The sequence below is a fragment of the Agrobacterium leguminum genome (assembly GCF_005144435.2).
In the GTDB taxonomy this organism is placed as follows: domain Bacteria; phylum Pseudomonadota; class Alphaproteobacteria; order Rhizobiales; family Rhizobiaceae; genus Agrobacterium; species Agrobacterium leguminum.
Window position 1 is genome coordinate 573,109 of record NZ_CP120212.1, and the last position, 112,911, is coordinate 686,019.

The 112,911-nt window shown below is 59.7% G+C and carries 110 protein-coding genes, 1 tRNA gene and 1 riboswitch (2 of these 112 cut by a window edge); of the genes, 56 read left to right on the forward strand and 55 right to left on the reverse strand.

The genetic code is table 11. The features are described from left to right. Together CFBP4996_RS17115 and CFBP4996_RS17120 are read left to right on the forward strand one after the other, a co-directional pair. A protein-coding gene (locus CFBP4996_RS17115; protein WP_080854426.1) for an NAD-dependent succinate-semialdehyde dehydrogenase crosses the window boundary here: on the forward strand, positions 1–887 show its 3' portion. Its footprint begins 550 nt before the window's first position; 887 of the gene's 1,437 nt are visible here — the last part of the coding sequence; the start codon falls outside the window, past its left edge; the stop codon is at positions 885–887. Positions 888–1,160: 273 nt separating this feature from the next. After that, positions 1,161–2,258: a DNA alkylation repair protein gene (locus tag CFBP4996_RS17120; protein WP_121490335.1), complete on the forward strand. Its 1,098-nt coding sequence runs from the start codon at positions 1,161–1,163 to the stop codon at positions 2,256–2,258. Positions 2,259–2,265: 7 nt separating this feature from the next. Here the strand turns inward: CFBP4996_RS17120 and CFBP4996_RS17125 are convergent, their stop codons facing one another. From CFBP4996_RS17125 to CFBP4996_RS17145, 5 genes are all read right to left on the reverse strand, one after another. Further along, positions 2,266–3,291 carry a sulfate/molybdate ABC transporter ATP-binding protein gene (locus CFBP4996_RS17125; protein WP_003522562.1) on the reverse strand — a complete coding sequence of 342 codons (1,026 nt, stop codon included), beginning with the start codon at positions 3,289–3,291 and terminating at the stop codon, positions 2,266–2,268. 5 nt (positions 3,292–3,296) lie between these two features. Beyond that, positions 3,297–4,184, reverse strand: coding sequence for a sulfate ABC transporter permease subunit CysW (gene cysW / locus CFBP4996_RS17130; RefSeq protein ID WP_080854425.1), 888 nt, complete (start codon positions 4,182–4,184; stop codon positions 3,297–3,299). Positions 4,185–4,187: 3 nt separating this feature from the next. Beyond that, positions 4,188–5,027, reverse strand: a complete 840-nt coding sequence (gene cysT, locus CFBP4996_RS17135; protein WP_078053429.1) for a sulfate ABC transporter permease subunit CysT — start codon at positions 5,025–5,027, stop codon at positions 4,188–4,190. 57 nt (positions 5,028–5,084) lie between these two features. Next, positions 5,085–6,071, reverse strand: a complete 987-nt coding sequence (gene cysP, locus CFBP4996_RS17140; RefSeq protein WP_080854424.1) for a thiosulfate ABC transporter substrate-binding protein CysP — start codon at positions 6,069–6,071, stop codon at positions 5,085–5,087. Positions 6,072–6,240: 169 nt separating this feature from the next. Continuing rightward, the gene (locus CFBP4996_RS17145) at positions 6,241–7,311 is read right to left on the reverse strand and encodes an enoyl-CoA hydratase/isomerase family protein (RefSeq protein WP_080854423.1); all 1,071 of its coding nucleotides are present in this window, start codon (positions 7,309–7,311) and stop codon (positions 6,241–6,243) included. A gap of 284 nt (positions 7,312–7,595) precedes the next feature. On the opposite strand from CFBP4996_RS17145, the gene CFBP4996_RS17150 reads away from it, so the two are divergent. Then, positions 7,596–7,853, forward strand: coding sequence for a DUF2934 domain-containing protein (locus CFBP4996_RS17150; protein ID WP_080854422.1), 258 nt, complete (start codon positions 7,596–7,598; stop codon positions 7,851–7,853). A 66-nt stretch (positions 7,854–7,919) separates the two neighbouring features. On the opposite strand, the gene CFBP4996_RS17155 is transcribed toward CFBP4996_RS17150, so the two are convergent. Beyond that, positions 7,920–8,681: an SH3 domain-containing protein gene (locus CFBP4996_RS17155; RefSeq protein WP_121490334.1), complete on the reverse strand. Its 762-nt coding sequence runs from the start codon at positions 8,679–8,681 to the stop codon at positions 7,920–7,922. A gap of 257 nt (positions 8,682–8,938) precedes the next feature. Between CFBP4996_RS17155 and ubiG the strand changes: the two genes are divergently transcribed. Continuing rightward, positions 8,939–9,691: a bifunctional 2-polyprenyl-6-hydroxyphenol methylase/3-demethylubiquinol 3-O-methyltransferase UbiG gene (gene ubiG, locus CFBP4996_RS17160; RefSeq protein ID WP_003522555.1), complete on the forward strand. Its 753-nt coding sequence runs from the start codon at positions 8,939–8,941 to the stop codon at positions 9,689–9,691. A gap of 37 nt (positions 9,692–9,728) precedes the next feature. On the opposite strand, the gene CFBP4996_RS17165 is transcribed toward ubiG, so the two are convergent. From CFBP4996_RS17165 to CFBP4996_RS17180, 4 genes are read right to left on the reverse strand one after another with little or no spacing between them, the layout of a single operon-like run. Further along, on the reverse strand, positions 9,729–10,157 hold the full coding sequence (locus CFBP4996_RS17165; protein WP_059753574.1) for a DUF1178 family protein: 429 nt from the start codon (positions 10,155–10,157) through the stop codon (positions 9,729–9,731). Beyond that, positions 10,154–11,014 carry a carbon-nitrogen hydrolase family protein gene (locus CFBP4996_RS17170; RefSeq protein ID WP_003522553.1) on the reverse strand — a complete coding sequence of 287 codons (861 nt, stop codon included), beginning with the start codon at positions 11,012–11,014 and terminating at the stop codon, positions 10,154–10,156. Before CFBP4996_RS17170 ends, CFBP4996_RS17165 begins: the two co-directional genes overlap by 4 nt. A 32-nt stretch (positions 11,015–11,046) precedes the next feature. Next, the gene (grxC, locus tag CFBP4996_RS17175) at positions 11,047–11,301 is read right to left on the reverse strand and encodes a glutaredoxin 3 (RefSeq protein ID WP_003522552.1); all 255 of its coding nucleotides are present in this window, start codon (positions 11,299–11,301) and stop codon (positions 11,047–11,049) included. Between the two features lie 60 nt (positions 11,302–11,361). Further along, positions 11,362–12,153 carry a ComF family protein gene (locus tag CFBP4996_RS17180; RefSeq protein ID WP_020809607.1) on the reverse strand — a complete coding sequence of 264 codons (792 nt, stop codon included), beginning with the start codon at positions 12,151–12,153 and terminating at the stop codon, positions 11,362–11,364. 143 nt (positions 12,154–12,296) lie between these two features. Between CFBP4996_RS17180 and CFBP4996_RS17185 the strand changes: the two genes are divergently transcribed. Beyond that, positions 12,297–13,178 (forward strand): methyltransferase domain-containing protein, encoded by an 882-nt coding sequence (locus tag CFBP4996_RS17185; RefSeq protein ID WP_080854420.1) that lies wholly within the window; start codon positions 12,297–12,299, stop codon positions 13,176–13,178. 4 nt (positions 13,179–13,182) lie between these two features. On the opposite strand, the gene CFBP4996_RS17190 is transcribed toward CFBP4996_RS17185, so the two are convergent. The 6 genes from CFBP4996_RS17190 to CFBP4996_RS17215 form a co-directional block, all read right to left on the reverse strand. After that, complete coding sequence (locus tag CFBP4996_RS17190; RefSeq protein WP_059753579.1) at positions 13,183–13,386, reverse strand: Flp family type IVb pilin; 204 nt, start codon at positions 13,384–13,386, stop codon at positions 13,183–13,185. A 94-nt stretch (positions 13,387–13,480) separates the two neighbouring features. After that, positions 13,481–13,795 carry a hypothetical protein gene (locus tag CFBP4996_RS17195; RefSeq protein WP_003522548.1) on the reverse strand — a complete coding sequence of 105 codons (315 nt, stop codon included), beginning with the start codon at positions 13,793–13,795 and terminating at the stop codon, positions 13,481–13,483. A gap of 172 nt (positions 13,796–13,967) precedes the next feature. Next, positions 13,968–14,381 (reverse strand): 8-oxo-dGTP diphosphatase MutT, encoded by a 414-nt coding sequence (mutT, locus tag CFBP4996_RS17200; RefSeq protein WP_003522547.1) that lies wholly within the window; start codon positions 14,379–14,381, stop codon positions 13,968–13,970. Continuing rightward, complete coding sequence (locus CFBP4996_RS17205; protein WP_080854419.1) at positions 14,378–15,154, reverse strand: GNAT family N-acetyltransferase; 777 nt, start codon at positions 15,152–15,154, stop codon at positions 14,378–14,380. The genes mutT and CFBP4996_RS17205 overlap by 4 nt, the downstream gene beginning before the upstream one ends. 18 nt (positions 15,155–15,172) lie before the next feature. Further along, complete coding sequence (gene argJ / locus CFBP4996_RS17210) at positions 15,173–16,414, reverse strand: bifunctional glutamate N-acetyltransferase/amino-acid acetyltransferase ArgJ (protein WP_080854884.1); 1,242 nt, start codon at positions 16,412–16,414, stop codon at positions 15,173–15,175. Between the two features lie 84 nt (positions 16,415–16,498). Further along, positions 16,499–17,362, reverse strand: coding sequence for a peptidylprolyl isomerase (locus CFBP4996_RS17215; RefSeq protein ID WP_035237262.1), 864 nt, complete (start codon positions 17,360–17,362; stop codon positions 16,499–16,501). A 242-nt stretch (positions 17,363–17,604) separates the two neighbouring features. Here CFBP4996_RS17215 and secA point away from each other — a divergent pair, with 242 nt between their 5' ends. The 5 genes from secA to CFBP4996_RS17240 all read left to right on the forward strand — a co-directional run bounded on the left by secA (position 17,605) and on the right by CFBP4996_RS17240 (position 25,398). After that, positions 17,605–20,331, forward strand: a complete 2,727-nt coding sequence (gene secA, locus CFBP4996_RS17220; protein ID WP_080854418.1) for a preprotein translocase subunit SecA — start codon at positions 17,605–17,607, stop codon at positions 20,329–20,331. A 136-nt stretch (positions 20,332–20,467) separates the two neighbouring features. Continuing rightward, positions 20,468–21,361 (forward strand): DMT family transporter, encoded by an 894-nt coding sequence (locus CFBP4996_RS17225; protein ID WP_035264346.1) that lies wholly within the window; start codon positions 20,468–20,470, stop codon positions 21,359–21,361. Positions 21,362–21,442: 81 nt separating this feature from the next. Continuing rightward, positions 21,443–22,645 (forward strand): glucans biosynthesis protein MdoC, encoded by a 1,203-nt coding sequence (mdoC, locus tag CFBP4996_RS17230; protein WP_080854417.1) that lies wholly within the window; start codon positions 21,443–21,445, stop codon positions 22,643–22,645. 57 nt (positions 22,646–22,702) lie between these two features. Next, on the forward strand, positions 22,703–24,118 hold the full coding sequence (gene uppV, locus CFBP4996_RS17235) for a Wzx-type polysaccharide biosynthesis protein UppV (RefSeq protein ID WP_059762683.1): 1,416 nt from the start codon (positions 22,703–22,705) through the stop codon (positions 24,116–24,118). 8 nt (positions 24,119–24,126) lie between these two features. Next, the gene (locus CFBP4996_RS17240) at positions 24,127–25,398 is read left to right on the forward strand and encodes a GNAT family N-acetyltransferase (protein ID WP_080854416.1); all 1,272 of its coding nucleotides are present in this window, start codon (positions 24,127–24,129) and stop codon (positions 25,396–25,398) included. A gap of 54 nt (positions 25,399–25,452) precedes the next feature. Here CFBP4996_RS17240 and uppQ read toward each other — a convergent pair whose 3' ends face one another. Next, positions 25,453–26,088 carry a polysaccharide biosynthesis GNAT family N-acetyltransferase UppQ gene (gene uppQ, locus CFBP4996_RS17245; RefSeq protein WP_080854415.1) on the reverse strand — a complete coding sequence of 212 codons (636 nt, stop codon included), beginning with the start codon at positions 26,086–26,088 and terminating at the stop codon, positions 25,453–25,455. A gap of 295 nt (positions 26,089–26,383) precedes the next feature. On the opposite strand from uppQ, the gene CFBP4996_RS17250 reads away from it, so the two are divergent. After that, a tRNA-Leu gene (locus CFBP4996_RS17250) sits at positions 26,384–26,468 on the forward strand. Between the two features lie 138 nt (positions 26,469–26,606). On the opposite strand, the gene CFBP4996_RS17255 is transcribed toward CFBP4996_RS17250, so the two are convergent. Further along, positions 26,607–27,290, reverse strand: a complete 684-nt coding sequence (locus CFBP4996_RS17255; protein WP_080854414.1) for a hypothetical protein — start codon at positions 27,288–27,290, stop codon at positions 26,607–26,609. Then, positions 27,290–28,504: an AAA family ATPase gene (locus CFBP4996_RS17260; protein WP_080854413.1), complete on the reverse strand. Its 1,215-nt coding sequence runs from the start codon at positions 28,502–28,504 to the stop codon at positions 27,290–27,292. Before CFBP4996_RS17260 ends, CFBP4996_RS17255 begins: the two co-directional genes overlap by 1 nt. A 481-nt stretch (positions 28,505–28,985) precedes the next feature. On the opposite strand from CFBP4996_RS17260, the gene CFBP4996_RS17265 reads away from it, so the two are divergent. After that, positions 28,986–29,501 (forward strand): disulfide bond formation protein B, encoded by a 516-nt coding sequence (locus tag CFBP4996_RS17265; protein WP_035264342.1) that lies wholly within the window; start codon positions 28,986–28,988, stop codon positions 29,499–29,501. Between the two features lie 30 nt (positions 29,502–29,531). Here the strand turns inward: CFBP4996_RS17265 and CFBP4996_RS17270 are convergent, their stop codons facing one another. Beyond that, the gene (locus CFBP4996_RS17270) at positions 29,532–30,089 is read right to left on the reverse strand and encodes an HNH endonuclease (protein ID WP_003585610.1); all 558 of its coding nucleotides are present in this window, start codon (positions 30,087–30,089) and stop codon (positions 29,532–29,534) included. Between the two features lie 348 nt (positions 30,090–30,437). Here CFBP4996_RS17270 and CFBP4996_RS17275 point away from each other — a divergent pair, with 348 nt between their 5' ends. The 3 genes from CFBP4996_RS17275 to CFBP4996_RS17285 all read left to right on the forward strand — a co-directional run bounded on the left by CFBP4996_RS17275 (position 30,438) and on the right by CFBP4996_RS17285 (position 32,476). Then, positions 30,438–30,737 (forward strand): hypothetical protein, encoded by a 300-nt coding sequence (locus tag CFBP4996_RS17275; RefSeq protein ID WP_080854883.1) that lies wholly within the window; start codon positions 30,438–30,440, stop codon positions 30,735–30,737. A gap of 146 nt (positions 30,738–30,883) precedes the next feature. Beyond that, the gene (locus tag CFBP4996_RS17280; RefSeq protein ID WP_080854412.1) at positions 30,884–31,489 is read left to right on the forward strand and encodes a transglutaminase-like cysteine peptidase; all 606 of its coding nucleotides are present in this window, start codon (positions 30,884–30,886) and stop codon (positions 31,487–31,489) included. 195 nt (positions 31,490–31,684) lie between these two features. Further along, complete coding sequence (locus CFBP4996_RS17285) at positions 31,685–32,476, forward strand: metallophosphoesterase family protein (protein ID WP_080854411.1); 792 nt, start codon at positions 31,685–31,687, stop codon at positions 32,474–32,476. Between the two features lie 72 nt (positions 32,477–32,548). On the opposite strand, the gene CFBP4996_RS17290 is transcribed toward CFBP4996_RS17285, so the two are convergent. The 3 genes from CFBP4996_RS17290 to CFBP4996_RS17300 form a co-directional block, all read right to left on the reverse strand. Beyond that, the gene (locus tag CFBP4996_RS17290; protein WP_080854410.1) at positions 32,549–33,496 is read right to left on the reverse strand and encodes a polysaccharide pyruvyl transferase family protein; all 948 of its coding nucleotides are present in this window, start codon (positions 33,494–33,496) and stop codon (positions 32,549–32,551) included. A 36-nt stretch (positions 33,497–33,532) separates the two neighbouring features. Continuing rightward, complete coding sequence (locus CFBP4996_RS17295; RefSeq protein WP_080854409.1) at positions 33,533–35,005, reverse strand: lipopolysaccharide biosynthesis protein; 1,473 nt, start codon at positions 35,003–35,005, stop codon at positions 33,533–33,535. Positions 35,006–35,077: 72 nt separating this feature from the next. Then, on the reverse strand, positions 35,078–36,301 hold the full coding sequence (locus tag CFBP4996_RS17300) for a glycosyltransferase family 4 protein (RefSeq protein WP_080854408.1): 1,224 nt from the start codon (positions 36,299–36,301) through the stop codon (positions 35,078–35,080). Positions 36,302–36,795: 494 nt separating this feature from the next. On the opposite strand from CFBP4996_RS17300, the gene CFBP4996_RS17305 reads away from it, so the two are divergent. The 8 genes from CFBP4996_RS17305 to CFBP4996_RS17340 all read left to right on the forward strand — a co-directional run bounded on the left by CFBP4996_RS17305 (position 36,796) and on the right by CFBP4996_RS17340 (position 47,646). Further along, positions 36,796–38,124 carry a hypothetical protein gene (locus CFBP4996_RS17305; protein ID WP_080854407.1) on the forward strand — a complete coding sequence of 443 codons (1,329 nt, stop codon included), beginning with the start codon at positions 36,796–36,798 and terminating at the stop codon, positions 38,122–38,124. Positions 38,125–38,267: 143 nt separating this feature from the next. Then, a complete protein-coding gene (locus CFBP4996_RS17310; RefSeq protein ID WP_080854882.1) occupies positions 38,268–39,380 on the forward strand; it encodes an acyltransferase family protein in 1,113 nt (370 codons plus the stop codon). A 181-nt stretch (positions 39,381–39,561) separates the two neighbouring features. Continuing rightward, positions 39,562–40,413, forward strand: coding sequence for a hypothetical protein (locus CFBP4996_RS17315; RefSeq protein ID WP_080854406.1), 852 nt, complete (start codon positions 39,562–39,564; stop codon positions 40,411–40,413). A 130-nt stretch (positions 40,414–40,543) separates the two neighbouring features. After that, a complete protein-coding gene (locus CFBP4996_RS17320) occupies positions 40,544–42,802 on the forward strand; it encodes a polysaccharide biosynthesis tyrosine autokinase (protein WP_080854405.1) in 2,259 nt (752 codons plus the stop codon). Beyond that, on the forward strand, positions 42,789–43,466 hold the full coding sequence (locus tag CFBP4996_RS17325; RefSeq protein WP_162936086.1) for a hypothetical protein: 678 nt from the start codon (positions 42,789–42,791) through the stop codon (positions 43,464–43,466). Before CFBP4996_RS17320 ends, CFBP4996_RS17325 begins: the two co-directional genes overlap by 14 nt. A 79-nt stretch (positions 43,467–43,545) precedes the next feature. Next, positions 43,546–45,117 carry an O-antigen ligase family protein gene (locus tag CFBP4996_RS17330; RefSeq protein ID WP_080854404.1) on the forward strand — a complete coding sequence of 524 codons (1,572 nt, stop codon included), beginning with the start codon at positions 43,546–43,548 and terminating at the stop codon, positions 45,115–45,117. Between the two features lie 56 nt (positions 45,118–45,173). Next, complete coding sequence (locus tag CFBP4996_RS17335; RefSeq protein ID WP_080854403.1) at positions 45,174–46,379, forward strand: glycosyltransferase family 4 protein; 1,206 nt, start codon at positions 45,174–45,176, stop codon at positions 46,377–46,379. A gap of 187 nt (positions 46,380–46,566) precedes the next feature. Next, positions 46,567–47,646: an acyltransferase family protein gene (locus CFBP4996_RS17340; RefSeq protein ID WP_080854402.1), complete on the forward strand. Its 1,080-nt coding sequence runs from the start codon at positions 46,567–46,569 to the stop codon at positions 47,644–47,646. 116 nt (positions 47,647–47,762) lie between these two features. On the opposite strand, the gene CFBP4996_RS17345 is transcribed toward CFBP4996_RS17340, so the two are convergent. The 3 genes from CFBP4996_RS17345 to CFBP4996_RS17355 form a co-directional block, all read right to left on the reverse strand. Continuing rightward, positions 47,763–48,866, reverse strand: coding sequence for a glycosyltransferase family 4 protein (locus CFBP4996_RS17345; protein ID WP_080854401.1), 1,104 nt, complete (start codon positions 48,864–48,866; stop codon positions 47,763–47,765). Positions 48,867–48,921: 55 nt separating this feature from the next. Beyond that, the gene (locus CFBP4996_RS17350) at positions 48,922–50,070 is read right to left on the reverse strand and encodes a glycosyltransferase family 4 protein (RefSeq protein ID WP_080854400.1); all 1,149 of its coding nucleotides are present in this window, start codon (positions 50,068–50,070) and stop codon (positions 48,922–48,924) included. Between the two features lie 423 nt (positions 50,071–50,493). Further along, entirely contained in the window at positions 50,494–50,676 is a 183-nt protein-coding gene (locus CFBP4996_RS17355) for a hypothetical protein (protein WP_245310965.1), read from the reverse strand. Between CFBP4996_RS17355 and CFBP4996_RS17360 the strand changes: the two genes are divergently transcribed. Continuing rightward, positions 50,656–51,822 carry an SGNH/GDSL hydrolase family protein gene (locus CFBP4996_RS17360; RefSeq protein ID WP_245310964.1) on the forward strand — a complete coding sequence of 389 codons (1,167 nt, stop codon included), beginning with the start codon at positions 50,656–50,658 and terminating at the stop codon, positions 51,820–51,822. The genes CFBP4996_RS17355 and CFBP4996_RS17360 overlap by 21 nt on opposite strands. 130 nt (positions 51,823–51,952) lie before the next feature. Next, entirely contained in the window at positions 51,953–53,371 is a 1,419-nt protein-coding gene (locus CFBP4996_RS17365; protein ID WP_162936084.1) for an O-antigen ligase family protein, read from the forward strand. A gap of 9 nt (positions 53,372–53,380) precedes the next feature. On the opposite strand, the gene greA is transcribed toward CFBP4996_RS17365, so the two are convergent. Next, positions 53,381–53,863: a transcription elongation factor GreA gene (greA, locus tag CFBP4996_RS17370; protein ID WP_080854398.1), complete on the reverse strand. Its 483-nt coding sequence runs from the start codon at positions 53,861–53,863 to the stop codon at positions 53,381–53,383. A 274-nt stretch (positions 53,864–54,137) separates the two neighbouring features. On the opposite strand from greA, the gene eglC reads away from it, so the two are divergent. Continuing rightward, on the forward strand, positions 54,138–55,535 hold the full coding sequence (gene eglC / locus CFBP4996_RS17375; protein ID WP_020811758.1) for an endo-1,3-1,4-beta-glycanase EglC: 1,398 nt from the start codon (positions 54,138–54,140) through the stop codon (positions 55,533–55,535). 78 nt (positions 55,536–55,613) lie between these two features. On the opposite strand, the gene CFBP4996_RS17380 is transcribed toward eglC, so the two are convergent. Continuing rightward, a complete protein-coding gene (locus tag CFBP4996_RS17380; RefSeq protein WP_162936083.1) occupies positions 55,614–56,528 on the reverse strand; it encodes a TIM barrel protein in 915 nt (304 codons plus the stop codon). A 48-nt stretch (positions 56,529–56,576) separates the two neighbouring features. On the opposite strand from CFBP4996_RS17380, the gene CFBP4996_RS17385 reads away from it, so the two are divergent. Next, positions 56,577–56,714, forward strand: a complete 138-nt coding sequence (locus CFBP4996_RS17385) for a hypothetical protein (protein ID WP_162936082.1) — start codon at positions 56,577–56,579, stop codon at positions 56,712–56,714. A gap of 237 nt (positions 56,715–56,951) precedes the next feature. On the opposite strand, the gene CFBP4996_RS17390 is transcribed toward CFBP4996_RS17385, so the two are convergent. Both CFBP4996_RS17390 and CFBP4996_RS17395 read right to left on the reverse strand, forming a co-directional pair. Beyond that, entirely contained in the window at positions 56,952–57,260 is a 309-nt protein-coding gene (locus CFBP4996_RS17390) for a hypothetical protein (protein WP_233283562.1), read from the reverse strand. Between the two features lie 162 nt (positions 57,261–57,422). Beyond that, positions 57,423–57,914, reverse strand: coding sequence for a hypothetical protein (locus tag CFBP4996_RS17395; protein WP_035261386.1), 492 nt, complete (start codon positions 57,912–57,914; stop codon positions 57,423–57,425). A gap of 172 nt (positions 57,915–58,086) precedes the next feature. Between CFBP4996_RS17395 and CFBP4996_RS17400 the strand changes: the two genes are divergently transcribed. From CFBP4996_RS17400 to CFBP4996_RS17435, 7 genes are all read left to right on the forward strand, one after another. Further along, on the forward strand, positions 58,087–60,039 hold the full coding sequence (locus tag CFBP4996_RS17400) for an AfsR/SARP family transcriptional regulator (protein WP_162936081.1): 1,953 nt from the start codon (positions 58,087–58,089) through the stop codon (positions 60,037–60,039). Between the two features lie 8 nt (positions 60,040–60,047). Next, positions 60,048–60,476 (forward strand): hypothetical protein, encoded by a 429-nt coding sequence (locus tag CFBP4996_RS17405; RefSeq protein ID WP_003520863.1) that lies wholly within the window; start codon positions 60,048–60,050, stop codon positions 60,474–60,476. 16 nt (positions 60,477–60,492) lie between these two features. After that, positions 60,493–61,713: a YcaO-like family protein gene (locus tag CFBP4996_RS17410; RefSeq protein ID WP_233283563.1), complete on the forward strand. Its 1,221-nt coding sequence runs from the start codon at positions 60,493–60,495 to the stop codon at positions 61,711–61,713. Continuing rightward, a complete protein-coding gene (locus tag CFBP4996_RS17415) occupies positions 61,710–62,423 on the forward strand; it encodes a TfuA-like protein (RefSeq protein WP_080854396.1) in 714 nt (237 codons plus the stop codon). Before CFBP4996_RS17410 ends, CFBP4996_RS17415 begins: the two co-directional genes overlap by 4 nt. Next, the gene (locus CFBP4996_RS29480; RefSeq protein WP_080854395.1) at positions 62,420–63,565 is read left to right on the forward strand and encodes a hypothetical protein; all 1,146 of its coding nucleotides are present in this window, start codon (positions 62,420–62,422) and stop codon (positions 63,563–63,565) included. The genes CFBP4996_RS17415 and CFBP4996_RS29480 overlap by 4 nt, the downstream gene beginning before the upstream one ends. Positions 63,566–63,691: 126 nt before the next feature. Next, positions 63,692–64,129, forward strand: a complete 438-nt coding sequence (locus CFBP4996_RS17430) for a helix-turn-helix domain-containing protein (protein WP_003520859.1) — start codon at positions 63,692–63,694, stop codon at positions 64,127–64,129. A gap of 94 nt (positions 64,130–64,223) precedes the next feature. Continuing rightward, complete coding sequence (locus CFBP4996_RS17435) at positions 64,224–64,457, forward strand: hypothetical protein (RefSeq protein WP_020811749.1); 234 nt, start codon at positions 64,224–64,226, stop codon at positions 64,455–64,457. 192 nt (positions 64,458–64,649) lie between these two features. Here the strand turns inward: CFBP4996_RS17435 and metE are convergent, their stop codons facing one another. The 4 genes from metE to xylF all read right to left on the reverse strand — a co-directional run bounded on the left by metE (position 64,650) and on the right by xylF (position 70,708). Then, a complete protein-coding gene (gene metE, locus CFBP4996_RS17440) occupies positions 64,650–66,998 on the reverse strand; it encodes a 5-methyltetrahydropteroyltriglutamate--homocysteine S-methyltransferase (RefSeq protein WP_080854876.1) in 2,349 nt (782 codons plus the stop codon). A 100-nt stretch (positions 66,999–67,098) separates the two neighbouring features. Then, positions 67,099–67,310: riboswitch (cobalamin riboswitch) on the reverse strand. 61 nt (positions 67,311–67,371) lie between these two features. After that, the gene (locus CFBP4996_RS17445) at positions 67,372–68,154 is read right to left on the reverse strand and encodes an ATP-binding cassette domain-containing protein (protein WP_059753655.1); all 783 of its coding nucleotides are present in this window, start codon (positions 68,152–68,154) and stop codon (positions 67,372–67,374) included. An 18-nt stretch (positions 68,155–68,172) separates the two neighbouring features. Then, complete coding sequence (locus tag CFBP4996_RS17450) at positions 68,173–69,486, reverse strand: sugar ABC transporter permease (protein ID WP_080854394.1); 1,314 nt, start codon at positions 69,484–69,486, stop codon at positions 68,173–68,175. A 181-nt stretch (positions 69,487–69,667) separates the two neighbouring features. Next, positions 69,668–70,708: a D-xylose ABC transporter substrate-binding protein gene (gene xylF, locus CFBP4996_RS17455; protein ID WP_020813430.1), complete on the reverse strand. Its 1,041-nt coding sequence runs from the start codon at positions 70,706–70,708 to the stop codon at positions 69,668–69,670. 243 nt (positions 70,709–70,951) lie between these two features. On the opposite strand from xylF, the gene CFBP4996_RS17460 reads away from it, so the two are divergent. Next, a complete protein-coding gene (locus CFBP4996_RS17460; protein WP_162936080.1) occupies positions 70,952–72,184 on the forward strand; it encodes an ROK family transcriptional regulator in 1,233 nt (410 codons plus the stop codon). 19 nt (positions 72,185–72,203) lie between these two features. Here the strand turns inward: CFBP4996_RS17460 and CFBP4996_RS17465 are convergent, their stop codons facing one another. From CFBP4996_RS17465 to CFBP4996_RS17505, 9 genes are all read right to left on the reverse strand, one after another. Continuing rightward, entirely contained in the window at positions 72,204–73,748 is a 1,545-nt protein-coding gene (locus tag CFBP4996_RS17465) for a glycerol-3-phosphate dehydrogenase (RefSeq protein ID WP_080854392.1), read from the reverse strand. 171 nt (positions 73,749–73,919) lie between these two features. Then, positions 73,920–74,336, reverse strand: coding sequence for a methylmalonyl-CoA epimerase (gene mce / locus CFBP4996_RS17470; protein WP_080854391.1), 417 nt, complete (start codon positions 74,334–74,336; stop codon positions 73,920–73,922). Between the two features lie 13 nt (positions 74,337–74,349). Further along, positions 74,350–76,491 carry a methylmalonyl-CoA mutase gene (gene scpA / locus CFBP4996_RS17475; protein WP_080854390.1) on the reverse strand — a complete coding sequence of 714 codons (2,142 nt, stop codon included), beginning with the start codon at positions 76,489–76,491 and terminating at the stop codon, positions 74,350–74,352. A gap of 133 nt (positions 76,492–76,624) precedes the next feature. Continuing rightward, positions 76,625–78,628 (reverse strand): acetyl-CoA carboxylase biotin carboxylase subunit, encoded by a 2,004-nt coding sequence (locus CFBP4996_RS17480; protein WP_080854389.1) that lies wholly within the window; start codon positions 78,626–78,628, stop codon positions 76,625–76,627. Between the two features lie 4 nt (positions 78,629–78,632). Then, entirely contained in the window at positions 78,633–79,031 is a 399-nt protein-coding gene (locus tag CFBP4996_RS17485) for a hypothetical protein (protein WP_003520843.1), read from the reverse strand. Positions 79,032–79,066: 35 nt separating this feature from the next. Further along, positions 79,067–79,627, reverse strand: a complete 561-nt coding sequence (locus tag CFBP4996_RS17490; RefSeq protein ID WP_080854388.1) for an RNA 2'-phosphotransferase — start codon at positions 79,625–79,627, stop codon at positions 79,067–79,069. Between the two features lie 35 nt (positions 79,628–79,662). Beyond that, positions 79,663–80,040, reverse strand: a complete 378-nt coding sequence (locus CFBP4996_RS17495; protein WP_003520841.1) for a hypothetical protein — start codon at positions 80,038–80,040, stop codon at positions 79,663–79,665. A 103-nt stretch (positions 80,041–80,143) separates the two neighbouring features. Beyond that, complete coding sequence (gene yghU / locus CFBP4996_RS17500) at positions 80,144–81,040, reverse strand: glutathione-dependent disulfide-bond oxidoreductase (protein WP_080854387.1); 897 nt, start codon at positions 81,038–81,040, stop codon at positions 80,144–80,146. Positions 81,041–81,132: 92 nt separating this feature from the next. Further along, the gene (locus CFBP4996_RS17505) at positions 81,133–82,665 is read right to left on the reverse strand and encodes an acyl-CoA carboxylase subunit beta (protein ID WP_020813422.1); all 1,533 of its coding nucleotides are present in this window, start codon (positions 82,663–82,665) and stop codon (positions 81,133–81,135) included. A 118-nt stretch (positions 82,666–82,783) separates the two neighbouring features. On the opposite strand from CFBP4996_RS17505, the gene CFBP4996_RS17510 reads away from it, so the two are divergent. Then, a complete protein-coding gene (locus CFBP4996_RS17510) occupies positions 82,784–84,202 on the forward strand; it encodes a helix-turn-helix domain-containing protein (RefSeq protein ID WP_080854386.1) in 1,419 nt (472 codons plus the stop codon). Between the two features lie 6 nt (positions 84,203–84,208). Here the strand turns inward: CFBP4996_RS17510 and CFBP4996_RS17515 are convergent, their stop codons facing one another. Beyond that, on the reverse strand, positions 84,209–84,865 hold the full coding sequence (locus CFBP4996_RS17515; RefSeq protein WP_170988581.1) for a DNA-3-methyladenine glycosylase family protein: 657 nt from the start codon (positions 84,863–84,865) through the stop codon (positions 84,209–84,211). A gap of 38 nt (positions 84,866–84,903) precedes the next feature. Here CFBP4996_RS17515 and gluQRS point away from each other — a divergent pair, with 38 nt between their 5' ends. Beyond that, the gene (gluQRS, locus tag CFBP4996_RS17520) at positions 84,904–85,803 is read left to right on the forward strand and encodes a tRNA glutamyl-Q(34) synthetase GluQRS (RefSeq protein WP_080854385.1); all 900 of its coding nucleotides are present in this window, start codon (positions 84,904–84,906) and stop codon (positions 85,801–85,803) included. Here the strand turns inward: gluQRS and CFBP4996_RS17525 are convergent. Beyond that, positions 85,771–86,688, reverse strand: a complete 918-nt coding sequence (locus CFBP4996_RS17525; RefSeq protein WP_080854874.1) for a YihY/virulence factor BrkB family protein — start codon at positions 86,686–86,688, stop codon at positions 85,771–85,773. The two genes, gluQRS and CFBP4996_RS17525, sit on opposite strands and share 33 nt — an antisense overlap. A 179-nt stretch (positions 86,689–86,867) precedes the next feature. Between CFBP4996_RS17525 and CFBP4996_RS17530 the strand changes: the two genes are divergently transcribed. From CFBP4996_RS17530 to CFBP4996_RS17560, 7 genes are all read left to right on the forward strand, one after another. Then, on the forward strand, positions 86,868–87,701 hold the full coding sequence (locus tag CFBP4996_RS17530) for an SDR family oxidoreductase (protein WP_080854384.1): 834 nt from the start codon (positions 86,868–86,870) through the stop codon (positions 87,699–87,701). A 16-nt stretch (positions 87,702–87,717) separates the two neighbouring features. Beyond that, a complete protein-coding gene (locus tag CFBP4996_RS17535; protein ID WP_003520830.1) occupies positions 87,718–87,915 on the forward strand; it encodes a twin transmembrane helix small protein in 198 nt (65 codons plus the stop codon). A 1-nt stretch (position 87,916) separates the two neighbouring features. Then, entirely contained in the window at positions 87,917–88,495 is a 579-nt protein-coding gene (locus CFBP4996_RS17540; protein WP_020813416.1) for a cob(I)yrinic acid a,c-diamide adenosyltransferase, read from the forward strand. 32 nt (positions 88,496–88,527) lie between these two features. Next, positions 88,528–89,301, forward strand: a complete 774-nt coding sequence (locus CFBP4996_RS17545; protein WP_059753723.1) for a rhomboid family intramembrane serine protease — start codon at positions 88,528–88,530, stop codon at positions 89,299–89,301. Between the two features lie 184 nt (positions 89,302–89,485). Beyond that, the gene (locus CFBP4996_RS17550) at positions 89,486–90,232 is read left to right on the forward strand and encodes an electron transfer flavoprotein subunit beta/FixA family protein (RefSeq protein WP_003520827.1); all 747 of its coding nucleotides are present in this window, start codon (positions 89,486–89,488) and stop codon (positions 90,230–90,232) included. A 25-nt stretch (positions 90,233–90,257) separates the two neighbouring features. After that, positions 90,258–91,187, forward strand: coding sequence for an electron transfer flavoprotein subunit alpha/FixB family protein (locus CFBP4996_RS17555; RefSeq protein ID WP_080853765.1), 930 nt, complete (start codon positions 90,258–90,260; stop codon positions 91,185–91,187). A gap of 116 nt (positions 91,188–91,303) precedes the next feature. Continuing rightward, complete coding sequence (locus tag CFBP4996_RS17560; RefSeq protein WP_003523331.1) at positions 91,304–92,185, forward strand: 3-hydroxybutyryl-CoA dehydrogenase; 882 nt, start codon at positions 91,304–91,306, stop codon at positions 92,183–92,185. Between the two features lie 18 nt (positions 92,186–92,203). On the opposite strand, the gene CFBP4996_RS17565 is transcribed toward CFBP4996_RS17560, so the two are convergent. Beyond that, on the reverse strand, positions 92,204–93,451 hold the full coding sequence (locus CFBP4996_RS17565; RefSeq protein WP_080854383.1) for an MgtC/SapB family protein: 1,248 nt from the start codon (positions 93,449–93,451) through the stop codon (positions 92,204–92,206). 135 nt (positions 93,452–93,586) lie between these two features. After that, positions 93,587–94,255, reverse strand: coding sequence for a thiol:disulfide interchange protein TlpA (tlpA, locus tag CFBP4996_RS17570; protein WP_080819340.1), 669 nt, complete (start codon positions 94,253–94,255; stop codon positions 93,587–93,589). A gap of 24 nt (positions 94,256–94,279) precedes the next feature. On the opposite strand from tlpA, the gene argH reads away from it, so the two are divergent. The 4 genes from argH to CFBP4996_RS17590 all read left to right on the forward strand — a co-directional run bounded on the left by argH (position 94,280) and on the right by CFBP4996_RS17590 (position 100,129). Next, positions 94,280–95,680, forward strand: a complete 1,401-nt coding sequence (gene argH / locus CFBP4996_RS17575; protein ID WP_065657061.1) for an argininosuccinate lyase — start codon at positions 94,280–94,282, stop codon at positions 95,678–95,680. A 94-nt stretch (positions 95,681–95,774) separates the two neighbouring features. Beyond that, positions 95,775–95,978 (forward strand): LPS translocon maturation chaperone LptM, encoded by a 204-nt coding sequence (lptM, locus tag CFBP4996_RS17580; protein WP_003497438.1) that lies wholly within the window; start codon positions 95,775–95,777, stop codon positions 95,976–95,978. Positions 95,979–95,991: 13 nt separating this feature from the next. Next, entirely contained in the window at positions 95,992–97,260 is a 1,269-nt protein-coding gene (gene lysA, locus CFBP4996_RS17585) for a diaminopimelate decarboxylase (RefSeq protein ID WP_080854382.1), read from the forward strand. A 178-nt stretch (positions 97,261–97,438) separates the two neighbouring features. Further along, on the forward strand, positions 97,439–100,129 hold the full coding sequence (locus tag CFBP4996_RS17590) for a TIGR02302 family protein (protein WP_080854381.1): 2,691 nt from the start codon (positions 97,439–97,441) through the stop codon (positions 100,127–100,129). Positions 100,130–100,386: 257 nt separating this feature from the next. On the opposite strand, the gene CFBP4996_RS17595 is transcribed toward CFBP4996_RS17590, so the two are convergent. From CFBP4996_RS17595 to CFBP4996_RS17605, 3 genes are all read right to left on the reverse strand, one after another. Beyond that, entirely contained in the window at positions 100,387–100,746 is a 360-nt protein-coding gene (locus CFBP4996_RS17595; protein ID WP_003497441.1) for a response regulator, read from the reverse strand. 142 nt (positions 100,747–100,888) lie between these two features. Continuing rightward, complete coding sequence (gene hpt, locus CFBP4996_RS17600; RefSeq protein ID WP_004445644.1) at positions 100,889–101,431, reverse strand: hypoxanthine phosphoribosyltransferase; 543 nt, start codon at positions 101,429–101,431, stop codon at positions 100,889–100,891. A gap of 70 nt (positions 101,432–101,501) precedes the next feature. Then, positions 101,502–102,173, reverse strand: a complete 672-nt coding sequence (locus tag CFBP4996_RS17605; protein WP_080854380.1) for a hypothetical protein — start codon at positions 102,171–102,173, stop codon at positions 101,502–101,504. Positions 102,174–102,374: 201 nt separating this feature from the next. Here CFBP4996_RS17605 and ftsE point away from each other — a divergent pair, with 201 nt between their 5' ends. The 4 genes from ftsE to CFBP4996_RS17625 all read left to right on the forward strand — a co-directional run bounded on the left by ftsE (position 102,375) and on the right by CFBP4996_RS17625 (position 105,792). Continuing rightward, entirely contained in the window at positions 102,375–103,034 is a 660-nt protein-coding gene (ftsE, locus tag CFBP4996_RS17610) for a cell division ATP-binding protein FtsE (RefSeq protein ID WP_003497447.1), read from the forward strand. Continuing rightward, entirely contained in the window at positions 103,027–104,034 is a 1,008-nt protein-coding gene (locus CFBP4996_RS17615) for a cell division protein FtsX (RefSeq protein ID WP_080854379.1), read from the forward strand. Before ftsE ends, CFBP4996_RS17615 begins: the two co-directional genes overlap by 8 nt. Positions 104,035–104,162: 128 nt before the next feature. Continuing rightward, the gene (locus CFBP4996_RS17620) at positions 104,163–104,879 is read left to right on the forward strand and encodes a YdcF family protein (RefSeq protein ID WP_059755508.1); all 717 of its coding nucleotides are present in this window, start codon (positions 104,163–104,165) and stop codon (positions 104,877–104,879) included. 115 nt (positions 104,880–104,994) lie between these two features. Continuing rightward, positions 104,995–105,792, forward strand: coding sequence for a lysophospholipid acyltransferase family protein (locus CFBP4996_RS17625; RefSeq protein ID WP_080854377.1), 798 nt, complete (start codon positions 104,995–104,997; stop codon positions 105,790–105,792). On the opposite strand, the gene CFBP4996_RS17630 is transcribed toward CFBP4996_RS17625, so the two are convergent. Beyond that, the gene (locus tag CFBP4996_RS17630; protein ID WP_080854873.1) at positions 105,765–106,316 is read right to left on the reverse strand and encodes a gamma-glutamylcyclotransferase; all 552 of its coding nucleotides are present in this window, start codon (positions 106,314–106,316) and stop codon (positions 105,765–105,767) included. The two genes, CFBP4996_RS17625 and CFBP4996_RS17630, sit on opposite strands and share 28 nt — an antisense overlap. Positions 106,317–106,365: 49 nt before the next feature. Here CFBP4996_RS17630 and CFBP4996_RS17635 point away from each other — a divergent pair, with 49 nt between their 5' ends. Further along, positions 106,366–107,367, forward strand: a complete 1,002-nt coding sequence (locus CFBP4996_RS17635; protein WP_080854376.1) for a DUF2125 domain-containing protein — start codon at positions 106,366–106,368, stop codon at positions 107,365–107,367. A 127-nt stretch (positions 107,368–107,494) separates the two neighbouring features. Here CFBP4996_RS17635 and CFBP4996_RS17640 read toward each other — a convergent pair whose 3' ends face one another. From CFBP4996_RS17640 to CFBP4996_RS17650, 3 genes are all read right to left on the reverse strand, one after another. Continuing rightward, complete coding sequence (locus CFBP4996_RS17640) at positions 107,495–108,424, reverse strand: prephenate/arogenate dehydrogenase family protein (RefSeq protein ID WP_080854375.1); 930 nt, start codon at positions 108,422–108,424, stop codon at positions 107,495–107,497. Next, entirely contained in the window at positions 108,424–109,530 is a 1,107-nt protein-coding gene (hisC, locus tag CFBP4996_RS17645; protein WP_080854374.1) for a histidinol-phosphate transaminase, read from the reverse strand. The genes CFBP4996_RS17640 and hisC overlap by 1 nt, the downstream gene beginning before the upstream one ends. A gap of 84 nt (positions 109,531–109,614) precedes the next feature. Further along, positions 109,615–110,376, reverse strand: a complete 762-nt coding sequence (locus tag CFBP4996_RS17650; RefSeq protein ID WP_003523306.1) for a class I SAM-dependent methyltransferase — start codon at positions 110,374–110,376, stop codon at positions 109,615–109,617. Positions 110,377–110,482: 106 nt separating this feature from the next. Between CFBP4996_RS17650 and gloB the strand changes: the two genes are divergently transcribed. Next, positions 110,483–111,253: a hydroxyacylglutathione hydrolase gene (gene gloB / locus CFBP4996_RS17655; protein WP_080854373.1), complete on the forward strand. Its 771-nt coding sequence runs from the start codon at positions 110,483–110,485 to the stop codon at positions 111,251–111,253. Continuing rightward, complete coding sequence (locus CFBP4996_RS17660; protein ID WP_162936079.1) at positions 111,253–111,693, forward strand: cupin domain-containing protein; 441 nt, start codon at positions 111,253–111,255, stop codon at positions 111,691–111,693. Before gloB ends, CFBP4996_RS17660 begins: the two co-directional genes overlap by 1 nt. 5 nt (positions 111,694–111,698) lie before the next feature. Here the strand turns inward: CFBP4996_RS17660 and CFBP4996_RS17665 are convergent, their stop codons facing one another. Next, positions 111,699–112,472, reverse strand: a complete 774-nt coding sequence (locus CFBP4996_RS17665; RefSeq protein WP_003523301.1) for a DUF3108 domain-containing protein — start codon at positions 112,470–112,472, stop codon at positions 111,699–111,701. A gap of 252 nt (positions 112,473–112,724) precedes the next feature. On the opposite strand from CFBP4996_RS17665, the gene rpmB reads away from it, so the two are divergent. Then, positions 112,725–112,911 carry the 5' portion of a 50S ribosomal protein L28 gene (rpmB, locus tag CFBP4996_RS17670; protein ID WP_003509888.1) on the forward strand. The gene runs 104 nt beyond the window's last position, so only the first 187 of its 291 coding nucleotides appear in the window; the start codon lies at positions 112,725–112,727; the stop codon falls past the right edge of the window.

A 112,911-nucleotide genomic window follows, 5' to 3' on the forward strand; every position in this document is an offset into this window, starting at 1 on the left:
CACCGGCTGAACTTATCCGCGCTTTCGTGGATGCCGGCGTGCCGGCGGGCGTCATCGGCCTCGTTTACGGCGTTCCATCCGAGATTTCGGAATATCTGATCCCGCATCCGGTCATCCGCAAGATCTCCTTCACCGGCTCCACTCCCATCGGCAAACATCTGGCCGCGCTTGCCGGCAAGCACATGAAGCGCGCCACGATGGAGCTTGGCGGCCATGCGCCTGTGATGATCTTTGACGATGCCGATATCGACAAGGCAATCGAAGTCACCTCGCTTGCCAAGTTCCGCAATGCCGGCCAGGTCTGTGTCGCCCCCACCCGCTTCCTCGTGCAGGATGGCGTGGCCGACCGTTTCCTTGAAGGTTTCGTGGAAGCGACGAAGGCCATCAAGGTCGGCAACGGGCTGGAAGACGGCGTCATCATGGGACCGCTCGCCAATGAGCGCCGCATTCCGGCGCTGGAAGGCCTCATCAACGACGCCGTTTCCCATGGCGCAGAATTGAAGACCGGCGGCCGCCGCATCGGCAACAAGGGCAATTTCTTCGAGCCGACGGTTCTCGCCAATGTGCCGACCACCGCCAAAATCATGAATGACGAACCCTTCGGCCCGGTCGCCATCATCAACCGCTTCTCGAGCTTCGATGACGCCATCACCGAGGCGAACCGCCTGCCCTTCGGCCTTGCATCCTACGCCTTCACCGGCTCGGTCAAGACCGCCCACGCGCTTGGCCAGCAGGTCGAGGCCGGCATGCTGACCATCAACCACAACGGCCTTGCGCTTCCGGAAGTCCCCTTCGGCGGCATCAAGGATTCCGGTTATGGCACGGAAGGCGGCTCGGAAGCGGTTCAGGCCTATCTGGAGACCAAATTCGTCAGCCAGATGAGCTGACGCTTTTTTGGCGAACCCGGAGCATCCGCACCTTCGTCACCCCGGCCTCGAGCCGGGGTCCAGCCAGCCCAAGTCCTTGGGCTGAAAAGACCCTATTCGCCGCGCAGACGCGCGTCGGCTGGATGCCGGATCTAGTCCGGCATGACGGAAGAGAGGCCTTATTGATCTGAGAACAGGCAAAATCGGCCACAGCGTTTTTTCGCTGCTCCGGTCCTGCTTGCTTTCGTCTGCATCATCCCCTAAAAGAACAAAAAGTGAACTTTGAGGGGCAATATGAGCGACGCGGCGGTACCGGCACTGAAGGAAATCTTCAACCGCGAGAAACTGCGGCATATCGCGGATGAGACCAAGGCCGTTCATCCGCCATTTGACATTTCCGCCTTCATGGCGCTCGCCACCGAAAACCTTGAAGCGCTGGGCATCATGCAGCGCATGCGGCAGGTGGCGACGAGCCTGCATGCGACACTTCCCGGCGACTATGCCCGCAATATCGAAATCCTGACCGCCGCAGCGCCGGGCATCGGCAACGGTTTCGCCTCCATTTCGCTGCCGGAATATGTGGCGCTCTACGGCCTCGATGACTTCGATCTTTCGATGGAAGCGCTGCATTATTTCACCCGCTTCGGCTCCTCGGAATTCGCCATCCGGCATTTCCTGCAAAAGGATATGGCCCGCACCCTTGCCGTGATGGAAACATGGTCACAGCACGCGAATGAACATGTGCGGCGGCTGGCGAGCGAAGGCTGCCGGCCGCGTCTGCCATGGTCGTTCCAGCTCAAACCCCTGATCGACGATCCCTCGCCGGTCACCGCAATCCTCGACGCCATGAAAGCCGACGAGGCGCTTCATGTGCGCAAATCCGTCGCCAATCATCTGAACGACATCACCAAGGACAATCCAGCTTTCGTGCTGGCGCTGATCGATACATGGCCAAAGGACAATCCGCATACACGCTGGATCACGCGGCAGGCCCTGCGCACATTGATCAAGAAGGGCAATGCCGCGGCGCTTGCCCATCTCGGCGCGCATGAGGAAGCGGAAATTTCCCTTGCGGCATTTCAGGTTACGCCGGACAAAATCGCACTCGGCAATCCGGTGCGGATTGCAGCCTCTTTTACCTCGACGGCGAAACGGCCGCAGAAACTGGTGATCGACTACGCCGTGCACTACGTGAAGAAGAGCGGCGACGCCTCTGCGAAAGTCTTCAAGTGGAAAGAGATCGAACTTCAGCCCGGCGAGACATGCGCGCTGTCGATCAGCCGCGCCATACGTGATTTCACGACCCGCAAACACTATCCCGGCATCCACAGGGTCGACCTGACGATCAACGGCAAGCTTGTGGCTGAAAGCGCCTTCGAGCTTCTGGGCTGATAGCGGCTCACGCCGCCGGGAAAATCTTCGCCCGGCGGATGATGACGGAACCGCGGTCTCCGGCGGCGACATCGTTTTCCGGCGGCACGTCGAATTCCAGAAGGTCGCCGCCATCGGTGCTGGCGATCACCCGGCGCTCGCCCGCGCGGTCGAGAACCCGCGCCACAGAAGCCGGAATGCCCTCATGCAGATCTTCCCACTCCAGATCGCCGGGGCGGGCATAGATGTCCACCGCGCCATCGCCCTGAGCATAGGAGAAAGGCAGCTCGTTATCGCCGACATAGACCTTGCCGCCGCGCGCCACGCCGGACACCCGGTTGGCATCGCCCAGAAAGCGCATGACGAAGGCGCTGTTCGGCTGGCGGCAGACCTCCTTCGGCGTGCCCTGTTGTACGATCTCGCCCTGATTGAGAATGACGACACGGTCGGCAAGATCGAGCGCCTCTTCCTGGTCATGCGTCACGAAAATCGTGGTGATGCCGAGCGAATCGTGAATCTCGCGTAGCCAGCGGCGCAGGTCGCGGCGCACATTGGCGTCCAGCGCCCCAAAGGGCTCATCGAGCAGAAGCACCTTCGGATCGACCGAAAGCGCACGCGCCAGCGCCACGCGCTGCCGCTGGCCGCCGGAAATCTGCGCCGGGAAACGGTCGCCCAAGCCATCGAGCTTCACCAGCCGCAGAAGCTCTTCGACGCGGGCATCGATTGCCGCCTTGTCCCGCTTCACCTTCGAAACCTTCATGCCGAAAGCGATGTTTTGATGCAGGGTCATATGCGGAAAGAGCGCGTAGTGCTGGAATACGAAACCGACGCCACGATCCCGCACCGGAATATTGGTGGCGTCCTCGTCGCCGAAAAAGATCCGGCCGCCATCGCTATATTCGAGACCGGCGACCATGCGCAAAATCGTGGTCTTGCCGGAGCCTGAGGGACCGAGCAGCGCCAGAAGCTCGCCGCTTTCGATATCCAGCGAAACATCGCGCACGGCGCGGAAGGTATCGAAGGTCTTCACCACATTTTCGAGGCGGATTTTCATGGGAATCAGGTCTCCGTGGCGATGGCGGCATCGCCGTTGGTCTTCTTGGCCCCGCGCCCGGCGCCGCGTCGTTCCAGCGCCACCTTGGCAATGATGGTGACGACGGCGAGGGTGGCGAGGATCGAGGCCGAGGCGAAGGCGCCGGCCGTCTGGTAATCGTGGTAAAGCAGCTCGATATGCAACGGCAGCGTATTGGTCTGGCCGCGAATATTGCCCGATACGACCGATACCGCGCCGAACTCGCCCATCACGCGGGCGTTGCACAGCACGACGCCGTAAAGCAGCGCCCATTTGATATTCGGCAAGGTGACCGAAAAGAAAGTGCGCCAGCCGGATGCGCCAAGCGAGGTCGCCGCCTCCTCGAGATCGCGGCCCTGCGCCTGCATCAGCGGGATGAGTTCCCGCGCCACGAAAGGTGCGGTGACGAACATTGAGGCGATGACGATGCCGGGCAGCGCAAAAAGTATCTTGATGTCATGTGCATCGAGGAACGGGCCGAAAAGCCCCTGCAGCCCGTAAACGAAGAGATAGGCGACACCCGCGACGATGGGCGAGATGGAAAAGGGTATCTCGATCAGCACCAGCAGGAAGCGTCGACCGGGGAAATCGAACTTGGTAATCGCCCATGCGGCCGCAACACCGAAGGCCGTGTTCACCGGCACGGCGATCAGCGCCGTCAGCACCGTCAGCATGATGGCGTGGCGGGTATCGGGATGGGTGATGGTGGCCGTATAGGCCTGCCAGCCCTGCGAAAACGCCTCGACGCCGATGATGATAAGCGGCGCGAGGACCAACAGGGCGCCGATGACCAGCACAAAAGAAATCAGGCTGCGGCGAACGAGAGGCGAGTCGCCGACGCGTGGAGGTTTGCGATGTGAAGAAACGGCGCTCATCTCTCAGCCCCTCACCGTATAACGAAGCGCGCGCGCCTGCAGATAATTGGTTACCGCCAGCATCACGAAGGCGGTGATGAGCAGCACGGAGGCGATGGCGGCGGCGGCCTGATAATCATATTCCTCCAGCCGGATGAAGATCAGCAGCGCCGTGATTTCCGTCGAAAACGGCTGATTGCCGGCGATGAAGATGATCGCCCCGAATTCGCCGAGGCTGCGGGCGAAGGAGAGCGACAGACCGGCGAGCAACGCCGGCGTCAACAGCGGCAGGATGATCTTGCGGAAAATTTCGAGATCGGAACCGCCAAGCGACTGCGCCGCTTCCTCGAGCGCCGGATCGAGATCTTCCAGCACCGGCTGCACCGTGCGCACGATGAAGGGCAGGCTGGTAAAGGCCATCGCCACCATGATGCCAAGCGGCGTGTAGGCCACCTTGATGCCGAATTGCGAAAGTACCGAGCCGAACCAGCCATTGCCCGCAAACAGCGTCGTCAGCGCAATGCCGGCAACGGCGGTCGGAAGCGCAAAAGGCAGATCGACGATGGCGTCGACAATGCGCCAGCCGGGAAAACGGTAACGCGTCAGCACCCAGGCGAGCGCCAGCCCGAAGATGACGTTGAACAGCGTGGCGGCGAGCGCGCAGAGCACGGTAACACGATAACTGGCCACGGCGCGCGGCGACGAGATGATCGACCAATATTCGGCAGGGCCAAGGCTTGCCGCCTTGAACACCAATGCCGAGAGCGGCAGAAGCACGATGATGGCAACGTAAGTCAGGGTAACGCCAAGGGACAATTTCAGCCCCGGCAGAACATTCCGCTTCAAACCCCGCCCCCCATTCATCAAAAAGCGACCCGGCGGTTTCCCGCCGGGTCTTTTACCTGTTGCGTATCGCTGTGATTAACGGCTGCCGTAAAGCGTATCAAGCGTCGCGCCGGATGCAAAATGCTCTTTCTGGATTTTGTCCCAGCCGCCGAAGACATCATCGACGTTGACGAGGCGAATGGCCGGGAACTTGTCCTTGAATTCGCCGACGACCTTTTCATTGTGGACGCGGTGGCCGAATTCGGCGGCGATACGCTGGCCTTCCTCGGTATAGAGGAAGTCGAGATAGCTTTTCGCCAGATCGCGCGAGCCGCGCTTGTCGACGACCTTGTCCACCACGGCCACCGGGAATTCGGCCAGCAGGCTGACGGAGGGCACGACGCCTTCCACCTTGTCTGCGCCATATTGCTTGGCGATGCCGCGCGTCTCGGCTTCGAAGGTGATCAGCACGTCGCCGATTTCACGCTCAACGAAGGTGGTGGTGGCGGCGCGGCCTCCCGTGTCGAACACCGGCGTATTGTCGAAGATTTTCTTGACGAATGCCTGAACCTTCGCGTCGTCGCCGTTGAACTTCTCCTTGGCGTAAGCCGTGGCGGCGAGATAGGTGTAACGGGCGTTACCCGAGGTCTTCGGATTGGGGAAAACGATCTTCACATCGTCGCGGGCAAGATCGTCCCAGTCCTTGATACCCTTGGGATTGCCGGCGCGCACGAGGAAGGACGGGAAGGAATAGAAGGGCGATGCGTCGTTCGCAAAATCCTTCTTCCAGTCGGCCGAAACGAAGCCCTGCTTCACCAGAAAATCGACATCGGTGACCTGATTGAAGGTGACGACATCGGCTTCCAGACCCTCGACGATGGCGCGCGCCTGCTTGGAAGTGCCGGCATGCGACTGGTCGACAGTTACGCCCGGATGCTGCTTGATGAACGCCTCGTTCTCGGCCGCGAAAACTTCGCGGGCGACATCGTAGGATGCGTTGAGAATGGTGGTCGGAGACTGCGCCTGCGCCGCACCTGCAAAAAGAGCGGCAATGGCAGTACCGATAATGAGAAGACGTTTCATGAATACCCCCGGCAATTCGAATGGTGCTCAACATAGCGGGCGGCGGCAACACCCGCGAGAAACAGCCATGCTTTCCGGGCGCGCGGATTGGAAATTTCACCCAAAGAATATCGGCTCCAAAGGCGATGATTTCATATACGACAAGAAGCCGGATTTCTTTTGCGCCGACCTAAAGACGATGATCGGGAAACAGATTGCCGGAATGCGCGGCAAAATAAGGCGCAATGTCCTCCTCCCTCACCTCCTCCAGCCGTGCCGGTTGCCAGCGGGGATTGCGGTCCTTGTCGACCAGCGCCGCACGCACACCTTCGTAAAAATCATGCCGGCGCAATATTTCCGTACCGGCGGCAAATTCCCGCTCCAGGCATTCGATGAGGCTCGCGCTTTCCCGGCCGAGGCGCAGCAGCTTCAGGGTCAGTTTCAGACTGGTGGGGGAGCGTTTTTGCAGGACCTCGAGGGTTTCGCGCGAAAACGCATCCTGTCGCGCCGAAAGCGCGGCGACAATCTCCTCGACCGTGTCGAAACGGAATGTCGCTTCGATGATATCCCGATTTATAGATAAAATGCCTTCTCCGGCCTCGACGGCGTGCGCCGCGATCGCGGTCTCGATGCTGTCTGTATCCACCGCTTGCGACAAGACTTGGACCAACCCGTCGAGACGGTCCGAAGGAACAAGATAGTCGGCAAAACCGGCATAGATGGCATCGGCAGCGGTAACGGCATTGCCCGTCAATCCCAGCCAGGTGCCGCATTCGCCCGGCGCCCGTGGCAAAAGCCAGGAGCCGCCGACATCCGGGAAGTAACCGATGCCGGTTTCCGGCATGGCGAGTTTTGTGCGTTCCGTGACGATGCGGTGGCTGCCATGGGCTGAAATGCCGACACCGCCGCCCATGACGATGCCGTCCATCAGGGCAATATAGGGTTTACCGAAGCGGGCGATGCGATAGTTGAGCGGAAATTCTTCCCGCCAGAAATCAAGCACCTGCGGGTCGCCCGCCTTGCCGAGATCGTGAATGATGCGGACATCGCCCCCGGCGCAAAGCCCCCTGTCGCCTTCCCCTGTAAGGACCACACAGGAAACACCGGCATCCTCTTCGAAACGCTGAAGCGCCTGAAACAGGTCGCGCACCATCGGCAAGGTCAGGCTGTTGATGGCCTTCGGGCGGTTGAGGCGAATGATGCCTGCCCCTCCCCGTTTTTCGACGATGACCTGCGCATCCGCTTCCGTTCTCTGTTCCAAGACCGCCTCCTCCGCTGCCCATTCATCCGGCCATCTTGGCGGCCCGGGCGCGATCACGCAACGTTGATCTTGTTCTGCGGGAACGTCTTTCGCTCAAACCGCTTTAACGGGCAGAAAATGCCGGAAATCCGTTTTCGCAATGCAGCATGTTTGCTTGACGGCCGGAAAATCATGGCATGTAATGGGTTCTGGAAATGCCGGCATTGATTCCTGTCGAGCGTGTGCCGGACCAAAGCGGAATGTCGCCTTCTCATAGGCGCTGTAAACAGCAACGGGAGACGAGCATGCAGGTTTCGGAACACGAATGGATCAGTAAACGGGCATATACACTCTGGGAAAAAGAAGGCCACCCCCATGGGCGCGACGCGCACCATTGGGAACAGGCCAAGCATGAATTTTCGCTGCTGAAGACATCGGAAGCGACGAAACCCGCAACGCGCAAGAAGGCCGCTCCCAAGGCCGCCGCTGTAGAAGCCGCACCGGATGCGGAAGCCCCGGCAAAACCCAAGGCCCGCGCCCGCAAGGCTGCCGCCGCGAAATAACGGCTCGCAAATCTAAACTGAAACCATAAATGAAAAAGCCCGACAATCATGCCGGGCTTTGTCCGTTTAGCGCGGGTCACAACCCGGATCGCCGATCCGGCAGCCATCGCGGAAATTTTCCGAGGCAGGCGCACGGCGCGGGTCATCCCATTGGCGACGCTCTGGGCGACGCTGGCCTTCATCCTGGTTCTGCTGGCCATCGCGATTGCGGTCGCGGTTTTCATCTTCGAAGCGACGGCGGTCGTCGTCGCGACGCGGCCTGTCCTGATTTCTGTCACCCTGGTTCCAGTCGCCGTAACGACGTTCCCAGCGTCCGTCATTCGGACCGCCCTGGCGCGGATCGCGCCACTCGTCACGCGGGCGCGGGCGATCCCAGTCGGCGCGGGGCGGCGGAGGCGCGGCGTTCCAGTAACCGCCGGACGGCGGCGGACGGCGCCAGCGGTCGCGCTCGCGGTAAAAGTCGCGGTCGCGATAATAGCGGTCCCAATAACGGCCGACTTCGAAGGTGATCACCGGCACGCCGAGATCGCGGTAATAACGCGGTTCGACATAGACCCGGTTCTGCCGGTAGGTCGTGGCGATATAACGCCCGGCCACCCAGCCGCGACCGCCCACGAAGGAAACATCGCACCACGGCGTATCGGAAAGGCAGCCGTGCACGGTGAGCGGCGCGCCATTCGGGATAACCACGACGGCCGGATAGGCTGTGCTCGGGCCGGAGCGCATATTCACATTCGCGGTGGCGAAACCCCGCGTCGCAGCTTCGGCAAGTGCCGGTGCGGCGAGCATGGCCACCAGCGCAATTGCGCCAAACAGTTTTTTCTTCACTTCTTTCTCCTCAAGCAAAGGCCCGCTTTGCCCTTGTCAGCATCCACCATGTTCGATGGACGAGTATGCGTTCCGCATACTGCCACGACCGGAAAATACGCGGTTCTGCATGAACGCAGCATGAAACAAATGAGACATCCAATCAGTTCCACCTGCGGCAATCAGCGCCCGATAAATCGCCGCCGGAATGGACCGCCGGTCTTGACTTCGGGGGGCAATCATCCGACTTCAATGCAACAGCAATATGGAGCAGAACCATGAGCGAAACCGCACAGACGACCGTCGACCAGAGCGAAGTGGATCGCTTCTCCGCGATGGCTGCGGAGTGGTGGAGCCCGACCGGCAAGTTCCGCCCGCTGCACAAGTTCAATCCGGTACGGCTCGAATATATCCGCAACCGCATCTGCGAGAATTTCGGCCGCGACCCGAAGGCGCACCGCCCGCTGGAAGGGCTGCGCATATTGGATATCGGCTGCGGCGGCGGCCTTCTCTCCGAACCCGTTGCACGCATGGGCGCGGATGTGGTGGGCGCCGATCCCTCGGAAAAGAATATCGGCATCGCCTCCACCCATGCGCGCGAAAGCGGGGTCAGCGTCGACTACCGCGCCGTGACTGCCGAGCAGTTGCAGGAAGCCGGCGAAACCTTCGACGTCATCCTTAACATGGAGGTGGTCGAGCATGTGGCCAATGTCGATCTCTTCGTCACCACCTGCGCGAAAATGGTGCGCCCCGGCGGCCTGATGTTCGCCGCCACCATCAACCGCACGCTCAAAGCCCGGGCACTGGCGATCTTTGCCGCCGAAAACGTGCTGCGCTGGCTGCCGCGCGGCACGCACCAATATGAAAAGCTCGTTCGCCCGGAAGAGCTCGAGCGGCCGCTGGTGGCGAGCGGCATGGATATCATCCACCGCACCGGCGTCTTCTACAACGTGTTGCAGGATCGCTGGAATCTTTCGCCGGATATGGACGTCAACTACATGATGCTGGCGAAGCGGCCGGCGCAGGGGTAATCCCGGACGCTATTTGCGTGAGGTCGTCTGAAGGAGTTCAGTTGACGTCGTCGGGCAGCACCGGCAGCGGCGCGATCTCGATACCCTCGTCCAGCAGGGCCTTGGCGTCCTGCGCCGAGGCATTGCCGATGATGCCGCGCTCATCCGCTTCGCCATAGTGGATCTTGCGGGCTTCTTCCGGAAATTTATCGCCGACATCTTCGGCATTGGCGCGGATATTGGCAACGGCCTCGCGGATTTTCGCAAGCGCCTCTTTTCGGGCGCTATCCATGGCGAGCGTCTGGCGTTCGTCTTTCTTGCGGGCGGTGGAAACCGAAGGCGCCATCAACAGCTTGGAGACCTGCACGGAATTGCAGACCGGGCAGGACAGGAAACCGCGCTGCAACTGATCGTCGAAATCGTCGCTACCGGCAAACCAGCCTTCGAACTCATGGCCCTTTTCACAGGCCAGCGCATAACGGATCACGCCGCTTCACCTCCGGCAGGTTTCAGGGGAATAACCGTATCCAGACCGAACTCGCGGGCATTGCGGAGATTGGGAATTTTTCCGCGCGCGGCAGCCACCAGCGAGGTATCGATCTCGGCGAAGATGATCTCTTCGCCAGCGCCGCCGGCAACGGCCAGAACCTTGCCCCATGGGTCGATGATGATGGAATGGCCAAAGGTTTCCCGCCCATCCTCATGCACGCCGGCCTGCGCGGCGGCGATGACGAAAGCGCCATTTTCGATGGCGCGGGCGCGCAGCAGGATTTCCCAATGGGCCTCCCCCGTCTGTCGGGTGAAAGCCGCCGGAACGGTCAGAACCTCCGCACCTGCCAGCGCTTCCGCGCGGAAAAGCTGCGGGAAACGGACGTCATAGCAGATTGCGAAGCCGAATTTCCCCAGCGGAAGTTCGGCGATACGCGCCACTTCGCCGGGTTGATAGGCAGCGCTTTCACGCCAGCTTTCACCATTGTCGAGATCGACATCGAACATATGGATCTTGTCATAGCTGCAGATGCGCGAACCATCCGGCGCGAAGAGAAAACCGCGATTGGCGATCTTGCCATCCGGGCGGGCAATGGCCGTGGAGCCGACATGGACATGAATGCCGAGTTCGCGGGCAAGACGGGCGGCCGTCGCAACGATGATATCGCCATCGTCATCACGCAGTTGCGCACGCAGCGCCTGCCTGTCCTTCTGGATCGCGCCCGTCATTTCCGGGGTCTGCACATAAACGGCGCCCTCGGCCGCAGCCGCACGCACCAGCCGTTCCATATCGGCGGCGTTTCTTGCCGGATCGACGCCGGAGCGCATCTGAATGGCGGCAGCCTTGAAACTCATCACATCCTCCATACCCGCAAGATCGCGGCCGATCAGGCGGCCAGCAGCGCGTCCAGTTTACCGGCGCGCTCGAGCGCGTGCAGATCGTCGCAGCCGCCCACATGCTGGCCGTTGATGAAGATTTGCGGGAACGTCGTTCCGCCGGACTTCTCGATCATTTCCTGCCGGTATTCCGGTGTCGTCGTGGCGTTATATTCGGCATAATCCACGCCCTTGCTGTCCAGCAGCGCCTTGGCGCGTGCGCAATAGCCACAAAAATCCCGCGTATAGATCGTCACCGGTGCCATGTTTTCAAAGCCCTCGCAAACGTGCGCTAAAACGCACGATAAAGTCATGTCATTCAGGTTTCATATAGGCCCGGAAATGGCCATTGCAAAGGTCAAAACCGTCACATCCGCGGCACCGGCCCTGCGCAGGGCGCGGCTCGCCGCACCCACCGTCGCGCCGGTGGTATAGACGTCGTCCACCAGTACCACGCGCCTGCCATGGACATCTGTTTCCCGGCCGGGTGCGAGCGCGAAAGCGCCGCGCACATTGTCCCGCCGGGCAAGCGCGGAAAGCCCCACCTGCCGCTCTGTCGGCTTCACGCGCAGCAGCGTGCCGGCAAGCAAGGGCTTGCCGGAGGCCCTGGCCAGATGCCGCGCCAGCTCGGCGGATTGATTGAAACGGCGGCGCAGGAAACGGTTGCGATGCAATGGAACGGGCACGATGCAATCGCAGGCATCCACCGTTCCGTCACTTGCCCTCAGCATCCACAGCGCCATCAGGCGGGCGAGATCGGTCCGGTCCTGATATTTCAGCCGGTGCACCAGCTTGCGGGCGGTTCCCTCATGGCTTGCAACGGCGCGCAGCCGGTCAAAAGGCGGCGGTTCGGCAATCGCCTGCGCGCTCACGAAACCGTCTCCGTGATCCCGCGCGAAGGGAATGCCCAGAACTTCGCAAAAAGGACGATCGATAAAGGCCACATCCCGCCAGCAATCCGCACATAAGGCACCCTCGCCGCCGGTCATTCGGGTGCAGCCCGCGCAGGTTGGCGGGTAGACCATACGGAAGACCGCACGCCACATGTCTCCCGCCGCCGCCGGCACGGCCGCAGACTTTGACAGCAAACCTGAAAACAGACTTTCACCAGCACCCATGAGGTTGACTTTACCGCCGAACGGGTGCCTTTGCGAGAGCGATAGTTCCTTCCCGACACCGGGAAAACGATGCCCCAAGCGGCATGAGACCAACGATACGGCCCGCCGATCCCGAAGGCGTTTGAGGCCGAGCAGGCAAGACGATGGATATTCTCTTTGACCAGGCCCTGATCGAACAAAACCGTCGCCGGGCCTGGAACCGGCGCGACGACAAGGCCCTGTTTCTTCTCGACATGGCGGCCGAAGAGCTGGCCGACAGGCTTGCCATCGTCGAGCGCCAGTTCGAGACCGCAATCGAACTTCATGGCGGCACCGGCGTCACCGCCCGGCGGCTGGCGGAGACCGGCAAGGTGGATACCATTCGCCGTATCGAAACCGAAAGCTGTTTTGCGACGGATGCGAATGTTCCCGAAGCCGCTTCCATGGAGCATCTGCCGCTCGAGGAGGCCTCCGCCAACCTCATCGTTTCACCGCTTGCCCTGCATCTGACCAACGATACGCCCGGCGCGCTGATCCAGATCCGCCGGGCATTGAAACCGGACGGCCTGTTTCTCGGCGCCATTCCCGGCAGCGGCACCCTGCAGGAACTGCGCGACGTGCTGCTGACCGCCGAGGCGGAGCTGACAGGAGGCGCCAGCCCGCGCGTCATTCCCTTCGCCGATGTGCGCGATGTCGGCGCGCTCTTGCAGCGCGCCGGGTTTGCGCTCCCCGTGACCGATGCGGAAAGCTACACCGTGCGTTACGATTCGATTTTCCCGCTGATGCGCGACCTGCGCGCCATGGGCATGGCCAATCCGCTGGCAAGCCGCAGCAGAAAACCGCTCAACCGCGCCTTTTTCCTGCGCGCGGCGGAGCTTTACGCCGAGCGATATTCCGATCCTGACGGGCGGATAAGGGCGACATTTTCCATCATCTATGTATCAGGCTGGGCGCCGCACGAAAGCCAGCAGAAACCGCTGAAACCCGGCTCCGCCAAGGTGCGGCTTGCCGATGCCTTAAAGACAACCGAGGTGAAGCTGTCCTGAGCGATCAGCCAAAAGGCTTCAACTCGACCAAAGTGTCCACGATGAACTGAAACACGGCATTGATATTGCTGCTGATGCTGCCTGCGCCAGCGATGAGGGCGGCGGAAATCAGCCCGACAATCAGGCCGTATTCAACCGCTGTGGCACCGTCTTCGCTTTTGCAAAAATTGATAAAAAAATGCAGCACAGGATATTCCCCATCCGCCATCCGGTGCGTTGCGACAACCGGCTTCTGCCCTGTTGAAATCAACTCTATCCTAGGTCGGCGATGTGAGGAATCCGTTACCTTTGATGGTAAACGATCAGCAACCGCTCTCGTTGCTATAACCCGTGACCACGCAGGGCATTTCCGGCATCGGCTGGGTGATGCTGCGACGGATGGAATAGGTCTTGCCCACATCGGTCTTCTTGATGGAGCCCGTGCTGATCATGTCGTAATTGTCGGGAAACTGCGCCACCCGCGTGGAGGATTTTCCAGCAAGCATGGGGGTAACGATGAGCGAGAGCGCGATAACCGCCGTGCCGAAAAGCAGCGCCACATTGAGCACGCCGGTGCGACGGGATTTGTCGGAATACAAGTGACGACCTTCCACCGTCTTCCAGAAATCCTCGTTCATGACCAACCTCGTCTCGCGCAGTTTACCGCTTCTTTAGCTTAACAATCTGCCAGAGGGTGCTGAACGATCTCTTAACACAGCCCCGTTTTGGCACGGCAAAGCGCTGCAAACGGGGCATTTTCACGAAGCTGTGACGGGATAATACGCGAGGAACTCGGGGGACTTCCCGATTTTATAGCAGATCCTGCAGGAAGGGGATGAGCGGCTCATCGGCCGGCGGCATGGGGTAATCGCGCAGGGCCTGCGGCTTCACCCATTTAATCGCCTGTCCTTCCCGGCCATGCGCAATGCCCTCATAACGGCGGCACACGTAAAGCGGCATCAGGAGGTGAAAGGTCTCATAGGTGTGGCTGGCAAATGTCAGCGGCGCGAGGCAGGCGACCTTGGTTTTGATGCCCAGCTCCTCGTCCAGTTCACGGACAAGGGTTTCCTCCGGCGTCTCGCCATGCTCCACCTTGCCGCCCGGAAATTCCCACAGGCCTGCAAGCGACTTGCCTTCCGGACGCTGCGCCAGAAGAATGCGGCCATCCTGATCGAGAAGGGCGCAGGCGGCGACCAGCAGGATTTTTTTGCCTGCCTCGCTCATTCGCCGGCTCCCTTGCGCCAGTAGCGATAACGATAGGCCTCGGAGAAGCCGAATTTTTGATAAAGGGCGATGGCAGGCGCATTGGTGGAAACCACCTGCAGCCAGGCGGTTTTTGCGCCGCTGATTCTCGCCCAGCGCAGTGCCGACGACAAAATCTGCGTGCCGAGGCCCTTTTTACGCTGCGACTTTTCGACATCGAGGGAGATGATGCCGGCAAGGTCGTTATCCTGCACGCAAATCACGGTCGCGAGCGGATTTCCTTCCACTTCCTCATTGATGAAGAGGCCGAGCGCCGGCTTGATGGAGCTGACGATTTCCGCAATCGCCGGACGGAGCGCCGGGTCGCTATCGCTGACCTTGATGCTCGCCTCGACAAAACGACCGATATCGTGGCTCGGCAGGCTGACCAGCGTTTCGGGCAGCTCCATGCCGGAGAGATCGGCCGTCATGACCATCACCTCTTCGAACACGGACCAGCCGTCATTCGCCAGAAAATCCCGGAGCTGCGGCGGCATCAGCGTCGTTTCGCGCACCACCAGCGGTCGGCCGAAATCTTCGAAACGCTTGCGCGCCTTTTCCAGCCGCACCGCGCTGTTTCCGTAATCGGAAGGGTCCAGCGGCACCACGCAGTTGATGCGCTTGGAGGGGTGCGAACCCGTCAGGCGGATTTGCCAGCTGCCGTCATAAATCACCGACGAGGCAGGCCATGCCCGGAAGCTGACGGCTTCCAGACGGCGAACCAGCGGCAGATTGACGGCTTTATTGTCCTGCATTCTCTTCGGCTCCAACGGTCAGCTCCGATAGTCGCCGTTGATCGCAACATATTCTTTCGTCAGGTCACAGGTCCAGACGGTGGCAGTGCCCTGACCGAGGCCGATATCCACCTTCACCGGAATGTCTTCGAGACGCATCACCGCGCTGGTTTCCGCCTCCGAATAATCCGGGTCGCGCTCGCCGTTGACGGCCACGCGCACGCCGCCGAACCAGATGGCGAGGCGGTCACGGTCGGCCATTTCGCCGGACTTGCCGACGGCCATGACGACGCGGCCCCAATTGGCGTCTTCGCCGGCAACCGCGGTCTTCACCAGCGGCGAATTGGCGATGGAGAGGGCAATCTTCTTGGCGGCGGCATCGTTTTCCGCGCCCGTTACGGTGACTTCCACCATCTTGCGCGCGCCTTCGCCGTCACGAACCACCTGCAGGGCAAGGTCCTTCAGGAGATCGTTCAGCGCGGTGCGGAAGCCGGCAAGGCGCTCGTCATCGGCGCTCGTTACCTTCACCTGGCCGTCTTCAGCGGCAGCACCTGTCGCAAACAGCATCAACGTATCCGAGGTGGAAGTGTCGCTATCGACCGTCACGGAATTGAATGTCGGGCCAACACCGGCAGACAGCAGCGACTGCAGGGCGGCGGGCTCGATATCCGCATCCGTCACCACGAAAGAGAGCATCGTCGCCATGTCGGGCGCAATCATGCCAGCGCCCTTGGAAATGCCGTTGATCGTTACGATCACGCCGCCGATCTCGGCGGTGCGGGTCGAAACCTTGGGATAGGTGTCGGTCGTCATGATCGCCTTGGCGGCTTCCTGCCAGAAATCGGCTTCCGCCCTGACATTCATGTCGCCGAGAACGCCGGCAAATTTCGTCGCATCCAGCGGCTCGCCGATCACGCCCGTCGATGCCAGGAAGACCTCGCTCTCGGAGCAGCCAACGGCGGCAGCGGCGGATTTCGCCGTCAATTCGGTCGCGGCCTTGCCCTTGACGCCGGTAAAGGCATTGGCATTGCCGGAATTGACCACCACGGCGCGCGCCACGCCGCCGCCGAGATTGGCGCGGCAGAAATCGACCGGGGCGGAAGGGCATTTCGATTTGGTGAAGACGCCGGCGACGCTTGCCGGCTTGTCGAACACCATCAGCAGAACGTCGGTGCGGTTCTTGTACTTGATGCCGGCGGCGGCCGTCGCCATGCGAACGCCGCGCAGCGCAGGCATGTCGGGATAGGATTTCGGAGCGAGCGGGGAAACGGCAACGGACATGGGAAGCGCCTGAAATTCTGGAAAAGGGGTCTGGAATGCCGAGATGAAACGGGGCGGCCCATAGCCGCCCCGTAACATTTGTTTTTACTGCTGCGGCTGAGCCTGCTGTTCCTTCGTGGCTTCGTCGTAGCCCTTCTTCAGCGTCTCATCCATGATTTCGATCTTCTGGTCGGCCTTTGCCTTCTCGATGAGGGCAACGTACTTGTCACGCATGACAAGCTGACGAACCTGCGGCTCGACCTGCTCGAAAGCCGGCGGCGGCGCGATGCGCTTGTCTTCCAGCTTGATGACGTGGAAGCCGAACTGGGTCTTCACCGGCGCCTTGGTGTAGGCGCCCTTTTCGAGACCGAAAGCGGCTTCTTCGAATTCCGGCACCATGCGGCCCTTGCCGAACCAGCCGAGATCGCCGCCGTCGTCCTTGTTGGAATCGGTCGACTTTTCCTTGGCGAGCGCGGCGAAATCCTTGCCCGAATCAAGCTGCTTGATGATGTCCTTGGCTTCGTCCTCGCTGGCGACCAGAATGTGGGCGGCCTTGATTTCCTCTTCCTGCGGCAGGGCTGCGACTTCCTTGTCGTAGCGGGCCTTTACTTCGTCAGCGGTAACGGCATCGACGACATGCTTGCGGAAATAGGCGTTGTGCAGCTCACGGTCCTGGATGAATTCCATGCGCTTCTTGAAATCTTCAGTCTTTTCCAGACCTTCGGCGCTGGCGTTCTTCACCAGAAGCTTAACGTCGATCGCGCCGGAAAGGGCTGCAACCTTCTTCTGCTCATCGGGAAGCTGCGCGAGCTGCGGGTCGAGGTTGCTCATGGCGAGGTCGAGTTCGGACTGGTGGATTTCCAGATCGCCAACCTTGGCGACAACCTTGTCTTCCTGTGCGAAAGCCGGAAGCTGGAGGCCGAGCGTGGCCACAATCACCGCAGCCGCAATTTTATTATAGCGCAACATTTTGAACCTTTCGGGGACAATGCCGGCTCCAGACATGGTTTCCGGCTCTGAAAAAACTTCCAAACACCGGATTGTGGCCATTCTGTAACGGGCAGAACCGTTGACATCATTTGCCCCCCCTCTTATCTGTCACGCAACCTCGCGTCCAGATACGTTGAAGGGCGAAGTCCGTCATTTATGCTGAAATCGGCGTGACGGAGAAAAGCGCCCGGCAAAACGGAATTTCAGAAAGGGCCAGTAAGATGGTCAGTCTCGGCGGAATAGCCCGCAAGTTGTTCGGTTCGGCAAATGACCGCCGCGTCCGCTCCTATAAAAGCAAGATCGCAGCCATCAATGCGCTGGAAGAGGCCACCAAGGCGCTCTCCAATGAGGCGCTGGCGGCCAAGACCGCTGAGTTCCGCCAGCAGCTTGCCGATGGCAAGACGCTGGACGACCTGCTGATCCCGGCTTTCGCCGTCGCCCGCGAAGCGTCGCGCCGCGTTCTGCATATGCGCCCCTTCGACGTGCAGCTGACCGGCGCCATGATTCTGCATGGCGGCGCTATCGCCGAAATGAAGACCGGTGAAGGCAAGACGCTGGTGGCGACCCTTGCGGTCTACCTCAACGCCCTTGCCGGCAAGGGCGTGCATGTCGTCACCGTCAACGACTACCTCGCCAAGCGCGACGCGGCCACCATGAGCAGGCTCTATGGCTTCCTCGGCCTGACGACCGGCGTCATCGTCCACGGGCTGGACGACGACCAGCGCCGCGAGGCCTATGCCTGCGACATCACCTACGCGACGAATAACGAACTCGGCTTCGATTATCTGCGCGACAACATGAAATATGACCGCGCCCAGATGGTTCAGCGCGGCCATAACTACGCGATCGTCGACGAAGTCGACTCGATCCTGGTCGACGAGGCGCGCACGCCGCTCATCATTTCCGGCCCGCTGGACGACCGTTCCGACCTTTACAACACCATCGACGCCTTCATTCCGCTGCTGACGCCGGAAGATTACGAAATCGATGAAAAGCAGCGCTCGGCCAACTTCTCCGAAGACGGCACCGAGAAGCTCGAGAACCTGCTGCGGCAGGCGGGCCTCCTGAAGGGCGAATCGCTTTACGACGTCGAAAACGTCGCCATCGTTCACCACATCAACAATGCGCTGAAGGCCCACAAGCTCTTCACCCGCGACAAGGACTATATCGTCCGCAACGACGAAATCGTCATCATCGACGAGTTCACCGGCCGCATGATGCCGGGCCGCCGTTATTCCGAAGGTCAGCATCAGGCTCTCGAAGCCAAGGAAAAGGTGCAGATCCAGCCGGAAAACCAGACGCTTTCCTCCGTCACCTTCCAGAATTATTTCCGCATGTACGAAAAGCTGGCCGGCATGACCGGTACGGCTGCAACGGAAGCGGAAGAATTCGGCAACATTTACGGCCTCGACGTCATCGAAGTGCCGACCAACCTGCCGATCCAGCGTATCGACGAGGACGACGAGGTTTACCGCACCGGCGAGGAGAAGTTCCAGGCGATCATCACCGAGATCAAGGCGGCGCATGAACGCGGCCAGCCGGTTCTGGTGGGCACGACCTCCATCGAAAAATCCGAACTTCTGGCGCATCTCCTGCGTCAGTCCGGCTTCTCCGATTTCCAGGTCCTGAACGCCCGTTACCACGAGCAGGAAGCCTATATCGTTTCGCAGGCCGGTGTTCCGGGTGCGGTTACCATCGCCACCAACATGGCCGGCCGCGGTACCGACATCCAGCTCGGCGGCAACGTCGACATGCGGCTTGAGCGCGAGCTCGAAGGCATCGAACCCGGTCCGGAACATGACGCGAAGGAAGAGGCAATCCGCGCCGAGATCAAGGTGCTGAAGGAAAAGGCGCTTGCCGCCGGCGGTCTTTACGTCATCGCCACCGAGCGCCACGAAAGCCGACGCATCGACAACCAGCTGCGCGGCCGTTCCGGCCGTCAGGGCGACCCCGGCCGTTCGAAATTCTACCTCTCGCTTCAGGATGACCTGATGCGCATCTTCGGTTCCGAGCGCATGGACTCGATGCTGCAGAAGCTCGGCCTGAAGGAAGGCGAGGCAATCGTCCATCCGTGGATCAACAAGGCGCTGGAACGCGCCCAGAAGAAGGTCGAAGCCCGCAACTTCGAGACCCGCAAGAACCTTCTGAAATATGACGATGTGCTGAACGACCAGCGCAAGGTGATCTTCGAGCAGCGTCTCGAGCTGATGGAAGCCGACAATATCGGCGAAACCGCAGCCGATATGCGCCATGAAGTGATCGAAACGCTCGTCACCAAGCATATTCCGGAAAATGCCTATGCCGAACAGTGGGATATTGCAGGCCTGAAGGCCGGCATCGCCCAGTTCCTGAACCTCGACCTGCCGGTGGAGGAATGGGCCAAGGAAGAAGGCATCGCCGAGGACGATATTCTCCAGCGCGTCACCGAGGCCGCCGACAAATACGCCGCCGAGCGCGCGGAACGTTTCGGCCCCGAGATCATGACCTATGTGGAACGGTCGGTCATTCTCCAGACGATCGACCATCTGTGGCGCGAACATATCGTCAACCTCGACCATCTCCGCTCGGTCGTCGGTTTCCGCGGTTATGCCCAGCGCGACCCGCTGCAGGAATACAAGGCGGAAGCCTTCGAACTGTTCCAGGCGCTGCTCGCCAATCTGCGCGAGGCCGTTACTGCCCAGCTGATGCGCGTGGAACTGGTGCAGCAGGAACCGCAGCAGCCGCAGCAGCCGGAACTGCCGGAAATGACGGCGCATCATCTCGATCCCAATACGGGCGAAGACGAAATGGCGCAGGGCCAGCAGGCCGCGCCCGCCGCCTTCGTGCTGGCCGAGGATCGCGATCCGGAAAACCCCGCCACCTGGGGTCGCATCGGCCGCAACGAAATGTGCCCCTGCGGCTCCGGCAAGAAATACAAGCACTGCCACGGCGTTTACGAACAGGCCTGAGGCAGTTCCTGACAGACAAACGAAAATCGCCCGCACCTTCGGTTGCGGGCGATTTTCGTTGCACCCCTCGATCGCTGTTGACGGATATCAGCAATTTCCAATATGGGAGCCGGATCGTCTTCCGGAAAACGCTTTCATGTCCCCTCGCGACTTTGCCGCCTATGTTTTTCTCGCACTCGCGTGGGGAATGTCCTTCCTGCTGCTTTTGCATGTCGTCGAGGCCTTCGGCTGGATCGGTGCGGTCACGCTCCGCTCGCTGGTCACCGCCATTACCCTGTTTCTGATCGCGATTGCGGTGCGCCGAAAGCTTGCATTTTCCGCGAGCTGGCGCGCCTTTGCAGTCGTCGGCGCAACAACGGTCGCGGGACAGTTGATCGGCCTCTCCTATGCGACGCCGCTGGTCGGCACCGCCATGGCGGCCATATTGGTGGCCACCATCCCGCTCTTTTCCATGCTCATCGCGCAGGTCTGGGGTATCGAGCGTCTGACGCGTCAGGGCATTGCCGGTCTGGTCATCGGTCTTGCCGGCATCGTCCTGCTTGTCGGCTTTCCCGCCGTTCCCGTTACAACCGGTTTCATCATCGGCTGCGCCGCCGCTGTCGCCGCGTGCATCTGCGCGGCCTATGGCAGCAATTTTGCCAGCCGCCACCTGAAGGGCGTGGGTTCCTGGGAAATCACCATAGGCTCATTCCTGACAGGCGGCCTGATGACCCTGCCGCTTCTCTTCGCGGTCCCATTGCCGAGAACGCCTGATCTCATCGATTACGGTTATCTTCTGGTGCAGGCGGTGGTCATGAGCGGCCTCACCTACATCACCTATTTCAAGCTTGTCTCCTCGATCGGCGCAACCAGGGCGATCAGCGTGGAATTCGCCGTGACCGTCGTTGCGGTCCTCGTCGGCGCGCTGGTGCTGGATGAGCCGCTTTCGCTGCCCCAGCTTTTCGGCGCCGGCATCATCATTCTGGGCTGTGCGCTGGTCCTCGATCTCATGCCCAGAAAAAAGGCTCCGCCCACACCGTCCGGGGCGTGAAGAGTTTATTAGCGTTTTCCACCAATAGTCGTGCTGGTCATTGCTGATCACACGGGATCGCGCCTGCGGCGCGAGGGAAAAATGCAACCGGGCAAATCTGACTACGAGCATTACTGGGACCCGCTAAGGGCGCTCCTCATGCTGCTTGGCATTCCCTATCACGCCTCTCTCCTCTACAGCCATGCCCTGCCATGGGACATCAAGGATTTCGACACCAGCACGCTTCTGAGCGCGCTAGGTGCTGCACTCTCCACCTTCCGCATGCCGGCATTCTTTCTGGTGGCCGGCTATTTCTCCACCATGGTCATCGGCAAGAAGGGCAAGATGCGCTGGCTGAGGCAGCGTTTCCTGCGCCTCGGCGTGCCCTTCATCGTCGCGGTCCTTCTGCTCGGGCCATCACAGCTTTTCCTGCTGCAACTGGCCGGCGTCGCCAAAGGCGATATTCCGGCCGACCGGCTGCTTGAGAGCCAGCCCGGCCTGCTGCGCCCGAGCGAACAGTGGATCATGCATCTATGGTTCCTGCCGACCCTTGTCTTCTATTCGATCCTGCTTGCCGGCCTGCTGTTTCTCGCGGAACGTCCGCCAGTGGCATATATCAGAGACTGGTTAGGCAGCCTGCGGCAGCGGCATACCACCCTGTTTTTCGCGGCACTCTGCACCCTGCCTGTTGTGTGGGAATTGATGATCTACGGATCCGGCCTGCTTGCGGCAAAAAGCGGAAGCGGCCTTTTTCTTCTCTATGAACGCGCTTCCGACCCCTATGCGCGTTACCTGCCATTCTTCCTCATTGGCGCATTGCTGCACCGTGACCGCGCCCTCTTTCACCGCTTTCGCCAAACGGGCCTTCTCACCGGCGTCATCGCGGCGGGCACCATCGCGACGGCGGTGACCCTGCGCCTGCAATATCCCTTTTCGAATTCGGCCCTGCTGGTGCTGGTGTCGGCAATTGCGGCGGTGGCGGCAAGCCGTCTGTTGATAGACCTCGCCTGCCGCTATTTCGACAGGCCGAACCGGCTTGCCAGACGCATGACGGATGCGTCCTTCACCATCTACCTGTTTCACCATCCGCTGATCTACGCCTTCGGAACGCTGTTCATCCTCATTGCGCTGCCGCCCGTCCTGGAGTTTACCATCATCGTCGTGGCCACCACGGCGACCGCCTATATGCTGCATCAGGCGATACGCCTCAGCCCGCTCGCCCTTTTCCTGTTCAACGGCATCCGCAAGCCACGCGTGGCGGACGATATTGGCACACAGGCCGGCGCGTCCCAAACCCTTCGTTAAGGATGAAGCGCGTATGATCGGCTCGCCTATTCAACTGGAAATGATGGCGTGTGGATCATGGCTATCCTCAACACGGCGGAAAAAGCCTTACCCGCAGGCCTGCGCGCGAAGCTTTCGCCGCTGGTAGCAAAAGTCGCCGTTGTTCTTTCCGGCGGGGATGAAGTGTCCCGCGCGCAGCGCATGGCGCTGGTTGCGTTTGCGGTGCGTATCGTCAGCGCCGGTATAGCCTTCATTTCCCAGATCATTCTTGCCCGCCTGATGGGCGAATTCGAATATGGCCTGTTCGCCTTCGTCTGGGTTCTGGTGATCCTGTTCGGCAATCTTTCCTGTCTCGGTTTTCACACCACCGTCATCCGCTTTTTACCCGGCTATCGTCTGGAGGATGCCCATGACAAGATCATGGGGCTGACCTCGACGGCGCGTGTCTTCGCCATGCTTTCGGCGAGCGCGCTTGCGATTTTCGGTTTCGTTTTTTTGTATTTCTTCGGCGAGCGCATCGCCTCCTATTATCTCATTCCCGTGTCGCTGGCGCTTTTCACCCTGCCGATGGTGGCGCTGGGCGACGTGCTGAACGGCACCGCGCGCGCCAATGGCTGGGCGGTCTCCGCACTCAGCCCCACCTATATCGTTCGCCCAGTGCTGATCCTGCTGTTCATGCTGGTGGCAATCGGTCTCGGCGCGGAAAAAACCGCAACGACGGCCATGCTGACGGCCCTTCTTGCCACCTATGTCACCACGCTTTTCCATTTCGCCTTCATGAACCGCAGGCTCAACCGGCATTTCCGCAGCACGGCCCGCAGGGTGCATTTCCGCCACTGGATAAGGTTCGCCTTCCCGATGTTCCTGATCGACGGCATCGGTTTTTTGATGACCAATTCCGATGTGGTGATTGTCGGGCTTTATCTGCCGCCGGATCAGGTCGGCATCTATTTTGCCGCGGCAAAGACCATCGTGCTGATGCAATTCGTGTTTTTCTCGGTGCAGGCGGCCGCCGCCCCACGCCTGGCCGCCCTCATGTCGGCCAATGACCGGCAGGGGCTTGCCGGTTTCGCCAGCCAGGCCGCGCGCTGGGCCTTCTGGCCGTCGCTCGCCGTCGGCAGCGTGGTGCTTCTGGCCGGCCCTTTCCTGCTGTCGCTGTTCGGTCCCGGCTTCGTTCAGGGCTACGAGCTGATGTTCTTCCTTTTCGCCGGTTTCCTCGCCAAGGCGCTGATCGGCCCGGGGGAAACATTGCTGAACATGGCCGGCAAACAAAAATTGTGCGTCGTCCTTTATATTATCATCTTCGGTTGCAACATTGCACTCAACATGGCGCTCATTCCGGTCTATGGTCTGGCAGGGGCCGCGGCAGCGGTGGCGATAGCCATGTGCATAGAAGCTGTGCTATTGCATATTGCCATTCGCCGCACACTCGGGATCGTCCTTTTTGCCTTCAACGATCCCCGGGCGGGTCAAAACACTGGGAAGGCGGTGTAACGATAAGCATGTCCAGCGATCCAAAGAATCCGGATTTTCAGGACCCGCGCATCGCGGCACTGATGGCGTCTGCGGAGCGTGATCGCCCCGTGGCCGACAGCAGCCGACGCGTGGGCCGCGATGGCCGGGAATTCTGCATCTATCCGGGTCAGCTCGGTTATGACATGCAGGAAGAACTCGACTTTCTGTCCAACCGCGTCATGGAGGCGAATGTCTTCTTCACCGGAAGGCTTCTCGCGCCCGCCATGCCGCGCATCGAGGACAAGTCCGTGCGCTTCGCCCTCATTCGCGATGAGAACGGCGCCAGAAGCCGCATGCGCTTCCTGATGCCCTTTACCGTGGAAAAGCCGGGCTTTTCCATCGGTCCCTCCATCATTCGCGTCTGGGCCAATCCATTCGGGCCGCTCGGCACACCGCTGGTCGATACCGAAGGCGCCGCCGAAACCCTCGACAATCTTTTCGATGCGCTTTCCGACAGCAACATGCGTCTGCCGAATGTTCTGGTTCTGCCGGATGTCCGGCTGGAAGGGCCGTTTGCCCGCATGTTCAAAGCCATCGCGCTCAGCCGCAACCTGCCGGTGACGACGACGGGCAATTATTACCGGCCGATGCTGGAAAGCCTTCTCGATGGCAAGGCCTATCTGCGAAACGCCCTTGCGCCGCACCATTTGCGCGAAATGAACAGGCAGTGGCGTCAACTCGAAAAACTTGGGCCCCTCTCCTATACCGTTACCCGGCAGCCAGTGGACGTGCGTTACCGCATGGAGGAGTTTCTGGCTCTGGAGGCGAGCGGCTGGAAAGGCCGCAAGCGCACCGCGCTGGTCAACGACCGTTATCGCGCCGCCTTCGCCCGCGAGGCGATCACCAATCTGGCCGAAGCGGATGCAGTGCGTATCCACACCATCGATCTCAATGGCAGCGCCATCGCCTCCATGGTCGTCTTCATCACCGCCGGCGAGGCCTATACGTGGAAGACCGCTTTCGACGAGAGCTATGCGCAATTTTCTCCCGGCAAGCTGCTGGTGCAGAAACTGACCGACTGGCATCTGGATGACGCCAATATTCTGCGCAGCGACAGCTGCGCCGTGCCCGATCATCCGATCATGAGCCGCTTCTGGCAGGAACGCCAGGAGATGGGCACGCTGGTCGTCGGGCTTGCCCAGAACAGCGACCGGGACGTGCGGCAGGTTTCCACGCAGGTGGACATGTACCGCAACACCCGCAACCTCGCCCGCAGCCTGCGGCAGAAGATCCTGTCCTTCGGACGCAAGGGCAATTGATCCGAAGGGCGCCGGTGGCGCCCTTCGAAGTTTCTGACACGGGCAAAGCCTGCTTCAGCGCGAGGCCGTCCGGATCATCTTGCACAATTGCGTCAGCGCCGCATCGTATCCGCCGCCCAGAATATCGACACAACGGCGGGCGAGCTTGATCTGCTCGGTTCGCGACATATCGTTATAGGCTTGCAGGGCATTGCGCATCGCGCCGGGAGACACCGTGCCCGAGCCGCCGGGATTGGTGGTGCTACCGCCGGGATTTCCAGGCGTGCCGGTCGAACCGGAGCCGCCGATACCGACGCCGACGCCGAGACCGACACCGCTCGAGCCCCCCACATTGGCCCCGACATTGGCACTGATGCCGTCCGAACCGCCAACGGAAGCGTTCACGCCGGCATTGACGCCGCTGGAACCGCCGACGGATGCATTGACATCCGCATTGACCCCATTGCTGCCGCCGACCGATGCGTTGACATCCGCACCCAGCCCGCCGCCGCTCCTGCCGCCGACATCCGCACTGGCGTTAACGCCACTGCTGCCGCCAACGGAGGCATCGACCCCGAGCCCGCCGCTGCCATTGTCGCCAACACTGGCGTTAACCCCATTCTCGCCACCAATCCCGATATCCAGCGCATGGGCGTTGATCGGCAGGATCAGGCAGGCGGACAGTAATAAATTGCGAGAAAAAGCCCTCATAATTTCCTCCCTATGAGTTTGGCCATTCCCGCCCCGCGTGGAAACTCCACCCTGACATCATAATTCAATTAGTAATTGCGTATATTCTAATTTATTAGAGGTGCCTAATATTACCCTAATGCCGCAACTGCAGGTGTCGCGATCCGGCACAGCCACTCTCCGCACCATTTTGATCGGCAGCCCGGCAAAGACGGAAAACCGCGTGCGCAAACACGCGCAATTCAAAAGGATTAGTCAGCTTTGGGGTTGCACGCATGGCCTTGACCATGATAGACGCCGTGGCATTACCACCGTTGCCCCAATGGCGGAATTGGTAGACGCGCCGCACTCAAAATGCGGTTCCGAAAGGAGTGCTGGTTCGATCCCGGCTTGGGGTACCATTTCCTAAAAATAACATTGATTTTCTTGGGCTTTCTGGTTCGAGGTGTCAAAGTAGCTCACACGACCTAGAGAAATTTGAACTCTCGGCCTCTCCCTTACCAAGGGAGTGGATTATTTGTGCGAGTTGCAATCGGCCGTCACGGCGCGTTGTCTGCTTCATCCCGTGACGAGGGTTTCGGCGTTGACAATTCGGTCAATTTTTTTAGAAAGACTCCGAAACTGTGATCGCCATCAATAAACTGCTTTAGATCCTTGTACTTAATTTTCCTCGTGATTGACTGGTAGCATTCGACTTCTTTTTCAAAGCGCGTATAATTCCATTTACGCCTGACAGTATGCTGAAGCTTATTGAAAGATTGCTTTGTTCGCCCATCTAAAAAGAAGTAAAGCAGCAACCAAGATTCGAGCGAGTGTACCGACACTGCGAAAATGAGGCGTTTCCCGTATTTCGAGAAAAGTGGCTCGCCAATCTTTTGAATGATTAATTGCTCAACATCAGCTATCAAGTCGGGGAATGACCGATCTTGGCCGCCAATTGTAAGTGGGACACCGTAATTTGTTTGGTCACCGCAGTCTGTATCAATTTGAATAACCACGTAGTCGTTTGAAGCTAATGCGTCACTTATACGTGTAGAGCAATACTCCAGAACAAGCTCCCAGCCGCCAAAATCAGATTTACTTGAGTCTGTCGTATCCCGAATTGGCTGCGCATAGTTTACAATGACGTCGTCGTCAAAGGCACTCTCGCAAACAAGTGAAATGATTCGATCAAGCACAACCTGATCTGTTGGGCCTTCTGAAACAATCGCGAATTTTGGCATCAGAAAACCTTCGGAAGGCCACCCAATAGGCCACCAATGAACATCTCCGACAATCTCCGGGGCTTATCTGTACTCGGTTTTTCCGAGTGCAGCGTTGCTCTAGTTTCGCCCTTCGCGTTCCTGTGAACAGCGAAAAGCTTTTGCTCAGGATCATTGAGATCCAAGCCGTCTAGAACTGACGGATTATGAGTCGTCAATATTGCTTGCTTACCATTGTCCGTGGCTAACTTCGTTAGACGCCTCATCATCACTTCGCATAACTTTGGGTTCAAAGATGCATCGATGTTGTCCACGGCAAAGAACCTCGGCGTCAACTTACTAGCGAACAATGCGAAGTAAAAAGCCGCGAAAAGAAATCCTTCATTAGCACTTCTCTGATCGAACGATTTACAACTTTCATCGAGGTAACCATCCGTAATCTTCATACGACCTTTGGCGTTTTCCCTCGGAATTTCGAAGTCTTCAAACCAGCTAAACAATTTGAGTGATTTTTTTACTGCCTCGATAGCAGAGGGATCGTCATCATAGGACATGACGGTTAAAAGCTTGAGCAGCCCCTCTCCGTTGATTCCAAGCGGCTCTATCTGCCCCTCCCTTTCCAACATCCGGAGGCTGCTATTTTCGGGTGAATAAACTATGAAATTTGCAATTCCGTCGACTTCCGGACGCAAACTAAAAATCGATTTCTCGTCGGCATTCACCTTGAGAGAAAAAGCGAGAGATCCCGTTCGTGAAGTAGGAGATTCTTGATCTATATTCGCGGTCATATCATTTAGTAATTGCGTTATTAATTTTTTCGCGAGTTTTTTATTACCCTTCGAGTGCGAAAATTCTGTAAATGATTTTATAAACTGGTCGGCGCTGAACCTTAAGGTTGCATTGTTTTCCGTCCACGTAGAATACGGCTGATTGTCGTTACTCAATACATAGGACGCCTCACCAGCGTCGCCAACGACTCTAACCGATATTGGTTTCGTGACCTCCTCAACCTCAAAGGCTGACCGCATGAACTGAGGTTCCGTTACTCGGATACCGCGCGATGCTAGGAACTCGTTGTCCAACTTTCCCGCTTGTGCGGCACCTGCTAACGCAATCGCTTCCAGAATGTTACTTTTACCGGCACCGTTTTCGCCAATAAAGACGTTAACGCGGCCCAACTCAAGCGTCAGGTTCTTGATCGATTTATAATTTTCGATGTGGATCGTTTTAAGCAAGTTGAGGCTTTCTCAGTTCGCGAACTGTGTTCCCACTACCATTTAGAGCATGCCTTTTTCAAGGTAATAGATGTTGTGATCGGCCTAGGTTAACTCAATGGCTGAGTTGGACAGTCTGCAAATTTTCTCAATAAACATCGGGGCTCCTCTCGTGTCCAAGCATCCCCTAACCTTCTGATACGGCTTGAAATCAGCGGCCCGGCTTGGGGTACCATTTCCAAAAAACCGCATTGATTTTCTTCACTTTGTCCAGCACGTCACAGTGAGCTCTTCAATGGCCCCGCGCCATCAACAAGCTCACGAAACTTTGCTTGCGCGCTCCCGAGTATTACCGGGCTTTCATTTGCCAGATGCGGCGGACTGGATTAGACGAATCCCGTTACACCCCGTGAAGACCGGCGACTTAATTTCGCCATCACGCCCGCCTTTTTGAAAGCCCGTCCGGGATATCTGCTTCTTCGCGAAGTTTGAGGAAAACAACATGGCCAATGCGACCACCGCCGACAATAGCCGCACGCTCGCCGCTCTCGGCGTTACGGCGGGAATGATCTTCACCGTCGGCTCCGCCCTCGGTTTCCAACATATCGGCGGTTATACGCCCTGCGCGCTGTGCCTGCTGCAGCGCGATCCCTATTATTACGCCATTCCGCTGGGCATATTGGCCATTGCGACCAGCATTTTCAAATTGCCGGTTCAGATCACCCGGCTGCTTCTTGCCCTTATCGGCGTGGCGATGCTGATCGGCGCCGGGCTCGGCGTTTATCACGCCGGTGTGGAATGGGGTTTCTGGGAAGGGCCGATCACCTGCGCCACCGGGGCGCCTTCCATCACCACCAATGCCGGCGATCTGCTGGGCAATCTGAACGCCATCAAGGCGCCTTCCTGCAACGACGCGGCCTTGCGGGTGCTCGGCCTTTCCTTCGCGGGCTGGAATGTCATCGCAAGCGTTGCACTTGCGGCAGTCGCCTTTTTTGGCGCGAGCCGTAAAAGCCGGTAAGCGGAAAACCGCGTTGCAGTCCTCGAAAGATCAGGGCTGCAGTTCGGTATCCCAGTAAAGATAGTCCATCCAGCTTTCGTGCAGATAATTGGGCGGGAACAGCCGCCCGTTATTGTGCAGATCCTGAACCGTCGGCTGGAAGGGCTTCTGCGCCGGGAACATGCCCGCCTGCTTGGGAAGCTTGCTGCCTTTTTTAAGGTTGCAGGGAGAGCACGCCGCAACGACATTGTGCCAGGTGGTTTCACCGCCATGCGCGCGGGGAATCACATGGTCGAAGGTCAATTCGTCCCGCGTGCCGCAATACTGGCATTCGAACTTGTCCCGAAGGAAAACGTTGAAGCGGGTGAAGGCGGGGTTGCGGGTGGGCTGCACATAGGTCTTGAGGCTGACGACGCTCGGCAGCCGCATGGAAAAGCTGGGGGACGACACCGCGTGATCATATTCTGCAATGATGTTCACACGGTCTAGAAAAACAGCCTTGATCGCGTCCTGCCAGGACCATAACGACAAGGGATAATAACTCAGTGGCCTGTAGTCTGCGTTCAGAACGAGCGCCGGCAGGGCCTGTGGTGAAACTGCAATCGTCAAGGGCTTCTCCTGAGCGATTCGGCATCTGCACTTGTATATTAGGTCCGTTGTTACAGGATTGTGAAGCCTATAAATGCAGCGGCGAAGAGCTTAATTTTTGAGCCGTAGAATGGCCTTTTTCGCATTCCTGACGATCGAACGGCACGGTGACACCTCCTGGCGTTGTGACACCGCTGGCCGATGCGGCAGGAAGGCGATTCGGGCCTTTGCCAGGCACAAATCCTTCTCACACCGGATGCACTATCGGTGATATGATTACCCCCGACGGACGACTGGAAAATCAATGCGCGCCGGGCATGGCAAATGTGCGGCGGCGGCATTCATCATTTCTTCGATGGAGGAACGGTCATGAGGTTGGGCAGGCAGCAAGCGGCAGCATTGCGGGGCGGCCTGGCGGCCGGCGTCCTGACCGCCATGATCTGCCTCTCCGCGGGCGCCCATGCCCAGCAGTATCAGAATTTCGAAGTAACGCCGGATGGCCGCGGCGGGGCGCAGGGAACGATCGGCGGGCGCAATTTCGAAGTTTACCGAAATTACGACCGGCCGCCGGCAAGCCGCGCCTCCCCCGAGACCCGGCGTGAACTCAGGCGGGCTGTCCCGCAGCAGACCTGTATTGTCGACACCGAGGGTAGAACCCGCTGCAGGTGAGCACGAGCCCGGTTTTCCGGCTGTTTTCAGCGCGCTGTCACAAAATTAGATTTCATTAAAATGCAATCTATCGACTTAAACGGCCCGCAAGAATGGGTCGCTATGGTGCCAGGCACAAGACAAGACAATTGTGCAGGGGCAAGGACATGGCGAAGAGAACAATCCGTCTGGCAAAGATTTTTGCCGTCGCTGCCGGCGTGGCGGCAAGTGTTGCGACAACGGCATCGGCCGTCCAGCTCGGTGGCCTTGCCCAGAAGCCCGGCGCATCGCGGCCCGGCCAGTTCATGACCACGAGCCGTCCCACCATCGCACCCATTGCCTTTGCGAAATTCTGTGAAAGCGCCGCCGACCAGTGCCTACGTATTGGCGACCGCGATACGGTGGAACTGAGCAAGCAGAAGCGCACGGAACTCCAGCGCATCAACGCCGAGATCAACACCTCGATAAGCTATGTCGGGGAGCAGGACGGCGAAGACGATTGGAAACTGAACCCGGCAAGCGGCGACTGCGAAGATTTTGCGGTGACCAAGCGGCAACGCCTCCTGCGCGCCGGCTGGCCTTCGGGCGCCCTGCGCATCGCCACAGCCCGCACGACGGATGGCATAGGACATGCCGTTCTCGTCGTCAGCACCAGCCAGGGCGATCTCGTGCTGGATAACCGCACCAATGTCGTCAAGCCGTGGAAAGCGGTGGATCTGAAATGGATCAAGATTCAGTCGCACGAGGACCCGCGTGTCTGGCTGAAACTCTAGAACACGGTTTCAGGCTGAACCCGCCCTTTCGGACGACAGGCATTTCGGTTGCAGGTTTAAGGCAACGTATCTTTCGACCATCAAAGCGGATATTCTTTCCCCACAGAATCGGCACGTCAACGCAGCTTTGGCGGGTGATGCGACAGCCGCCTTCAACGCTCTTGACCTTGTGCGGGAGAGACAGTATCGCCAGCTATGCCCAAGGTGCTCAACTGGATTCGCGGTCGTAAACAACCAGCCTCCCGCGACGACCGGAGGCGGCGCAGAATTGACCTTGGCGACAAGCCGGCCTCCTTCCCGATCTATGCCATTGGCGACGTGCATGGCAGCCTCGACCTGCTGTTGCAGGCGGAGCGGAAAATCCTTGCCGATCTGGGGCCCGACCCTTCTCCCGCGCTGGTCGTTCTCCTCGGCGACTATGTCGATCGCGGGCGCGATTCCCGTGGCGTTCTCGAACATTTGCTGCAGCCGCCGCCCGCGCCGCTACGCCGTATTGCGCTTTGCGGCAACCATGAGCAGCTCTTCCATGACTTTCTCGAAAATCCGCAGCAGAATATGCACTGGCTGGACTTTGGCGGCCGCCAGACGCTTTTATCCTACGGCGTCGATATCGACTATTTCCTGCAAAAGGGCCGCCTGAGACTGCAGCCATTCAGGGACGCCCTGCTCGGCGCAATTCCGCAGACCCACCGCCAGCTTTTATCCAGCCTGCCGATCTACGCCCGGATAGGACCCTATATTTTCGTGCATGCCGGCTTGAGACCGGGATTGCCGCTGGAGGCGCAGACGGATGAGGACATGCTCTGGATCAGGGAGCCCTTCCTGTCACAAGGGGCCGGGCTGGACCTCGTCGTCATCCACGGCCACACGCCGGTAACGGAACCGGAAACCGGCCCACAACGAATCGGCATCGACACGGGTGCATTCACCACGGGCAGGCTTACTGTTCTCAGGCTTTCGGATGCGGGCTTGCACCTGATCGGTTGAGGTGAACAATCGGCTCATTTCCCCGAAAGACGACCTTGATGCGCGCGCGAGCCCGCGACGGATTGCGGAGTTTCACGCTCTCCTGAACTGCCGTTTCCAGCTTTCGATTGCGTCCACCGGCAACTTTATCGGCGGCACGTCGCTCCCGGAAATCCAGTTCGACATTCTGTCGAAATCCTTGCGATCCATGGCCGGCAAACCAGTATCCTTGGAAATTTCCGTGGCCCGGTTGTCGACTTTGACGATTAGGGCGCGGCGAAATTTCTGCATCGCGCGAATGCCGCCATGCAGGCGCGTTCCCACGAAATCCACATCCTCATTATCAAGAAAATGGTTATAGGCTGCGAGCGTCGGATCGATGAACTTCAGCCCGGAAATATTCATGGAAGCCAGATAGGCCGCATCTTCGCGCTGCTGCGGCCAGAAATAGACGGTGTCGTAACGATCCTTCAGAATTTCAATCATCTTTTTGTCCTCCTCCTGGCGGTTGAGGTAGAAGGTGAGCGTTGTGACAACGGAAGAGGCCTTGGAAGTGGGAATGGACCTGCAATGGTCCGGATCAAGGCCCCACATGGTCGGGCAAGAGGTGTTCAGAACCTTTTTGCCCAGGGTCCTGAGTTTTTCGGCGGTGTAATTGTCGCGCACGGCATGCGTGAATTCATCCGACAGAATTTTTTTCAGAATCCAGCGCGAATAAGCGTTCGGTTGCTTCATGTAATTCATCCAACCGCAGCCGAGCAGAACAGTCTCCCGGAAGGCGAATGCATCCCAGGGCAGCAACTTCCACAACACGCGGGCTTCCATGTTCGATGCAAGAATATTGGTGCCGGAAACAAAGGCAGCTTCGCTCTTGCGCAGCAGCGACTTCGAGACGTTTGTCATATATTCATGTGTCGCCACGTGATAGGGGTAAGCTTGGGGAACAACCTCAAGCAGCACCTCCTTGACGGCATCGAGAATGATCTGATCGCCGAGATTGTCCGAGGCTACGGTTGTATCGAGAATGGTAATCGTCTTCATTGGAACCTCGTCGTGAAATTAAGTCGTTCTGCAATTTCATTTTCGTGAAAAAAGCGCTCTGGCCTCTTTAAGCACCCCCCTTATGTCCCCGGGCATGGTGATAAAAAGCAAAGCCGGATAGATCACCGCCCCTGCCGAGACGAGCAGGCATAGTGTTACCGGTTTGGAGAAACGTTCCCCCATCATCCAGTAAAGACCGCTAACCAGAACAGCCATGGTGAAGGCCGCGATAAGCGGCGGCATGCAGGTGCGAAGCGTGCCGCCTATCGAAATGCCGGCGCTGTTTCGGACGCTGACCAAAGCGACCGGCCACGTCAGATAAGCCCGCACGACATGGGCGAGAGTAACCGCCACCAAGCCGAAAGGCGCAGCGGCGAGACCCAGCCCACAACCGATAACGACCTGCAGAAACGACAGGTACAGGGTTTTACCGCCCTGCCGGATGGCGGTCAGAAGCGGCCAGACGAATGAATTGGCGACAAACGGCAGAGCTGTAAGACATAATAATTGCGTGACAGGTGCTGCTGCTGCCCAGTTTTCGCCGAAGGCAACGGGAACAAGAACCGGCGCCGTGGCCGCAAGGCCAAGGAAACACGGGAAAGCAATGATGCCCGACAGCCGGATGAAGCCGAAATAGGCATTTTCGAGGGATTTGTTCTCGGCATTGATACGTGCATAACTGGTCAACGCCACCGATGTCAGAGGAATGACAGCCAACTGACTGACGAGATCGATGCACCGCCACGACAATCGGATGTATCCCACGGCCGCAGTCGAGAGAAACGTCGCAGCGATCAGCTCCTGCAGGCGGACATTGAGACCCATCAGGAAGTTTGCCGCAAAGATGCGCGACCCGAAACTCCACTGATCCGCTACATAGGCTCTGATGAAACGCGGACGCGGGATCCATCCACAGGCAATCCAGTTCATACAAGTCGTCACAAGACTGGCAATCAGCCTCTGCACGACCATTGCCCATACGCCCCAACCGTTCAGAGCCAGAGCGATTGCGATCACACCAGCGAGAAAATTGGACAGGAGCGCACGCATGGCAAGCTTGCGAAACGCGAACTCACGCTGCAGGCGGGCTTCATGGATGGCGCCGGCGCCCATGATGAAAAGAACGGTGGAAAGCGCCATCAAGACCGGGCTGAGCTCGGCAATTCTAAAAAGGCTCGCGAGGAAAGGCGCCGCGAGCGAAAGCAGGGCACACAGGAAAGCCCCCCACAGGAGTGAAAACCAGAAAGCGGTATCGGCATAGTCTTCGTCCAGCTTGGGCCGCTGCAACACGGCTTCCGGAAGGCCGCCGCGGGCCATGACGAGGATAATATCCACGAAAACCGTTGCGATGGCGACAAGCCCAAATTCGTCCGGCGTAAGCAATCGTGCCAGAATAAGGAAGACGACGAAAGACAAGAAGACGTTGCCATAGCCGCCGACCGCGCTCCACAAGGCGCTCGTGACCGAGCGCCTTTCAAGACGTGGAACGTTATCGTCCAACTTCAACATCTGCAAAACCCAGGACGCAAGTTCGCGCCTTGACGGCAACTGAAAGATCAGTGTTTGGCCACCGCGCGCTCGTCATGCGGCTGCAGCCTTGCTTTTCGCCACCACATCCTCATAGAGCTTCACGTAATTCTCACCCACCCGCCGCGAGGTGGATTCCTCGACGATGTTTCCGAAATCCACCTCTGTCGGCAATTCTTCGCGCGAGAGCGTCAGCACCCGGCGGATACGGGCGGCAAGGTCGGTGGCGTTGCCCGGTTCGAACAGCCAGTCATGGTTGGTCTCGCCAATCAGCTCCGGAATGCCGCCGGAGGCTGCGCCGATGACCGGCACGCCCATGGCATAGGCTTCGTAGATCGTGCGTGGTGAAGGCTCCGCCCAGAAGGAAGGGACGATAAGCACGTCGATCTCTTCGAGAAACTCTTTCGGTTTCGCCCAGCCGACGAATTCGATCGGCAGATCGCCGGCCTGAGCCGTGAAACGTTCGATGGAATCGTCCATCGCATGGCCAGCGACCAGACAGCGCCAGTTGCCGTGACCGATTTCCCTGAAGGCATCGACCATGTTGCCGACGCCTTTTTCCGTATTGATACGGCCGATATAACCGAAGGTCAGCGGCCGGCCGGTGCGGTCGATCTGCCGGCGGGCGACGGGATCGCCCTCGGGAACCGTGCAGGAATAAAAGATGACGCGACGCAGGCTTTCCGGAATGTGGTGGAAAAGCCCGTGATTGACATGCGTCTTGAGGATTTCCGTGCCGACGCTTGCGACAGCGCCGATATAACGCTGGGTGAATTTCTTGGTGAAATTCACCGCCTGACAGCCGAGATGGATGTGCTCACAGGGCTTGCCACCCTTGAACATGGCGGCGTTGCCGCACAGGAGATCATATTCGCAGATCGTGTGAACGATCGGAATGCCGCGCTTATGCGCCGCCCGCCATACCAGCGTCGTCACATCCAGAAGCGAGTGGGTGTTGAGAACGTCAGGCTTGAAATCGTCAAGAACGGCTTCGAACTGCTTTTCGACGTCGAAATTCCACTGCTGCTTGAGCTTCTGCATGCGCCGCTGCTGCGGCGAATATTGCGGCCAGTCCTCGAGCCAGAAATCGTTATTGTGGAACATGCGGTAGACCGAGACGCCGTTGCGCATGGTTTTCGGTTCGGCCTGCCGCTCGATACAGGCGGCGCCGACCGTATGTCCCATGGAAACGAGTTCCTCGGCGAGATGTTCGACCGAGCGTTCGCATCCACCAACGATATGCGGCGGATAAAGGCTGCTAAGATGGAGAATTCTCATGCGGATACGCTCTGTTTTCCTTCATCGAAAATCTATGGCGTCCATCCCGGGCTCGTTCGTCTCCCTTCATTCCAAGAGACCAGTGAGACATCTGCAAAAATAAAAGAGCCGGAGCAGAACTAATGTTTGAAAATATGAATTACCAAAATCTACTTTTCAAAAAGCACGGGAATTGGCGGCATTTCAAGTGATTTTTTTCGCGGCGCGGTAAAAGCCATGCGGTGTTGCGAAAAGAACCGGTCTCGTGTTACGGTTTAGCCACTTTAAAGTGCAGGTAATCGGGAGAAATCGGTTGCGTTGCAGCTTGTGATCATATTCCAGTTTATAATATCTGTTTTATTTCAAACACATGGATTTCAGGGCGATTGTAGATGCCGAAAACTTCCAGGACATTCTGATCTCGACGTGTTGAGAGGCATCATCGCCATTTAAACGGCGACGTCCATGTGTTGACGTCTGGCTTACATTTTCTCCGAACACACCAGGAGGCGAAGATGAATGGAAAAACGCCGATCGCCATGGGCAGCCTGACACGGCGCAACCTGCTTTCAGCCGCGCCCCTTGCGTTGGTCGCCGCCTCCGGTTTGCAAGCCATTCCCGCACGGGCGCAGACGGTTGCTTCAGCCAGTACCGAAGCCTTTCTGGACAGCGTAGGGGTGTGCGGTCACTTCACCCGTCCCACGGGCATCTATCCGGAACAGTTCGAGCGGATCGTGCCCGAACTCGAAGCACTGGGCGTCCGGCATCTGCGCGATGACGGGCTCATCACCGCGAGAGACAGTCGCGACAGCCCCGTCTTTCGGCGGCTGCGCCGGATCGTGGCGGCGGGCGTTCGCCTCACCGTCATCTGTTACGACAATCTCAACCCTTACGTTTCCACGCCGCTCGACAGGCTGGCGGATTTCTATGACTGGTGCGACGCGGGTATCGATGTTTTCGAGGGCAGCAATGAACCGAACCTGACGAAGGATCCGCAAAATGCTCCGCGCATTTCGGCGGAGCATCAGGCGGCGCTGCACGACACCATCCGCTCGGTTCCGCGCCTGAGTGCGGTGCCCGTTGCGGCGCCAAGTTATGTCCTGTCGAACAGAGCGCTGGCGCTGGACCTGAAAAATGCCTGCGATTACGGCAATATCCACGCTTACGCCGGGATGGAGCATCCCGAAACGACCGGTCCGGGGGCACTCTCGAAATCCGTCGCCGCTTCGGCGCAGATAGCGGCCGGCAGGCCGGTGCTCGCCACGGAAATGGGCTACCATACCTCGCTGCAAACCAAGACATTTCATTTCCCCGTCACCGAAGGCATCAAGGCGCGCTATATGCCGCGCATGCTGCTCTGGTGCTTCATCAGCGGTATCCGCCGGTCCTACATCTATGAAATGGTTTCAAGCTTCGCCGCCGATGAGACAAACCCGGAATCCTCCCTCGGCCTCCTGCGCCACGATCTGAGCCGCACCCCGGCCTACGAGGCCGTTCGCGCCCTTCTTTCCCTCTGCAGGGCAGAACGGCAAACCGGACCGGAGGAACGACAGCTCGATTTCCTCACCGCCGATTCCCAAAGATTGTCCCTTCACCTTACAAGACCGGACGGTGCTTTGCTCGTGCCTGTCTGGCTTGGAATTTCCGGCTGGCAATGGCCGGCCCGGATCGAAAACCCGCCCGCCGAACGCATTGCCACATTTTCGGTGGCCGGCCAGCACAGTCACGTTATCGCACACCGTTTCCGCGATGACGGCTCCGTGAGCCAGCAGACAATCACGCAGGAAAGCGGACAATACCGGCTTTCGGTCAGTGACCAGCTTACGGTTCTGGAAGTTTTCTGAATGGCGCGAAGGAAATGCCGCATCGCAAAATTGTGTGTATCGCGTCGCGTTATTGCATGATAGCCTGCTTGAATACTGGACTTCTGGCCCGCAAAAGCGGCGCAATATAATACTAAATATATCTTTATTTTTATAGATTGACGATGATGAAAAACTTTAAAGAAGCGCCCGTTGCCGGGGCGCAGCGTCTTGATGTTCTTCAGGTGATGCGCGCCGTTGCGGCAACCATGATTGTTGCGCTGCACGCGGACGTGAACTGGCCATTCACGCTTTTCCCACTGCATCTGCCGAGACTGAGCGGTGGTGTCGACCTGTTTTTCGTCATTTCCGGCTTCGTCATCGTTTATGCATCCCGGCCCTATTTCGCGGCGGCAGGCGGCCGTTCCGCATTTCTGCTGCGCCGGTTTCTCCGCATCGTTCCGCTTTACTGGTTTGTGCTGACCCTGCGGCTTGCCATAGCCGCCAGCGTGCCCCTTATCAGTGCAAAGGCCTTCCCGCCGTTACAGTCGATCCTGACCTCCTACCTGTTTATTCCCTATGACAGCATGGGTTATGGCGACGCCTATCCGTTTCCGCTGATCGATCTCGGCTGGACGCTGAATTACGAGATGTTCTTTTATATCGTTTTCGCAGCGTTCATCTTCCTGCCGCTGGAGCGCGCGGTATTCACGACAGCCGGCGTGCTGTTTGCCGCCGTCATGATCGGCTCCGCCTTCGATCTCGGCCTGCCGTTCAGCTTCTGGTTCCAGCCGATCATTCTCGAATTTGTCGCAGGTATGTTCCTGGCAATCCTCTTCCTGCGAGGCGTTCGCCTGCCGCCCCTGCTCGGGCTCGCAACGGCCCTGTGCGGCCTGGGGATCTGGATGCTGACCGATCTGAGCAGGATAGGGTTCCAGTGCGATCCAGGCTGTTATTCCTTTTCGCGGCTGCTAGTTTTCGGCGGCGGCGCGATTTTGCTGATGGCAGCGGCGACCTTGACCAGAAACATCTCCCTGCCCCGTTTCGCACGGCCGCTGGCAAAACTCGGCGATTCATCCTATGCGCTTTACCTGCTGCACCCGTTTATTTTCCGAGGCTTCAAGATTGCGCTCGGCGGCGTCACGTTCCCGCCCGAGTGGAGCAACCTCGTTTATCTCGTCATCGTCGTCAGCACCGTCGCCATAGCCCACACCTTCCACGTCCTTGTCGAAACGCCGGCCAATATCTGGCTGCGTGACCGGCTGATAACATCGCCACGGAAAGTCGCCGTGTCATGAACAAACTGGAGAAAGGCAAGGGCGGCCGTTAACAATAGCTGAGGGTTTCCGACGCAGGTTTATTTTAGCGCTTGATCCTTTGCTTGGGCTGTGCGATTTAAAAAGAAATTTTAGATGTGGGGTAACCTTGCCCGACATTGGATGTATTTAAAGTCGTATTTTAAAAGATTTGGAGAGTTGGATGCCCCGCATTCGTAACGGCTCGATGCTCGTTGGTGCGATGTTTATTGCCAGCATGGGTCTCTTTTCCGCTGTCGCCAACGCACAGAACGTGGAAACCACACCGCCGGCCGCACCGCAGCAGGCGCCCTCGGTTGAGAGCGCTGCAACAGGCGCACCCGTCAAGGCCGCCGATGAAACCACCGCCGCATTTCTGAGCCGCGTCAACACCACCAATCCGGACACGGTTTCCATCACCGCAGCGGAACTGTTCAAGCAGTCTCCGACACAGGGGACGATCAGGGATCTGGTCACCATCGCTTCCAGCACGGATGCGGCAGCGGCCGACGTAACCGGAAAAGTGACGAGCGGGTTTCCGATCATCGCCGTTTCCACCAGCGCGGCACAGTTCTCCGAACAGCTTTCCGGCCTCATCCTGAGTGACTCCGGCCAGCTGCCCACCATCGTCGCACTGGCCCAGAAGGTCGGCAACAAGGACTTTTCCGAAGTCGTCGGCGAAGGCCTGGCGCTTGCCCACGCGACCGCGATGAGAAACGGCAATACGATACTCGCAGCCGCCATCCAGTTGCAGACAAAGGGCGCAAACGTACCCGCCGATCTCCTGATCGCCTTTAGCGAAAATATCGAAGGAACGGCTGCCGGTCCGGCTGCCCCCGCGGCTGCCGCAGCGGCGGCCTCGCCGATCGGCGGCGCCGGTTCCTCGCCGGCAAGCGCCAACAGCGTCGGCGGTTCGGGAACGGCAGGTGCCGCAGGCGGCACCGCACAGGCGGGTGGCGGAAGCCCGCCGGCTGGCCGCGGCAGATCGCTTTCAACCGGCAGCACCAGCACGACGACGAGCACAAGTCCCGTTTGAGTTTGGCTTTGTCGCCTTTCCCGTGAGGAAGGCTGCCGCCAGTTCTGTGATGCAACCGTGACTTGGCGGGCCCTGCGCCCGCCGAAAAGAGCGAGGCTGACAGTTGTTACAAAGGCACGATCCCCTGACGATGGCTGACTACGATAAAAACGGGCTGACGGCCGAATTTATCGATATCGACGCCGTTCTTGCGATGATCCGCCGGCAGTGGCGCATCGTGCTCGCCGCCGTCGCAGTCGCCGGGGCAATCGGCCTCGCCTTTGCCGCAACGGCCGTTCCGATCTATTCGGCGACGGCGACGCTGTTGATCGACCGCAACAACAGCCAGATTGTCGAACAGCTTTCGACGATCGGCGGCGTCATAGAGGATGAGGCCTCCATTCTCAGCCAGGTCGAGGTGCTGCAATCGGAAACCATCGGGCTTGCCGTTGTCGATAGTCTCAATCTTACGGAAAATCAGGAATTCAGGGCAACGCGTGCATCGCTTCTAAGCTCGATATTCGGCACCATCCGCTCGCTCGTCAATGTTTCGCAATGGTTCTCGCCAGCGAAGAAAAAAGAGGCGGTGGTTGACGACGGAACCCTGAAGAGATCGCTGTCGGACCAGCTGCTCAACGGCCTCAGCGTCAAGCGCATCGGCCGGACCTACGCGCTGGAACTCACCTATAATTCGACATCGCCGGTTCTCGCCGCGCAGATCGTCAATGCCGTGGCCTCGGCCTATCTGCTGGATAAGCTGAATTCCAAATACGAGGCGACGCGGCGGGCCAGCGACTGGTTGTCCGACCGTATTGCCGAGCTGCGCCAGCGGGCGCTCGAAACCGATCTGGCCGTGCAGAAGTTTCGCGCCGAACATAATCTGATCTCGACCGGCAATAACAGCCTGCTATCCGATCAGCAGCTGGCGGAATCCAATAGCGCTCTGATTTTGGCGCAGTCGGAAACCGCCAGGGCACGGGCGCGGGTGCAACGCATCGAACATATTCTCGCCACCGACGATGTCGATGCGGTCGTTACCGATATTCTCGACAGCTCGGTCGCCAACGACCTGCGCAAAAAATATCTCGAAGCTTCCAAGATCGAGGCGGAAATCACCGGCAGGCTCGGCAGCAACCACGTTCAGGCGGTGCGTCTGCGCAATGAAATGCAGGAATACCGGCGGCTGATGTTCCAGGAAATCAGCCGCATCGCGCAAAGTTACAAAAGCGATCTGGAAGTCTCGGAAGCGAGGGAAAAGTCGCTCGCCGAAAGTGTCGCCAAGGCGACCGACATCAGCAACTCCGCCAGCGAGACACAGGTTCAGCTGCGCGAACTGCAGCGCGAGGCCGAAACCTACAAGAACATGTACCAGACCTTCCTGCAGCGATATCAGGAAGCGATGCAGCAGCAATCCTTCCCCGTGACGGAAGCACGCGTGATTTCCAAGGCGATGCCGCCCAGAATTCCGAGCAAGCCGAACAAGCCCATCATTTTGGCCCTGTTCATGATCATGGGTGCCGCGGCCGGTGGCGGCATCGCCATGTTCCGTGAATTCCGCGACCGGTTTTTCCGCACTGGCGAACAGGTTCGCGATGTTCTCGGGCTGGAATTCCTCGGCAATACCCCACTCATCCAGAACAAGGCCGTAATAGAAGATCAGGAAGGCGGCCATCCGGCCCTGACGCGCCCCACCAGCGTTGCGCGCTACGCGGTCGACCATCCGCTCTCCTCTTTCGCCGAAACCCTGCGCAGCACCAGACTTGCCATCGATCTCGGTATTCCCGCCAAAAGCGGAGCGCGCATTGTCGGTGTCGTCTCAGCCTTGCCGAGCGAAGGGAAATCCACGATCTCCATCAATCTGGCACAGTTGCTTGCCGGGCAGGGTGCGCGGGTCCTGTTGCTGGATGCCGATATTCGCAATCCCGGCGCCACACGCGCCATGGCGCGTCACGCGAGCGAAGGCCTGCTCGAAGTCTTACTGGAAGGCCGCAGCGTGCAGGAGGTGTTGCTTCGTGACGAAAAGACACGACTCGCTTTCCTGCCCACGGTGGTCAAACAGCGTGTCCCTCATTCCTCCGAACTGCTGACCTCGGCGCAAATGCACAAGCTGTTGGCCGAAGCGAGCAACGCTTTCGACTATATCATCGTCGACCTGCCCCCGCTCGGTCCGGTGGTCGATGCCCGCGCCATGGCGGGGCGGATCGACGGTTTTATCTTCGTCACCGAATGGGGCAAAACCGCCCGCAGGGCAGTACGGAACACGGTGGAGAACGAGGTTCATATCCGCAAGAAGTGTCTCGGCGTCGTCCTCAACAAGGTGGACACCGAAAAGCTGAAGCTTTATCGCGCCTATGGTTCGAGCGAATATTATCATTCGCGCTATACACGATATTACCATGACCAGGCGTGATGGCGTGATGCGCCTGCGGAAAATCCTCGCGGTCGTGCCGGTCCTCGTCGTTTCCATCTTTGTCCTGTCCGTCGCGGCGCAGGCCTTTTCGCAAAGCCGGCGTTTTTCCGATATTGTCGCATTGGCGCGGATCGCCGACGACAATAATGGCCTCGCGCCAGATCTCCTTGCGGAAACGGTCCCTGAACTTCAGCCCATCGTTAGCGAAAAAATCTGCCGTTCGGATATCGTCAAAGCCGGACTAAGGCTCGTTCTGGCCGATCTCGATGCGAATGGCGTCGATCCGGCATCCGATTCCGGCGCGGCGCGTCTGGGTTTTGCCGAGACCTTTATTCGCCATTCGCTCTTTTGTTTTCCCGCAAATGGCGATGTCTGGCTGCGTCTTGCCATGGTTCGCTCGCTGCGCAACGCCTCGCCCATGGAAGTCGCCGTGCTGATGAACTTCTCCCAGCTCTATGGGCCTGCCGATGCTAATCTGATCCGTGGGCGTTTCGTGATGTGGCAGCAATTTCCGAAGAACACCTTGCCCGAGGCCGAGCCTGCCCGCGAGGCAGATACAGCCGTCGTCTGCGGCAGGCAGGGAGAAATCCTGCGATGGACTCTGGCGGAAGTCTGCCCAAAGCCACCGCCGGCAGACACAAAACGCCCCGCGCCGCTGTCATGATCTGAAACGATGAAACGGCTGAGCCTCGTCGATATTCGCGGCATAGCCACCACAAACAATTCCGACAAAGCCCAAAGATATGTCACTCACCGAAGCCCGATCAGAACCGCTCTCCTCCTCGCAGCCCCCACTGGTGGCGGTTCGGGACTATGTCCGGCCGGTCGCAATTGCCGCACTCTGGGCAATATTTCTGCTGGCGCTTCTCAATAGGGGCGCAACGGAAATCGAAAGTCGTATCGTTGTCACGGCCGCGATCTATCTCCTGCTGGTGCCAGCGATCCTCCTGTTCGGACCTCCGAAGGCCGATGCGGGCAAGGTATTCGCGGCAGCCTGCCTTTTATTGGGAGCGCTCATCGTTCAGGTGCTGTTGCAGGCCTTCTCCATACCCGGCATCGCGCGCGCCAACCCGGCATGGTCCACCGCCGCCATGTTCATGCAGAATGCGCCAGCCGCCACGATCTCACTGACGCCGGCCGATGACCGGCTCGGCCTCTTGAGCGCCGCCCTGCCCTTCGGCGCCTTCATGACTGGCCTCGTACTTTTCGATAGCGACGAGCGTGCGGCAAAGACGCTGCGATGGTTCGCAATTGCCGGTGGCTGGCTTGCGCTGTTTTCCATCGTGCAATTCGTGCTTTTCCCCGAAGCTCTCGGCTTCATCCAGAAGCGTTTCTATCTCGGCAGCCTCACCGGCCTTTTTGTCAACCGCAATACCGCCGCGACCTTCTTCGGTCTCATCCTTCTCACGCTCGCCGCACTATTACACAAAAGCCTCCTCGCTCCGGATTGGGCCAGGGTAAAGGCGCTCGTGGCAAATCGCCTGACCGTGCCGGCGGAGCAGAAACAGCTCATCCGCCGGGCCGCTTTTCTCGGTGTCCTCGCGGGCTTTTGTTTCATCGCATTGATGTTGACGGGATCCCGTGCGGGGATCGGCTCAAGCCTCGCGGCGCTGATTGTCCTGATCCTGCTGATTGTGTTCAACTCTCCTGCCAGAACCGGCCGCAATGGGGCCTCCAACCGGCGCAGGCAGCGCGGGACGAGACGTCGTGCCGCGCTCCTGATCGCAATCGCCATCGCCCTCTTCGCGCTTTTCGCCAACCGGGTGGCGCTTCGCATGGAAACGCGTTTGGAAGATGACATGCGCTTTTGTTATATGCCGGGCATCGCGCGCGCCATCGCCGACAATTGGCCGCAGGGGTCGGGCCTCGCGAGCTTTACGGAAATCTATGCGCCCTATCATGTGGCGCGATGCGGGGTGGACGCCGTCGTCACCCATGCCCATAACGTCTACGCCGAAGGGCTGCTGACACTCGGTGCGGCCTTCCCGTTTTACCTCGCTTTTTTTGTGCTCATCCAACTGGTGATTTTCATTCGCGGGGCACTGAAACGCAGAAATTATCGTTATGCCTCTCATCTCGGCCTTGCCGCGCTGCTGCTCGTCCTGCTGCATTCGACACTTGATTTTTCGCTGCAGATTCCGGGCTTTGCCATGGCCTATGCCGTTTTCCTCGCCCCGGTCGTCACGCTTTGCCTGAACCCGCCCGGAATGGAGCGGGAAGGCCGCAAACGGCGGAGACAATTTCCAGAAGACGCTGCAATGCCGGCGCCGGGCCATTCAGGCCAGACAGTACAAACGCCGCTTCGTCTGCAATAACGGATTTTACGAATGCAAAACAGGTTTCGTGATCTTAAAGGCGCAGGAATTTGAGCATGCGGATATTGCAGATAACCTCGCTGTTTTCTCCGGATCGGGTGGGCGGTGCGGAAATATTCGTAGAAGACCTTGCGCGTGGACTTGCGGAAAAGGGGCACACGGTCGCAGTGGCCGCCATCTCCCGTGAAGAGCAGGCAGCGGAACAACGCGATGGTTTCACCATTCACCGCCTCGGGCATACCACGCCGTTCTTTATCGGCGACTGGGGGCAACAACCGGAATGGAAGCGAAAATATTATAAGATCGCCGTGCAACTGGATCCGCGCCTCGTTCGTCGGCTTGCGCGTGTCATCGATGATTTCCGGCCGGACGTGGTCAATACCCATTCGCTATCGGAACTGACGCCGCTGATCTGGCCGATGATCCGCAAGCGCGGCGTTCCGCTGGTTCATTCGCTGCATGATTTCACGAGCATGTGCACCAATGGCTCCCTGTTTCATGACGGGCATATCTGCGATGGCAGCGGCAAAAAATGCCGTGCCTTTTCTTATCTCCACCGGCGTTGCCAATGCGCGGTCGATGCTGTCGCCGGCGTTGGTCGCGATATCGTCGAACGCCATGTGCGGGCCGGCTTTTTCACCCATGTTCCCGAAAACCGCCGCACGGTGATCTGGAACACCATCTCACCGCCAGATTCGCCAGAACCGCGTATTGCCCGCGCGCCCGGCGAGCCGCTGGTTTTCGGCTATCTGGGCCGCATCGAAGCAGCGAAAGGGGCTGACTTGCTGATCGAAGCGTTGCGGCTTTTGCCGCCGCAGGGCTGGCGGGCGGTCATGGCAGGCCGCGCGCCGGATGGTATCGAGACCTATCAGCAAAAGGCAGCCGGCCTGCCGGTCGAATTTCCGGGCTATGTGGAGGCCGATCGTTTCTTCGCCGGCATAGATTGCCTCATCGTACCGCCCCTATGGCCGGAGGCCTTCGGCCGCACCGTCGCTGAAGCCATTCTGCGCGGCATACCCGTCATCGGCGCAAATCTTGCGGGTGTTGCCGAACAGATCGGCGCGGACAGGCCGGAACGCCTGTTCGCCCCGGGCAATGCCGCCGAACTGGCCGCGCGCATGGCAGAGGCGATGCGCAATCCCGCCATGCTTGCGGAAACACCTGAAACCCGGGAGCGAATTCGCCAGGGCGTTGAGACTGAAGGGGTCATTGCGGCCTATGAAAAGCTCTATGCGGATGTGTGCGACGATATTGAGCCATAAATATTATCAATTACACGGCATTGTTTTGATATTCACTTTATAGCGACCGTGTTATTATCATGCGCGCTTTCTAAATTTTGTATATTTTCTCCAAACTACATCAAAAATTAATTAAATAAAAAATCAAAATAAAAAATATACATCACGAATACCAATCAAATATTTATTATATATAATTGAGAAAAAGATGATATACAATCTTCAATCCCTACGCGCAGTCGCAGCTATACTTGTATTTTTTTATCACAGCGAGATTTACTGGAAGGGCGTCCTTCCGTCAACTTGGCTCTTCAAGCTTGGGCTAGCAGGAGTTGATGTTTTCTTTGTTTTAAGTGGATTCATCATGGCTGCAACTACATCATCACGTGATGTTGCAGCCACATCATTCCTTAGCCATCGCATTTTCCGTATCGTCCCCCTTTATTGGACTATAACGCTGCTTTTTACATTCTTATTTTTTTCGGGCCTCAAGCCCGTAGGCTTGATGGAGTTAACGTCGGAATATCTTATAAAATCCTTGTTCTTCATTCCGTTTTTACGGGGCGGCGCAGCTGAACCAATCGTAACAGTCGGCTGGACACTTAACTACGAAATCTTCTTCTATCTCCTTTTTTCACTTTGCCTTTTTATTCCCGACATTAGGGCGCGGCACCCGTCTGTAATTATACTAATCTTACTCGCACTTTTACCCCAAAGTTTTGGTTCAGAGAATTTTTACGCGATTTATTATGGTAATCCGATCATACTTGAATTCTGCTTGGGAATTGCCTGCTATCATTGTGTTACATTGATGGAGAAAGCCCTCGACCCGAAGCATATGATCCCTCTTGCCAGTGCCTTCGTCGCAGCATCAGTATTGTTCCTTTTCGCGCCAGCCTTCGGCTTAACCGGAGAAGTAACGACATCTCACTTTGCGGCGTCTGCCTTCATCCGCCCGCTCACATGGGGCGCGGCAGGATTCTTGGCTGTTTTATCCGCTGTACTTCTCGAACGTGCAGGCTACGTATCGCGACGGGGGCTAGTCCAAATTGGCAATGCAAGCTATTCGATTTATCTCATCCATGGACTGATGCTGCATGGCGCATCCAAGGTAGTCAGCGTATTTTCGCCGACCCCAGTAATATTTGCGCTGGCAACAACGACTATTGCACTTTTACTGTCGATCGCCGCAGGCCTCGTCTTGTTTCGATATTTAGAATCGCCCATCAATAAAATGCTGCGTGAGTCCTTTACGCGTTTACGCGTAACGCACCCTTCACCCAGTTAGCGGATATATCCATCCTATTGTGATAACCCCCGGCGCAATACAAAAGATATTTACAGCTGCCGAAGGACTATCCAAAGAGAGAGCCATTTTTACATCGGCAAGAAGCAGCATCTTTCTTAACATTTAACGGCGTTTCCGTGGAAAAGCCACGCATAGCTCTCCGCCGCCTTCCGCCACGAATATAATTTGCGGTTTTCATAACCCGCCTGGCGGAGATTTTCTGCCAGTTCCGGATTGTCTAAAAATCGCTCAAGCGTGTCGACAAGGCTTTGAGCATCCGCCGGATCGAAAGTCAGGGCGCCTTCGCCGGCAATCTCCGGTGTTGCCGAACGATTGGAGCAGACGACCGGGCATCCCAGCTGCTGCGCTTCCAGCACCGGTAGGCAGAATCCCTCATAGGTGGAGGGGACGCAAAGGCAGGCTGCATGACGGTAAAGTTCGGCCAGTTGCCGGTCATCTATGCCGGAAAGCCGGATCAGCCGGGCCTTCAATTCCGGATCGTCCAGCGCACCGGCAATTTCCTCCGCCTCGTCGCGGCCAACATGCACGATGCGCAAATCCGGCCATTTTTTACCGAGTATGGCAAAGGCTTTGCCCAGGAGAGCGAAATTCTTATTGGACGTCGCGTTTCCGACCGCCAGTATGTAGCGTCCGGGAACAGGCGGCACCGTGTCGAAAGCCCCGGGATCGACATTCAGCGTGCTGTCGGAATGAATGGTGATGCTCTTATCGGCAGCGGCTGGATAAAAACGCCCCAGATCCTTCCGCGTCGCTTCGGATACGCAGATGACCCGATCCGAACCGGCCATCATCAGCTTGAAGATGAAATCGGTCGTCAGGCTCGCCCGCCAGCCGATCTGTTCGGGAATGGTTTTGAAATAAAGATCATGAACAAGGGTGAGACGTCGTTTGCCGCCGAGGGGACTTCCGAAAGGATCGGTATTAAACAGCACATCGATACCGTGCCGGCGGCAGAGTGCGGGCAGCATCGCGGCCTGACGCACCACATCGAAAACCATGACGCGCGGCCGTGGAGTCTCGATGAGCTGCAACCGGCTGTCGCGCAGGTTTTCAGGCAGTTGCGCCCGCGTCCAGGGAGAGCGCAGAACATAGTCATCGGTCGTCTGCTCCAGCAGCCGCTCCAGCAGGCTGAAGGTTACGCGGGCCACACCGGAGGCCTTGCCGCCATATTGGCTCGGCATGTTTACGAGAATGCGCATCCTGACCCTTCCGCCTGCCGGCATTGCCTGTTCCTGTCGATCGCCGGGCGAAACTTCACGCCGCCTCCGTCAGCAGCGCGGAAACGGAGCGGCAGGTTTCCTCCAGCGAGAAACGCTGGCTCACATCCTCCCGCCCCTTTTGCGCCAGCCTTTCCGCCAGAGCAGGTTGCGACAGGACACAGCCGATCGCCGCCGCCAGCGCCGATGCATCCCCCGGCGGCACGAGAAGGCCGGTTTCGCCGTCACGGATGATTTCGGTAACACCGCCGCCGCGCGTGGCGACAACCGGACGCCCGCACATCATGGCCTCCACCACCACCCGGCCGAAGGGCTCGGCAACAATCGAGGTATGAGCAACCACATCCATCGCCGACATCAGTTCCGGCACATCCGGGCGGAAACCGAGGAAACGGACGCGACCGTCGAGACCGAGACGGGATGCCTGTTCGCGGATGCGCGCCTCATAGGCCTCCTGCCCGAAGAGCGCACCGCCGACGATGACCGCCTGCACGCCCTCCATCGCCGCAATCGCGTCCAGAAACACATGCTGTCCCTTCCATTCGCTCAGCCGGCCAAAAAGGCCGACAAGCGGTTGCGGACCAAGGCCCAGTTCCGCACGCAGTCGCGCGGCGGCGCCAGGCTCGTAAAGCCTTGCGTTCGCAGGATCGAAGCCATTGTAAACGATGCGAACCTTATCCGCCTCGCCGCCGGCCTCGATGAAAGCCCGACCCGTCTCTTCGGAATTGACAGCCACCAGCCTGGCGAAAAGGCGCGCAAATGCCAGCGAGGCGCGGCGGTTGGTGGCGCTGAAAGCCGGATCGGTGACGATATCGTGTAAAACCCATACGAGCGGCCGACGGCTGAGCTTCGCCGCCAAGGCACAGACAAAAAGCGCCTTTTGCGAATTGGCGCAGATCACATCATAGCGCCTCGCCTCCCGGCTCAATTGCCAGGCAACCGCCATCACGTCGGCCGCTCCGCGCAACAGGGCGCCGAAGGACGCATTGCGGCGGATCGACAGCATTTTTTCTCCGGCGGACAGCATGACCGGAGCACGCCCCGCATCAACGAGATCGTCTGCGGCCGCTCCGCCACTGAGAAAACAGGCGCGCCAGGAGTGTGGGCCAGCCTTGACGAGATCCGTCAGAAAAAGTTCGGCGCCGCCCTTCTCTCCGGTATGGCTGACGAAAAGAGCGGATGTCATGGCGTCTCCCCTGCCGGATGAGAGGGCCGACGATGCATCTTTCTGTGATTGCGGGCATGAACAGCCGGCCCGCGGAAAGAACGAACCTGCCCGAAAGCGACGGGAATATCTTCACCGGAAGCCGCGTGGAAACGCGTGTCGCTAGATAAAAACACCAGCATAAAAACCTTTATTTGCAATAGAATTCAATAATAACAATAATAATTAGAAGAATATTCTATTTTTACATTTCGAGCGAGATCGAAGAAAAATTCATAATGCTCGTTTCCGTGCGCTGTTTTCTGTTTCGCTCCCGGCATTTTTTCCCCGGGCCTCGTGGCGGAACTATTCTGAGGCCAGACCAGGAGGACGAACGATGACACCGCCCGAACACAACATATGCATATATACGGCGCGAACGGAAGAGGTGGTCGCATGATCGGCTTAACGCTCGGCATACGTCCCCGAAACATGGGTGACATCGGTTTTTCCCTGACCGCGTTCTCGCCCCTGCGGGCCCGTCTGGCGGCCGGGCAGAATGCCACGATCTTCGTGAACGGCGACAGCACCGCCCATGCCGAAGCCGGACCATTTCAGCAATTTGCGATGATGCTCGGCGATCTGCACGATACGACTGTTGTGTTATACCGTTGGGCGGAATGGGAGACGAGCGCCGCCACCGGGCCAAAAACCTATGCGCCCCCGGTCACGCTGCGCGCCGGCAAAGGAGCGACGCTGACGCTTTATCTTGCGACGCTGCCCGGCGGCATGGCGGGTTACATGCTTGCGGAACAGCGCGCAGCGGCGCTGAAGATTCCCCGCCCCGATCTCTGCATCATGCATCATGGCCACAATATGCAGACCTTCGAAGCGCCCGGCGGTATTTTAAGCTCCGGACGGTCCACCCTGCTCGGACCGCTGGGAATGACCGAATGGCAATGGCCAAATGCTCCGCAACTCATCACCACGCAGAACCCGTGGCGGGATGGGGCGGGTTACGACAAGGTCTATCAGGCAATCCTCGACCTGGCCCGAGCACATCCAAACCTCACGCTGGTGGATACGCATGCCGCATTTCTGGCGAAGGGCAAGGACGCCGCGCTTTATCGGGACAATGTTCACCCGAACGAGGCGGGCTCCCGGCTGATTGCCCGGACCCTGTTCGATTCCTATCTGGGATCGGCACGCGATAACAGCTTCCAGACACCTTGCTGGCCAAAGCTGCCTGCCGCCAATCTCATCGGCAATGGCGATTTCACCGATTGGACTGGTTCCGTTCCAATGGGCTCGGCTATGACTTCACCAGGTTCTGCCACCAAAACCAACGAAATCATCTTCTCCCAGTCCTTCGCAAGCAGCCTCGCCCTCTACCCAAATGGCAGCCAGATCGCCGGGCTTACTCGCTATTTCCGCAATGCGGAGGCCACAGCGATGATCGGCAAGACCATTTCCTTCGCCGTACTTTACAAAAACAACGAGAGGCAGCGTGTGCCCTACATCGCACTGGTTGCGAAAAGCGGTGGCGCAGTCCGGACAATCGTTTGCTCCGCCCTGCAATTCGGAGGTGCCAACATCGCCAGTAGTGGCGGCTGGATGTGGGCGATAGCCAACGGGATCGCCGTTGACCCCGATATCAACCCGGCGGGGTATACTTTCTTTCTGCGAATCCTTCCGGCATTCGGGACCAGCGCGCCCACCTCGAATGAACCAGTTCACATTCAGCGCATCATTGCCGTCGAAGGGGATTTACCGAGAGGCAATCTGATCTCATGACGAAACGATAAAATATCTTGCGCGGCGACGTCATCGAGCCCACTAATGGTCGCCATATTATATTGATTGCCACGCGGTACCGCTCTCCTGTGGAGAGTCGAAATCCGCTTACAAAAGATAGAGACCGCGGATGAAAAGACCAGCAAACCATGCGGCATCGCACCAGCCCGCTATACCGGGTTTTGTTTTGGCAATACCGCTCTACCCTTCAAGGACAATCAATATTCCCGGCATCTTTCTCGCGACATTCGTTTTTGCCATTGGTTTCTTCATTCAATGCAATGTGGCGACCAGCAATATCGGCCTGCGTTTCCTCAATATTACCGACATGCTGGTGCTGATGACGCTGCCCGTCATCGCGCTGCTTTACATTCGCTGCCTGACGCCATCGATCATCCTGTTTTATCTTCTCCCGCTGACGGTGCTGTTTGTCCTCACGACGCTCTTTGCCGACGCGCGCGGCGATGGCGAATTTTATACAACGGCGATGACCTATTTTTATGCGGTCTATTTTCTGTTCTTTGCCTATATGCTGTTCAAGGAAAACCTACTCGAACTGTTCTGCTGGGGCATATTTGCGGGCTTCATAACGGTGACGATCCTGCTTTTCCTGGACATCGTCATCCATGACCAGCTCGCCTCCCTCGGATTGTCCTTCATGTTCGATGAGGCGGGCGTGCTGGAGCTTGCGGCGAAAGGTGAGATAACCCCGCTGCTTTTGCGCGTCGAAAAGGCGGGCGGCATCTGGCCCGTCGGCAACACGGCTGGACCGGCCTTCGCGCTGGCCGGAGCAGCGGCGGCCTATGTCGCCGAACGCCACAAACGCCCCGCGCTGTTTGCCGTGTTTCTACTTGTATATCTTGCGAGCTTTACCCTTACGCTTAACCGCTCGGGGGTGTTTGCCGTCCTCGCCATCGGGCTTTATTTCTACGTCCGGAATTTTTCGATCAAAATGCTGCTCAGCACTTATTTCGGTTTTGCCTTGAGCGCCCTCGTCATCGCCGCCGTTTTGCCGCTCGGCGCTTTCGATTTTGCGGAACAGGCCTTTTCGAAACGTTTTCTCGAGGACAGCAATAGCAGCAACAACTTGCATGAGCGGTGGGAGACGATCACCGGCGGTTTTCAGGTCATGTTCCAGCATCCCTTGGGCATAGGATTTACCGCACGATACGAAGAGCTTGCGCAGATATCGAGGATCGGCACGCCACATAATGGTTTTATGGCCACCGCCTATGCTTCCGGGTTGGGATTTTGCATCATGAGCGCCTTCGCGCTTTTTTATGCAATTTTCCGGAAACGCAAAATCGGCTTTTTCGCCTATTCGGCAATCGGCGTCATTATCGGCTATCAATTTGAAGAGCTGAATTTCAACCCCGTCTTCATGGCCCATGTGGGACTTGCGCTTGCCTATGCCGCCATTGATCTGGACTTCAGGTTTTTCCTGAAAAACACGATGATGCGGATGCTGGGAACGGCAGACAGTGCCCGTAACAGGGAAGAAGGAAGCCTCATTGGGAACAGGCCGGGTCTAAGTCCGCCTATGTTCTGACCGAACGCTTCAGGCGACGTCGACGATCTCGATCTCCCTCCCGCCCAAACTGACGAGATCGCCGGCCGCTTTTCCCATCAGCACCCTTGCAACCGGGGAAACGTAGGACATCGTTCCCGCAGCGGGATCGGCCTCATCTTCGCCGACAATCCGGAACCGTTGCGTTCGCCCGTCATCGCGGCTGAACGTCACCAGGCTGCCGAAAGCGACGACGCCATCCATTGTCGGATCAGGCATCAATTGCGCGGTGCGGACCCGCTCGGAGAAATATCGAAGATCACGTAGCGGGCTGGCGGAAATGCGTCGCCTTTCATTGATGTCTTCAATGGCATTGGCCGCCTCACAGGCTTCGCGCGCCAGCCGCAACTGCTCTTCCAGCGCCTTCAGCCCGGACTGCGTTACCAGATTGGGATGAGGCGAGATTACCCGATCCGGCAGAACGGTTTCGGCTGCGGTTTCCGCACTGTCTTCCTTGGTAAAGGCTACGCTCAATCCTGACACTCCATTCCCGATATGCCCCGCAACATATCTGCGATCCGCCCCGATTCTGCCATCGCCCGCAGGGGCACCGCAAGACCGCGCTGCCGGTTCAAAAACGAATATGTAGCAGGCGGAAGCGGGCCATGACAACGCGCCCGTTCAACAGCTGAATGCAACCGCAACGGAACATACCCCTCATATTTCGGCCTAACAGGAGGCTTTTTGCCCTGTTAGGGTGTGCAGCAGGAGGAGTGAGACACCAACGCTAACGGACAGGAGACGGTTCATGGCCCGGACAGTAGTGAATGCGCTTGGAGACACACTCTATTACAGCGGCAGTTCCACGGGATTTTTCTCCGCCACGGGTTCCGGCCCGCTGCTTACCGGCACCGCAGGCAATGATTCCATGTGGGGCGACAGTTCCGTCAACGTGACCATGGCGGGCGGCACGGGCGACGATATTTATTATCTCTATTCCAGCATCAATCGCGCCGCCGAAAATGCCGGGGAAGGTATCGATACCATCGATACCTGGATGAGTTACACCCTGCCCGACAATTTCGAGAATTTGCGGGTAACGGGTGACGGGCGTTATGCCTTCGGCAATTCGCTCGACAATATCATCACCGGCGGGTCGGGCAGCCAGACGATCGATGGCGGGGCCGGCAACGACGTGCTGATCGGCGGCGGCGGAGCCGACACCTTTGTTTTCACGAGCGGCAACGGCACCGATCTCATCACGGATTTCAGCGCCAATGACACGATCCGGCTCAATGGCTACGGCATCACATCTTTCGACCAGCTTGTCGGTAGCGCCACGCAGCAAGGCAGCGACCTGTGGCTCAATTTTTCGAATGGCGAGGCCATCGTTCTTGCTGGAACGACCATAGACGACCTTCAGGCCGACCAGTTCGAACTCAGCCTCGACCGATCGTCCCTCACCCAGACCTTTGCCGATGAATTCGATACGCTGTCGCTGCGCAGCGGCGATCAGGGCACCTGGGACGCCAAATATTGGTGGGCGCCGGAAAAGGGAAGCTCGCTGACGACGAATGGCGAGGCGCAATGGTATATCAACCCGGCCTATGCCGGCACATCGGAGGTCAACCCTTTCAGCGTCGAGAACGGCGTCCTGACCATTACCGCCGAGGAAACCCCGCAGTCGATTGCCGACGAGGTCGAGGGGTATGATTACACCTCGGGGATGCTGAACACCTATTCCTCCTTCAGCCAGACCTATGGCTATTTCGAAATCCGCGCCGATATGCCGACCGACCGGGGCGCCTGGCCCGCCTTCTGGCTCCTGCCCGAAGACGGCTCCTGGCCGCCGGAACTCGATGTCATCGAAATGCGCGGTCAGAACCCCAATACGCTCATCATGTCCGCCCATTCCAACGCCACCGGTGAACAGACCTCAGTCATCAACAATGTCAGCGTGCCGAGCACCGAAGGATTTCACACTTACGGCCTGTTGTGGGATGCCGAGCACATAACCTGGTATTTCGACGATGTCGCCGTGGCGCAGACGGATACGCCTGACGATATGCATGACCCCATGTATATGGTCGTCAACCTTGCCGTCGGCGGCACGGCAGGAACGCCATCGGACGCTGATTTCAGCGACGGCTCGCAGATGATGATCGATTATATCAGGGCCTATTCGCTCTCCGACTGGGCAGCATGAATTAAAACACCGGCAGTCGTATCGGGACTGCCGGTGTTTCAAACATCAGCCTCTCGGCTTACACACTGTTCAGGCCAATCACTCGGCCGCGAGCTGGGTGCGGGCGCTATTTAGCGAAATCAGGTGCCGCGCCGTTTCGAGGCTTGCCGGCTGCTCGGCGCGATAACGGCGGCCGATTTCCATCATCAGCACGGTATCGGGCAGGAAGGAAAGTTCCGAGAAGATGTTCTGCCAGTCGATATCGCCCCAGCCGAGCGGCATGTGCAGATCGCCGATGCCGAGCGCCGTATTTTCCTGAGGAAAATAGGGCTGATAGAAGCCCTGCGGGCGGCCGAAGGAATCGTGCACATGCAGATGGCCGGCAACCGGCGCCATGGCGCGAAGCTCATCGCGGAAATCGAGGCCACGATAGGTGGATTCGAGATAGGCATGGCTGAAATCGATCAGCGCAACGACATTGTCGTGACCGACAGCCTTCACGGTCGCTGCCACTTCGGCCGGTGTCTGGCGATATTGGCCGGGTTCGGTGGAGAAGATATTCTCGAGGGCGATGCGCACGCCATAGGGCCGGCAGAATTCCGCCAGTTCGAAAAGCGCTTCCCGCTCGCGGCTGTCGGCATCGGCCCGTTCGGCGATCTGGTCGGCACGCAGCGCGCCGCTATGCTGGACGAGAATGCCCGCGCCGATACGCTCGCATAGAACGGCAAGCGCCTTGGCCGCATCGATCTGGTAACGGCATGTCACCGGATCCATGAAATTCGAAGAGACGAGACCGTGCACGGTGTAGCGGAAATCGAACTGCTTTGCGAGCGACACGAAACGGTCGGCGCGCTCTTCGATAATCCGGCCGCCGGCGATCATGTCGAGGCTTGTTGCGGCGATTTCCACGGTATCGCAGCCAATTTCGGCAAGCGCGCGCAGATCGTTTTCGAGGGTGGCCAGTTCGCCATCATCCGAGCCGGCGTTGAAGCCGGTACCTATAAGATTGCTCACTTCGTCATCTCCAGGGCTAGAAAGGTCATGGGAGTTCGGACGCCGCGCATGCGACGCCACTTCAAACAGGTCCGGGCGGTCGATATTGACGTCGCCTATCCCGGGCGATGCGATGTCGTAAGAAAGTCCGAGGTCGCCGCCGTGTCGGTAAAAAGCGACCGGGACATGGTGATCCGTTTCCGTTGAAACCGATCACTCAATTAAGTTTCTTCATTTACAGCTTTATGACATTTCCGCAGGCAAACAGCAGGGAGAGCGGGCCTTCGTGGCTGGACAGGCGGCAGCATGAAGAAGTGCGTGGGAGGGCTGTCGGAATGTCAGGTTGCGGACGCTCGGGTCCGCTCAAACGGCGAAATGGCCGCAAATTGCGGCGATGGGCCTGGCGCCAGAACGCCGAAGCCGGATGCCTTCCGGCGGGAGGTGCTAACCGAGATTGTGCACCATGAAATAAATCAGCCAGCAATGCGCGATGGCCAATATCGCCCAGGCCCATTTTGCGGCCCTGATATCGGCATCGACAACCCTGTTTCGGATCTCGGTCCTGCCCGACGCCTCTTTTCCGGCTCGATCATCGCCGACGGCGGATGCGGGCAATGTCTGGGAAACGGGCTCGCTGACAACGTAGAGCCTGTCGCTGCGCAGAAGCGGGCGCGGCTCGTCCTCAACGCTCTCCGCATCGGAAAGCGTATCGTCGCCGGAAACGCAATTCACCGCCACAAGCTGCGATGACATCCCCCTGTTACGCACTTTACCTCTATTGGGCATCATAATGTTCCACACAATAAAAATAAAAATATTCCCGGGTGACTTCCGATAAAGCCGCGCTTTACCGGACATGCCGCAATACGCGCATCCATGCCTTCCGCCCGTTGTCCCAAAGGGCGCCTCCCGCGATCAGGCCACCGGAACTCCCGGCAGACCACGCTTGCCCGCATAAGGTTTTGCCTCCCGCTGGATCAGGAAGACGGATTTTTCCACCGGCAGCGGCTCGATCGTCCGGTAACGCTGAAACCGCCTGGAATATTCGAACCGGATGAGCCTGTCGTCGAACTTGCCCGCCAGAACGCGATAGCCGTTGACGAATTCATTCAGGATTTCCAGTTCTTCTCCCCAAACCCAGCCGCCGTAGGACGTCCCTTCATTCGAACGCAGCACGATCTCGAAAAAGTGCCCGCCCGCCACCAGCGGCATGCGAAAGAGAATATCGAGATTATCCTCGTCCTCGTCGTCGCCCTTTTCCGCCGACAGCCTGGCATGCGCGACCTTCGCATGGACCAGCGCCGATACCGGATAGAACGGACGGCCCTTGAACCACATGAATTCACTGACCGCATATCCGACATCGTCGGCACGCTGGTAAGGCTCGATACGCGGCTCGAAGGCCATGTAGCTTCCGTTAAACGCTATCACTGTCGAAAATTCCCGATGCCTGCCCGTCGCATGTCCGCTGTTTTCCACCCGTCATTCATGCTTCTGTCTGCGACAATAGGCAGGCCGCGTCACACCAGCGTCAAATGGAACGCTATGATGACTTTCAATTTCCCGGACACGTTGTTAGATGATGATTCATGAGGGGACGAAAGTGGCTGGGAACGCTGAACTGATACCGATCCGGCTTTTTGGCACCCCGCGCTGTGACGCGGTGCGGGAGGCATTTTTTCCGTCCAAGGGCTTCGCCCTTACCGCCGCCCTCATCCTTGCGCCGAACCAGTCCCTTTCCCGCCAGCATGCCGCATCGCTTTTGTGGGAAAATGTCGAGCAGAAAAGGGCTCTCGGCAATTTGCGGCAGCTCATCCTCCGCCTGCAGAAACTGCCCAATGAGGACGATGCCATCCTTCTGACCGAAGGAAACGACCTGAAGGCCGGCAAGCTGGCGCAGCGCACCGACCTTGCCATCTTTCTTGCCGGCGCAAGGGCCGAAGACCCGATGCGGCGGCTCAATGCGCTGCTCGAATTCGGCGGCGAGTTGCTGGAGGGGCTGGAGGCCGGGCAGGACCATCTTTATCTCTGGCTGCTTTCGGAGCGCCGCCGTCTCAGGGACCTGTTCTTTTCGAGTTACACCCAGCTTCTGGAGGAATTGACGCGGTTCGGTCGCGCCAGCTCGAACGACATCGCCAGACTTGCCGAATGCGCCTGCAAGATCGAACCGGAGCGCGAAGAAACCTATCGCGCCGCCATGGCGGCCTATGCGCGGGTTGGAAATATCAGCGCCTGCGAGGGCATGTACCAGCTTCTGATGGAGCAGCTTCGCCAGGAGGGTCGTTCGCCGGAAGCGGAAACCGTGGCGCTGAGGCGGAGAATACAAAGTCTGGCCGCCACGATAACGGCCCCCGCCGAGCCGGAAGAAGGCAGCCGCCGAAAATCAATGGCAAAACCGCGTGTCGCATTCGTCCGCCCGGCACGGGTCGACGGGCAGCCGGTCTCGCCGGTCATGCATGCCTTCGTCGAGGATGTCGCCAACAGCCTTGTCCGATACCGAACCTTCACCGTCCTTTCGCCGCACAGCACCTTTGCGCTGGCGCATGACCGGGCCGATGACGGCTACGCCATGCTGCGGGCGGATTACCGCATCATTTCGACCGTGTTCGACGAAACCCGCATGTCGGTTGCGCTGATCGAGGATGCGAGCGGTGAAATCGTCTGGTCACTGGAAGCGGTCCTGACCGAACGGCATATTCACGCCGCCTTCCGGCTGCTCTCCAAACAGGTAGCGGCGGCGCTTGCCCGCGAAATCGAGCGGCTTCAGGTGGAGCCCGACCGCAACCACAGCGGCGAGGCTTACCGGCAATTGCTGGAGGGCCAGCAGCTTCTGCGCGGCAAATGCGATCTGCCGCTTCTCAGAAGAGCCCGTTCGATGTTCCGCAAGGCCGTCGATCTCGACCACAGCATGGCGGTTGCCCGCGCCCGCGTGGCGCAGAGCCTGCAACTGGAATGGCTGATGCTGGGCGGCAACGACCCCCATCTCCTGCACCGCGCCAAGGCGGAGGCCGATTCTTCCGTCGAGATCGACCCTGCCCTCGGGGTGGGCCACTGGATGTGCGCGGTGGTGGCGCTCTACCAGCGGGACTTCGACATCTCCGCCGAAAAATTCTTCGAGGCGGAGGCGCTGGCGCCCAACTCGGCCGACCTCCTGCTCCAGCATGCCGATGCGCTCGCTCATTTCGGCGATGCGGAAATCGCCTGGGAGAAGTTTCAGCAGGCCATCGACCTCAATCCGCTGGCACCCGACATCTACTGGTGGGCCGGCGCCAGCATCGCTTTCAAGCGCGAGGATTACGGCACGGCGGTGGAACTGTGCGGGCGGATGGAAAATGACGAGCCTGCTCTGCGCGTCCTCACCGCAAGCCACGCGCTGCATGGCGATCTGGCCTCCGCCCGGGAATCCGGCAACAGGCTTCAGGAAAACTATCCGGGTATGACGGCGAGGGAGATCAGCAGCCTGTCTCCAGACCGGGACCCGATAGCGAATGAAAAATTCTATCACGCACTTCGATTAGCTGGGATCAAATAGGAGATACTATGTCCTCGCATTTCTTCATTGTCGGAAAAAAGGGTTTCGGCGTTCTCTTCATTCGCACGGCGCCGCTCAGGGTTGCGTCCGTGTCGCATGAGACGATTGCCGCCTATGAAGCCAGCCATCCCGGCGTAGATGGCTATGCCCGCGTGGCAGCCGCCGCAAAGTCCATGCTCGTTCGCCAGAACGGCCAGCCGGAAGCGGAACTGGACCAGGTTCAGATTCAGGGCATCGAAGCCCTCGTCTCCGGCGGCGCAGTGGTTTCCGAAGCCGATTTCGCCTTCATCGGCGAAGTGAACGACGCCGGCTGGGATTTCAACCGCATGGTACAGGCACCGATCGAAGCCGCCCTGAAGGCTGTCGGCCCGGCCGGCTCCGTCACCGGCGAGCTGTTCGACGCCATCCTCGCCGACGACAGCAACACGGCGCCCTGATCGCGGTCTCGCAGCCTTGACCGGTGCCGATGCTCCCATATCAGCGACAGCGGCTTCAAGGCATGTCGACGCTTCGTTCTTCGATCCCGGACTGCTTCGGCGGTTCGGGATTACCCGTGTCGGCGACGTGACCGGCCTCGATATTATCGGCATTCCCGTCTGGTTCGCGGCCCGGCCCAATTCGCGCGGGCTGTCGGTCTCGCAGGGCAAGGGGCTTGTCGCGGAACAGGCCCGGCTATCGGCGATCATGGAGGCGATCGAAGGCGCGGTCGCGGAAGAAACCCGCAAACATATCGCCGCCGTCAGCTCCGTTCAGGAGATGCGGGACAAAGGGGTTCCTCTCATTCCCTTCGAAACCGTTGGCAGGGTCGATCCGGACGCGCTCGATCCGCGAAAAGAACGCGCCTGGGTGAAGGGCACATCCATTCGCCGGCAGGGGCAGGTTTTTGCGCCTTACGAACTTGTCGGCATGGATTTCCGGGTGGATTTCCCATGGGACCGGCAGGCCTTCCGCATGAGTTCCCAAGGGCTCGCGGCGGGGTTCGACCATGACCATGCGGTCCTCCATGCCCTGCTCGAACTCATTGAAAACGATGCCTGCTTTCTCGTCGACACTTTCGAGACGCGCGCCATCGCACCGCGACCTATCCTCATTCCAACGGGCGTCGATCCTTCCTTCGACGGTCTTGTTCAGCACCTTTCGGATATCGGCCTGCCGCCGTCCTTCTTCGATATGACGACTGGGCTTGGCGTGCCGGTGGCGATGGCAAGCCTGCCCCGGTCGCTTCAGGCGCAGGACGGGCCAGCCACTCGCAGCGCCGCGGGGGCTGCCTGCCGGCCTGATATCCATGGCGCTGCGATTGCAGCCTTGCTGGAGGCGATCCAGTCGCGATTGACCGATATCAGCGGCGCGAGGGACGATCTTTCCCCTCTCCGCTACCAGCGGGATATGGTTGCGGTCGGGTCTTCGGCCCCCGGCGTGCAGCCGATGGAAAGGGTGCCGGCCAATCTCGATTTTATACATGACGCCGCGTCTTCGCCGCCATGGCGTCAACTTGCGACGCACCTGTTCGCCGGCGGCATCGAGGATATCTATGTCTTTCCGATGGAAACGGAGGTATCCGGCCTGCATGTGGTGCGGGTTCTGGCAAGCGGCCTTGCCCCGGCCGGCGGCGGCCTGCGACACATCTCGCAGCGCACTCTCGATCACCTGCTGACTGTCGGAGGCCTCGGATGAAGCCGGTGGTTTTTGCAGGCCCGTCCATCCACGGCATCGCAGCCGAGCATATATCCGGTCTCGATCTTCGCGGTCCGGCCGCCTGCGGCGATATTTTCGATGCGGTTCGGCAAGGCGTCGGGACAATCGGGCTGATCGACGGGCTTTACGGCGATTGCGCCGCCGTCTGGCACAAGGAGATCCTGTTTGCACTGGCGAGCGGCGTCACCGTTTTCGGCGCCGCCAGCATGGGGGCGCTCAGGGCGGCGGAATGCGCACCCTTCGGCATGATCGGCATCGGCGAGATTTTCGAGGCCTATCGCGACGGGCGGCGTTTTTCCGATGCCGATGTGGCGGTGAGCCATGCACCCGGCGCGCTCGACTACCGCGCGCTGACAGTCGCACTGGTCGATGCCGAGGCGACGCTTGCCGCCTGCCGCGATACGGTCGCTCCAGAGGAATATGACGCACTCATGCACGCAGCCAACAATCTGCATTTTACCCGCAGGACATGGCGCACCATCGCCGCGGAAGCGGACCTCGGCTCCGAGACGGCAAATCTGCTCGCGGCAAATGCGGTTTCCGTCAAAAGACACGATGCGGCAAGGCTTCTGGCAATGCTCACGGGCGAAACCTTGCCATCCCCACCGCCGCCATCATGGAAACTCCAGAATACGATGTTTTTCCAGCAATTGGCGGCAAGGCGGGCGGCAGGGGACAAAAGGTCTTGAGCACCATCCGGCCCCTGCCTCTGATGCCCGATTGCGGTGGGCTGATCCGCACGATTGCGCTGACGCTTCCCGCCTCTTTTTTTGCGGAAAACAGGGCCGCTGACATTGTTTCACCGCTCATTCCAATCGGAAACCTGCTCTCGGCCCTGCCTGCGGATATCACCGCCGTTATCGTGACCGATCGAGCCCGTCTCGGGTCAGCGCGAGACTGGCTCGGCAGCCTGCCAGCCTCTTGCAGCACCGAGCTGATACCCCTTGCCGGAAACGACAGCGTTTCGCATCCATGGATACAGGACATACTCCATGTGCGTGCGGTTGATGCTGCGGCGGAATTCGTCCTGGTGGCGGAGAAGGCCATCGGTGTCAGCCTGGCCGAATATCTGGGAGCGGCAACCACGCATTCGGATGTCGCCTTGGCAGGGGGCAACCAGCTTGTCGGCCCGGATTTTCGGCTGGTGGGCCATTCCAGCCTGCAGGATGACAGGGGGATCGGAAGGAATGCGGCCACCCCTTCGCAGCGATGGCGAAAAATTCAGGCGCTCGACGGCAGAAACATCTTCAGTTTCGGATATCGGCCGGAAGATCTCGGCAAAGTCCCGGTCTCTTCCGATTTTTCCGCGATGGAAACTTGCGGAGCGGAGATTGCCGGCAAAAAAATGCACCAATGCGGCTTCCACGTTGATCAGTTCGTTTCGGTCACCGGTCTGAGAAGCGGCGGCCGGCCGCTATTGCTCGTTGCCGACCCTGTCGCGCATGGCGGATGCAATGCCCGCGCCGCAACCGAGCTGAAACGAAAACTGGACGCCTCGGCGCTTTGGCTCGCGCGGCAGGGCTTTGCGATAGAACGAAATCCCATCCCGCTTTCGCCGGCCATCGACACCAACAAATGCCTGCCCAGACTTTACAACAATGTCATTCTTGAAAATGTCATACGTTCCGGTCAGAAACGGCCATTCGTCTGGATTCCGCATTTCGGCGATACCGAGTCGCTTGAGGAATTCGATGCAATGAACCGAGAAATTTGGGACAGAATCGGCTTTCAGACCATCGGCGTAGCCGGATGGAGCCATCTTTCCAGCCGCAACGGTGCGTTGCGTTGTGCAACAAAAATAATAAATCGCGGCCCAGACACGCGATTATGAACGAAAAATCGTGCAATTTCGTCAATAAAGCGTCATAATACCCGTGGAAATTGTGTTGAATGTATACCTTCAACAATATTAATTGATAATCATCGGATTTAAGAACCTCAACCGGAGGAATTTGTAATGCACGCCAAACTACCCAGCCCGATCGACGTCCATGTCGGCGCACAAATCAGAATGCGCCGCAAGTCGCTCGGCATGAGCCAGAGTGCGCTGGCCGGGCGATTGGGCATCACCTTCCAGCAGGTCCAGAAGTATGAAAAGGGCGCCAATCGTGTCGGCGCGTCCCGTCTGCAGGCCATTGCGTCGATTCTCGGCGTTGAGGTCAGCTCCCTGTTCGCCAATGCCACGCCCGATGGCGACCCGGCCAATCCGGCCCTTGGCACGATCAATGCCATGCAGACCTTCGTGGCCTCGAATGAAGGCTTTTCGCTCAATCAGGCCTTTTCGCGCATCAAGAGCGCCGCCGTGCGCAGAAGCATCGTCGCTCTCGTGACATCGCTCGCCGCCACTGAAGCGGCGGAAAATGCCGCCGCGCCGGCGGACAAAAACGACGATTGACGCAGGTGTGACGCTCGCGTGACGCTCGATGTGGTCGAAAATGAACAACGCAACATTATCGCGTTTTCATACTGTCGACTGTCGAGAGGGAATCATGGCGGCGTCTACCACAGCTATACTTGAACAGGACAATGCAGACGAGATTCTGGCGCTCGGGCGGATGGTTTCCTATCTTTGCCAGCGCTCGAAATCTCTGGAACTGGGCATGTCGACCTATTTCCTGGAGATGGCATTGTTGTCGCTGGCCCAGGACATCAATCAGCAGGGTCTGCCGCCGGTAAGCGCAGAGCTGAATGTCGGCGCCTTCGCTCAGGCCGATCTGCATTGAGCGCTTCCGCAACGGCGTAAATCCGCCGGGATTGAGCGTTTCCACACCGATCTCCAGTCGTAGGCCCGGAAACGTTCCCTCTGCCTGTCCGGCTGGCTCCATCCTTCCGGAGAGGCATTCATATGCCCTCCCCCACATTTTCCCGGCGGAAGCCATGATGGAGGCCCGGTTCTCGCCGGGCCTCCATTCATATCAGAGCACCGCGCGGCGAAGCTCGGCAGCGGCGGCGACCATGTTGACCAGTGCCGGCCTGACCTCTTCCCATTTACGGGTCTTCAGGCCGCAATCCGGATTGATCCAGAGCTGCCGGTCGTCAAGCCGCTCTCGCGCCAGCGCCAGAAGATCGACCATTTCTCCAACCGCCGGCACACGGGGCGAGTGAATGTCGTAAACGCCGGGACCGATCTGGTTCGGGTATTTGTAGGTCCGAAACGCATCCAGCAATTCCATCTTCGAACGCGAGGTCTCGATGGAGATCACGTCGGCGTCCATGGCAGCAATGGCATCGATGATCTGGTTGAATTCGGAATAGCACATATGGGTGTGAACCTGTGTGCGGTCGCCCACACCGCTGGAGCAAATGCGGAAGCATTCCACCGCCCAGCCGAGATAATCCTGCCAGTCCCGGTGCCGAAGCGGCAGTCCTTCACGAAGAGCTGCCTCATCGATCTGGATCATCTGCGCACCGGCTGCTTCGAGATCATTGACCTCGTCGCGGATGGCGAGCGCGATCTGGCGGCATGTCAGGCTTCTGGCGATATCGTCGCGGACGAAGGACCAGTTGAGGATCGTCACCGGCCCGGTCAGCATGCCCTTGACAGGCTTGTCAGTGAGCGACTGGGAATATTCCCACCAGCGAACCGTCATCGCTTTTGGGCGCGACACATCGCCGAAAATGATGGGCGGGCGCACATAACGCGAGCCGTAACTCTGCACCCATGCATGCTGGGTGAAGGCGAAGCCGGAAAGCTGTTCGCCGAAATATTGCACCATGTCATTGCGCTCGAACTCGCCATGCACGAGAACGTCGAGACCGATTTCCTCCTGCCAGCGAATGGTCGCCTCGGTTTCCTTCTGCAGGAATTTTTCATATTGCGCATCCGTCAGCGCGCCCTTGGAATGCGCCGATCTGGCCTTGCGCACCTCCGGCGTCTGCGGGAAGGAGCCGATGGTCGTCGTCGGGAAAAGCGGCAGCGCAATGGCCTGCGATTGCACTTTCTGCCGCTCGGCAAACGGGCTCACCCGCTTCCTGTCAGCCTCGCCAATCGTCGCAATACGCTTCTGCACGGCGACGTCCGTTACCTTCGGCGAGGATGCACGCGCGGCAACGGCCTTAGCGGCAGCCTCCAGTTCCGTCGCGACAGCAGCCTTGCCCTCACCGAGAGCCCTGCCAAGCGCGGCAAGTTCGCCGAGCTTCTGGGTGGCGAAGGAAAGCCAGCTTTTCAGATCGGCATCGAGGCCGGTTTCCAGTTCGAGATCGACCGGGACATGCAGCAGCGAGCAGGACGGCGCGATCTGAAACGCCGCCGCACCGCGTGCCGCGATCACCGGTTCCAATCGGGTAATGATTGCAGCGAGATCAGCGCGCCAGATGTTGCGGCCGTCGATGACACCCAGCGACAGGACGCGATTTTCCGGCAACGTCTTCAACACCGTCTCCAGCGCATTGGGCGCTCGCACCAGATCGATATGAAGGCCCGCGACCGGAAGCAATGCGACGGCTTCGAGATTGTCCTCAAGCCCACCGAAATAGGTGGCGAGCAGGATTTTCAGATCCGGCGCGGCCTTCGACAAAGCCCGATAGGCCACGGCCAGCGCGTGCCGCTCCCCCTCGGAAAGATCGAGCACGGCGACCGGCTCATCGATCTGCACCCAGTCGGCACCGGCCGCGCGCAGGCGACGCAGCAGCTCTTCATAGACGGGCAGCAACCTTGCCAGCAGATCGAGAGGCTTGAAGGCCGCCTCGCGCGCCTTGGCAAGCTTCAGGAACGTGACCGGGCCGAGAATGACCGGACGCGTATGGATGCCGAGCGCCTTCGCCTCAAGGAAGTGGTCGACCGGCTTTTGCGAGGTGAGCACGAAATGCTGATCCTCTGAAACCTCCGGCACCATGTAGTGATAGTTGGTGTCGAACCATTTGGTCATTTCCAGCGCCGGAACGCCCTGACCATGATGCGAATGTCCTTCATGCCCATGGCCGCAGCCTGCATGCCCTTCGCTCTGGCTGCCGCGCGCCATGGCGAAATAGTTGGAGAGGGAAACATCCCCACCCGCCCATCCATAAAGGGATGGAATGGCGCCCACCATCACGGCCGTATCGAGGACATGATCGTAAAGGGAGAAATCGTTGGACGGGATATGGGTAATCCCCTTCTCACGCTGAAGCGCCCAGTTTTCGGCACGCAGCCTAGCTGCGGTTTCGAGCAGTTCCGTCTCGGAAATCTTGCCGGACCAGAAGCCTTCAAGCGCGAACTTCAGTTCGCGATGGCGTCCGATCCTCGGAAAACCGAGCGATGCGACTGGAATGGTCTTGTCTGGCATTGTCATACCCCATTTGGTTGTGGGGGCATGGGTAAAGCGGACGCGTGCAGGCCCGGCCTGTGCCGGACCATTGCAGCAACCACCGGGACACCCCGCCCGTGGACGTTATTTTGTCCTGGCAGGTCTCCTGGCTTACGGGTCGTCGCCTTTGTCCGTCTTCCCGGAGTTTACCCCAGTGACGTGTTGGACAAAGGCTCGCCGCTTACAGTTGCGGGGGCAGCTCCGGTCTTGCCGATCGTCGGCGCACCGGATTCCCTCTTAGCTCCGGGATCGAACAAACAAGCCCGGAGAACCATGACACCCGCATTTCTCACCACGGGCGCCAAGATGTCAATAGACATAAAGAAATCTTTATATCTTTATTTCACTGAGTTCAGAGCGCGACCGCACCCGGCCCCGGCACCGCACCGGCCGGCACCTTGCCCAGAATGATCATGCCAAGCACCTCGTCCTTGGTGACATCCTGCGTGCGGGCATGGCCCACCACCTTGCCGTTCTTCATCACGAAGACCCTGTCGGCCAGATCGAAGACATCGTGAATATCGTGGCTGATGAGGAAGATGCCGATGCCCTGCCGTTTCAGCTCCTTGACGAGATCGCCCACCTGCGCCGTTTCCTGCGGCCCGAGTGCGGCCGTCGGCTCGTCCATGATGAGGATGCGGGCATCGAACAGAATGGCGCGGGCAATGGCGACGGACTGTCGCTGGCCGCCGGACAACGCCTTCACCGGCTCCTTGAACCGCCGGAAATTGGGGTTGAGACGCCCCATCACCTCGCGGGCCGAGGCTTCCATGGCGACATCGTCAAGCGTGCCCCATTTCGTCTTCAGCTCGCGACCGAGGTAAAGATTGGCGGCCGCATCGACATTGTCGGCCACGGCCAGCGTCTGGTAGATGGTCTCGATACCGTATTTCTTGGCGTCGCGGGGATTGCGGATATCGGCATCCTCACCATTGATGAGAATATCGCCGCCATCGCGCCGATAGGCGCCGGAGAGGATTTTGATAAGCGTCGATTTGCCCGCGCCGTTGTGGCCGAGAAGGGCGACCACCTCACCGGGGAAAAGATCGACAGAGGCGTTTTCCACCGCATGGATACCGCCGAAGGAAATGGAAATATTGCGCATTTCCACGAGGGGCGTGACTTGGTCCGTCATAGGAGTTCTCCTCGGTTCTTACTTGGCGCGGGCGCGGTAGATGGTGTCGAGCCAGACGGCGACGACCAGAACCACACCAACGACGATGCGCTGGAAAGGCGTATCGATGCCCACCAGCACCATGCCGGATTGCAGCGATTGCATGACGAGCGCGCCGAGCATCGCGCCCGCTATGGTTCCGACACCGCCGGCAAGCGAAGTGCCGCCGATGACGGCCGCCGCAATGGTATAGAGCTCGTCGAGCTCGCCCTGCGCATTGGTGGCGGCATTGAGGCGGGCGGTCGAGATGGCCGCGGCGATGGCGCACAGAATGCCCATCAGCGTGAAGATCTTCACGGTGACCCAGCGGGTCTTGATGCCGGCGAGTTCGGCCGCTTCCGGATTGCCGCCGATGGCGAAGACATAACGCCCGAAACGCAGCCTTGTGGCGATGAAGGTCATGACCGCACCGACCGCAAGCGCCATCAACACCGGAATGGCGATGCCGTGCGAAATGAACAGACCGCCTTCAGGCCAGACGATGCCATTGGCATCGGCATAGTTGCGGGCGATGTTGACCGGCCATGGATAGCTGTTGACCACCGCCACGAAACCGACAACGACAAGGCAGCCGAGCGCGGCCAGAAAATATTCCGCCCAGACGGGCCGCAACGGAAAGCCGAAACGGCGGCGCTGATGGCGGGAATTCAGGATGGCCGCAATGATGGCGACGCAGGCGACGACGGCGGCGATCCAGCTCCATGTCGCGCCGATCGAGCCGCTGGTGCCGCCGCCCATCAGGCGGAAGGTGGAATCCATCGGCGCCACGGTGCGGCCGCTGGTGATGAACCATGTGCCGCCGCGCCAGACCAGCAGACCGCCAAGCGTGACGATAAAAGAGGGCACGTTCAGGAAGGCGATGATGGAGCCCTGCAACATGCCGATGGCGCCGCCGACGAGAATGCCGACCATAAGCGTGACGATCCATGTCGCCCAATGTTCGAAGCCGAGGATTTGCGGCAGGATTTCCGCCTGCATGACACCCATGATCATGCCGGAAAAACCGAGGATCGACCCGACCGAAAGGTCGATGTTGCGGGTGACGATGACGAGCACCATGCCGGTCGCCATGACGGCCACGGACGCGGTCTGCACGGAAAGGTTCCAGAGGTTTCGCGGCGTCAGGAACAGCCCGCCGGACAGGATATGAAATCCGATCCAGATCAGAAGAAGCGCGCCGACCATGCCGAGCAGCCTGGTATCCAGCTCGGTGGCGTTGATGAAGCGCGTTATCGAGCCTGTTTTTTCCGTCTTTTGCGACGTTGTGGAATTGGATTGGGTCATATCGGCCATGAACTGCCGGTGCTCCTTACATCTTAGAGCGCTTTCGCTTTTCCCTGAATCGCGAAAACGCTCCAACGCTTTGTTCTGGCGCATTTCCGAACGGAAAACCGGGGCCTACTTTTCCTGGAAATGCTCTAAAAGGCGCCGCGCCATGAACCATGGCGCAGCGCCCGAACCGCGACCTAGTCGATCAATCGCAGGCTTTGACGGTTCCCGCCTTCACACCCTGGCAGGCCGTTTCCTTCTTGATCCAGCCGGCATCGATGACGACGTTCAGATTGTCCTTGGTGATGGCGATCGGCTTCAGGAAGACCGACTGCATCGTGACCTTCTTCGGGCCGCCATCAAAGGCCGTGACGCCCTTGATCTCCGTCATCTTCTTGCCCCCGGCCAGTTCCAGCGCGATACCGGCCGCTTCCTTGCCGAGTTCACGGCTGTCCTTCCAGACCGACACCGTCTGCGTGCCGAGCGCGACGCGGTTCAGCGCGGCGAAATCGGCATCCTGACCGGAAACGGGAACCGAACCGGCCATGCCCTGCGCGGCGAGAGCGGCGATTGCACCGCCGGCCGTGCCGTCATTCGAGGCGACGACCGCATCGACCTTGTTGTTATTCTTGGTCAGGAACTGTTCCATGTTCTTCTGGGCATTTTCCGGCTTCCAGCCATCGGTATAGGCTTCGCCGACATTCTTGATCTTGCCGCCGTCAATGGCCGCCTTCAGCACTTCCTGCTGACCGGCGAACAGGAAGTCCGCGTTCGGGTCGGAAGAAGAGCCCTTGATGAAGACGTAATTGCCTTCTGGCTTCACCTTGAAGACTTCGGCAGCCTGCAGACGGCCGACTTCCTTGTTATCGAAGGTGATGTAGAAGGCGTTCTGGTTTTCGATCAGACGGTCGTAACCCACGACCGGAATGCCCTCGGCAACGGCCTTTTCAACGGCCGGGCCAATCGCGTCGCTGTCCTGCGCCAGGATGATCAGCGCATTGGCGCCCTGCGAGATCAGCGATTCCACATCGGTCAGCTGCTTTGCGGCGGATGATTGCGCATCAGCGGAGATGTATTTCGCGCCAGCCTTGTCGAGCGCCGCCTTGATGGCCGCCTCATCCGTTTTCCAGCGTTCTTCCTGGAAATTCGACCAGGAAACGCCGACGACGAGATCAGCGGCCATGGCGGCAGTGTGCAGGGAAACGAGTACGGCTGTACCCGCCAAAAGCTTGGCAAAAGAATTCATGATGTCCTCCCGGTAAGGGCGAAGCCCCACACCTCCATGCAGGAAAAACGCCCGGAAAAAGCTGCCGGTCTCTGTGGTTTCACAATTTTCTCGACAGTCGAGAAAATTAATGTCAGAGATTCCCCATGCTGTCAACAACGGCTGCGGGCAGCATCCGGGTGCCTTGATCTTCGCTCTGGCATGCGCCATCAGAGTGGATCAGCACGACAGGAAAAAGGCCGTTCAGGGAGCATGCCCCAGCCCATGTCCGCCATTGCAAGTACGGAACTGGTGCGCCAGAAAAACAGCCTGTCGGTGATGGCGGCGCTGCGCCTGCACGGCAGCCTTTCCCATACCGACATGTCGTCCTTCACCGGGCTTGCCTCCGCAACAGTCTCCGCTATCACCACCGAGCTTGAGCGGGCCGGGCTCATTCTGCGGAAAGAGCAACTCGCCACCGCCGGCCGTGGCCGGCCGCGCATTCTCTTCGGCCCGCGCGGCGCTTTCTGCCACGTCGCCATCGTCATCATCTCTTCCGACAGCGTGCAATATTCGCTGGTCGATTATGCCGGCAAGCTGGTGGACCGCTTCACCGAACAGAGGATTGCGGCTGAAAAAGGCACATTCGGCGGCGCGATCCTCGCCGGTCTCGCAAGACTTGCCGATCGCTCCCGCATCGACCGGCACGATATTCTCCAGGTCTCGATCAGCAGCAAGGGGCTGGTGGATGCGGCCACGGCAACGCTTGTCTGGTCGCCGGTTCTCGGTGACGAAAGGATCGACTTCCAGCGGCTGGTTTCCGGGGACGGCCGCATTCGCGTGACGCTGAACAACGAGACGCTGTTGGCCGCAAAAGCCATCTGGATGCGGGAGCAGGCACGGGAAAACCCGGCGCCAGAGGCCCTCGTCACCCTGTCGCTCGGCCACAGCATCGGCCTTGGCATCGCCCGCTCGACGGGCGGCGCAATCGAGGTCAGCGCTCCCAATTTCGGCCATATGCTGCATCTGGCCGACGGCGCACTGTGCCGTTGCGGCACCAAAGGCTGCATCGAGGCCTATTCCGGGTTTTACGCCATCCTGCGCTCTGCTTTCGAAGCTCCGCCGCAGGCGGAACCGGCGAAATTCGTGCCGATCGCCGAGGTGGACAAGATCGCCGCCTCGGCCCGCACCGGCGCCCGCATGGCGCGGTTCGCCTTCCGCACCGCCGGACTTGCGCTCGGCAACGGCCTTTCACGCCTCTTCAGCCTGCATGGCCATATGCCGGTCTTCATCACCGGCCCCGGCACCCGCTATTTCGATCTTCTGGAAAGCGGCCTGCGCGACGGTCTGGCGCAATCGCAGGCGGTGCGTTTCGGCGGCATGCCGAAAATCGCCATAGCGCCCAACGAGCCGGAGCTGGTATTCGAAGGGCATATGGAGCACGCGCTTTCAGCCGCAGACGACTATATTCTGAGCGCCGATGGCCCGGAGAGGCCGGCGAAGAGTTCCGGGAGCTGACGGGGCAACCGGCGGATTTTCAGGCCCGCTCCGCCACGGCTTCGGCCTTTTGTCCGCCGCCCATCAGCACAGCCACGAACTCGTCGAGACCGGCAGCCTCGTCCTTGTTCAGGCGCAGGCCCTGTTTCGTGCGCCGCCAAAGAATGTCCTCGGCCGCACAGGCCCATTCGTGCTCAACCAGCCAGCGCACCTCGCATTCATAAAGCGTGCCGCCGAAATACCGGCCGAGGCCGGAGACATCGGTGGCGCTGCCCAACAGTTCCGCCGCCTTGGTGCCGTAGTTTCTGACAAGTCGCTCGGCATGGCGTCCGTCAAGAAAGGGATAAAGGGAGACGAGCGAGCGCACCTGCGTCTCATATCTCTCAGCGCCGAAATCGCCGCCCGGCAGGTGGGAGCCCGCCGTCCACGGCTTGCCCTTTTCACCAATCGCCGCACCGATCTTTTCCAGCGCATGTTCGGCGAGCCGCCGATAGGTGGTGAGCTTGCCGCCGAAAATATTGAGGAGTGGAGCCTCACCCTCTGTCTCTTCAACCTTCAGCACATAATCGCGCGTCGCCTCCTGCGCTTTCGATGCACCGTCATCGAAGAGGGGCCGCACGCCGGAATAGGTCCAGACGATATCTTCCGGCCGGACCGGTTCGCTGAAATAGTCGCTGGCCGCGTTGCAGAGATAGGAAATCTCCTCCTCGGAGATGCGAACGCTGGCCGGATCGCCCTTGTAATCGCGGTCCGTGGTGCCGATCAGCGTAAAATCGCGCTCATAGGGAATGGCGAAGATGATGCGGTTATCCGGGTTCTGGAAGAAATAGGCGCGCGGATCGGAAAACTTCTTGCGCACGATGATATGGCTGCCCTGCACGAGCCGGACATTGTGCACGTCGTTGCGACCGAAGACGCCGGAAAGCACCTTGTCCACCCAGGGACCGGCGGCATTCACCAGCATGCGTGCCTTGTGCGTGGCCGCCCGTCCGGTTTTTTCGTCCAGCGTCTCGATGAGCCACAAGCCGCCTTCGCGCCGTGCGGAAACGACCCGCGTGCGGTTCATGATCGTCGCGCCGCGATTGGCCGCATCGCGCGCGTTGAGGACCACGAAACGGGCATCATCCACCCAGCCGTCGGAATATTCGAAAGCCCTGGCGAAAGCCGGCTTCAGCGGCTTGCCCGCCGGGTCCTTGCGAAGATCGAGCGTGCGGGTCGCCGGCAGAAGCTTGCGGCCGCCGAGATTGTCATAAAGAAACAGGCCGAGCCGGACCATCCAGGCCGGGCGCACACCGCCTTTCTGGATGGGCAGGACGAAACGCATGGGCCAGATGACATGCGGCGCCATCGCCCAGAGGATTTCACGCTCCATCAGCGCTTCGCGCACCAGACGAAACTCGTAATGCTCGAGATAACGCAGGCCACCATGGATGAGCTTGGTGGCGGCGGAAGAGGTGCCGGAAGCGAAATCGCCCTTTTCCGCAAGCGCAACGGAATAACCCCTGCCCACGGCATCGCGGGCAATGCCGCAGCCATTGATGCCGCCACCGATGACAAAAAGATCGAAAATGTTCTCGCCGGACATAGAGCCTCCACGACAGCGTCGGGGATCGCGTCCCCATCGTTGAAAGACAATTGCCATAAAAACGAAAACAAAACGAATGTCAAAAGAAAACAAACGAAACACGTTCCGGCAAAGGCGAACGGCCGCTGCGCGCCGTTCACCGTATGGCCAGCCTCTTACGGGGTCTGTGTTTCAGCCGTGTGTCTCAGAAACCTGCTCAAGCTCATAGAGCACGCCGCCCATATCCTTCGGATGCAGGAAAAGAACGGGATTGCCATGCGCGCCGATCTTCGGCTCGCCATCACCCAGAATTCGAACGCCTTTTTTGACGAGATCGTCGCGCGCCGCGACAATGTCAGGCACTTCGAAGCAGAGATGGTGCGTGCCGCCGCCCGGATTTCTCTCGAGAAAAGCGGTAATCGGCGAATTTTCGCCGAGCGGGTGAAGAAGCTCGATCTTGGTATTTTCAGTCTGAATGAAAACCACCGTCACGCCGTGTTCGGGTAGCGATTGCGGTTCCGAGACATCTGCGCCCAGCGCCCTGTAACGGGCTACGGCGGCATTAAGATCGGGTACCGCAATGGCGACGTGATTCAATCTTCCGAACATGGCCGTCTTTCCCTCATGCGTTGCGCCTGACGCCTTCGAGCAGGTCGAGCACCTTGTTTGCAGCATCCATGACATTGGTGCCGGGGCCGAAAATCGCCGAGACACCGTGGTCGAGCAGGAACTGATAATCCTGCCGCGGAATGACGCCGCCGACGACGACGATGATATCGTCCGCGCCCTTCTGTTTCAGCGCCTCGACCAGCTGTGGCGCAAGTGTCTTGTGGCCGGCGGCGAGCGACGACATGCCGACCACATGCACCCTGTTCTGGACGGCGAGATCAGCCGCTTCAACGGGTGTCTGGAACAGGGGGCCGGCCAGCACATCGAAACCGATATCGCCGAAGGCGGAGGCGATGACCTTCGCGCCGCGATCATGCCCGTCTTGCCCGAGTTTGGCGACCATGATGCGCGGCTTGGTGCCGATCCTCTTAGCCACACCGGAAAGCCGGGCGGCGAGCGTGGCAAGTTCCGGCTCGTCCTTATAGGCCTCGCCGTAAATATCGCTCACCACCTCCGGCACGGCGGCATGGTCGCCGAAGGCCGCACGCAGCGCATCGGAAATCTCTCCCACCGTGGCGCGGGCGCGGGCGGCAACAACCGCGGCTTCGAGAATATTGCCCTTGCCGCTGCGGGCGATCTCGGAAAGCGCTGCCAAAGCGGCGGTCACGTCCTTGCCATCGCGGCGGCGGCGCGTTTCTTCGATGCGGCGGATTTGCGCGGCCCGCACGGCGGCGTTATCGATATCGAGAACATCGATATCCTCTTCATTTTCGAGACGGTAACGGTTGACGCCAACGATAACCTCCTCACCCTTGTCCACTGCTGCCTGCCGGCGTGTGGCGGCCTCTTCGATCAGCCGTTTCGGCAGGCCTTCCGCCACCGCCTTGGTCATGCCGCCAAGCGCCTCGACCTCCTCGATCAGCGCCCAGGCCTTCTCTGCCAGTTCGTCCGTCAGGCTTTCGACATAATAGGAGCCGGCCAGCGGATCGACCACCTTGGTAACACCGGTTTCGTGCTGAAGGATAAGCTGGGTATTGCGGGCGATGCGGGCGGAAAATTCCGTCGGCAGGGCAATCGCCTCATCGAAGGAATTGGTATGCAGCGACTGCGTGCCGCCGAGCACGGCGGACATGGCTTCAAAGGCGGTGCGGACGATGTTGTTATAGGGGTCCTGCTCCTGCAGCGAGACACCCGACGTCTGGCAATGGGTGCGCAGCATCAGCGACGAGGCCTTCTGCGGCTTGAACTCCTCCATGATGCGCGACCAGAGCAGGCGCGCGGCGCGCAGCTTGGCAGCCTCCATGAAGAAATTCATGCCGATGGCGAAAAAGAACGACAGGCGCCCGGCGAAATCATCGACATTCAGCCCCTTGGCCAGCGCCGCCCGCACATATTCGCGGCCATCCGCCAGCGTGAAGGCCAGTTCCTGCACGAGCGTCGCACCCGCTTCCTGCATGTGATAGCCGGATATGGAGATGGAGTTGAATTTCGGCATCTCCTTCGCCGTATATTCGATGATGTCGGCAATGATCCGCATCGAGGGTTCCGGCGGATAGATATAGGTATTGCGGACCATGAACTCCTTGAGGATATCGTTCTGAATGGTGCCGGAAAGGGCGGCGCGAGGCACCCCCTGCTCTTCCCCCGCAACGATGAAACTGGCGAGCACCGGAATGACCGCGCCATTCATGGTCATCGACACCGAGACTTTTTCGAGCGGGATGCCATCGAACAGGATTTTCATGTCCTCGACGCTGTCGATCGCCACGCCCGCCTTACCGACATCGCCCTCCACACGCGGATGATCGCTGTCATAACCACGATGGGTGGCGAGATCGAAGGCCACGGAAACGCCCTGCTGACCGGCGGCGAGCGCCTTGCGGTAAAAGGCGTTCGAGGCTTCGGCCGTGGAAAAACCGGCATATTGGCGGATGGTCCAAGGCCGCCCGGCATACATGGTGGCACGCGGGCCGCGCGTGAATGGCGCAAAGCCCGGCAGGCTGTCCAGATGGGAAATCTTCTGCAGATCGTCAGCCGTATAGAGCGGCTTGACCTCGATGCCTTCGGGCGTGTGCCAGACGAGTGTGTCCGGTGAACGCTTCAGCTCTTTTTCGGCAAGCTGCAGCCAATCCCGCACCGTTTTTTCACCCGACATGCATCTCTCCCCTTCTGCATTTCATTTTAGCACTGTGGCGGGTGATCGTGACGAAAATCGAACGATCCGCCCGCAGGCCCGCTCCCTTAAACCGCCCCGGCCCGCATGCGTTCCGGAAAAACGGCAGCGGCCATCACTCGAATTCGAGGATGACTTCATCCACCGCGAGGCTATCGCCCGGTTTTGCCGCCACTCTGGCAACGCGGCCGCGTTTTTCCGCGCGCAGAATGTTTTCCATCTTCATGGCCTCCACCGTCGCCAGCGCCTGCCCGGCCTCCACCTCGTCGCCCTCACCCACGGAAATACCGGTGATGACGCCCGGCATGGGGCAAAGCAGCAGCTTCGATGTATCCGGCGGCAATTTTTCCGGCATCAGCAGCGCCAGTTCCGCCACACGCGGGCTGCGCACATGGGCACGCATATCCATGCCGCGCCAGCGCAGGCGGATCGCAGCACCTGCAAGATCGACCTTGGCGGCGATAACCTCACCCGCTACCGTGAACAGGCCAAGGCTCTGGCCGGAAAGCCAGCCGGTATCGACGGTGAGCGCTGCCCCGTCTTCAAAACGGACCGCCGTACCATCCGTGCCGGTTTCAACGGCGACCCTGTGGCGGGATGCGCCAAACGACACGACCCAGTCCTGACCGACGATGCGGCGGTGATTGCCGATGGTGCCGGAAATTTCCACCGCGCGGCTCTGCAGCCGCTGATGGATGATGGCGGCGATGGCGGAAAGCTGGCGCGCCGTGGCCTCATCCGGCTCCACGCCGGAAAATCCTTCCGGAAATTCTTCCGCGATAAAACCCGTCGTCAGGCGGCCGGCACGGAAACGCTCATGCTGCATGACGGCCGACAGGAAGGGCAGATTATGGCCGATGCCCTCAACCTCGAAACGATCAAGCGCCTGCCCCATGGCGTCGATGGCGGTTTCACGATCCTTGCCCAGAGCGCACAGCTTGGCGATCATCGGATCGTAATACATCGAAATCTCGCCGCCTTCGAAAACGCCCGTATCGTTGCGGATGACCGTTCCATTCTCCTGCGCACCTTCCTGCGGCGGGCGATATCGCGTCAGCCTGCCGATGGAGGGCAGGAAGTTGCGATAAGGGTCTTCGGCATAAAGCCGGCTTTCGATGGCCCAGCCGTTCAGCTTCACATCCGCCTGCCCGAAGGAGAGCTTTTCACCTGACGCCACACGGATCATCTGTTCGACCAGATCGATACCGGTGATGAGTTCCGTTACCGGATGCTCCACCTGCAGGCGGGTGTTCATTTCCAGAAAGTAGAAATTCCTCTCGCCATCGACGATGAATTCCACCGTGCCGGCCGAATGGTAACCGACCGCTCTCGCCAGCGCCACGGCCTGCTCGCCCATGGCTTTGCGGGTCGCTTCATCCAGAAAGGGCGACGGCGCTTCCTCGATCACCTTCTGGTTACGCCGCTGGATCGAGCATTCGCGTTCACCCAGATAAAGCGTGTTGCCGTGCTTGTCGCCCAGCACCTGAATTTCAATATGGCGCGGCTGGGTGACGAATTTTTCGATGAAGATGCGGTCATCGCCAAAGGAGGATTTCGCCTCGTTTTTCGAGGACTGGAAACCCTCGCGCGCCTCGGCATCGTTGAAAGCGATGCGCATGCCCTTGCCGCCGCCGCCGGCCGACGCCTTGATCATGACGGGATAACCGATCTGCGACGCGATCCTCACCGCCTCATCCGCATCCTCGATTAGCCCCATATGGCCGGGGACGGTGGAAACGCCCGCTTCCGCGGCCAGTTTCTTGGAGGTGATCTTGTCGCCCATGGCCTTGATGGCGCCAACAGGCGGGCCGATGAAGACGACGCCCGCCTTTTCCAGCGCCTCAGCAAAAGCAGCATTTTCCGACAGGAAGCCGTAACCGGGATGGACAGCATCCGCCCCGGTCTTTTCGATGGCGTCGAGGATTTTGTCGATGACGATATAGGACTGCGATGAGGGGGCCGGGCCGATATGAACGGCCTCATCCGCTTGTCTTACATGCAGCGCATTGGCATCCGCATCCGAATAGACCGCGACCGTGGCGATGCCCATCTTCTTCGCCGTCTTGATGACCCGGCAGGCGATCTCGCCGCGATTGGCGATGAGGATTTTCTTGATCATGCGGTTATTCTCCCCTCGCATCGTCATCGTCGTCGCGGAATTTCTTTTCATAGGGCATCATCAGGATCGCCGAGGCGGTGGCGGCCGCGCCGAACAGAGATGCGATGGGCATGACGACCAGCAGCACGGGCACGACCGGATTGGCGGCGCGGCCGATGCGCGCGCCCAAACCGCCAATGTCGAGAAAGATCAGCGCTGCACCGACGCAGACGCCGATCAGCACGCCGACCGCCGCATTGAGCGCCATGAACCTCAACATCTGCCGGTGATCGAGGCGGGCGGCTTCCGGCGTCATTCTGGGTTTGAGGTTGCGGTTACCGGGCTTACGGGCACCGCCACCACGCCGCTGCCTTAGCCAGCGATGCAGCCAATCCATATCGATCTGAAATATGCCGACACCCATTTCGCCTCCCTCCTCCATTACCAAACGTCAGCCCGTCACCCGTCGCTCTCCGCTGAGGAATCCTCGAACGGGGTCAGATAGGCAAATGGCACGGCGTCCGTCAGCCAAACGCCGTTGTCGGCTTGGTAGAAATTGCAACCGTCCGCAAACATCCGACCGGCATCGACAATCAGGACCACGGGCTTTCCGTGCCGTTGTCCGACGGCAATCGCAGTCTTCCGGTCAGCGGAAAGATGAACCTGGTGCCTTTCCCCCGGACGCAAGCCTTCCCGCAGAATGGAATCGAGAAAGCAGGTCGCCGTACCGTGAAACAATTGCGGCGGCGGCTCGACTGGCGGCTGGCCAAGATCGACCTTAACGGAGTGCCCCTGCGCCGCCCGGATGCGGCGACCGTCTTCCGACAGCGTGAAGCGCTTCTTGTCGCTTTCTGCGACAACCGAAAAGAGGCCTGCCTCATCGAGCGGCGTGCCGCTCGCATTCGCTTTTGCCAACAGATCTGCGACATCCGCCCAACCCTGAGCATCCAGGGTCAGGCCGATACTTTCAGGCGCATGGCGCAGAACGTAACTCAGAAATTTGCTGGTCGCTGTCGACATCGAATTTCATTCCCCGTTGGCGGATGACAGCACACTCAAATCTCGAAGAAATTCTCGAAGGATTCCGGGAAGTTCTGCCGCGCGACGCGCTCATCGATCACCAGCATCGCCTGATAGGAAAGCGGATCGAAATTCTTTTCCGCCGGCACGACCTCACGGCCGAAGAGGAGGTTGAGGCGGGCGGCGTCGAGATTGCCGCGCTCGAAGGGCTCGGCGCCGAAATGGTGCCAGAGCGAGTGCAGGAAGGCGGCATCGATGCGATGCTCCTTGGTGTCGTTGCGCGCCCGGCGGGGTATCATCTTGATCGGCGTTACCCCTTTGGGGTTGGCGCGGCGGATGGTGAACTGGACACCCGTGCTCGGCATGCCGGAGGGAAATCCCTTGTGTTTGGTCATTTCGGGCAGGTTCGCCATCTTTTGTCCTTCCAGAACATTTCCAGTAAAAGCTGCCTTGCTTTTACGTCCGGAAATGCGCCAATTCAAATAGTTAGAGCGCTTTTGGCGCTCTAATCTTTCATTATGCCCTGCCGATCTTGTCCTGCGTCTTCGTCTCGAAGTCGGAGGCATCGTGGCGTTCATGCAATTGTTCGGACGGATCGCCCGAGGTCTTGTTGACGATCACGCCACGCTTGACCGCCGGGCGTTCGCCGATTTCGAGCGTCCAGCGCATGACGTGTCTGTAACCGTCGGCTTCAAGGAACGCACCGGCATCGCCATAGGCCTGACCGAGCGCGATCTTGCCGTACCACGGCCAGACGGCCATGTCGGCGATCGTATATTCCGAACCGGCGAGATAACGGTTCTCGGCCAGATGCCGGTCCAGCACGTCGAGCTGGCGTTTGACTTCCATGGCGTAGCGGTCGATGGCGTATTTGATCTTCACCGGCGCATAGGCATAAAAATGGCCGAAACCACCACCGAGGAAGGGGGCGGAGCCCATCTGCCAGAACAGCCAGTTCAGCGCCTGCGTGCGGGCATTGCCCTCTTTCGGCAGGAAGGCGCCGAATTTTTCCGCGAGGTAAACGAGGATCGAGCCGCTTTCGAAAACGCGCGTCGGCTCAGGCGTCGAGTGATCCATCAGCGCCGGGATCTTGGAATTCGGATTGACGCCGACAAAACCGGAACCGAACTGGTCACCTTCGCCGATCTTGATCAGCCACGCATCATAGTCTGCGCCCTTGTGGCCGGCGGCCAGCAATTCTTCCAGCATGATGGTGACCTTCTGGCCATTCGGCGTCGCCAGCGAATATAGCTGCAGCGGATGCTTGCCGACCGGCAGTTCCTTTTCATGGGTGGGACCGGCAATCGGGCGGTTGATATTGGCGAACTGGCCGCCATTGCCCTTGTCCCAGGTCCAGACCTTGGGCACTTCATATCCGGCGGGGAAATTATCTGCGGAGGAATTCTCGGCCATGAAAATGTGTCCTTGTGCGTTTCGGGAGGACATCCGGACATCCGGGCGCCTGAACAAACATATAGTAAGGTGGCCGAAGCATTTTTCCAGTCTCAGAGCGGAATAGTGTCGTGTTTCTTCCAGCGGGTTTCCACGCTCTTGTTACGCAGCGACGCGAAGGCGCGGGCGATGCGGCGGCGTGAGGAATGCGGCATGATGACCTCATCGATAAAACCGCGTTCCGCCGCCACAAAGGGATTGGCGAAACGCTCTTCATATTCCTTCGTGCGCGCGGCGATCTTTTCCGGATCGGAAAGCTCGGAACGATAGAGGATTTCCGCAGCACCCTTCGCGCCCATCACGGCGATTTCCGCCGTCGGCCAGGCGTAATTCACATCCGCGCCGATATGTTTCGAGGCCATCACGTCATAAGCGCCGCCATAGGCCTTGCGGGTGATCAGCGTCACCATGGGCACCGTCGCTTCCGAATAGGCGAAGAGAAGTTTGGCGCCGTGCTTGATGACGCCGCCATATTCCTGTGCCGTTCCGGGCAGGAAACCCGGCACATCCACCAGCGTCAGCAGCGGAATATTGAAGGCATCGCAGAAGCGCACGAAGCGGGCGGCCTTGCGCGAACTGTCGATATCGAGGCAGCCGGCCAGCACCATCGGCTGGTTGGCGACGACGCCCACCGTCTGGCCTTCGAGACGGATGAAGCCGGTGATGATGTTGCGGGCAAAGGCCTCCTGCAACTCGAAGAAATCGCCCTCGTCGGCCAGCGCGTGGATCAGTTCCTTCATGTCATAGGGCTTGTTGGAACTATCAGGGATCAGCGTATCGAGCCGTGCTTCCAGCCGGGCCGGATCGTCGTGGAACGGGCGCACCGGAGGCTTTTCGCGGTTGTTCAGCGGCAGGAAATCGAACAGCAGCCGCACATGTTCCAGCGTTTCGATGTCGTTTTCATAAGCGCCGTCGGCGACGGAGGATTTTTTCGTATGGGTGGAGGCTCCGCCCAGTTCTTCCGCCGTAACGATCTCGTTGGTCACGGTTTTGACCACATCCGGCCCGGTCACGAACATGTAGGAGGTATCGCGCACCATGAAGATGAAATCGGTCATGGCCGGCGAATAGACGGCACCGCCCGCGCAAGGTCCCATGATGACCGATATCTGCGGCACGACGCCGGAGGCGACGACATTGCGCTTGAACACATCGGCATAACCGCCGAGCGAGGCCACGCCTTCCTGAATGCGCGCGCCGCCGGAATCGTTGAGGCCGATCACCGGCGCGCCGTTGCGCACCGCCATATCCATGATCTTGCAGATTTTCTGGGCATGGGTTTCCGAAAGCGAACCGCCAAGCACGGTGAAATCCTGCGAAAATACATAGACCTGCCGGCCATTGATGGTGCCCCAGCCGGTGACGACACCGTCACCCGCCACCTTCTGTTCCGCCATGCCGAAATCCACCGCCCGGTGGGTGACGTACATGTCATACTCTTCGAAAGAACCTTCATCCAGGAGCACGTCGATACGCTCGCGCGCCGTCAGCTTGCCCTTGCCATGCTGCGCCTCGATGCGCTTGACGCCGCCGCCGAGCCGCGCCTCAGCGCGCCGCGTTTCCAATTGCTCCAGAATGCCGGGCATGTTTCCTCCATGCGTTGTGCCACGATCAATAGCCCAGAAAACATTCGCCAAGAAGCCTTGATCGTGCGCGTATGCGTGCCATAAATATTTGCAATGTTTAATTTTGCAAAGTTGCAACATGGCGACGGAAAAACTCTTCATCGGCCGCAAGGTTCGCGGCCTTCGCGAAAACGCCCGCGCCACGCAGGCACAATTTGCCGAACGGCTGGGCATTTCCGCGAGCTACCTGAACCAGATCGAAAACAATCAACGCCCGGTTTCGGCCAGCGTTCTGGTGACGCTGGTGGAAAAATTCCAGCTCGACATGGCGGAACTGGCGACCGGTGAAAGCGACCGGCTGGTTTCCGCCGTGCGCGAAGCGCTGAAAGACCCGCTGTTCCTGAATTACGAGCCGGGGCTTCAGGAGTTGAAGCTGATTGCCCAGAACGCGCCGGGTTTTGCCCATGCGCTGCTGCGCGCCCATCAGGCCTATCGCCAGAACAGCGAGCAACTGGTGCAGCTGGATGACCGGCTGGGCCGCGGCACCGCGCAGGTGGAAAGAACCCCCTATGAGGAGGTGCGCGATTTCTTCCACTTCGTCGACAATTACGTTGCCGAGATCGATCTTCTGGCCGAGGAGCTGGCGGAAGAACTGGAGATAGAAGGCGGCGAGACCTATGGCATTCTGGCGGCGCATCTGAAGAGCCGTTACGGCATCCATATCACCCGAACCGAGGCGGCGGGCGGTCTGATCCGGCACTTCGATCCTGCCGGCAAGACGCTCGCCCTCAGCTCCTACATGGCCGCGCCGACCCGCTGTTTTCAGCTTGCATTGCAGATCGCCCAGCTTCACGCCGGTGCGACGGTGGACAGGGTGCTGGCCGGCGCCGGTTTCCGCAATGCGGAAGCCGCGGAAATCTGTCGTATCGGGCTGCACAATTATTTCGCCGCAGCCCTCATCCTGCCCTATGGCCGCTTTCACCGGGCGGCACAGGAACTGCGCCACGACCTCGAGCTTCTCGCCGTGCGTTTCGGCGCGAGCCTCGAACAGGTGGCCCACCGGCTGAGCACCTTGCAACGGCCGGGCATGAAAGGCGTGCCGATCTTTTTCGCCAAGATCGACCGCGCGGGCAACATCACCAAACGCCACAGCGCCACGCGGCTGCAATTTGCCCGTTTCGGGGCGGCCTGTCCGCTGTGGAATATCCATCAGGCCTTCGAAAGCTCCGACAGGATCGTGCGGCAACTGGCCGAAACGCCTGACGGCGTGCGCTATCTTTCCATCGCCACGCAGATCGAAAAGGCCGGCGCCGGTTTCAACACGGAAAGACCGCGTTATGCCATCGCGCTCGGCTGCGAAATTTCCCATGCGCAGAATTTCGTCTATGCCGATACGCTCGATCTCGGCAATGCGGCCTCCTTCAAACCGATCGGCATTTCCTGTCGGGTCTGCGAGAGGGTGGATTGCGTGCAGCGCGCCGTGCCGCCGCTGAAACGCAAGCTGCATTTCGATCATCTTTCGCGCGGAGCCCTGCCCTACAGTATCGCCGATTTTTAACCCCGCTCAGGGCAGCGGCACCATGGCGCGCCGCATGATGTTAGCGTAGTAGCCCCAGAAAAGCCGCGCGGCCACGGAGCGCCATGGCGACCAGATTGTTGCCCGCTCCGCCAGCCACTTCGCTTCCGGCCTCACATCCAGGGCAAGCGCATGCGCCACCGCCGATCTCAGCGCCACATCGCCGACGGGAAAAATATCCGGGTGCCCGCCGCAGAACATCAGATAGACCTCCGCCGTCCACGGGCCGATACCGCGAAGCGCCACCAGCTCGGAAAGGGCCGCACGCCCCTCCTTGCGCACCACGCCGTCAAGATCGATCTGCCCTTCCGTAACGGCGCGCGCCAGCCCTTCCAGCGTCGTCGCCTTGGCCCGCGAAAGACCGAAGGTGGCGCGCAATTCCTCCGATGCGCCGAGATAATTTTCCGCCGTGACCGCGCCGCCGGTGCCGGCAAGGATACGCGCCCATATGGCATTGGCGCTGGCGCGCGACACCATCTGCGAGACGACGATATGGGCAAGGCCGGAAAAGCCGGGCTCATGAATGCGCAGTTCCAGCGGACCGGCTTTTTCGATGACGAGGCCGAGAGCCGGATCGAGGTGGGCGAGGTGCTCCAGCCCTTCGCTGATGTCGTCCATCCCGGTGATGATTTTCATGTCCATCATTCCATATGCCGCCAGCCGCTGGCGGGGTGCTTTAAAACATGGCAGAAGAAACCATGCCTTCGCCTATCCGTCAAAAACCGGTTTACCGTTTTGCACCAAGTCCCAATGGCCTGCTGCATCTCGGCCACGCGCTTTCCGCCTTCCTGAACCATGATATGGCGCGAGACAATGACGGCCGCTTTCTGCTGCGCATCGAGGATATCGACCAGACGCGCTGCACCCCGGAGCTGGAACAGGCAATCTATGACGATCTTGGCTGGCTGGGTCTCGACTGGGAGAAACCGGTGCGGCGGCAATCGGAGCATTTCGATGAGTACCGTGTGGCGCTGGACAGGCTGATCGACACGGGCCTCGCCTATCCGGCTTTTCTGAGCCGTGGAGAAACCAAGGCAATCGTTCGTACTTTCGAGGCGGAGGGAGGGTTGTGGCCCCGCGATCCCGATGGCGCGCCGCTTTACCCGGCCATAGACCGGGAGAGGCCAAAGGCGGAGCGGGATGCGCTGCTCGCCTTCGGCCGGCCGCACGCCTGGCGGCTCGACATGGAAAAGGCGATCCACGCCGCCGGTATCCCCCTGTTCTGGCAGGAAAGCGGCGACGGCGAGACGGGACAAATCGAGGCCCTGCCAGCGCTTTGGGGCGATGTGGTGCTGTCGCGTTCCGACGCGCCGTCGAGTTATCATCTTTCCGTTGTGGTGGATGATGCGCTGCAGGGCATAACCCATGTGGTGCGCGGCATGGATCTCTATCACGCCACCGCCATTCACCGGCTGTTGCAACACCTGCTGGACCTGCCGCAACCGGGCTATCACCATCACCGGCTGATCTTGGGCGCGGACGGACGCAAGCTCTCGAAAAGCGAAGGCAGCACCGGCATTTCCGCGCTTCGTTCGGAAGGTGCTGCGCCCTCAGATATCCGCCGGCTTGTCGGGCTCCTCTAGAACCTGCTCGCGACGCGCGCTGTTGCCGCCGATATTGCGGCGGATGATCTGGCGGACCTTGTATTTCATCAGGGCGGCATTCACCTCCGCTCCGAGCATGAAGATGACGCCGACCATGTAAAGAAACACCAGTACCACCATCACCGAGGCGAGACCGGCATAGGTCGCGGCATAATTGGCGAAGGTAGAGAGATAATAAGCGAAGATGGCCGCACCGATGACCCAGAAGATCATCGTCAGCAGAATACCGGGCCAGACATCCCAGATGCGGCGCTTGCCGGCGGGAAGCCACAGATGCGCCGCCACCAGCCCCGCCGTCAGAACCACGATGGTGCCGTAAAGGCCGAGGCTGGAGACGGTGTTCAGAACATCCGTCAGCCAGGGGAATTTCTCCTCCGCAAAGGACATGGCGACCGGCACCGCGACAAGCACGATACTGATGCCGGTGAAGACCACAACGGCGATCAGCACATAAAGCAGGCTGAGCAGGCGTGTGACATACCACCAGCGCGTCTCGGTGACTCGATAGGCGCGGTTCAGCGAAATGCGCAGCGCTTCCACACCATTGGACGCAAAATAGGCGGCCGCCAGTACCGAAATCGTCAGCAGCCCGCCGCGCGGAATGGTCAGCACCTGCTGCACCTGCGCCGCCAGCGGCCCGGCAATCGCCTCCGGCCAGGTGTCGAAAATCAGATGCACCGCCGTTTCGGAAAACTGATCCGCCCCCAGAAAACCGGCGAGAGCCGTGCCGAAGATCAGGAACGGAAACAGGGCCAGCAGAATGGACAGCGCCATATGGCTCGCCATCGCCCAGCCGTCATCCTCGGCGAAATGGGAATAGGCATCGAAGGCAACCTTGCCTGCCAGGCGCACTGCGGCAACCATGTCACCTCCATTCATCGGCATTTCATTTGTAACTTCGAGCCGAATATGGGAAATCAGCTTCGCTTTGTACAGCGCGCAAGCTGGCCTTTCGGTTCCCGCAGGGCATAGATTTCGCGCGATCGGATTTTAACGGGCCGGGCAATCGGGCCAGAGCAACAGTCGGTTTCCCGGAGCGGCAAATGTCTGAAAAACCCGTCATCATCATCACCGGATGTTCCTCGGGCATCGGCGCCCATTGCGCCGGCGCGCTCCACCGGGACGGCTGGCGGGTTTTCGCCACCGTGCGGCGCATCGCCGACATGGCGGCGCTTGAAAACTTGGGCATCGAGACCCTGATCATGGATTACACCAAGCCGGAAACCATCGCCGCGCTGGTGGACACCGTCGCGGCCCGGACCGGCGGCCGCATCGATGCGCTTTTCAACAACGGCGCCTATGGCCAACCGGGCGCGGTGGAGGATTTGCCGGTCGAGGCGCTGCGGGCACAGTTCGAAACCAATGTCTTCGGCTGGCACGATCTGACGCGGCGGGTCATTCCCTTCATGCGCGCCCGGGGTGCGGGGCGCATCGTGCATTGCTCCTCCATTCTCGGCCTTGTGCCTTATCGCTATCGCGGCGCTTACACCGCCTCGAAATTCGCCCTCGAGGGGCTGGGCGTCACGCTGCGCATGGAGCTTCAGGGCAGCGGCATCCATGTCAGCCTGATCGAACCGGGGCCGATCACCTCCAAATTCACCGCAACGGCGCTTGCCCATATCAACGAGCACATCGATCTCGAAAATTCCGCCCATGCGGCGGAATATAAACGCCAGTTGGCGCGCATGGATGGTTCCGGCCCCGTCAACCGCCACAAGCTCGGCCCGGACGCCGTTTATGCCGTGCTGAAACATGCCCTGACCGCCAAAAGGCCGAAACCGCATTATCCCGTTACCGTGCCGGCCAAACAGGGGCTTGTGCTGAAACGGCTCTTGCCTGCCGGACTTTTCTATCGTCTGCTGCGCAGATTCGATTGAGGAGGAGTAATACCGCATGTCCGGCTTCACCACCGTTCTGGCCCTTATCGTCATGGGCCTCGTCGTCATCGTGCTGATACGCGGCCTCTTCAACATGCTGAAGGGACAGGACGCCAACCGCTCCAACAAGCTGATGCAGCTTCGCCTGCTTTTGCAGGCTGTGGCGATTGTGCTGATCATGTTCACCCTCTGGCTCACCGGCGGTGGCCGCTGACATGGTGAAGCTGAACAAGATCTACACCCGTACCGGCGACAAGGGCACCACGGCGCTGGTTTCCGGCCCGCGCCGCCTGAAGCACGATCTTCGCGTCGAGGCCTATGGCACGGTGGACGAGACCAATTCGGCCATCGGCGTCGCGCGGCTTCATACGGGCGGGATGGAAAAGCTGGATGCCATGCTCTTCCGCATTCAGAACGATCTTTTCGATCTCGGCGCCGATCTCGCCACGCCGGACAGCGGCGAACCGCTTTCCTATGAGCCGCTGCGCATCGTCGAAAGCCAGGTCACGCGGCTGGAAAACGAAATCGACGATCTCAATGCCGCCCTTGAACCGCTCACCTCTTTCGTGCTGCCGGGCGGCAGTGCGGCGGCGGCCAGCCTGCATATGGCGCGCACCGTCTGCCGGCGCGCGGAAAGACTGATGGTGGAACTTTCCGTCACTGAGAATGAGATCGTCAGCCCGGCGGCGCTGAAATATGCCAATCGCCTGTCCGACTTCCTGTTCGTCGCCGCCCGCTTCGCCAATGATGCCGGCAAGGCCGATATATTGTGGGTTCCCGGCAAGAACCGCTAAAGCGTTTCAATGACGCAACCAAAGGGCGTTCGATGTTCATACCGCTGCACGATGCGAATTCCCTCAAACATATCCGGCTGCAATATGTCACCATCGGCCTGATCGTGGTCAATGTGCTGGTCTGGCTGTTTACCGGGGTGCTGGCCAGCGACACGCAGGCCAATGCGGCAGCGCTCGGCCTCGGTTTCATTCCGGCAGTGGTGTTCGACTACGCCTATCTGGAACCCGCCCTGCAGGTCGTGCCCGATGACCTGACCGTTGTCACCTATGCTTTCCTGCATCTCGATTTCTGGCATCTGGCCGGCAACATGCTGTTTCTCTGGGTCTTCGGCGACAATGTCGAGGATGCGCTCGGCCATTTCCGTTTCCTGATCTTCTACATCGCCTGCGCCATCGCCGGCGCGCTGTTTCACGGTTTCGTCGCCCCCACCTCGGAGGGGCCGCTGATCGGCGCTTCGGGTGCGGTTTCCGGCGTCGTCGCGGCCTATTTCCTGCTGCATCCCAGGGTGCGCGTCTGGGTGCTGGTTCTCATGCGCATTCCGCTTCCTTTGCCCGCCTTCATTCCTCTGGCGCTGTGGATCGGCCAGCAGTTCCTGATGCTGGCGCTCGGGCTCGAGGAAAACGTTTCCTGGGGCGCGCATGTGGGCGGCATCATGGCGGGCGCAATCATGGTGATCTTCATGCGCAGGCGGGGCGTTCCCCTGTTTGACCGCACCATTGTTCCGCCGAGGGCGGCACAGTTCAAGAATCCGTCGCAAACGGCGGGGTTGTCGCAAATCGAACGGGGCTATGACGGGAGCAGATGAGCTCTTGCGAAAGAGATAGAGTATTTACGTGAACGTCAACGTAAGATATGCCTTACGTGCATGTGATAATGAAGATTGCTCCGTTGTAATTGCGGGAAAAATGCTTATCCATGTCGCCAACCTGTTTTTGGAGGTCCGCGCGGTCAACTGGCCAAAGCGGACAGGAGTTTGAGGAAAGCCGCCGATGAAGATCCTTGTCCCCGTCAAACGAGTCGTCGATTACAACGTTAAGATCCGCGTAAAATCGGATGGTTCGGGCGTTGAGCTTGCGAATGTGAAGATGTCGATGAACCCGTTCGACGAAATCTCGGTGGAAGAGGCGCTGCGCCTGAAGGAAGCCGGCAAGGCCGAAGAGGTTGTAGTGGTCTCCATCGGTCCGGCCAAGGCGGAAGAGACGCTGCGTACCGCGCTCGCCATGGGCGCCGACCGCGCCATCCTGATCGAGACCGACGAGACGGTCGAGCCGCTCGCCGTCGCCAAGCTTCTGAAGGGTGTGGCGGAGGCTGAGCAGCCCGGCCTCGTCATCGTCGGCAAGCAGGCGATCGATGACGATTCGAACCAGACCGGCCAGATGCTGGCAGCATTGCTCGGCTGGGGCCAGGGCACCTTCGCCTCCAAGGTCGTACCGTCCGATGGCAAGGTCGCGGTCACCCGTGAAGTCGATGGCGGTCTGCAGACGGTTGAACTGAAGCTTCCCGCCGTCGTCACCACCGATCTTCGTCTCAATGAGCCGCGTTATGCTTCGCTGCCGAACATCATGAAGGCGAAGAAGAAGCCGCTCGACAAGAAGGCGCCGGCCGATTTCGGCGTCGATGTTTCGCCGCGCCTGAAGGTGCTGAAGACCGAAGAGCCGGCAGGCCGCAAGGCCGGCATCAAGGTCGGCTCGGTTGCCGAGCTGGTCGAAAAACTCAAAGCCGACGGCGTCCTCTAAGGTTTCGGAAAAGGGAGATATTCTTATGGCCATTCTTCTTCTGGCAGAACACGACAACGCAACCCTTTCCGACCTGACGGGCAAGACGCTGACGGCGGCAACGCAAATTGGCGGCGACGTCCATGTTCTCGTCGCCGGTTCCGGTGCAAAGGGTGCAGCTGACGCAGCGGCGAAACTTTCCGGCGTATCCAAGGTGCTGCTCGCCGACGACGCCTCCTATGCCAATGCACTGGCAGAACCACTGGCGGCGCTGATCGTTTCGCTTGCGCCTTCCTATGACGTCATCATTGCCCCGGCGACCGCCTCGGCCAAGAACGTGACGCCGCGCGTTGCGGCCCTTCTTGACGTCGCGCAGGTCTCGGAAATCATCGAGGTCGTCAGCCCTGACACCTTCAAGCGGCCGATCTATGCCGGCAACGCCATCCAGACGGTGCAGGCGACCGATGCGAAGAAGGTCATCACCGTGCGTCCGACCGCCTTTGCAGCCGCAGCCGAAGGCGGCTCGGCAGCGGTTGAAACCATTGGCGCTGCTGCAAACCCCGGCCTTTCCAGCTTCGTTTCCGATGCGCTGGCGTCGTCCGACCGTCCGGAACTGACATCGGCCAAGATCATCATCTCGGGTGGCCGGGCGCTCGGTTCCTCGGAGAAGTTCAAGGAAGTCATCCTTCCCGTCGCCGACAAGCTCGGTGCCGCCGTTGGCGCCAGCCGTGCGGCCGTCGATGCCGGTTATGCGCCGAACGACTGGCAGGTTGGCCAGACCGGCAAGGTGGTTGCGCCGCAGCTTTACATCGCCGCCGGCATTTCCGGCGCCATCCAGCATCTGGCCGGCATGAAGGATTCGAAGGTCATCGTCGCCATCAACAAGGATGAGGAAGCGCCGATCTTCCAGGTGGCAGACTATGGCCTCGTCGCAGACCTCTTCGAGGCGCTGCCGGAACTCGAGAAGGCGCTGTAATTTAAGCATAAATTGGAGGCGGCGCGTTTTTTAAACGCGCCGCCTTCTCTTTTTCGGCGATATGCGTAACATCGCCGGCAATAACGCAGACAAAATCCCTGAGAGGAGACCAGCCTATGACCGCCCCCTTTAAGAACATCGGTGTCATTGGAGCCGGTCAAATGGGATGCGGCATTGCGCATGTCTCCGCCATTGCCGGCTACAAGGTCCATATCTACGATCTTTCCAAGGAAGGCATCGAGGCCGGTCTTGCCACGATCAACGGCAATCTCGCCCGCCAGGTCACCAATGGCAAGCTTTCGGACGACGCCCGCAAGCAGGCGCTGGCGCTCATCAGCGGCTCGACCGACATCAACGATCTGGCGGCCATGGACCTCGTCATCGAGGCCGCGACGGAAAACGAGGAGATCAAGCGCAAGATTTATGCGCAGGTCTGCCCGATCCTGAAGCCCGAGGCGCTGCTCGCCACCAATACCTCGTCGCTCTCCATCACCCGGCTTGCATCCGCCACCGACCGTCCGGAACAGTTCATGGGCATCCACTTCATGAATCCGGTGCCGGTGATGAAGCTGGTGGAACTGGTGCGCGGCATCGCCACCAATGAAAAGACCTTCGACGCGGCGAAGGACTATGTGCGGACGCTGGAAAAGGCGATCACCGTTGCCGAGGATTTCCCGGCCTTCATCGTCAACCGCATCCTGCTGCCGATGATCAACGAGGCGATCTATACGCTTTATGAAGGCGTCGGCTCGGTGGAAGCCATCGACACCGCCATGCGGCTCGGCGCCAACCACCCGATGGGACCGCTGCAGCTTGCCGATTTCATCGGTCTCGACACCTGTTTGTCAATCATGCAGGTGCTGCATGACGGCCTTTCCGACAGCAAATACCGCCCCTGCCCGCTGCTGGTCAAATATGTCGAGGCCGGCTGGCTCGGCCGCAAATCAGGCCGCGGCTTCTACGATTATCGCGGCGAGACGCCGGTTCCGACGCGCTGAACCCCTTCACCTGAACCCTCAGGCAATGACCAGATAGATGATCGATCCGACGCCGGCGGCGGCGACGGATGCGGCCGTGAGCAACCCGCAATAAACGAGCGTTCCGGAAACGGCGGCGACGAATACGCGCCCTACCGCGTTGGCGGCGAGTGCAGCGAGGATCGCGCTCGCCACGATATCCGGCGACAGATTCTGTGCGCTGGTTCGCAACGCACTGAGAACCGCGACATCGGCATCGAATATGGCCGACAAGGCCGTGAGGGCGATGAAGCCGCCCGCTCCGATCCAGACGAGAAGAACGGCATTCAGCGTTCTTGTCGCGGCAAAGAGCGCGGCGAAAATGGCAAGCGGCGCCAGTTCGAACGGGTTCTTTGCGTCGATTTCCTGCCCGGGCTGCATGTCCTGCAGCCTTATCAGGCCAGCGCCGCTTAACCCGAGAACCAGTGCGGCGGCAAGTACTGCCGGTGCGATAAGGGAAAACGTCGTCAGCGAAAGAGCGAGAACGATAACGAGAACCCTAAGCAGCGATACGGCCGCGGCCAGCGCCGCCACACCGGCCAGAGGCCACACGTTTTCACCGCTTTTCGCCTTCTGCCCGAAGCTGGCGGTTACGGCGGTCGATGAAACGAGGGCACCCGCCAGCCCGGTCACCAGCAGGCCACGGGTTGAGCCGAGGAGGCGCACGGCAATATAACCGCAATAGGAAATGGTGGCGCTGATCACGGTGAACAGCCATATTTCCCAGGGGTTGAAACCGCCCCACGGATCGATCGTCCGGTTCGGAAGGATCGACAGGCCAACGGCGGTCATCACGGCAAGCACCAGCGCGGAGCGCAGTTCGATCCATGTCAGCCGTTTCAGCAGACGGTGGAGAACTTCCCTGCCCGCTAGCAGTGCGGCCAGGGCAGCACCACCGGCCGCCGCCGCCTGATATTGCGCCGTTACCGCAAGCCCGCCGAGGGCAAAGACGCAGAGCGCCGCCACCACGCCGGTGACACTGAAATCGTTGTCATGGCGCGCCTCGCGCAGCTTGAACCATGAAAAACTGAATGCGAACCCCAGAAAACCCGCAGCGAAGGCGAAGGCGCTGTTCTGCTCGGCGGCCAATACGCCGAAGACGCCACCCAGCAGGCCGGCAATGCCATAGGTCCTGATCCCGGCGGTGCGGCTGCCCGCCGGCGCATCGCGCTCCCGCCAGCCGCGCTCAAGACCGACAAGCAGGCCGATGGCGAGGGCAAGACCAAGCCGGGGAATAAGCAACTCCATATCGGCACCCATTCATGGCGGAAGCCAGGATCATTATACGAGGCGGGTACGGGCTTGTCTGTACCGGCCCGTCCGCTGGAAGAGCCGGCTTTGAAGGCGGTTGCGGCTACAGCCCTCAATATCCAGCCGCCGGCATCATTTTCCAGTCGCGGCTGTCACCAGCGCCTTGGCATCCTCGCTGTCCCACGCCGCTGGGCCGTTCATGGCCGCAAGCAGGCAGCCGTTTTCGTCCAGCAGCAGGGTTGCCGGCAGGCCGAAGGCGAGGCCTTCCTTTTTCAGCACGTTGAAGACGCCCATGGAACTGTCGCGGTAGTGTTTCAGCGCATCGATCTTGTATTCATCCATGAAGGCTTTCGGTTTTTCATCCGCGCCGGTATCGATATTGACGGCCACGACCTCGAAAGCGTTACCGCCCTTTTCCTTTTCAAGCGCGTTCAGCGCCGGCATCTCTTCGCGGCAGGGCACGCACCATGTGGCCCAGAGGTTGAGAAGAACCGCCTTGCCCTTGAGATCGGCAAGCGTCATGTCCTGCGCCTGCGGCCCCTTGAAGGAGAGAGGAATGATGCGCGGCGTGTCCGTGGCCGACATGGCCGCCACCTGCCCCTTCAAAAACGGCTTCAGCGAAGCGATGCGGTTCGCCGCCCCCTCACATAAACCGGCGTCAGTCACCGCTGCCCCTTGAACCGGGCTCTCAGACCCAATATGCCTGAACCAGACCGCGCCCGCGCCGCTTAAGACACCGGCAACGGCAGCAATTGCAACCAACTTGGCGGAAGGAAGCCTGAACGGCCTTTTTTCTGTCATCGAATACTCCAGGGCACTGCGAACATGGCTGACGGCACAGATCAGAAATCCTCCAACCAGATGTGGGGCGGGCGTTTCGCTTCCGGGCCATCTGCCATCATGGAAGAGATAAATGCCTCCATCGGCTTCGACAAGAAGCTTTACGCCCAGGATATCCGCGGCTCTATGGCGCATGCCGCCATGCTGGCATCTAAAGGCATTATTTCGCCGGAAGATAAAGACAAGATCACCGAGGGCCTGAACACGATCCTGTCAGAGATCGAAGCCGGCAGCTTCGAATTCTCGCGCAAGCTCGAAGACATCCACATGAACATCGAAGCGCGGCTTGCAACGCTGATCGGCCCCGCCGCCGGCCGCCTGCACACCGCCCGCTCGCGCAACGACCAGGTAGCGCTCGATTTCCGCCTGTGGGTCAAGGAAGAACTGCAGAAGACCGAGGGTATGCTGACCGCCCTCATCGCCGCCTTCCTAGATCGCGCCGAAGAAAATGCCGATACGGTCATGCCTGGCTTCACCCATTTGCAGACAGCGCAGCCGGTGACCTTCGGCCATCATTGCATGGCCTATGTGGAAATGTTCGGCCGTGACCGCGCCCGCGTGCGCCACGCCATCGAGCACATGGACGAAAGCCCGATCGGCGCGGCCGCCCTTGCCGGCACTGGCTATCCCATCGACCGCCATATGACGGCGAAGGCGCTCGGCTTCCGCGAACCGACCCGTAATTCCATCGACACCGTTTCCGACCGCGATTTCGCGCTGGAATTCCTGTCTATCGCTTCCATCTGCGCCACGCATCTGTCGCGCCTCGCCGAAGAAATCGTCATCTGGTCGACGCCGCAATTCGGCTTTATCCGCCTGTCGGATGCCTTCTCCACCGGCTCCTCGATCATGCCGCAGAAGAAGAACCCGGACGCCGCCGAGCTGGTGCGCGCCAAGACCGGCCGCATCAACGGCTCGCTGATCGCTCTTCTGACAGTGATGAAGGGCCTGCCGCTCGCCTATTCCAAGGACATGCAGGAAGACAAGGAACAGGTTTTCGATGCCGCCGAGAGCCTGGAACTGGCGATTGCCGCCATGACCGGCATGATCCGCGACCTTGAAGTGCGCAAGGACCGCATGCGCGCCGCCGCCGGTTCAGGCTATTCCACCGCTACCGATCTTGCCGACTGGCTGGTGCGCGAAGCGGGCCTGCCCTTCCGCGATGCCCATCATGTGACCGGCAATGCCGTGGCGCTGGCGGAAAAGAAGGGCTGCGATCTTGCCGATCTTTCGCTTGAGGAATTGCAGGCCATCCACCCCGGCATCACCAAGGGTGTTTTCGACGTTCTTTCCGTCGAGGCATCGGTCGCCAGCCGTACCAGCTTCGGCGGCACGGCCCCTTCCGAAGTGAAGAAGCAGATCGCCTGGTGGCGCGGACGCAACTGATAAAATCGCGTTACGCTGCGATCACAAGAAACAGGGTGCACAAGCGCCCTGTTTTTCGTTATCAGAGAGGCACATATTTCCTTTGGACAGGCCCATGCTTTCAAAAACCGCGCGCAAACTTATCGTTCCCATCGGCATGACGCTCGCCGTCAGCCTTGTTCTCAGCGCCTGTGGGCGTAAGGGCGACATCGACCCGCCGAGCACGCCGGTCGAAATGCGCAACAAGCGCAATGCCGACGGAACGGAGACAAAGCCGGCGACGGCGGAACGGCCGTTCATTCTCGACAAGCTTCTCTGACGGATAAAAGCCTGTGAACCATTTCGGCTATATCGACGGCGTGCTGCACGCCGAAAACGTGCCCGTGCCTGAGATCGCCAAGGCGGTCGGCACGCCATTCTACATCTATTCGACTGCGACGCTGGAGCGCCATTACAAGGTGTTTTCCGGCGCCTTTGCGGATGTGGACGCCATGGTCTGTTATGCCATGAAGGCCAATTCCAACCAGGCGGTTTTGAAGACGCTGGCAAAGCTCGGCGCGGGCATCGACGTCGTTTCGGGCGGCGAATTGCGCCGCGCACTCGCAGCCGGCGTTCCGGCAAGCCGCATCATGTTTTCCGGCGTCGGCAAGACGGTTGCGGAAATGGATTATGCGCTGGAAGCCGGCATCTATTGCTTCAACATCGAATCCGAGCCGGAGCTGGAAGTCCTCAACCTGCGCGCCGTGAAAGTCGGCAAGCAGGCGCATGTCTCCTTCCGCATCAATCCGGATGTGGATGCGCGCACCCACGCCAAGATTTCCACCGGCAAGAAAGAAAACAAGTTCGGCATTTCCTATGAGCGCGCCCGTGCGGTCTATGCCCATGCCGCCACCCTGCCCGGCATCGAAGTCACCGGCATCGACATGCATATCGGCAGCCAGATCACCGAATTGCAGCCTTTCGAGGATGCCTTCCGGCTGCTGCGCGAGCTTGTCGAGGCGCTGCGCACTGACGGACACACGATCAGCCACGTCGATATTGGCGGCGGTCTCGGCATTCCCTATCGCGATGACAATAATCCGCCGCCGCTACCGGATGCCTATGCCCATATCGTCAAGAACGAGCTGAAGAGCCTCAACTGCAAGATCGTCACCGAACCGGGCCGCCTGATCGTCGGCAATGCCGGCATTCTGGTGACGGAAGTGATCTATGTGAAGGACGGCGGCGAAAAGACCTTCGTGATCGTCGACGGCGCCATGAACGACCTCATCCGCCCGACGCTTTACGAGGCCTATCATGGCATCCGCCCGGTGGTGCAGCCGGCAGAAGATACGCCGCGCATCAAGGCCGATATCGTCGGCCCCGTTTGCGAGACCGGCGACTATCTGGCGCTCGACCGCGAGATGGCTGCCCCGCAGCCGGGCGATCTGATCGCCGTCAGTTCCGCCGGTGCTTATGGCGCGGTGCAGGCCGGCACCTACAACTCGCGCCTGCTGGTGCCGGAAGTGCTGGTAAAGGATGACAAATTCCACGTCATTCGCCCGCGCGGCACCTATGAAGAGCTGATCGCGCTCGATTCCGTGCCCGCCTGGCTCGATTGATCTCGCCCGCATCACCGGTTGGCCGATCACAATCAAGCGAAGCTGCCTAAAAAATGGGGGTGAGGGCTTGGGCGCCCTCGTCTTCGCCACAAAGAATGTTATCCTTGCTCCCGTGATATAAACAGCGCGCCGTTCCGGGAATGGCGTTCGACGTGGCCAGAACCGGGAGAACGGATTGATGACCACAGCCGGAGAGGACAGGACAGGCAGAAAGCGCCCGACCGGCGCGTTCGCGCAGCGGCCGGACCTTGCCCGCCGGATTGCCGCCAAGCGCTTCTTCGCGAAAATCGTGCTGCTTTCGGAGAAAATTGCGCCGAAAACGCTCTGGCCTCTCTCCATCGCCGCCGTGTTTCTGGCGCTTGCCTGGTTCGGCCTCTACCGGCAGATGCCGGATTTCCTGCGGCTCGGCGTTGTTTTCGTGCTCGTCTTCTCCTTCATCGCCACTCTCCTACCAATCGTGCGGCAGAAATGGCCGACGGACCACGATGCATCCCGCCTCCTTGAAGATCGCAACGGTCTCGCGCACCAGCCGGTTGGCGTGCAGGAGGACGAACCGGCCTTCGATACGCCCTTTGCCCGAACGCTGTGGAAAGAACACCAGATCCGCATGGCGGAGCGCATCGCCGCGCTGAATGCCGGCCTGCCGAAACCCGATATCGCCCGTTATGACCGTCTGGCGCTGCGTGCCGTTCCCGCCCTTCTTCTCGCCGCCGCCTTCGGTTTTTCCTATTCCAACGGCGCGGGCACGATTGCCGATGCCTTTCGCAGCCGACCGGCCGTCGGTCCGCTCAATCCGGATATCCGTCTCGATGCCTGGGTCACGCCGCCATCCTATACCGGCCGCGCGCCGATTTTCCTGACCGGACGCGACGCAACCAACCGTGACGCGGTTTCCGTGCCGCAATCCTCCAAGCTGACGATCCGCATGACCGGCGGCGATGGCGGCGAGGAAGTGACCTTCGAACCGGAAATGGCAGGCGCGCTGCAAAAGCTTGCGCCGGAAGCGGCGCGTGCCGACAGCGCAAGCGGCGATATCGCCGTTCAAACGCCGGTTCGTTCGGCGGATCAGCCCGTCGCGCCGCGCACTTTCGCCATGGATGTTACCGAAAGCGGCATGATTACCGCGAATGGCGAACAATGGGTGTTCAACGTCATCCCCGATCAGCCGCCCAGCATCGCCTTCGACAACATGCCGCGCCGGGCCGTTAACGGCGCGCTGGAAATCGGCTTCACCGCCAAGGACGATTATGGGCTTAAGGAAGCCCATGCCATCATCGAGCCGATTGGCGTTGCGGAAGGTGCGACCGCGCTTTATCCGCCGCCGGAATTCAAGCTCGATCTGCCGCGGCAGAACAATCGCGAGATCAAGGGCCTGACCAGCCGCAACCTGACCGAACATCCGATGGCGGGAAAACGCGTGCGCATCACGCTGGTGGCGACGGATGGCGCCGGCCAGACAGGCCGCAGCCCCGCGCATGAAATGGTGCTGCCGGGCCGCAATTTCTCCGAACCGCTGGCCGCCTCCATTGCCGAGCAGCGGCAGATATTTTCGCTCGATACGCGCCAGATGCCGAAGGCGATCGCCTATAACGAGGCGGTGGGCCTGCGCCCGGAAGAGACCATTCCCAACACGACGCATTATCTCCTGCTGCAATCGGCGCAGACCCGCATGCGGCTCGCCTATAATGAGGAGATGCTGAAGGATACGGCCGATTATCTTTGGGAAATCGCGCTCGGCATCGAGGACGGCGATCTTTCGCAAGCCGAAAGGCGCCTGCGCGATGCGCAGAATGCGCTTTCCGAAGCGCTTCAGCGCAATGCCTCCGACGAGGAAATCGCCAAGCTGATGCAGGAACTGCGCGAAGCCATGCAGCAGTTCATGAGCGAGCTTGCGCAGCGCATGCAGAATGCGCCGCAGGCCAACATGAACAGCCAAGCACAGAACGTGCTGCGTCAGCGCGATCTGGAAAACATGATGAACCAGATCGAAAACCTCGCCCGCTCCGGCAATCGCGACGCGGCGCAGGAAATGCTCTCGCAACTGCAGCGCATGATGAACAATCTGCAGGCAGGCAGGCCGCAGCGTCAGGGCCAGCAGGGGCAGCAGCAGAGCAGCAAGATGCGCCAGCAGATCGACAAGCTGGGCGAAATCCTGCAACAGCAGCAGAAGCTGATGGATGAGACCTTCAAACTGGATCAGGCGCTGCGCGACCGCATGCAGCGCGGCGACCCGCAGCAGGGCGGTGAAGACGAACAGCAGATGGGTGAAAACGGCCAGCAGCCGCAAGAGGGACAGCAGGGCCAACAGGGCGAGAACGGACAGCAGGGCGGACAACCAAGCGACCAGATGACCGCCGAACAATTGCGCGAGGCGCTGAAAAACCTGCGGGCCCAGCAGGATGCGCTCGGCAAGCAGCTCGGCGAATTGCAGCAGGGGCTGCGCGATCTCGGCATGGAACCGGGCGAAAACTTCGGCAAGGCGCAGCAGGAAATGCAAGGCGCCGGCGAGGCGCTGGGCAAGGGGCAGGGCGAGCAGGCCGTCGAAGGTCAGGGCAATGCGCTGAATGCGCTGCGCCAGGGCGCGCAGGACATGATGGGCCAGATCATGCAGGCCATGCGCCAGCAGGGCCAGCAGCCGGGGCAAGGTCAGGAGGGCATGGCGGGCCAGGGCGGCCAGAACGGCCGTGATCCGCTCGGCCGTCCGCGCAGCACCACCGGCCCGGATTTCGGCGATCAGGTGAAGGTGCCGGATGAAATCGACGTACAGCGCGCCCGCGAAATCCTCGAGGCGATCCGCGAAAAGCTCGGCAACAATCCGCCCGGTGAAATCGAGCGGCGGTATCTGGAGCGGTTGCTGGATATACAGTGAGGGTTCGCACAGGTAATGGCGCGCCTCGTTACATCCTGTTTCAGAAGCTAAAGTTTCCGTCATGCCGGACTTGATCCGGCATCCAGTCGGCGTGCGTCTGCGCGGCGGAAAGAGTTCTTTCAGCCCAAGGACTTGGGCTGGCTGGATTCCGGCTCAAGGCCGGAATGACGGAGGTAGGGAACTGCGCTGAGCCAGGGGACTGACCAACAAAAAAGGCGGCCCGACGGCCGCCCTTTAGATCTCTGCGCCCTTATCACTCAGGCCGCAAGCGCCCGCGCCACAGCCTTGCGAATATCCGGAAGCGCAAAGGGTTTGGAAACCACGTCCACGATCTTCTCCGCAAGATCGTCAGCCCGTTCGCGCTGTTCGGCGTAACCCGTCATCAGCAGGATGCGCATGGCCGGGAAGCGTTCGGCTGCGCGGTGCGCCAGCTCGATGCCATCCATGACCGGCATGCGGATATCCGAAAGAAGAAGATCGAAACTGGTTTCCTGAAGCTTTTCCAGCCCCTGCTCGCCATCCGCCGCCTCATGGGTCTCGTGACCGTCGAGACGCAGCGCGCGAGCGACGAAAGCCCGCAATGCATCCTCGTCTTCGGTAATCAGAATCTTCGCCATTACTCATTGCTCCTGGGCATCATTTCCAGCCGTGAGCAACATCGCAGGCTCCTCTTTTCAAGAGGTAAACACCCAGGCTTTGGCTGGGTGAATGGTTAATGAGGCGTCTCCGCGCTGTGCCGTTCCGGCACGGCGAAAAAGCTCAGGCGTCGCCGGTCACGACGCCGACAAAGGGCAGTTCGCGGAAGGCATAAGCGACATCCATGCCGTAGCCCACGACGAAATAGTCGGGACACTCGAAACCGACATAATCGGCCTCCAGATCTTCCTTGCGCTTGACCTTCTTGTCGAGCAGCACGGCGATGGTGACGTTGCGGGCGCCACGCTCGTAAAGCAGTTCCTTGGCAAAACGCAGCGTGCGGCCGGATTCGAGAATATCGTCGATCAAGAGGACATCGCGGTCCTTCACGTCGCTGTCGATATCCTTGACGATTCTGACGCCTTGCGAAACCGTGCCGGTGCCATAGCTCGACAGCGTGATGAACTCGACTTCAGGGGCAAGGCCGCTATCATGCAGCGCGCGGATAAGATCGGCCGCGAAAATGAACGATCCCTTGAGCACGGCAATGACCAGCAAATCCTTGGTCGGGCCGCTGGCGATGTGCTTGGCCATGTCGCGATTGCGCTCGGCGATCTGCTCGGCGGTATAAAGCGGCTCGATGTTTTTTCCACGGACGACGGGCATTCTTACTCCTGTGCTGCGCCTTGCCGATTTTACCTTTCAGTAAAAATACGATGACCACGCGTTAGCACAGTCAGCGTTCGGACGCACCCGCCTCAACGAAGGAAAGCTTGATCTCGGGCGTTTTTCCACCGGGATGGCGCAACTTTGCCGAAAAACCGTGGCTGAAACCGGGCTGCATCTCCTTCACCGGCGGTTCGATGACCATGCTGGCCACCAGTTGTCCCTTGGCGGCGAAGAGATCGGCGCGGAGGGCCGGCACCTCTTCGAGATTGCCGCCATTATTTTCGACAATGCCGTTGATGAGCAAAGTATCCATGCCATCCGCCTCCATCGGGGTCACGGTGACATGGGAAATGGCGAGAGGGTTCACCGAAGCAGCAACAGCCGACTTTTCCGGCACGACCACCGAAAGACCTCCCGAGCAGACGAAGACGAAAATCGCGAGCCCCGCCACCAGCGCCGAATAGGCATCCGCCGAAAGACGGGATAATCTGCGATCCAGCCAGCCGATGAAGGCGAGCCCGAGCACACCGATGGTGACGGGTGGTTTTGCCGCCTGCCGGCGCGCAGCACCACGATTGTCGTTTCCGGGTTGCCGCGAACGGTTTTCCTTGATGGTGACAAATTCCGCGTCTACCACATCGCGGTCGGGATTTGCCGCCCGCGCCGTGCGGCGCACCGGCGTTTCCGGCATCAGGAGGTCGAAATCGAATGCCGCTTGCCGGCGAGATGAACGGAACATAGCCATAGAATTCCTTGGGTGAGGTTTTCCGGCCCGCAAAACTGGGCATTGCAACGAATCCTGCCAAGTTTTAAATTTAATTGGTTAATGCTTCGCAAAAACGGCTCGCACAGGCTGCCGGATCCGGGTTAAACCCCGACATCCGAACCCCATGCGCCAGCGGCTTGCGAACCACCACGAAACGAAGAGACTGGAAGTCCGTTGATCCATTTCGAAAATGTCGGGTTGCGTTACGGCATGGGACCCGAGATCCTGAGGGACATGACCTTCGATATCCCCAAGGGTTCGTTCCAGTTTCTAACCGGCCCGTCGGGCGCCGGCAAGACGACGCTGCTCCGCCTGCTTTTGATGTCGCTGCAGCCGACTCGCGGCAATATCCGCATGTTCAACCGCGATGTATCGCGCATTCCGCGCAGCGAGTTGCCGATGCTGCGCCGCCGTGTCGGTATCGTGTTTCAGGATTTCCGGCTGCTCGATCACCTGACGACCTATGAGAATGTCGCCCTGCCGCTGCGCGTGCGCGGCAAGGAAGAAAGCGCCTATCGCAACGATGTGATCGAGCTTCTGAAATGGGTGGGGCTCGGCGAGCGCATCAATGTGCTGCCGGCCATTCTTTCCGGCGGGGAAAAGCAGCGCGCCGCCATTGCCCGCGCGCTGATGGACCAACCCGAAATCCTGCTGGCCGACGAGCCGACCGGCAACGTCGATCCGCCGATGGCCAAGCGCCTTCTCAACCTTTTCCTGGAACTCAACCGGCTGGGCACGGCCGTCGTCATCGCCACCCATGATTTCGGCCTGATGGACCAGATCGATGCGCGCCGGATGATCCTGACCGAAGGGCGGCTCGACATCTATGAATGAGATCAACCGCAAACAATTGAAGCCGGAAGCGGCGCAGCCGAAGCGCCCGCCCATGCGCATCCGCCCGATGGCGCCGATTCTGCCGCCCTCCAATATTCAGGGCAATGCGCTGATGGTGGTCATCGCCATCATGGCCTTTCTCGCCTGCCTGACGCTGGGCGCCGTCTCCATGGTGCGCGCCACCGCCGCCACCTGGCAGAGCCAGATTTCCCGCGAGATCACCATCCAGATCAAGCCCGAGGACGGGCTGGACATGGATGCGGCGCTGAACAAGGCGCGCAATCTGGCGCTCACCTTCGTCGGCACGCGGGATGGCACCATCCTCGACGATGCGGCGACATCGCGCCTGCTGGAGCCATGGCTCGGCAGCGGTCTCGATCTTTCCGAATTGCCGGTGCCGCGTCTCGTCGTCATCACCATCGACGAAAACAATCCGCCCGATTTCCAGGCGATGCGCGATATGCTGAAGGCCGAGATTCCGCAGGCATTTCTGGACGACCACCGCACCTGGGTCGACAGGCTGGTCTCCATGGCCAGAACCACTGTCATGATCGGCGTCGGCGTTCTTATCCTCGTTTTCACCGCCATGGTGCTGACGGTGGTGTTTGCGACGCGCGGCGCGCTTTCCGGCAACCGGCATATCGTCGAGGTTCTGCATTTCGTCGGCGCGGAAAGCAGTTTTGTGGCGCACGAATTCCAGAAACACTTCCTGAAGATCAGCCTCAAGGGGGCGGCGGCGGGCAGCGCACTGGCTGCGGCGGTTTTCCTTGTCGCCGGTTTCTGGCAATCGAGCACGGTCGCCACGCCGCAGAGCGATCAGGCGAGCGCGCTTTTCGGGTCGTTTTCGGTCGGTCTCGGCGGTTATTTCGGCATTGCCATGACGATGATCATCATCGCGCTTTTAACCACCATCACGGCGCGCGTGACCGTCATCCGCACCATCGACGATATCGACCGCGTCCGCTCGGATCCATCGAAAAGCGACGGTCTTGCATCGTGAGAACACCCCCGGAATCCTGCGGTAAGACTGAAACCGTCACAAGCCGGATGTAACCTGCAGACGGTGGACAAAAATGCCTGTTCCTTGCCTTAATCGGCGAGTATTCAGGAGGAATGTTTGTGAGTCGGATGGACCAGGATCAGACGACAGCGCGACCGGCCAGAAAGGGCCTGTTGTCGCGGCGCGGTCCTCTGCGCCGTTTTATTCGCGGCCTCATCCTGCTTTGCGTCATTGTGCTCGGCGCATTTTCGGGCGGTTTCCTGTGGTTTGCCGATTCCGTCGCCTCCATGCGTCCGCCGGAGGGGGCAAGAGGCGATGCCATCATCGTGCTTACCGGCGGTTATCAGCGCATCGAACAGGCAGTCGGCCTGTTGAGAGACGGTGTGGGCAAGCGGCTTCTGATTTCCGGCGTCAACCCGGCCACCACCCGCTCGCAGATCCGCAAGATGACGCAAGGGTCATCCGACATGTTTTCCTGCTGCGTGGATATGGGCTACAAGGCGATAGACACGATCGGCAACGCCAATGAGGCGGCAAGCTGGATACGCGACCACAATTATTCCTCCATCGTCGTCGTCACCAATAATTATCATATGCATCGCAGCCTGCATGAATTGCGCAGCGCCAGCCCGCAGACGCAATTCATCGCCTATCCCGTCATCAGCGCCGATCTCGCCCGCACCAACTGGTTCGTGGAGCCGGATGTGGTGAGAACCATGCTTTACGAATATCTGAAGTTCGTGGCGGCGGCGGGACGCGACCTCACCGGCTTCGGCAAGGGCGACGGTCTGCGCAAGGCCGCCGCCGATCATTCCCGGATAAAGACGACAACCGCTTCATCCTGACCGGCGAGAACGTGCTTGCTGCGGCCCCTTGTTTTCGTGTAGGCGTCTGGCATCGGCATCCGGCATCGAGGCTTGTCCAAGGCTTCGGAACGGCTGCGCTCCGGGAAGGCTGTTGATGCTCAAGCTGCGCTCTTTTCTTTTCAATATGCTGTTTTATCTCAACCTGATTGTCCGCATGATCGTGCTGACGCCGATCTATTTCATTCTGCCGCGCAAGATCGCCTTCGAAATTCCGAAGAACTGGGCGCGGTCCAATCACTGGCTGATGAAAACCATCGTCGGCACCACCTTCGAGATCGAGGGGCTGGAAAACATTCCCGAGACCGGCTGCATCTTCGCGCCCAAGCATCAATCCTTCTGGGATACCTATGCGCTGCTCCCCAATCTGCCAGACCCCGTTTACATTCTGAAACGGGAGTTGATGTGGATTCCGCTGTTCGGCTGGTACGTGATGAAACAGCGCATGATCCCGGTCAACCGCGCCGCACGCGGCAAGGTGATGCTGAAGGTAATGGAGCGGGCGAAAGAGGAAATGGCCGCCGGCCGCGAACTCATCATCTATCCCGAAGGCACGCGCCGCCCGCCGGGCGCCGAGCCCGAATATCGTTACGGCATCGCAAGGCTTTACCGCGATCTGCAGGTTCCGGTCATTCCCGTCGCCATGCATCCCGGCCTGTTCTGGCCGCGCCGTTCCACCATGCGCTATCCCGGCCATTTCAAGGTGCGTATCCTGCCGGCCATCGAGCCCGGGCTGGACCCCGACGTGTTTTTCAAGCGCCTGATCGACGTAACGGAAAAGGCGAGCGACGAATTGCTGCTGGAAACCGTGCGCAACAACCCGCATTTGCCGCTGCCGCCGACCGCCGTGAAGCGGATCGCCGAACTTCAGGGCAAGGAAACCGTCGCCGGCTGAGCGGCGAGCGTGCCGACATTTTTGGCGATGCTCTCCAGCAGGGAATCGCGAATGCCCATCTCCTGCAGATGCTGCACGGTGTTGAAAACATAATCCGTATTCGGCCCGGACCGGCCCGTTGCCCCTGCAACGATGGTCGCCGATTCGGCAACGCCGAGACCGCCGATATATTGCTCATGCGCGGGATCGGCCACATAGGTCACCGCGCTGCTGCGTCTGCCATCGGAAAGCGCGATGGAAACCAGCCGCTCCTTATAGACATTCGTCACCAGTTCGCGCTCGCGCAGATAGATCATGACCGGCTCACGGTCCTGTCCGCGCACGCGGAAAGCGACGCCTAGGCAGGAGCCGCCGCGCTCCAGACCGAGAACGAGACCGGGCTTTTCTTCGGTGCCTCTATAAAAGTTGGAACTGATGCAGAGCGAGCGCCGATACCCGTGCAGCCGCGCCTGCTGCCGCTCTTCAAAGGCGAAGCCGGGGTTCCACATCAACGAACCGTAGCCAAAGACCCAAAAATCGTCCATATCCCAAGCCAAATCGAAATTGTCTGAAGTCTGTTCATCGGAGATCAATATGGCAGCGTCAAGCCAATCCGGCACCGCCAAAAAATTCCTCTGGCTCGCCATCGCCATCCTCGTGGTCATCGGACTTTATACCGCCGGGTGGTTTTACGCCGCCGACAGGCTGAAGCAGACGGTTCTGAACGTCATTGCCCCCTCGCAGGCCCGCAGCGTCAGCGGTGAATGCGGCGATATCGCCTTCAAGGGTTATCCCTTCCGCATCGGCCTCTTCTGCTCCAAAGTGACGGTGGATGACAAGGAGAACGGCGTCTCCGCTTCCTTCGGCGAACTTCGCTCGGCGGCGCAGGTCTATAATCCCGGCCACATCGTCTGGGAACTCGATTCGCCGGCGGAAATCCGTTCCGCCCACGGTCTGACGATTTCGGCGACCTGGCAGAACATGCAGTCCAGCATCGTCACCAAGCTGAGGGGCATCGATCGCAGCTCGCTCATCATCGACGGGCTGAAAGCGCAGGCGGTTTCTTCCGTCACCGGCCAGACCATCGATTTCGATGCGGTAAAAACGGAAATGCATCTGCGCCAGAACGGCGCCGATCTCGACGGGGCCATCACGCTCACCGACTCCGCAACCGTTGTCAAGGACTGGCCGCAGCTTCTGCCGCGCCTCAACGCCATTGCCGATGTCACCCTTGCCGGCAAGGCGGGCATGGTGGATGGCAGCGACAGATCGGGCCTTTATGGCGCGAGCGGCGAGCTTCGCCGGCTGGTGGCAGATATTGGCGAAGGCAGAACCATGCGCATCAGCGGCCCCTTCTCCTTCGACAATGAGGGCTATCTCTCCGGCCAGTTCAAGCTGGAAATAGAAAAGCTCGGCGCATGGTCGGACAATGCCAAGCAGGTCTTCCCGCAGCTGCAGTCCACCATCGATACGGCCCGCAAACTGCTCGGCGCGCTGGCCGGCGGCGGTGACCGGGCATCCGTCGATCTCGTTGTGGATCGTGGTCGCGCCACGGTCAGCGGCTTTATTCCGCTTGGAAAAATCCCGCCGATCTGAAGGATTGATTTATACTCGGCGTCATCCTCGGGCTTGACCCGAGGATGACGCCGGGGAGGCTTTGGCACTTTGCCGGCGGGCGCGATGGGCCGGATCAAATCCCATCACGACCTAAGCTAAATGCGGTTTACTTCTTCTGGTCCAGCGCGTGACGGCCGAAGTCCGGTGCGTCGACATCCTGGCCCGCCTGCACGATAGAGCGGCGGATGGCGCGGGTGCGGGAAAACAGCTCGAACAGCTTGTCACCCTCCCCCCAGCGGATCGCCCTTTGCAGGGATGCCAAATCTTCGGAAAACCGCGCCAGCATCTCGAGAATCGCATCCTTGTTATGCAGGCAGACGTCGCGCCACATGGTGGGGTCGGAGGCGGCCAGACGGGTGAAATCGCGGAAACCGGAGGCGGAATATTTGATGACTTCCGATTCGGTCACCGTCTCCAGATCGTCCGCCGTGCCGACGATATTGTAAGCGATGATGTGCGGCAGATGCGACACGATCGCCAAGACCTTGTCGTGATGTTCGGCATCCATCTCATCCACGCGCGAACCGAGCGCCCGCCAGAAATCCTTCAGCTTTTCCAGAGCCTCGGCATCCGTGCCCGGCAGCGGCGTGAAGATGCACCAGCGGTCGCGGAAGAGACCGGCAAAACCGGCATCCGGGCCGGATTTTTCCGTACCCGCCAGCGGATGGCCGGGAATGAAATGCACATTGTCAGGCATATGCGGCGCCATCTGCGCGATGACCGATGCCTTGGTGGAGCCGACATCGGTAACGATGGCGCCCGGCTTCAGATGCGGCGCGATCTGCTGCGCCACACTTTCTGACGCACCGACCGGCACCGAGACGATGACGAGATCGGCATCCTTTACCGCTTCCGCCGCCGAAACGGTGTAATCCGTGCCAAGCGCCAGTTCTTCCGCCCGTTTCAGCGTGACTTCGCTGCGGGTGGAAATAGTCACATGGCGGGCAAGCCCCAGTTCCCTGACATCGCGGGCAATCGACGAGCCGATCAGGCCGATGCCGATCAGCGCGATGCGTTCAAACATGATCTCAGCCATCACGCCTGTCCCATGAACTCGGTGAGGGCCGCGATGACGCCGAGATTGGCCTCTTCCGAGCCGACGGTCATTCTCAGCGCATTCGGGAAACCGTAACCACGTACCGCACGCAGAATGTAACCGCGGCGGCTCAGGAACTCGTCCGCATCCGCCGCGCGCTTGCCGTCCTGATCCGGGAAATGGATGAGGATGAAGTTGGTAACCGAAGGCGTGACGGTGAGGCCAAGGCCGGTAAAGGTCGTGACCAGCTTTTCCATCCACAGCGCGTTATGCGCCACGGCCTTCTCTACGAAGGCCTGATCGCGGATTGCCGCAGCACCCGCCGCGATAGCCGGCGCGCTCATGTTGAACGGGCCGCGCACGCGGTTCAGTGCATCGATAACAGCGGCAGGTCCATACATCCAGCCGACGCGCAGGGCGGCAAGGCCGTATACCTTGGAGAAGGTGCGCGTCATCACCACGTTGCGGTTGCCGGAGACCAGTTCCAGACCGGCCTCGTAGTCGTTCTTGCGAACATATTCGGCATAGGCCGCATCCAGCACCAGCACGACATGTTTCGGCAGGCCGGCCTGCAGGCGGCGGATTTCCGCGACGGGAACATAGGTGCCGGTGGGATTGCCCGGATTGGCGACGAAAACCATCTTGGTCTTCGGCGTCACGGCGGCGAGGATCGCATCCACATCCACCGCGCAATCCTTTTCCTTCACCGTCACCGGGGTCGCGCCCGCACCCATGATCTGGATCTTGTAAACGAGGAAACCGTGTTCGGTGATGATCGCCTCATCGCCCGAGCCCAGATAGACGTGGCAAAGCAGGCCGAGAAGCTCGTCCGAACCGTTGCCGCACATGATATTCGCGATGTTGAGACCATGCACGTCAGCAATCGCCTGACGCAGCGCGATCGCCTGACCGTCCGGATAGATTTCCAGATGGCTGGCCGCCGTGCCGAAAGCCTCTATCGCCTTCGGGCTCGGCCCAAGCGGCGTTTCATTGGAGGAGAGCTTATAAACCTTCGCAACGCCGTCCACATGTTCCTTGCCCGGAACATAAGCGGCGATATCCAGAATACCCGGACGCGGAACAGGTTGGCTAAGCTCTGCACTCATTTGATCGACCTTTGGAAAAGCGCCGGAGAACCCGGCAAAAGCAATGCCGGAGGCATTAGACCGGAATGGTCGCTTTGTCGAGGGTCAGCGCGGCTTTCCTTGGCTTGCGGCAGTGCGGGTGGTGGGCACCCCCTGCGGGGCCAGCACGGGCACAAAAACGCGACGCGAGGCGCGCTGGGTGACGGGCAATCCCTGATAGAGACGCTTCTGGGCTTCCACCACGATGACGCCGGAAAAAAGCGGCCACAGCCGGCGGCCGGTATGTTCGAGATAGCGGCGGAATTTCAGTATCGGCCGGCTGGTGGTGGGCGGAAAGAACAGCGCCTCGGCGGTGGCGCCCGGCGTGAAATTGGTTTCGCGCAGGAGCGCCGTCAGCTGTCCGCGCGAATAGGGCCTTCCGGAACCGAAGGGCGTATGTTCCATACGCGCCCAGACGCCGCGCCGGTTCGGCACCACGATCACCAGACGGCCGCCGGGCGCCAGCACCCGCCACAGTTCCTTCAGGCTTTCACGCGGATTTTCTGCAAATTCCAGCGCATGCACCATCAAGACGCGGTCTATCGACGCATCGGGCAGCGGCAGTTCCTCGTCGAACACCAGCGCCGTGGAGGAAAGCTCGCCCGCCGGCCAGTTCACCGCCCCCTGCCCCGCCGGCATGAAGGCGAAGGTGCGCTCCGTATCGCGACGGAACCGCTCCAGAAACGGCACAGCGTAACCAAGGCCAACCAGCCGCTCTTCCGGCAAAGGTGGCCACAGCGTCGAAAGCGCCATGGTGATCGCCTGCTCGGCCGAGCGGCCAAGCGGAGAATGATAGAATTCGCGCAGATCGACGATATCGGTATTCATGGGCGAGAATGTAGCATCAGGCGGTTGGACTTCAAGGCGTCTGCCCTTACATAGAAGGTCAGGCGGGCGAATGCGCCGGTTTTGGCCGGCAAATGGAGAGGATAAGATGAAACCTTTGGAAATAGACGTCTTTCTTTGCCGCAGCGACAATTTCGGGGTTCTCCTGCACGATCCCGAAAGCGGCGCGACAGCCACCATAGACGCACCGGAAGAAGGACCTATCCTGCAGGCGCTCGACGGCCATGGCTGGAAGCTCACCCATATCTTCACCACCCACCACCATCAGGACCATGTGGAAGCCAATCTGGCCCTGAAAGACAAGTTCCGCTGCGAAATTCACGGCCCCTACGACGAGGCGGTTGCGATCCCCGGTCTCGACCGTTCGCAGGCCGATGGCGACGAATTCGAATTCGCCGGCCGCCGCGTACAGGTTATCGCTACCCCCGGCCATACGGCGGGACATATCTGTTATTATCTGCCCGATGACGGGCTGCTGTTTGCCGCCGATACGCTGTTTGCCATGGGCTGCGGCCGCCTGTTCGAACGTCCGGCGGCGGATATGTGGCATTCCTTCCAGAAACTCATGGCGCTGCCGGATGAGACCAAGGTTTATTTCGGCCATGAATATACGCTGACGAATGCCCGTTTCGCCCTCACCGTCGATCCGCAGAACGCTGTGCTGAGCGAGCGCGCGGCCCTCATCGAGAGGGCGCGGCAGGCGAATGAATTCACCATTCCCACCACCATCGGGCTCGAAAAACAGACCAATCCCTATATGCGGGTGGCCGATGCCGGTATTCGCAAATATCTTGGCCTTGAAAGCGCCACCGATGCCGATGTTTTCGCGGAAATCCGCACACGCAAGGACAATTTCTGATGGGAACGGAAATATCGGCGCAGGCGATCATTCGCGAACTGGGGCTGGAGCCGCATCCCGAGGGCGGTTTTTACCACCAGACGTTCCGCGACAGGGCAGGCGGTGAGCGCGGCCATTCGACGGCGATCTATTATCTCCTGGAAAAGGGCGACCGCTCGCACTGGCACCGGGTCACCGATGCGGTGGAGGTCTGGCACTATTATGCCGGCGCGCCGATTGCGCTGCATCTTTCGCAGGACGGCCGGGAAGTGCAGACCTTCACGCTCGGCCCCGCCATTCTTGAAGGCGAGCGCCCGCAGGTCATCGTTCCCGCCAATTGCTGGCAATCGGCCGAAAGCCTCGGCGACTTCACGCTCGTCGGCTGCACCGTCTCGCCGGGCTTTGCCTTTTCGAGCTTCGTTATGGCAGAGCCCGGCTGGTCGCCGGGTGATGCGTCGTAATTGCGTCAGCCGCCGTATTTCGTAGCCGTAATATAGACCTGCCCCACCCGGGTCGGAATGATGGCATAGACAGGCGCATAGACATCCATGTTGTTCGATTTGGCGAACCAGATTTCCATGGAGATGGATTTCAGATATTCGATATCCTTGCGCCCCTGCCTGTAACCCGACTTCGGCACATACCGCGCCTTGCAGACGATGGCGTCGCCATTAAAACCATTGGTCTTGAACGGCTTGGTGCCGCTGGAGCTCAAAACCAGATCGAGTCGCGATTCGCCGTCATAGATCGGCAGGCGAGTCGGGCAGATGCGGCCGCCCGCGGGAATGATGAGGCCGGAAATCGGATCGAGAACCGAGCGCAGGTCGCGGTCCTTCACATCCACCCAGTTGTCCGGCCGGGCTTTCGGCTCAGGCTTCACCGTCGTCGATGTGACGTTGCCGTTGCGATAGACAACGTCATAGGTGCGCACCCGCTTGCCGTCCTTGTAGACCAGCGAATATTCGTTGGCCTGCAGCCGGTGGCCGCGCTTGGCGCCGGAAACGGTCGTCTTGCCGGAAATATCCTTGAGGATGCTGGCAAGGCCGGCGGCGCTGAAGGAACCGGAGATCGAATAATTCGGTCCGTCCATGCGAGTCGAGAAACTTGCCCTGGCAATCGGCAAAATGCCGAGATTGATGCTGTATTCGCTTGTGTGGCGCGCTTCGGCGGCGAGCGAGGGGGAGACGCCCGTTAACGCTATTGTCGCGGCCACGAAAATGCTTTTTCCTCTGGCAATCATTTCGATATCACCTTAAAAGAGGCGCGGAAGCGGCCTTATCGGGCGATCATATACGCTGACTTGTGGCAATAAAAAAGCGGACGACGGTTGAAAACGCCGGAATTTCCTTTCATTTGATCGCGAGCGGCTTGACTGTTAAGTCTCGTCTGACTATAGAACCGCAACTTTCCAATCATGGCCAGTTGGATTGCCACCCCGGTTTTGCCGGTGGCGAGCCAGTGGTGAAACAGACGAAACGAAATAGGTGTACCCATGTCCCGTGTATGCGAATTGACCGGCAAGGGCGTCCAGACGGGCAACAACGTCAGCCACGCCAACAACAAGACCAAGCGCCGGTTCCTTCCGAACCTCTGCCAGGTCACGTTGATCTCCGATGCTCTCGGCCAGCGTTTCCGCCTGCGTGTTTCCGCAGCCGCTCTGCGCTCCGTTGAACACCGTG

Bases quoted from the DNA above. Each gene is read 5' to 3' on its own strand.
- CFBP4996_RS17305 (WP_080854407.1), top strand. From the start codon at position 36,796: ATGAATGGAAAAACGCCGATCGCCATGGGCAGCCTGACACGGCGCAAC.
- tlpA (WP_080819340.1), bottom strand. From the start codon at position 94,255: ATGACAGAAAAAAGGCCGTTCAGGCTTCCTTCCGCCAAGTTGGTTGCA.
- CFBP4996_RS17630 (WP_080854873.1), bottom strand. From the start codon at position 106,316: ATGGACGATTTTTGGGTCTTTGGCTACGGTTCGTTGATGTGGAACCCC.
- CFBP4996_RS17510 (WP_080854386.1), top strand. From the start codon at position 82,784: ATGGCGACGGAAAAACTCTTCATCGGCCGCAAGGTTCGCGGCCTTCGC.
- CFBP4996_RS17540 (WP_020813416.1), top strand. From the start codon at position 87,917: ATGGTGAAGCTGAACAAGATCTACACCCGTACCGGCGACAAGGGCACC.
- mce (WP_080854391.1), bottom strand. From the start codon at position 74,336: ATGTTCGGAAGATTGAATCACGTCGCCATTGCGGTACCCGATCTTAAT.
- CFBP4996_RS17365 (WP_162936084.1), top strand. From the start codon at position 51,953: ATGAAAAGACCAGCAAACCATGCGGCATCGCACCAGCCCGCTATACCG.
- scpA (WP_080854390.1), bottom strand. From the start codon at position 76,491: ATGTCGGGTGAAAAAACGGTGCGGGATTGGCTGCAGCTTGCCGAAAAA.
- hisC (WP_080854374.1), bottom strand. From the start codon at position 109,530: ATGAGTGCAGAGCTTAGCCAACCTGTTCCGCGTCCGGGTATTCTGGAT.
- CFBP4996_RS17635 (WP_080854376.1), top strand. From the start codon at position 106,366: ATGGCAGCGTCAAGCCAATCCGGCACCGCCAAAAAATTCCTCTGGCTC.
- CFBP4996_RS17240 (WP_080854416.1), top strand. From the start codon at position 24,127: ATGTCCAGCGATCCAAAGAATCCGGATTTTCAGGACCCGCGCATCGCG.
- grxC (WP_003522552.1), bottom strand. From the start codon at position 11,301: ATGGCACCGGTGACGATCTATACGCGGGATTTTTGTGGCTATTGCGCA.
- CFBP4996_RS17225 (WP_035264346.1), top strand. From the start codon at position 20,468: ATGTCCCCTCGCGACTTTGCCGCCTATGTTTTTCTCGCACTCGCGTGG.
- CFBP4996_RS17180 (WP_020809607.1), bottom strand. From the start codon at position 12,153: ATGGGTGCTGGTGAAAGTCTGTTTTCAGGTTTGCTGTCAAAGTCTGCG.
- CFBP4996_RS17530 (WP_080854384.1), top strand. From the start codon at position 86,868: ATGTCTGAAAAACCCGTCATCATCATCACCGGATGTTCCTCGGGCATC.
- hpt (WP_004445644.1), bottom strand. From the start codon at position 101,431: ATGCCCGTCGTCCGTGGAAAAAACATCGAGCCGCTTTATACCGCCGAG.
- CFBP4996_RS17555 (WP_080853765.1), top strand. From the start codon at position 90,258: ATGGCCATTCTTCTTCTGGCAGAACACGACAACGCAACCCTTTCCGAC.
- CFBP4996_RS17290 (WP_080854410.1), bottom strand. From the start codon at position 33,496: ATGAAGACGATTACCATTCTCGATACAACCGTAGCCTCGGACAATCTC.
- secA (WP_080854418.1), top strand. From the start codon at position 17,605: ATGGTCAGTCTCGGCGGAATAGCCCGCAAGTTGTTCGGTTCGGCAAAT.
- gloB (WP_080854373.1), top strand. From the start codon at position 110,483: ATGAAACCTTTGGAAATAGACGTCTTTCTTTGCCGCAGCGACAATTTC.
- mutT (WP_003522547.1), bottom strand. From the start codon at position 14,381: ATGAGCGAGGCAGGCAAAAAAATCCTGCTGGTCGCCGCCTGCGCCCTT.
- CFBP4996_RS17340 (WP_080854402.1), top strand. From the start codon at position 46,567: ATGATATACAATCTTCAATCCCTACGCGCAGTCGCAGCTATACTTGTA.
- cysT (WP_078053429.1), bottom strand. From the start codon at position 5,027: ATGAATGGGGGGCGGGGTTTGAAGCGGAATGTTCTGCCGGGGCTGAAA.
- CFBP4996_RS17315 (WP_080854406.1), top strand. From the start codon at position 39,562: ATGCCCCGCATTCGTAACGGCTCGATGCTCGTTGGTGCGATGTTTATT.
- CFBP4996_RS17615 (WP_080854379.1), top strand. From the start codon at position 103,027: ATGAATGAGATCAACCGCAAACAATTGAAGCCGGAAGCGGCGCAGCCG.
- CFBP4996_RS17595 (WP_003497441.1), bottom strand. From the start codon at position 100,746: ATGGCGAAGATTCTGATTACCGAAGACGAGGATGCATTGCGGGCTTTC.
- CFBP4996_RS17215 (WP_035237262.1), bottom strand. From the start codon at position 17,362: ATGTTGCGCTATAATAAAATTGCGGCTGCGGTGATTGTGGCCACGCTC.
- gluQRS (WP_080854385.1), top strand. From the start codon at position 84,904: ATGGCAGAAGAAACCATGCCTTCGCCTATCCGTCAAAAACCGGTTTAC.
- CFBP4996_RS17330 (WP_080854404.1), top strand. From the start codon at position 43,546: ATGTCACTCACCGAAGCCCGATCAGAACCGCTCTCCTCCTCGCAGCCC.
- eglC (WP_020811758.1), top strand. From the start codon at position 54,138: ATGGCCCGGACAGTAGTGAATGCGCTTGGAGACACACTCTATTACAGC.
- CFBP4996_RS17255 (WP_080854414.1), bottom strand. From the start codon at position 27,290: ATGCCAAAATTCGCGATTGTTTCAGAAGGCCCAACAGATCAGGTTGTG.
- CFBP4996_RS17295 (WP_080854409.1), bottom strand. From the start codon at position 35,005: ATGTTGAAGTTGGACGATAACGTTCCACGTCTTGAAAGGCGCTCGGTC.
- cysW (WP_080854425.1), bottom strand. From the start codon at position 4,184: ATGAGCGCCGTTTCTTCACATCGCAAACCTCCACGCGTCGGCGACTCG.
- mdoC (WP_080854417.1), top strand. From the start codon at position 21,443: ATGCAACCGGGCAAATCTGACTACGAGCATTACTGGGACCCGCTAAGG.
- CFBP4996_RS17150 (WP_080854422.1), top strand. From the start codon at position 7,596: ATGCAGGTTTCGGAACACGAATGGATCAGTAAACGGGCATATACACTC.
- CFBP4996_RS17400 (WP_162936081.1), top strand. From the start codon at position 58,087: ATGATGATTCATGAGGGGACGAAAGTGGCTGGGAACGCTGAACTGATA.
- CFBP4996_RS17195 (WP_003522548.1), bottom strand. From the start codon at position 13,795: ATGAACGAGGATTTCTGGAAGACGGTGGAAGGTCGTCACTTGTATTCC.
- CFBP4996_RS17515 (WP_170988581.1), bottom strand. From the start codon at position 84,865: ATGATGGACATGAAAATCATCACCGGGATGGACGACATCAGCGAAGGG.
- CFBP4996_RS17445 (WP_059753655.1), bottom strand. From the start codon at position 68,154: ATGACGGACCAAGTCACGCCCCTCGTGGAAATGCGCAATATTTCCATT.
- CFBP4996_RS17325 (WP_162936086.1), top strand. From the start codon at position 42,789: ATGACCAGGCGTGATGGCGTGATGCGCCTGCGGAAAATCCTCGCGGTC.
- CFBP4996_RS17310 (WP_080854882.1), top strand. From the start codon at position 38,268: ATGATGAAAAACTTTAAAGAAGCGCCCGTTGCCGGGGCGCAGCGTCTT.
- argJ (WP_080854884.1), bottom strand. From the start codon at position 16,414: ATGTCCGTTGCCGTTTCCCCGCTCGCTCCGAAATCCTATCCCGACATG.
- CFBP4996_RS17490 (WP_080854388.1), bottom strand. From the start codon at position 79,627: ATGTCGACAGCGACCAGCAAATTTCTGAGTTACGTTCTGCGCCATGCG.
- CFBP4996_RS17350 (WP_080854400.1), bottom strand. From the start codon at position 50,070: ATGACATCCGCTCTTTTCGTCAGCCATACCGGAGAGAAGGGCGGCGCC.
- CFBP4996_RS17495 (WP_003520841.1), bottom strand. From the start codon at position 80,040: ATGGCGAACCTGCCCGAAATGACCAAACACAAGGGATTTCCCTCCGGC.
- CFBP4996_RS17280 (WP_080854412.1), top strand. From the start codon at position 30,884: ATGGCGAAGAGAACAATCCGTCTGGCAAAGATTTTTGCCGTCGCTGCC.
- CFBP4996_RS17565 (WP_080854383.1), bottom strand. From the start codon at position 93,451: ATGGAGTTGCTTATTCCCCGGCTTGGTCTTGCCCTCGCCATCGGCCTG.
- ubiG (WP_003522555.1), top strand. From the start codon at position 8,939: ATGAGCGAAACCGCACAGACGACCGTCGACCAGAGCGAAGTGGATCGC.
- CFBP4996_RS17525 (WP_080854874.1), bottom strand. From the start codon at position 86,688: ATGGTTGCCGCAGTGCGCCTGGCAGGCAAGGTTGCCTTCGATGCCTAT.
- CFBP4996_RS17300 (WP_080854408.1), bottom strand. From the start codon at position 36,301: ATGAGAATTCTCCATCTTAGCAGCCTTTATCCGCCGCATATCGTTGGT.
- CFBP4996_RS17395 (WP_035261386.1), bottom strand. From the start codon at position 57,914: ATGGCCTTCGAGCCGCGTATCGAGCCTTACCAGCGTGCCGACGATGTC.
- CFBP4996_RS17430 (WP_003520859.1), top strand. From the start codon at position 63,692: ATGCACGCCAAACTACCCAGCCCGATCGACGTCCATGTCGGCGCACAA.
- CFBP4996_RS17335 (WP_080854403.1), top strand. From the start codon at position 45,174: ATGCGGATATTGCAGATAACCTCGCTGTTTTCTCCGGATCGGGTGGGC.
- CFBP4996_RS17535 (WP_003520830.1), top strand. From the start codon at position 87,718: ATGTCCGGCTTCACCACCGTTCTGGCCCTTATCGTCATGGGCCTCGTC.
- CFBP4996_RS17170 (WP_003522553.1), bottom strand. From the start codon at position 11,014: ATGAGTTTCAAGGCTGCCGCCATTCAGATGCGCTCCGGCGTCGATCCG.
- yghU (WP_080854387.1), bottom strand. From the start codon at position 81,040: ATGGCCGAGAATTCCTCCGCAGATAATTTCCCCGCCGGATATGAAGTG.
- uppQ (WP_080854415.1), bottom strand. From the start codon at position 26,088: ATGAGGGCTTTTTCTCGCAATTTATTACTGTCCGCCTGCCTGATCCTG.
- CFBP4996_RS17205 (WP_080854419.1), bottom strand. From the start codon at position 15,154: ATGCAGGACAATAAAGCCGTCAATCTGCCGCTGGTTCGCCGTCTGGAA.
- CFBP4996_RS17435 (WP_020811749.1), top strand. From the start codon at position 64,224: ATGGCGGCGTCTACCACAGCTATACTTGAACAGGACAATGCAGACGAG.
- lptM (WP_003497438.1), top strand. From the start codon at position 95,775: ATGCTTTCAAAAACCGCGCGCAAACTTATCGTTCCCATCGGCATGACG.
- CFBP4996_RS17650 (WP_003523306.1), bottom strand. From the start codon at position 110,376: ATGAATACCGATATCGTCGATCTGCGCGAATTCTATCATTCTCCGCTT.
- CFBP4996_RS17120 (WP_121490335.1), top strand. From the start codon at position 1,161: ATGAGCGACGCGGCGGTACCGGCACTGAAGGAAATCTTCAACCGCGAG.
- CFBP4996_RS17415 (WP_080854396.1), top strand. From the start codon at position 61,710: ATGAAGCCGGTGGTTTTTGCAGGCCCGTCCATCCACGGCATCGCAGCC.
- CFBP4996_RS17360 (WP_245310964.1), top strand. From the start codon at position 50,656: ATGATGCTCGGCGATCTGCACGATACGACTGTTGTGTTATACCGTTGG.
- CFBP4996_RS17275 (WP_080854883.1), top strand. From the start codon at position 30,438: ATGAGGTTGGGCAGGCAGCAAGCGGCAGCATTGCGGGGCGGCCTGGCG.
- metE (WP_080854876.1), bottom strand. From the start codon at position 66,998: ATGCCAGACAAGACCATTCCAGTCGCATCGCTCGGTTTTCCGAGGATC.
- CFBP4996_RS17620 (WP_059755508.1), top strand. From the start codon at position 104,163: ATGGACCAGGATCAGACGACAGCGCGACCGGCCAGAAAGGGCCTGTTG.
- CFBP4996_RS17320 (WP_080854405.1), top strand. From the start codon at position 40,544: ATGGCTGACTACGATAAAAACGGGCTGACGGCCGAATTTATCGATATC.
- CFBP4996_RS17550 (WP_003520827.1), top strand. From the start codon at position 89,486: ATGAAGATCCTTGTCCCCGTCAAACGAGTCGTCGATTACAACGTTAAG.
- CFBP4996_RS17190 (WP_059753579.1), bottom strand. From the start codon at position 13,386: ATGGCGGATGGGGAATATCCTGTGCTGCATTTTTTTATCAATTTTTGC.
- CFBP4996_RS17560 (WP_003523331.1), top strand. From the start codon at position 91,304: ATGACCGCCCCCTTTAAGAACATCGGTGTCATTGGAGCCGGTCAAATG.
- CFBP4996_RS17390 (WP_233283562.1), bottom strand. From the start codon at position 57,260: ATGTCATCGCAGCTTGTGGCGGTGAATTGCGTTTCCGGCGACGATACG.
- uppV (WP_059762683.1), top strand. From the start codon at position 22,703: ATGGCTATCCTCAACACGGCGGAAAAAGCCTTACCCGCAGGCCTGCGC.
- CFBP4996_RS17460 (WP_162936080.1), top strand. From the start codon at position 70,952: ATGTCCGCCATTGCAAGTACGGAACTGGTGCGCCAGAAAAACAGCCTG.
- CFBP4996_RS17185 (WP_080854420.1), top strand. From the start codon at position 12,297: ATGGATATTCTCTTTGACCAGGCCCTGATCGAACAAAACCGTCGCCGG.
- CFBP4996_RS17485 (WP_003520843.1), bottom strand. From the start codon at position 79,031: ATGGGTGTCGGCATATTTCAGATCGATATGGATTGGCTGCATCGCTGG.
- CFBP4996_RS17660 (WP_162936079.1), top strand. From the start codon at position 111,253: ATGGGAACGGAAATATCGGCGCAGGCGATCATTCGCGAACTGGGGCTG.
- CFBP4996_RS17480 (WP_080854389.1), bottom strand. From the start codon at position 78,628: ATGATCAAGAAAATCCTCATCGCCAATCGCGGCGAGATCGCCTGCCGG.
- CFBP4996_RS17385 (WP_162936082.1), top strand. From the start codon at position 56,577: ATGCGACGCCACTTCAAACAGGTCCGGGCGGTCGATATTGACGTCGCC.
- CFBP4996_RS17405 (WP_003520863.1), top strand. From the start codon at position 60,048: ATGTCCTCGCATTTCTTCATTGTCGGAAAAAAGGGTTTCGGCGTTCTC.
- xylF (WP_020813430.1), bottom strand. From the start codon at position 70,708: ATGAATTCTTTTGCCAAGCTTTTGGCGGGTACAGCCGTACTCGTTTCC.
- CFBP4996_RS17465 (WP_080854392.1), bottom strand. From the start codon at position 73,748: ATGTCCGGCGAGAACATTTTCGATCTTTTTGTCATCGGTGGCGGCATC.
- CFBP4996_RS17285 (WP_080854411.1), top strand. From the start codon at position 31,685: ATGCCCAAGGTGCTCAACTGGATTCGCGGTCGTAAACAACCAGCCTCC.
- CFBP4996_RS17590 (WP_080854381.1), top strand. From the start codon at position 97,439: ATGACCACAGCCGGAGAGGACAGGACAGGCAGAAAGCGCCCGACCGGC.
- cysP (WP_080854424.1), bottom strand. From the start codon at position 6,071: ATGAAACGTCTTCTCATTATCGGTACTGCCATTGCCGCTCTTTTTGCA.
- CFBP4996_RS17345 (WP_080854401.1), bottom strand. From the start codon at position 48,866: ATGCGCATTCTCGTAAACATGCCGAGCCAATATGGCGGCAAGGCCTCC.
- CFBP4996_RS17450 (WP_080854394.1), bottom strand. From the start codon at position 69,486: ATGGCCGATATGACCCAATCCAATTCCACAACGTCGCAAAAGACGGAA.
- CFBP4996_RS17125 (WP_003522562.1), bottom strand. From the start codon at position 3,291: ATGAAAATCCGCCTCGAAAATGTGGTGAAGACCTTCGATACCTTCCGC.
- CFBP4996_RS17625 (WP_080854377.1), top strand. From the start codon at position 104,995: ATGCTCAAGCTGCGCTCTTTTCTTTTCAATATGCTGTTTTATCTCAAC.
- CFBP4996_RS17505 (WP_020813422.1), bottom strand. From the start codon at position 82,665: ATGCCCGGCATTCTGGAGCAATTGGAAACGCGGCGCGCTGAGGCGCGG.
- CFBP4996_RS17545 (WP_059753723.1), top strand. From the start codon at position 88,528: ATGTTCATACCGCTGCACGATGCGAATTCCCTCAAACATATCCGGCTG.
- CFBP4996_RS17640 (WP_080854375.1), bottom strand. From the start codon at position 108,424: ATGGCTGAGATCATGTTTGAACGCATCGCGCTGATCGGCATCGGCCTG.
- CFBP4996_RS17665 (WP_003523301.1), bottom strand. From the start codon at position 112,472: ATGATTGCCAGAGGAAAAAGCATTTTCGTGGCCGCGACAATAGCGTTA.
- argH (WP_065657061.1), top strand. From the start codon at position 94,280: ATGGCTGACGGCACAGATCAGAAATCCTCCAACCAGATGTGGGGCGGG.
- CFBP4996_RS17605 (WP_080854380.1), bottom strand. From the start codon at position 102,173: ATGTTCCGTTCATCTCGCCGGCAAGCGGCATTCGATTTCGACCTCCTG.
- CFBP4996_RS17265 (WP_035264342.1), top strand. From the start codon at position 28,986: ATGGCCAATGCGACCACCGCCGACAATAGCCGCACGCTCGCCGCTCTC.